The organism is Streptomyces seoulensis (assembly GCF_022846655.1).
Classification (GTDB): domain Bacteria; phylum Actinomycetota; class Actinomycetes; order Streptomycetales; family Streptomycetaceae; genus Streptomyces.
Genome location: NZ_AP025667.1, coordinates 3,451,304 through 3,565,330, shown reverse-complemented (window position 1 = coordinate 3,565,330; position 114,027 = coordinate 3,451,304). Strand labels below are relative to the sequence as shown.

At 72.9% G+C, this 114,027-nt stretch carries 95 protein-coding genes and 1 riboswitch (2 of these 96 only partly in view); of the genes, 43 read left to right on the top strand and 52 right to left on the bottom strand.

Annotated features, from left to right (window positions below; translation table 11 throughout):
- A protein-coding gene (locus HEK131_RS16450) for an Rv1733c family protein (RefSeq protein ID WP_244335877.1) crosses the window boundary here: on the top strand, positions 1–317 show its 3' portion. It extends 286 nt beyond the left edge of the window; 317 of the gene's 603 nt are visible here — the last part of the coding sequence; the start codon falls outside the window, past its left edge; the stop codon is at positions 315–317.
- Between the two features lie 15 nt (positions 318–332).
- Here the strand turns inward: HEK131_RS16450 and HEK131_RS16445 are convergent, their stop codons facing one another.
- Both HEK131_RS16445 and HEK131_RS16440 read right to left on the bottom strand, forming a co-directional pair.
- The gene (locus HEK131_RS16445) at positions 333–1,268 is read right to left on the bottom strand and encodes a serine hydrolase (protein WP_244335876.1); all 936 of its coding nucleotides are present in this window, start codon (positions 1,266–1,268) and stop codon (positions 333–335) included.
- On the bottom strand, positions 1,265–2,137 hold the full coding sequence (locus tag HEK131_RS16440) for a LysR family transcriptional regulator (RefSeq protein ID WP_244335875.1): 873 nt from the start codon (positions 2,135–2,137) through the stop codon (positions 1,265–1,267). Before HEK131_RS16440 ends, HEK131_RS16445 begins: the two co-directional genes overlap by 4 nt.
- Positions 2,138–2,270: 133 nt before the next feature.
- Between HEK131_RS16440 and bla the strand changes: the two genes are divergently transcribed.
- The 5 genes from bla (at position 2,271) to HEK131_RS16415 (ending at position 6,489) form a co-directional block, all read left to right on the top strand.
- Positions 2,271–3,185 carry a class A beta-lactamase gene (gene bla / locus HEK131_RS16435; protein ID WP_244335874.1) on the top strand — a complete coding sequence of 305 codons (915 nt, stop codon included), beginning with the start codon at positions 2,271–2,273 and terminating at the stop codon, positions 3,183–3,185.
- A 277-nt stretch (positions 3,186–3,462) separates the two neighbouring features.
- Positions 3,463–4,404, top strand: a complete 942-nt coding sequence (locus HEK131_RS16430) for a hypothetical protein (RefSeq protein WP_244335873.1) — start codon at positions 3,463–3,465, stop codon at positions 4,402–4,404.
- A gap of 230 nt (positions 4,405–4,634) precedes the next feature.
- Positions 4,635–4,817 (top strand): hypothetical protein, encoded by a 183-nt coding sequence (locus tag HEK131_RS16425; protein WP_161146328.1) that lies wholly within the window; start codon positions 4,635–4,637, stop codon positions 4,815–4,817.
- A 110-nt stretch (positions 4,818–4,927) separates the two neighbouring features.
- Positions 4,928–5,335 carry a YciI family protein gene (locus HEK131_RS16420; RefSeq protein ID WP_244335872.1) on the top strand — a complete coding sequence of 136 codons (408 nt, stop codon included), beginning with the start codon at positions 4,928–4,930 and terminating at the stop codon, positions 5,333–5,335.
- Positions 5,336–5,343: 8 nt separating this feature from the next.
- Positions 5,344–6,489 carry an RNA polymerase sigma factor gene (locus tag HEK131_RS16415; RefSeq protein WP_244452039.1) on the top strand — a complete coding sequence of 382 codons (1,146 nt, stop codon included), beginning with the start codon at positions 5,344–5,346 and terminating at the stop codon, positions 6,487–6,489.
- Between the two features lie 10 nt (positions 6,490–6,499).
- On the opposite strand, the gene HEK131_RS16410 is transcribed toward HEK131_RS16415, so the two are convergent.
- Together HEK131_RS16410 and HEK131_RS16405 are read right to left on the bottom strand one after the other, a co-directional pair.
- Positions 6,500–7,489 carry a phosphotransferase gene (locus HEK131_RS16410; protein WP_244335871.1) on the bottom strand — a complete coding sequence of 330 codons (990 nt, stop codon included), beginning with the start codon at positions 7,487–7,489 and terminating at the stop codon, positions 6,500–6,502.
- Positions 7,490–7,531: 42 nt separating this feature from the next.
- Positions 7,532–8,659 carry an ROK family transcriptional regulator gene (locus HEK131_RS16405; protein ID WP_244335870.1) on the bottom strand — a complete coding sequence of 376 codons (1,128 nt, stop codon included), beginning with the start codon at positions 8,657–8,659 and terminating at the stop codon, positions 7,532–7,534.
- Positions 8,660–8,748: 89 nt separating this feature from the next.
- Between HEK131_RS16405 and HEK131_RS16400 the strand changes: the two genes are divergently transcribed.
- A complete protein-coding gene (locus tag HEK131_RS16400) occupies positions 8,749–10,038 on the top strand; it encodes a DUF1479 domain-containing protein (RefSeq protein ID WP_244335869.1) in 1,290 nt (429 codons plus the stop codon).
- A gap of 7 nt (positions 10,039–10,045) precedes the next feature.
- On the opposite strand, the gene HEK131_RS16395 is transcribed toward HEK131_RS16400, so the two are convergent.
- Complete coding sequence (locus HEK131_RS16395; RefSeq protein ID WP_244335868.1) at positions 10,046–10,822, bottom strand: isoprenyl transferase; 777 nt, start codon at positions 10,820–10,822, stop codon at positions 10,046–10,048.
- A gap of 116 nt (positions 10,823–10,938) precedes the next feature.
- On the opposite strand from HEK131_RS16395, the gene HEK131_RS16390 reads away from it, so the two are divergent.
- Positions 10,939–11,907, top strand: coding sequence for a TAXI family TRAP transporter solute-binding subunit (locus tag HEK131_RS16390; protein WP_244335867.1), 969 nt, complete (start codon positions 10,939–10,941; stop codon positions 11,905–11,907).
- A 19-nt stretch (positions 11,908–11,926) separates the two neighbouring features.
- On the opposite strand, the gene HEK131_RS16385 is transcribed toward HEK131_RS16390, so the two are convergent.
- The 4 genes from HEK131_RS16385 to HEK131_RS16370 form a co-directional block, all read right to left on the bottom strand.
- Positions 11,927–13,297, bottom strand: coding sequence for a sensor histidine kinase (locus HEK131_RS16385; protein WP_244335866.1), 1,371 nt, complete (start codon positions 13,295–13,297; stop codon positions 11,927–11,929).
- A complete protein-coding gene (locus HEK131_RS16380) occupies positions 13,294–13,992 on the bottom strand; it encodes a response regulator transcription factor (RefSeq protein ID WP_244335865.1) in 699 nt (232 codons plus the stop codon). Before HEK131_RS16380 ends, HEK131_RS16385 begins: the two co-directional genes overlap by 4 nt.
- A 70-nt stretch (positions 13,993–14,062) precedes the next feature.
- The gene (locus tag HEK131_RS16375) at positions 14,063–15,415 is read right to left on the bottom strand and encodes an MFS transporter (protein ID WP_244335864.1); all 1,353 of its coding nucleotides are present in this window, start codon (positions 15,413–15,415) and stop codon (positions 14,063–14,065) included.
- A gap of 120 nt (positions 15,416–15,535) precedes the next feature.
- Positions 15,536–16,294, bottom strand: a complete 759-nt coding sequence (locus HEK131_RS16370; RefSeq protein ID WP_244335863.1) for a GNAT family N-acetyltransferase — start codon at positions 16,292–16,294, stop codon at positions 15,536–15,538.
- Between the two features lie 161 nt (positions 16,295–16,455).
- On the opposite strand from HEK131_RS16370, the gene HEK131_RS16365 reads away from it, so the two are divergent.
- Positions 16,456–17,082 (top strand): helix-turn-helix transcriptional regulator, encoded by a 627-nt coding sequence (locus tag HEK131_RS16365; protein WP_217462203.1) that lies wholly within the window; start codon positions 16,456–16,458, stop codon positions 17,080–17,082.
- A 35-nt stretch (positions 17,083–17,117) separates the two neighbouring features.
- Entirely contained in the window at positions 17,118–18,086 is a 969-nt protein-coding gene (locus tag HEK131_RS16360; RefSeq protein WP_244335862.1) for a threo-3-hydroxy-L-aspartate ammonia-lyase, read from the top strand.
- Between the two features lie 57 nt (positions 18,087–18,143).
- Here HEK131_RS16360 and HEK131_RS16355 read toward each other — a convergent pair whose 3' ends face one another.
- The 6 genes from HEK131_RS16355 to HEK131_RS16330 all read right to left on the bottom strand — a co-directional run bounded on the left by HEK131_RS16355 (position 18,144) and on the right by HEK131_RS16330 (position 23,920).
- Positions 18,144–18,635 carry a peptidylprolyl isomerase gene (locus HEK131_RS16355; RefSeq protein ID WP_217462201.1) on the bottom strand — a complete coding sequence of 164 codons (492 nt, stop codon included), beginning with the start codon at positions 18,633–18,635 and terminating at the stop codon, positions 18,144–18,146.
- Positions 18,636–18,835: 200 nt separating this feature from the next.
- A complete protein-coding gene (locus tag HEK131_RS16350) occupies positions 18,836–20,080 on the bottom strand; it encodes a cytochrome P450 (RefSeq protein WP_244335861.1) in 1,245 nt (414 codons plus the stop codon).
- A gap of 144 nt (positions 20,081–20,224) precedes the next feature.
- Entirely contained in the window at positions 20,225–20,380 is a 156-nt protein-coding gene (locus HEK131_RS16345) for a DUF6131 family protein (protein WP_135793346.1), read from the bottom strand.
- A gap of 127 nt (positions 20,381–20,507) precedes the next feature.
- On the bottom strand, positions 20,508–21,581 hold the full coding sequence (locus tag HEK131_RS16340; protein WP_217462199.1) for an NAD(+)/NADH kinase: 1,074 nt from the start codon (positions 21,579–21,581) through the stop codon (positions 20,508–20,510).
- 96 nt (positions 21,582–21,677) lie between these two features.
- Positions 21,678–22,538, bottom strand: a complete 861-nt coding sequence (locus HEK131_RS16335) for a CAP domain-containing protein (protein ID WP_244335860.1) — start codon at positions 22,536–22,538, stop codon at positions 21,678–21,680.
- Positions 22,539–23,140: 602 nt separating this feature from the next.
- Complete coding sequence (locus HEK131_RS16330) at positions 23,141–23,920, bottom strand: DUF1206 domain-containing protein (RefSeq protein WP_432215640.1); 780 nt, start codon at positions 23,918–23,920, stop codon at positions 23,141–23,143.
- A 131-nt stretch (positions 23,921–24,051) separates the two neighbouring features.
- On the opposite strand from HEK131_RS16330, the gene HEK131_RS16325 reads away from it, so the two are divergent.
- Positions 24,052–25,257 (top strand): MFS transporter, encoded by a 1,206-nt coding sequence (locus HEK131_RS16325; protein ID WP_347881861.1) that lies wholly within the window; start codon positions 24,052–24,054, stop codon positions 25,255–25,257.
- A 34-nt stretch (positions 25,258–25,291) separates the two neighbouring features.
- Here HEK131_RS16325 and HEK131_RS16320 read toward each other — a convergent pair whose 3' ends face one another.
- On the bottom strand, positions 25,292–25,714 hold the full coding sequence (locus HEK131_RS16320; protein WP_244335858.1) for a DUF1398 domain-containing protein: 423 nt from the start codon (positions 25,712–25,714) through the stop codon (positions 25,292–25,294).
- Positions 25,715–25,874: 160 nt separating this feature from the next.
- On the opposite strand from HEK131_RS16320, the gene HEK131_RS16315 reads away from it, so the two are divergent.
- Positions 25,875–26,321 (top strand): MarR family winged helix-turn-helix transcriptional regulator, encoded by a 447-nt coding sequence (locus tag HEK131_RS16315; protein WP_244335857.1) that lies wholly within the window; start codon positions 25,875–25,877, stop codon positions 26,319–26,321.
- Between the two features lie 9 nt (positions 26,322–26,330).
- On the opposite strand, the gene HEK131_RS16310 is transcribed toward HEK131_RS16315, so the two are convergent.
- From HEK131_RS16310 to HEK131_RS16300, 3 genes are all read right to left on the bottom strand, one after another.
- Positions 26,331–26,924, bottom strand: a complete 594-nt coding sequence (locus HEK131_RS16310; RefSeq protein WP_217462292.1) for a hypothetical protein — start codon at positions 26,922–26,924, stop codon at positions 26,331–26,333.
- A gap of 131 nt (positions 26,925–27,055) precedes the next feature.
- The gene (locus HEK131_RS16305; RefSeq protein ID WP_244335856.1) at positions 27,056–28,654 is read right to left on the bottom strand and encodes a glycerol-3-phosphate dehydrogenase/oxidase; all 1,599 of its coding nucleotides are present in this window, start codon (positions 28,652–28,654) and stop codon (positions 27,056–27,058) included.
- A complete protein-coding gene (locus HEK131_RS16300) occupies positions 28,651–29,250 on the bottom strand; it encodes a TetR/AcrR family transcriptional regulator (protein WP_217462193.1) in 600 nt (199 codons plus the stop codon). Before HEK131_RS16300 ends, HEK131_RS16305 begins: the two co-directional genes overlap by 4 nt.
- Before the next feature lie 80 nt (positions 29,251–29,330).
- On the opposite strand from HEK131_RS16300, the gene HEK131_RS16295 reads away from it, so the two are divergent.
- The 4 genes from HEK131_RS16295 to HEK131_RS16280 are packed head-to-tail and all read left to right on the top strand — an operon-like array spanning position 29,331 to position 34,009.
- Positions 29,331–30,923 (top strand): FAD-binding oxidoreductase, encoded by a 1,593-nt coding sequence (locus HEK131_RS16295; RefSeq protein WP_244335855.1) that lies wholly within the window; start codon positions 29,331–29,333, stop codon positions 30,921–30,923.
- 43 nt (positions 30,924–30,966) lie between these two features.
- Complete coding sequence (locus HEK131_RS16290) at positions 30,967–31,878, top strand: diacylglycerol kinase family protein (RefSeq protein ID WP_217462191.1); 912 nt, start codon at positions 30,967–30,969, stop codon at positions 31,876–31,878.
- 41 nt (positions 31,879–31,919) lie between these two features.
- A complete protein-coding gene (locus HEK131_RS16285) occupies positions 31,920–33,185 on the top strand; it encodes a glycosyltransferase family 4 protein (protein ID WP_244335854.1) in 1,266 nt (421 codons plus the stop codon).
- Complete coding sequence (locus tag HEK131_RS16280) at positions 33,182–34,009, top strand: transferase (protein ID WP_244335853.1); 828 nt, start codon at positions 33,182–33,184, stop codon at positions 34,007–34,009. The genes HEK131_RS16285 and HEK131_RS16280 overlap by 4 nt, the downstream gene beginning before the upstream one ends.
- Positions 34,010–34,016: 7 nt before the next feature.
- On the opposite strand, the gene HEK131_RS16275 is transcribed toward HEK131_RS16280, so the two are convergent.
- Both HEK131_RS16275 and HEK131_RS16270 read right to left on the bottom strand, forming a co-directional pair.
- Positions 34,017–35,930 (bottom strand): glycoside hydrolase family 5 protein, encoded by a 1,914-nt coding sequence (locus tag HEK131_RS16275; protein WP_244335852.1) that lies wholly within the window; start codon positions 35,928–35,930, stop codon positions 34,017–34,019.
- Positions 35,931–36,057: 127 nt separating this feature from the next.
- Entirely contained in the window at positions 36,058–38,085 is a 2,028-nt protein-coding gene (locus HEK131_RS16270; RefSeq protein ID WP_244335851.1) for a SpoIIE family protein phosphatase, read from the bottom strand.
- A 150-nt stretch (positions 38,086–38,235) separates the two neighbouring features.
- Here HEK131_RS16270 and HEK131_RS16265 point away from each other — a divergent pair, with 150 nt between their 5' ends.
- Positions 38,236–38,823 carry a thioredoxin domain-containing protein gene (locus HEK131_RS16265; protein ID WP_217462186.1) on the top strand — a complete coding sequence of 196 codons (588 nt, stop codon included), beginning with the start codon at positions 38,236–38,238 and terminating at the stop codon, positions 38,821–38,823.
- A 104-nt stretch (positions 38,824–38,927) separates the two neighbouring features.
- On the top strand, positions 38,928–39,317 hold the full coding sequence (locus HEK131_RS16260; RefSeq protein ID WP_244335850.1) for an NUDIX hydrolase: 390 nt from the start codon (positions 38,928–38,930) through the stop codon (positions 39,315–39,317).
- Between the two features lie 27 nt (positions 39,318–39,344).
- On the opposite strand, the gene HEK131_RS16255 is transcribed toward HEK131_RS16260, so the two are convergent.
- Entirely contained in the window at positions 39,345–41,099 is a 1,755-nt protein-coding gene (locus HEK131_RS16255; RefSeq protein ID WP_244335849.1) for an FUSC family protein, read from the bottom strand.
- 114 nt (positions 41,100–41,213) lie between these two features.
- Between HEK131_RS16255 and HEK131_RS16250 the strand changes: the two genes are divergently transcribed.
- Complete coding sequence (locus tag HEK131_RS16250; protein WP_217462183.1) at positions 41,214–41,855, top strand: DUF1345 domain-containing protein; 642 nt, start codon at positions 41,214–41,216, stop codon at positions 41,853–41,855.
- 10 nt (positions 41,856–41,865) lie between these two features.
- Here HEK131_RS16250 and HEK131_RS16245 read toward each other — a convergent pair whose 3' ends face one another.
- The 7 genes from HEK131_RS16245 to HEK131_RS16215 all read right to left on the bottom strand — a co-directional run bounded on the left by HEK131_RS16245 (position 41,866) and on the right by HEK131_RS16215 (position 48,316).
- A complete protein-coding gene (locus HEK131_RS16245; RefSeq protein ID WP_244335848.1) occupies positions 41,866–42,318 on the bottom strand; it encodes a molybdenum cofactor biosynthesis protein MoaE in 453 nt (150 codons plus the stop codon).
- 59 nt (positions 42,319–42,377) lie between these two features.
- On the bottom strand, positions 42,378–42,653 hold the full coding sequence (locus tag HEK131_RS16240; protein WP_217462181.1) for a MoaD/ThiS family protein: 276 nt from the start codon (positions 42,651–42,653) through the stop codon (positions 42,378–42,380).
- Positions 42,654–42,705: 52 nt separating this feature from the next.
- A complete protein-coding gene (locus HEK131_RS16235; RefSeq protein WP_217462180.1) occupies positions 42,706–43,917 on the bottom strand; it encodes a molybdopterin molybdotransferase MoeA in 1,212 nt (403 codons plus the stop codon).
- Complete coding sequence (locus HEK131_RS16230) at positions 43,914–44,195, bottom strand: DUF6457 domain-containing protein (protein WP_308409210.1); 282 nt, start codon at positions 44,193–44,195, stop codon at positions 43,914–43,916. The genes HEK131_RS16235 and HEK131_RS16230 overlap by 4 nt, the downstream gene beginning before the upstream one ends.
- A gap of 49 nt (positions 44,196–44,244) precedes the next feature.
- Positions 44,245–45,252, bottom strand: coding sequence for a GTP 3',8-cyclase MoaA (gene moaA / locus HEK131_RS16225; RefSeq protein ID WP_217462290.1), 1,008 nt, complete (start codon positions 45,250–45,252; stop codon positions 44,245–44,247).
- A gap of 440 nt (positions 45,253–45,692) precedes the next feature.
- Positions 45,693–46,727: a cytochrome d ubiquinol oxidase subunit II gene (cydB, locus tag HEK131_RS16220; RefSeq protein WP_217462179.1), complete on the bottom strand. Its 1,035-nt coding sequence runs from the start codon at positions 46,725–46,727 to the stop codon at positions 45,693–45,695.
- Positions 46,728–46,750: 23 nt separating this feature from the next.
- Positions 46,751–48,316, bottom strand: coding sequence for a cytochrome ubiquinol oxidase subunit I (locus tag HEK131_RS16215; protein ID WP_217462178.1), 1,566 nt, complete (start codon positions 48,314–48,316; stop codon positions 46,751–46,753).
- Positions 48,317–49,084: 768 nt separating this feature from the next.
- On the opposite strand from HEK131_RS16215, the gene HEK131_RS16210 reads away from it, so the two are divergent.
- From HEK131_RS16210 to fdhD, 3 genes are all read left to right on the top strand, one after another.
- The gene (locus tag HEK131_RS16210; protein ID WP_244335847.1) at positions 49,085–51,385 is read left to right on the top strand and encodes an FdhF/YdeP family oxidoreductase; all 2,301 of its coding nucleotides are present in this window, start codon (positions 49,085–49,087) and stop codon (positions 51,383–51,385) included.
- A gap of 310 nt (positions 51,386–51,695) precedes the next feature.
- Positions 51,696–52,874: an MFS transporter gene (locus HEK131_RS16205; RefSeq protein WP_244335846.1), complete on the top strand. Its 1,179-nt coding sequence runs from the start codon at positions 51,696–51,698 to the stop codon at positions 52,872–52,874.
- Between the two features lie 157 nt (positions 52,875–53,031).
- Positions 53,032–53,868, top strand: a complete 837-nt coding sequence (gene fdhD / locus HEK131_RS16200; RefSeq protein ID WP_244335845.1) for a formate dehydrogenase accessory sulfurtransferase FdhD — start codon at positions 53,032–53,034, stop codon at positions 53,866–53,868.
- Between the two features lie 50 nt (positions 53,869–53,918).
- Here fdhD and HEK131_RS16195 read toward each other — a convergent pair whose 3' ends face one another.
- A complete protein-coding gene (locus tag HEK131_RS16195; RefSeq protein WP_217462174.1) occupies positions 53,919–54,854 on the bottom strand; it encodes a LysR family transcriptional regulator in 936 nt (311 codons plus the stop codon).
- A gap of 239 nt (positions 54,855–55,093) precedes the next feature.
- Here HEK131_RS16195 and HEK131_RS16190 point away from each other — a divergent pair, with 239 nt between their 5' ends.
- The 4 genes from HEK131_RS16190 to HEK131_RS16175 all read left to right on the top strand — a co-directional run bounded on the left by HEK131_RS16190 (position 55,094) and on the right by HEK131_RS16175 (position 62,203).
- The gene (locus tag HEK131_RS16190) at positions 55,094–56,983 is read left to right on the top strand and encodes an FUSC family protein (protein ID WP_244335844.1); all 1,890 of its coding nucleotides are present in this window, start codon (positions 55,094–55,096) and stop codon (positions 56,981–56,983) included.
- A 236-nt stretch (positions 56,984–57,219) separates the two neighbouring features.
- Entirely contained in the window at positions 57,220–58,191 is a 972-nt protein-coding gene (locus HEK131_RS16185) for a Dyp-type peroxidase (RefSeq protein WP_244335843.1), read from the top strand.
- A 112-nt stretch (positions 58,192–58,303) separates the two neighbouring features.
- Entirely contained in the window at positions 58,304–59,740 is a 1,437-nt protein-coding gene (locus HEK131_RS16180) for a glutamate decarboxylase (RefSeq protein WP_244335842.1), read from the top strand.
- A 165-nt stretch (positions 59,741–59,905) separates the two neighbouring features.
- The gene (locus tag HEK131_RS16175; protein WP_244335841.1) at positions 59,906–62,203 is read left to right on the top strand and encodes an FdhF/YdeP family oxidoreductase; all 2,298 of its coding nucleotides are present in this window, start codon (positions 59,906–59,908) and stop codon (positions 62,201–62,203) included.
- A gap of 77 nt (positions 62,204–62,280) precedes the next feature.
- On the opposite strand, the gene HEK131_RS16170 is transcribed toward HEK131_RS16175, so the two are convergent.
- A complete protein-coding gene (locus HEK131_RS16170) occupies positions 62,281–62,667 on the bottom strand; it encodes an Hsp20/alpha crystallin family protein (RefSeq protein ID WP_244335840.1) in 387 nt (128 codons plus the stop codon).
- A gap of 348 nt (positions 62,668–63,015) precedes the next feature.
- Between HEK131_RS16170 and HEK131_RS16165 the strand changes: the two genes are divergently transcribed.
- Both HEK131_RS16165 and HEK131_RS16160 read left to right on the top strand, forming a co-directional pair.
- On the top strand, positions 63,016–65,640 hold the full coding sequence (locus tag HEK131_RS16165) for an ATP-dependent Clp protease ATP-binding subunit (RefSeq protein WP_244335839.1): 2,625 nt from the start codon (positions 63,016–63,018) through the stop codon (positions 65,638–65,640).
- 89 nt (positions 65,641–65,729) lie between these two features.
- Entirely contained in the window at positions 65,730–66,020 is a 291-nt protein-coding gene (locus HEK131_RS16160; protein ID WP_217462163.1) for a hypothetical protein, read from the top strand.
- A 69-nt stretch (positions 66,021–66,089) separates the two neighbouring features.
- Here HEK131_RS16160 and HEK131_RS16155 read toward each other — a convergent pair whose 3' ends face one another.
- Both HEK131_RS16155 and HEK131_RS16150 read right to left on the bottom strand, forming a co-directional pair.
- Complete coding sequence (locus tag HEK131_RS16155) at positions 66,090–66,566, bottom strand: GreA/GreB family elongation factor (RefSeq protein WP_244335838.1); 477 nt, start codon at positions 66,564–66,566, stop codon at positions 66,090–66,092.
- Positions 66,567–66,678: 112 nt separating this feature from the next.
- Complete coding sequence (locus HEK131_RS16150) at positions 66,679–68,070, bottom strand: glucose-6-phosphate dehydrogenase (RefSeq protein WP_217462161.1); 1,392 nt, start codon at positions 68,068–68,070, stop codon at positions 66,679–66,681.
- A gap of 222 nt (positions 68,071–68,292) precedes the next feature.
- Here HEK131_RS16150 and HEK131_RS30320 point away from each other — a divergent pair, with 222 nt between their 5' ends.
- Entirely contained in the window at positions 68,293–68,370 is a 78-nt protein-coding gene (locus HEK131_RS30320) for a 50S ribosomal protein bL37 (RefSeq protein WP_370443954.1), read from the top strand.
- 310 nt (positions 68,371–68,680) lie between these two features.
- Positions 68,681–69,709 carry a cation diffusion facilitator family transporter gene (locus HEK131_RS16145; protein ID WP_244335837.1) on the top strand — a complete coding sequence of 343 codons (1,029 nt, stop codon included), beginning with the start codon at positions 68,681–68,683 and terminating at the stop codon, positions 69,707–69,709.
- A gap of 7 nt (positions 69,710–69,716) precedes the next feature.
- On the opposite strand, the gene HEK131_RS16140 is transcribed toward HEK131_RS16145, so the two are convergent.
- Positions 69,717–71,006 (bottom strand): YhgE/Pip domain-containing protein, encoded by a 1,290-nt coding sequence (locus HEK131_RS16140; RefSeq protein WP_244335836.1) that lies wholly within the window; start codon positions 71,004–71,006, stop codon positions 69,717–69,719.
- A gap of 298 nt (positions 71,007–71,304) precedes the next feature.
- Here HEK131_RS16140 and HEK131_RS16135 point away from each other — a divergent pair, with 298 nt between their 5' ends.
- Together HEK131_RS16135 and HEK131_RS16130 are read left to right on the top strand one after the other, a co-directional pair.
- Entirely contained in the window at positions 71,305–71,844 is a 540-nt protein-coding gene (locus HEK131_RS16135; RefSeq protein WP_217462159.1) for a DoxX family protein, read from the top strand.
- A 298-nt stretch (positions 71,845–72,142) separates the two neighbouring features.
- A complete protein-coding gene (locus HEK131_RS16130; RefSeq protein ID WP_217462172.1) occupies positions 72,143–74,446 on the top strand; it encodes an FdhF/YdeP family oxidoreductase in 2,304 nt (767 codons plus the stop codon).
- Positions 74,447–74,526: 80 nt separating this feature from the next.
- On the opposite strand, the gene cydB (HEK131_RS16125) is transcribed toward HEK131_RS16130, so the two are convergent.
- From cydB (HEK131_RS16125) to HEK131_RS16115, 3 genes are all read right to left on the bottom strand, one after another.
- Positions 74,527–75,528, bottom strand: a complete 1,002-nt coding sequence (gene cydB, locus HEK131_RS16125; RefSeq protein ID WP_217462158.1) for a cytochrome d ubiquinol oxidase subunit II — start codon at positions 75,526–75,528, stop codon at positions 74,527–74,529.
- A 12-nt stretch (positions 75,529–75,540) separates the two neighbouring features.
- A complete protein-coding gene (locus tag HEK131_RS16120) occupies positions 75,541–77,076 on the bottom strand; it encodes a cytochrome ubiquinol oxidase subunit I (protein WP_217462157.1) in 1,536 nt (511 codons plus the stop codon).
- 310 nt (positions 77,077–77,386) lie between these two features.
- The gene (locus HEK131_RS16115) at positions 77,387–78,625 is read right to left on the bottom strand and encodes a PucR family transcriptional regulator (RefSeq protein ID WP_244335835.1); all 1,239 of its coding nucleotides are present in this window, start codon (positions 78,623–78,625) and stop codon (positions 77,387–77,389) included.
- Between the two features lie 154 nt (positions 78,626–78,779).
- On the opposite strand from HEK131_RS16115, the gene HEK131_RS16110 reads away from it, so the two are divergent.
- Together HEK131_RS16110 and HEK131_RS16105 are read left to right on the top strand one after the other, a co-directional pair.
- Entirely contained in the window at positions 78,780–80,528 is a 1,749-nt protein-coding gene (locus tag HEK131_RS16110) for a DUF3556 domain-containing protein (RefSeq protein ID WP_244335834.1), read from the top strand.
- Positions 80,525–81,943, top strand: coding sequence for a phytoene desaturase family protein (locus HEK131_RS16105; protein WP_244335833.1), 1,419 nt, complete (start codon positions 80,525–80,527; stop codon positions 81,941–81,943). The genes HEK131_RS16110 and HEK131_RS16105 overlap by 4 nt, the downstream gene beginning before the upstream one ends.
- Positions 81,944–81,968: 25 nt before the next feature.
- On the opposite strand, the gene gap is transcribed toward HEK131_RS16105, so the two are convergent.
- On the bottom strand, positions 81,969–82,964 hold the full coding sequence (gap, locus tag HEK131_RS16100; protein ID WP_244335832.1) for a type I glyceraldehyde-3-phosphate dehydrogenase: 996 nt from the start codon (positions 82,962–82,964) through the stop codon (positions 81,969–81,971).
- Between the two features lie 94 nt (positions 82,965–83,058).
- Entirely contained in the window at positions 83,059–84,015 is a 957-nt protein-coding gene (locus tag HEK131_RS16095) for a GlxA family transcriptional regulator (RefSeq protein ID WP_244335831.1), read from the bottom strand.
- Positions 84,016–84,143: 128 nt separating this feature from the next.
- Between HEK131_RS16095 and HEK131_RS16090 the strand changes: the two genes are divergently transcribed.
- The 4 genes from HEK131_RS16090 to HEK131_RS16075 all read left to right on the top strand — a co-directional run bounded on the left by HEK131_RS16090 (position 84,144) and on the right by HEK131_RS16075 (position 89,041).
- Entirely contained in the window at positions 84,144–86,906 is a 2,763-nt protein-coding gene (locus HEK131_RS16090) for an AfsR/SARP family transcriptional regulator (protein WP_244335830.1), read from the top strand.
- A gap of 138 nt (positions 86,907–87,044) precedes the next feature.
- A complete protein-coding gene (locus HEK131_RS16085) occupies positions 87,045–87,740 on the top strand; it encodes a DUF4232 domain-containing protein (protein ID WP_244335829.1) in 696 nt (231 codons plus the stop codon).
- 305 nt (positions 87,741–88,045) lie between these two features.
- Complete coding sequence (locus tag HEK131_RS16080; protein ID WP_135784528.1) at positions 88,046–88,267, top strand: CbtB domain-containing protein; 222 nt, start codon at positions 88,046–88,048, stop codon at positions 88,265–88,267.
- Positions 88,268–88,288: 21 nt separating this feature from the next.
- Positions 88,289–89,041, top strand: a complete 753-nt coding sequence (locus HEK131_RS16075) for a CbtA family protein (RefSeq protein ID WP_244335828.1) — start codon at positions 88,289–88,291, stop codon at positions 89,039–89,041.
- Between the two features lie 75 nt (positions 89,042–89,116).
- On the opposite strand, the gene HEK131_RS16070 is transcribed toward HEK131_RS16075, so the two are convergent.
- The 3 genes from HEK131_RS16070 to HEK131_RS16060 form a co-directional block, all read right to left on the bottom strand.
- A complete protein-coding gene (locus tag HEK131_RS16070) occupies positions 89,117–89,692 on the bottom strand; it encodes a histidine phosphatase family protein (protein ID WP_244335827.1) in 576 nt (191 codons plus the stop codon).
- An 80-nt stretch (positions 89,693–89,772) separates the two neighbouring features.
- Positions 89,773–92,085 (bottom strand): 5-methyltetrahydropteroyltriglutamate--homocysteine S-methyltransferase, encoded by a 2,313-nt coding sequence (metE, locus tag HEK131_RS16065; RefSeq protein WP_244335826.1) that lies wholly within the window; start codon positions 92,083–92,085, stop codon positions 89,773–89,775.
- Between the two features lie 162 nt (positions 92,086–92,247).
- Positions 92,248–92,464: riboswitch (cobalamin riboswitch) on the bottom strand.
- A 70-nt stretch (positions 92,465–92,534) separates the two neighbouring features.
- Positions 92,535–93,863, bottom strand: coding sequence for an amidohydrolase (locus HEK131_RS16060; RefSeq protein ID WP_244335825.1), 1,329 nt, complete (start codon positions 93,861–93,863; stop codon positions 92,535–92,537).
- Between the two features lie 186 nt (positions 93,864–94,049).
- Between HEK131_RS16060 and HEK131_RS16055 the strand changes: the two genes are divergently transcribed.
- Positions 94,050–94,223: a thiazolylpeptide-type bacteriocin gene (locus HEK131_RS16055; protein ID WP_018548797.1), complete on the top strand. Its 174-nt coding sequence runs from the start codon at positions 94,050–94,052 to the stop codon at positions 94,221–94,223.
- Between the two features lie 111 nt (positions 94,224–94,334).
- Here the strand turns inward: HEK131_RS16055 and HEK131_RS16050 are convergent, their stop codons facing one another.
- The 9 genes from HEK131_RS16050 to HEK131_RS16010 form a co-directional block, all read right to left on the bottom strand.
- On the bottom strand, positions 94,335–96,275 hold the full coding sequence (locus tag HEK131_RS16050; protein ID WP_244335824.1) for a TOMM precursor leader peptide-binding protein: 1,941 nt from the start codon (positions 96,273–96,275) through the stop codon (positions 94,335–94,337).
- A complete protein-coding gene (locus HEK131_RS16045) occupies positions 96,272–97,024 on the bottom strand; it encodes an ABC transporter permease (RefSeq protein ID WP_161150982.1) in 753 nt (250 codons plus the stop codon). The genes HEK131_RS16050 and HEK131_RS16045 overlap by 4 nt, the downstream gene beginning before the upstream one ends.
- On the bottom strand, positions 97,021–99,309 hold the full coding sequence (locus tag HEK131_RS30315; RefSeq protein WP_432215639.1) for an ATP-binding cassette domain-containing protein: 2,289 nt from the start codon (positions 99,307–99,309) through the stop codon (positions 97,021–97,023). Before HEK131_RS30315 ends, HEK131_RS16045 begins: the two co-directional genes overlap by 4 nt.
- Positions 99,306–100,424, bottom strand: a complete 1,119-nt coding sequence (locus HEK131_RS16035; RefSeq protein ID WP_244335823.1) for a lantibiotic dehydratase C-terminal domain-containing protein — start codon at positions 100,422–100,424, stop codon at positions 99,306–99,308. The genes HEK131_RS30315 and HEK131_RS16035 overlap by 4 nt, the downstream gene beginning before the upstream one ends.
- Positions 100,421–103,159: a lantibiotic dehydratase gene (locus HEK131_RS16030; RefSeq protein ID WP_244335822.1), complete on the bottom strand. Its 2,739-nt coding sequence runs from the start codon at positions 103,157–103,159 to the stop codon at positions 100,421–100,423. The genes HEK131_RS16035 and HEK131_RS16030 overlap by 4 nt, the downstream gene beginning before the upstream one ends.
- A gap of 64 nt (positions 103,160–103,223) precedes the next feature.
- Entirely contained in the window at positions 103,224–104,813 is a 1,590-nt protein-coding gene (locus HEK131_RS16025) for a nitroreductase family protein (protein WP_244335821.1), read from the bottom strand.
- 93 nt (positions 104,814–104,906) lie between these two features.
- A complete protein-coding gene (locus tag HEK131_RS16020) occupies positions 104,907–106,823 on the bottom strand; it encodes a TOMM precursor leader peptide-binding protein (RefSeq protein ID WP_432215638.1) in 1,917 nt (638 codons plus the stop codon).
- Positions 106,813–109,056: a TOMM precursor leader peptide-binding protein gene (locus HEK131_RS16015; protein ID WP_244335820.1), complete on the bottom strand. Its 2,244-nt coding sequence runs from the start codon at positions 109,054–109,056 to the stop codon at positions 106,813–106,815. Before HEK131_RS16015 ends, HEK131_RS16020 begins: the two co-directional genes overlap by 11 nt.
- Positions 109,057–109,090: 34 nt before the next feature.
- Positions 109,091–110,179: an AfsR/SARP family transcriptional regulator gene (locus tag HEK131_RS16010; protein WP_244335819.1), complete on the bottom strand. Its 1,089-nt coding sequence runs from the start codon at positions 110,177–110,179 to the stop codon at positions 109,091–109,093.
- Positions 110,180–110,448: 269 nt separating this feature from the next.
- Here HEK131_RS16010 and HEK131_RS16005 point away from each other — a divergent pair, with 269 nt between their 5' ends.
- Entirely contained in the window at positions 110,449–110,643 is a 195-nt protein-coding gene (locus HEK131_RS16005; protein WP_217462307.1) for a hypothetical protein, read from the top strand.
- 21 nt (positions 110,644–110,664) lie between these two features.
- Here HEK131_RS16005 and HEK131_RS16000 read toward each other — a convergent pair whose 3' ends face one another.
- Positions 110,665–111,642 (bottom strand): DUF5996 family protein, encoded by a 978-nt coding sequence (locus HEK131_RS16000; protein ID WP_244335818.1) that lies wholly within the window; start codon positions 111,640–111,642, stop codon positions 110,665–110,667.
- 364 nt (positions 111,643–112,006) lie between these two features.
- Here HEK131_RS16000 and HEK131_RS15995 point away from each other — a divergent pair, with 364 nt between their 5' ends.
- The 3 genes from HEK131_RS15995 to HEK131_RS15985 all read left to right on the top strand — a co-directional run.
- A complete protein-coding gene (locus tag HEK131_RS15995) occupies positions 112,007–113,158 on the top strand; it encodes an LLM class flavin-dependent oxidoreductase (protein WP_244452035.1) in 1,152 nt (383 codons plus the stop codon).
- Positions 113,155–113,760, top strand: a complete 606-nt coding sequence (locus tag HEK131_RS15990; RefSeq protein ID WP_244335817.1) for a CE1759 family FMN reductase — start codon at positions 113,155–113,157, stop codon at positions 113,758–113,760. The genes HEK131_RS15995 and HEK131_RS15990 overlap by 4 nt, the downstream gene beginning before the upstream one ends.
- A gap of 231 nt (positions 113,761–113,991) precedes the next feature.
- On the top strand, positions 113,992–114,027 hold the 5' portion of the coding sequence (locus HEK131_RS15985; protein ID WP_244335816.1) for a hypothetical protein. Its footprint extends 315 nt past the window's final position; only the first 36 of its 351 coding nucleotides appear in the window; it begins with the start codon at positions 113,992–113,994; its stop codon lies beyond the right edge, outside the window.

Here is a 114,027-nt window from a genome sequence, read left to right as displayed (position 1 = left end):
CGGTGCGCTGGACCGACGGCAAGGGCGCCGTGCACACCGACCGGGCCAAGGTGAGCCCCGGCACCGCGGCCGGGAGCACCGTCACCCTCTGGACCGACGGCACCGGACGCACCGTGCCGCCGCCCGCCTCCCTGGCCGAGGCCCTGCTCCAGACCGTGCTCACCGGTGTCCTCGTCGCCCAGATCACCGGCACGGTCGTCTGGGCCTCCGGACGGCTGGTGTGCGGCTCCCTCGTCCGGCGCCGGCTCGCGGAGTGGGACGAGGAGTGGAAACGCGTCGGGCCGGAATGGCGCCGGCTGAGCGGCGGCCGGGGCTGAGCCACCCCGCCCGGCTCACCCGCGCAGTGCCTCGAACGCCCGCCGGGCCGCGACCCCGATGGCCAGGTCGATGTCCGGGGCCTGGGACGCCCTGCGGTCCGCGCGGGTCAGCGCGGCCAGGGCGACGCGGTCGCCGGAGTCCGCCTCCACCACGCCGACCTCGTGCCGCAGATGCAGGAACGTGCCCGTCTTGCCGCTGTAGCGGAGCGAGTCCGCGCGCAGTTCGCTCACCATGCGGTGCGCGAAGACCTGCAGGCCCATGAGACGGCGCAGCTCCGCGGTGGCACGCGGATCGGCGATCTCGTCGCGCCACACCCGCTCCAGCAGGGACACCAGCGCCCCGGCCGTGCCGGTACTGGCGTGCGCCGGATCCAGGGTCTCGATGGTGTGGTGGCCGGTGCGCTCGTCGCGTACGGCCAGCTCCAGCGCGAGCGAGAAGTCGTTGCCCGACGCCCCGGCCGCGCAGGCGTACATGTGGTGCAGGCGGTGCCGCACGCGCAGACCGGGGCAGTCCCAGGAACGCAGCCGGGCGGCCACCTCCGGGACCGGCACCAGGTCGAGGAGGAGGTCCGCCGCGGCGTTGTCGCTCACCGAGAGCATCATCAGCAGCAGGTCGCCGACGGCCAGCGTCGCCGGATGGCGGAACGCCGCGAGCCCGGTCGGACCGGCGCCGCCCGGGGAGGGCACGAAGGTCACGGGCCGGGCGGCGTCGAGTTCCCCTGCGGCGATCCGGTCCAGCACCACCAGGGCCAGCGGGACCTTCACCACCGAGGCGAGCGGCACCGGCACCTCGACGTCGAAGCCCAGTTGCTCACCGGTGTCGATGTTCCGGGCCAGGAAGGAGCCCCGTACCCCGAGCGCGTCCCACTCGCGGGCGATGCCGTCCGCCACGTCGCGCAGGATGCCGTCCGAGGCCGCGTGGGCCGGGGCGTAGGTGGTCTCGACGGTCATCCGGTCACCCCCGCCAGCACCCCGGCCAGCCATGCCGGGACCTCGCCCGTCTCCCCGTGGGTCTCGCTCGCGCCGATCTCGTAGCCCCGGTGCAGGGAGGCGTCGGCCAGCGGGGCCCAGCTCGCGCCGTGCTGCCGGGCGAACGGCTCCGCGCACAGCAGCCGCGCCCGCCCGGCAAGTGTGTCGGCCAGCGCGGTGGAGGCCGGGCCCGCGGTCCCGACGAGCGTCTCCGGCAGCCCGGCACGGGCCGCGGCCCGCCCCAGACGGTCCTGTGCGTAGGGCACTTCGTCCTCCTCCAGGGTCAGGATCGGCAGCCCGGCCGCGCCTCGGGGCGGCCGCAGGTCCTCCAGATGGACGGTGCGCCGCCTGGCCGATTCCACCCCCGGAGCGGCCGCCAGGCCGAGCGGGACGCGCAGCGCGGCCCGCTCGGGAGCCACGCGGAGCAGGGCGTACGCCAGCGAGCCGTCACTGATCCCCAAGTGCCGCTGCTGGGGCGTCAGTTCACGCACGGCGAGTGCAGTGCCGTGTTCCGCGCCCGCGCGGATCACACCGGCCAGGGCCACGGGTGCGCAGTGCGCGGGCACCCCCACGACGCGCACCCGCGCGGCACGTGCCGAACGGGCCGCCTGCCCGAGCCGCTCGGCCCGCTCCAGCACGTCGCGCGCGTACGGCAGCAGTGAGCCGCCGAACTCCGTCACGGCGACCTGCCGTCGTGAGCGGTCGAACAACTGGCCGCCGAAATACGTCTCCAGCGACTTGATGCGGCGGCTGAGGAGCGGCTGCGCGATCCCCAGCCGCTCGGCCGCGCGCGAGAAGCTCACTTCGTCGGCCGTCGCGGTGAACGCCGCGAGATGCGCGAGCAGATCCATCCCGGAGTCATATCAATAAGTCATGGCACGTTCAAAGTTCACTCTTGGACATGAGCGGTGTCCTGCTGTTTCGCTGTCCCCCGTCGGTGATCCAACATCCCCGACGGCCCAACTCCCTTGGAGGACACCGCACATGACCCGTGCCACCCCTGTCCCGCGCCGCCGTCTGCTCCGCGCGGGCGCGGCCCTCACCGTGGCGGCCGCCGCCGCCTCGGCGGCCTCCACCGCCCCCGCCTGGGCCACCCCGGACGACGCCGCCCTGCGCCCCGAGCTGAGCGCGCTGGAGAAGCGGTACGGCGCCCGGCTCGGCGTGTACGCGCACAACCCGCGCACGGGTGCGACGGTGGCGTTCCGCGCCGACGAGCCGTTCGCCATGTGCTCGACGTTCAAGGCGATCGCCGCGGCGGCCGTCCTGCGCGACCACGGCGGCCGCGCGGCGCTGAGCGAGGTGATCCACTTTCCGCCGGCGGACATCCTGTCCAACTCCGAGCAGAGCAAGGCCCACGTGGAGACGGGGATGGCGCTGGGCGACGTGTGCGCGGCCGCGATCCAGTACAGCGACAACACGGCGGGCAACCTCATGCTGCGCCGGATCGGCGGCCCGGCCGGTCTCACCCGCTTCTTCCGGTCCCTCGGCGACCGGGTGAGCCGGCTCGACCGGTGGGAGACCGACCTGAACACCGCCGTGCCCGGTGACGTGCGCGACACCACGACCCCGCGCGCCCTCGGCCGCTCCTTCGAACTGCTCACCCTGGGAGGGGCGTTGGCCGGCGCCGACCGGGAGCAGTTCGTCGGCTGGCTGCGCGGCAACACCACCAGCGCCAAGCGGTTCGGCGCCGGCCTCCCGCCCGGCTGGCTCCTCGCCGACAAGACGGGCACCGGCTCCTACGCCACCGCCAACGACCTCGGCGTGGCCTGGACCGGCAAGGGGACGCCCCTGCTGCTCTCCGTGCTGTCCACCAAGCCCACCCCCGACGCGCTCGTCGACGACGCGCTGATCGAGGAGACCGCGCGCCTGCTCGCCGCCCACCTGGCGCCGGGCGAGTAGCCGCCGGCGGCCCCGCCGCACCCGGCGGGGCCGACCCGCGCAATTCGGGGATGTCGGGTCCCGTGCCGAAATCTGCCGTCCGTGCTGACCTGCCCATTCGATCCCGTCGCCACTGTGATGATGCTCAACTCGTGGAAAATTGACGGGAGTTGTAAAGGCGACAAGACTCTGACCGTCCTCGCTCCGCCTCGGGCGGGCGAAGGGCCGAGGGGCGCCGCGCGCATGCTCGCGCGCGCCCTGCCACCTCCCACACCCTTTGAACGGACAGAGGCTCACCTTGGCACGCTCGCAACCAGCCAGATTTCTCGCCGCGACCGCCGCGGCCTTCCTCTCGGCGGCCGCCGCGCCCCTGATCGGCGCCACCGCCGCCCACGCCCAGGACGGCGGCGTCTGCTCGGCCGCCACCGTGCAGTACCGCCTGGTCGACGGCGACGGCAAGGTCGTCGGCGCCGACTGGTCCTCGGAGGGCGGGTTCCATCAGTGGGACACCGTGCCCGGCATCGTCGAGGTCCGCCTCGCGCCCGGCCAGAGTGTCGGCGCGGGGTGCAGCTACCCCGTCTCCCTGGCCGAGTACACCACCGAGGGCCCCGACTGGCCCTCCTCCGGCCACCAGGAAATGATCGACAAGGCCACCGTCCACCTCACCGCCGAGGACGTCGCGGGCCAGGACGACGCCGGCCGCACCTGGAAGAAGCTCAGCGTCAAGGCGCCGACCTGCTTCGGCCAGACCGACCTGTACGGCGACGACGTGGCCTACGACGGCAAGGAGGGCGAGGGGCACGGCCCGCTGCCCGACGTGCGCACCGGCGCCCTCACCCCGTTCCACCTGATCGCCGCCTGGAACGGCGGGGACAAGCGGTGCGAACCCGGTACGCCGGAGTCGGCCACCCCCAGCCCGTCCGCGCCCAGCCCCTCCGCGCCCGGGGCGTCCGCGAGCCCGGCGCCGAGCGTGCCGCCCGCCGCGAACGAGCCGAGCGCCCCCGCCGAGGGCGGCAAGCCTCCGGCGAGCCCGAAGCCCGGCGCGACGCCGTCCACCAACCCGAAGGTGCCGCCGGCCCAGTCCAGCCCGCCCGCCCCCAAGTCCTCGCCGAACGGCGGCAACCCGCCGCTGGCGGAGACCGGTGCGGGTGCCCCGGTCGGCATGCTCGCGGGTGGGGCCGCGCTCGTGCTGGCCGTGGGAGCCGGGACGGTGTACGCCACGCGCGCACGTCGTTCCTGACCCCTCCCGCGTCATCGGCGCGGGACGGGTAGGCAGGAGGGGGACCGTCGGCGGACGGTCCCCCTCTTCCGGCTTCACACGCCTTTGACCTGCGCGGACGGACTCCGTACCCGATCTTTGCCCGGCCGGTTTCCCTGTACCGGCAGTAACATGATCATCTTTTCTTCGGAAGTTACTCGTCAGTCAACCAGGCGCCGTCCGCGTGGGCGCGCCCTCTTCCGGAGATGACCATGTCCTCTGCCGATGAGGCGTTGGAAAACGCCCGAACCACCTACGAGCAGCACGTGCGGACCTGCCGCCAGTGCCATGCCGACGGCGCGGCCTGCGCCGTCGCCAAGGTCCATCTGCGCGGGTACAACAACGCCCGCCGCGACCACCTCCGCGCCACCGGCGGCACCGCTCCCAGAGGCTGACGCGCCGCGGCGTCCGGGAAATCCCGGACGGCGGTGTCGAGAACCTGTGTCCGGCTCCGTCCCCGCTGCTGACGCGACCACAATGGGTCGCCTCAGCGAGGAGGACCACGATGGCCAAGTACCTGCTGCTCAAGCATTACCGCGGCGCTCCGGCGGCGGTCAACGACGTCCCGATGGACCAGTGGACGCCGGAGGAGATCACGGCCCACGTGCGGTACATGAACGAGTTCGCCGCCCGCCTCGAGGAGACCGGCGAGTTCGTCGACAGCCAGGCACTCGCCCCCGAGGGGACCTTCGTCCGGTACGACGGCGAAGGGCGCCCGCCGGTCACCGACGGTCCCTTCGCCGAGACCAAGGACCTCATCGCCGGCTGGATGGTGATCGACGTCGACAGCCACGAGCGGGCCCTCGAACTGGCCGGGGAGCTCTCCGCCGCCCCCGGGGCCGGCGGCAGGCCGATCCACGAGTGGCTGGAGCTGCGCCCGTTCCTGGGCGAGCACCGCACCGTCACGGAGTGACCCCGGCGATGGACGAGGCCCTGCTGCGCGTCCTCACGCCGAAGGTGCTCGCCGTCCTCGTCCGCCGCGGAGCCGACTTCGCGGCGGCCGAGGACGCCGTCCAGGACGCGCTGGTAGAGGCGCTGCGCGTCTGGCCGGCCGACCCTCCGCGTGACGCGAAGGGCTGGCTGATCACCGTCGCCTGGCGCAAGTTCCTCGACGCGAGCCGTTCGGACGCCGCCCGGCGGCGGCGCGAGGACCTCGTCGAGGAGGAACCGGCGCCCGGTCCCGCGAGCGACCAGGACGACACCCTCCGGCTGTACTTCCTGTGCGCGCACCCGTCCCTGACGCCTTCCTCGGCGGTCGCGCTCACCCTGCGCGCCGTCGGCGGGCTCACCACCCGTCAGATCGCGCGCGCGTACCTGGTGCCCGAAGCGACCATGGCGCAGCGGATCAGCCGGGCCAAGCGCACCGTCTCCGGTGCGCGCCTCGACCGGCCCGGAGACGTGGCCACCGTGCTGCGCGTCCTCTACCTGGTCTTCAACGAGGGCTACTCCGGCGACGTCGACCTCGCCGCCGAGGCCATCCGGCTCACCCGGCAGCTCGCCGCCGCGATCGACCACCCCGAGGTGGCCGGACTGCTCGCCCTCATGCTGCTCCACCACGCCCGGCGCGCCGCCCGGACCGCGCCCGACGGCAGCCTGGTGCCGCTCGCCGAGCAGGACCGAGGCCGGTGGGACACCGCGTCGATCGTCGAGGGCGTCGTGATCCTCCAGTCCGCCCTCGCCCGCGACCGGCTGGGCGAGTTCCAGGCCCAGGCCGCGATCGCCGCCCTCCACGCCGACGCGCTCACCGCCGCCGAGACCGACTGGGTGCAGATCGTCGAGTGGTACGACGAGCTTGCGCGCCTGACCGACAGCCCCGTCGTCCGGCTCAACCGCGCGGTCGCCGTCGGAGAGGCCGACGGGCCGCGCGCCGGTCTCGCGGCGCTCGCGGCGCTGGACCCCGCGCTGCCGCGCCACACCGCGGTGGCCGCCTACCTCCACGAGCGCGACGGCGACCTCACGACCGCGGCACGGCTGTACGCCGAGGCGGCCCACAAGGCACCCGACATCGCCGAGCGCGACCATCTGACCCGCCAGGCCGCCCGGCTCAACACCCGCCGGGCCCGCTGACGGGCCGCGCTCAGAGCGGGGGAGTGTCGCCGCTCTCCAGCAGCGAGCGCACCCCCTCCAGAGCGGTGGGCGCGGCCCGCGCCGCGGACGGGAAGAGCCGGCTCCAGGCGCGGGCCCGGCCCAGCGCGCCCAGCCGCCAGGCGAGTTGTGCGGCGCGCCGGAGCTCCGCCGCCGACAGCCCGATGTCCGTCCAGGGCTCCAGGTAGGCGTCCCGCAGGCGCGGCAGCACCTCGGGCCCGTACCGCTCGCACGCCCGCAGGGCCGGGACGCGCAGACTGGCGAACGGGTGGGAGACTACGGCGTCCCCCCAGTCGAAGAAGGTGAACCGCCCCGGCTCCGGGTGGAAGAGCTGGCCCTCGTGCAGGTCGGCGTGGTCCAGGGAATCGGGCACGCCGAGCGCGGCCAACTCCGCGCACCACTCGGACAGTCGGGGGCGCAGCGCGTCGAGCCGGGCCCGCTGGTCCGGGTCCAGGGTGCCGTTCTGGGCCCGCAACCGGTCGAAGGACGCGGGTACTTCGGTCACGCGCAGCCTCGGCACGCCGAGCCGGCCGAGTTCGTCCGCGCGCGGGACCAGGGCGCGCTGCATCCGCGCGTAGCCGGTGAGGAGTTCCTCCCACGTGCGCGGCGGGACCTCGCCGCCCGCCTCGCGGAACAGCGGGCCGCCGTCCGGCAGCAGCGACCAGCCGCGGTCGGCGTCGACGGCCAGCGGGCGCAGCACGTGATCCGGCACCCAGTCGGACAGCGCGGCGGTCAGCGGACCCTCGAAGGCGCTCGCCGGGGGGTTGGCCTTGAACCACACCGGGGCGCGACCGGCCACCGGAATCCGCATCAGCACCGACCACGGTCGCACCCGCACCCGGGGCGTCCCGCCCGACCGCAGCCCGTGCCGCGCGAGTCGGTCCTCGGTCCAGTCGAAGACCGCGCCCCGCCACGCCTCCTGTTCCCAGGGCGTCACCACGTCCGGGTAGGTACCCCGGTCCACGTCCACCGTGCGTTCCATCGGGTCATCCCAGCACGCAGGAGGTGCTCCGGCCAGGGGTTTTCACCGGTCCGCCGGCCGCGCGGACCGCACGATCAGCTCCCGCAGCTCCGCCACCGCGTGCCCGCGTGCCGCCGTCAGTTCCGGTGACTCGACCGTCGCCGCCGCCACCCGGACCGGGCGGGGGCCGTGCGCGAGCTGCCGGTCGATCGCCGTACGCATCCGGGGCAGCCGCCCCCATTCGCCGCCCAGCACGATCAGGGCGGGGTCGGCCAGGGCGACGGCCGCGCTCAGCACACCGGCGACCGCGCGCGCCAGCGCCTCCGCCGTGCGGTCGTCGGCGGTGACGGCGGCCTGAAGCGCGTCCACGTCGACGGCCGTCGAGTCCGCCCGGCGCAGCCCGAGCGCGGCGAAGACCTCCGTCAGCGGCATCGCCGTGCGGTCCGGGCCGGTGGTGCACACATGGGCGATCTCCCCGGCCAGCCCCCGGTGCCCGCGCCGCACGGCGCCGTCCGTGGCCACGGCGCAGCCGAGACCCTCGCCGAGATGGACGTACACGAAGTCGTCCACGCCCGCCGCGCACCCCGTCTCGTGCTCGGCCCGCGCGGCCCAGTTGACGTCGTTGTCCACCAGCACGGGACCGGTGACGTGCGGGGCGAGGGCGGCGGCCGGGTCGAGGGCGCCGACGAGGAACGGGGCGTCGGGCAGCCGGACCAGCCTGCCGCTCGCGCGGTCGACGGGGTCGGCGGCGCTGACGACGGCGAGCCGCGCGCCGTCCGCCCCGGCTCGCGTGAGCCGGGCCACCGCCTCGGTCAGCGCCCTGGCCGCCTGGTGCTCGCCCGCGTTGCGCCCCAGGCCGACGTGGGTCCGCCCCACGGTGTCCCCGAGCGCGTCCACCGTCTCGGCGGTCACCCCGCGCGGGGAGATGCTCGCCACCAGCGCGGTGCCGAGTCCCGGCGCGAGCGCGTAGTACGAGCCCGAGCGGCCGCGTCCCGTGGTCCGCTCCCCGGTGTCCACCACCAGGCCGGACGCCGCGAGCCGCTGCACCGCGTCGGAGATGGTCGGCTTGGAGATGCCGGTGCCGGCCGCGATCTCCGCCCGGGTCAGGCGCCGGTCGGCCATCAGGGCGCGCAGCACGTTCTCCTCCGTGAGCGCGCGCAGCATCTCCAGGGACGGCTTGGCGGGTGTCATGCGGGCCAGTCTAGTAAGGACTCTTGCCCAAATGCTCCGCCGTGCCTACGGTGGAATTAGTAAGGAGCCCTCACCAAAGGAGTCGGGCGATGAGCCTCACCACCGGACTGACCCGCGGCCGGCTGCCGCACTGGGAGACGGTCCCCGAGGACCTGCCCGCCGCGATCCGCGAGATCAAGACCGCGCTCAGGGCCCGGATCGAGGCGTCCGGCCGCACCGTGGAGGACGTCTTCGCCGCCGTCGAGCGACGGGTCGCCGCCCGCGTCACGGAGATCGAGGCGGAGCGGGCGGCCGGGCGGAGCGGCTGGCCGGAGGTCGAGTACGCCGACATCGAGAACGGCACCGTCGGCCCGCAGGACCTGGCCCGCATCGCCGACCGCGGCTGCCTCGTCGTGCGAGGGCACTTCCCGCGCGAACAGGCGCTCGCCTGGGACGCCGGGATCGTCGACTACGTCGAGGGCAACCGCTTCTTCGAGCAGTACACCGGCCCGGGCGACGACTTCTTCGGCAGCGTCGGCTCCAAGCCCGAGATCTACCCCGTCTACTGGTCCCCGGCCCAGATGGAGGCGAGGCAGAGCGGGCGCATGGCCCGCGTGCAGTCCTTCCTCAACTCCTTCTGGCGGCACACCTCCGACGGCGTCCAGTGGTTCGACCCCGACCGCGACGCCCTCTACCCCGACCGCATCCGGCGCCGCCCGCCCGGCACCGACTCCGCCGGACTCGGCACCCACCTGGACCCCGGCACCCTCGACCTGTGGATGACCGGCGCCTACCAGCGGGCCTTCCGCCACCTCTTCGACGGCACCGTGGAGGAGTACGACCCCTGGGACCCGGCCCACCGCACCGCCGGACCCCAGTACCCCGGCTCCACCATGTGCTCGGCCTTCCGCACCTTCCAGGGCTGGACCGCGCTGTCCGACATGGACCACGACCAGGGCGTCCTGCACACCGTGCCGATCCCCGAGGCCATGGCCTACCTGATGCTGCGCCCGCTGCTGCCCGATGTCCCGGAGGACGAGATGTGCGGGGTCACCGTCAACCAGGTCTTCCCCGCGAGCGAGAAGTGGCACCCACTGCTGATGAAGGCGCTCACCGGCATCCCCGACGTACGCGCGGGCGACTCCGTCTGGTGGCACTGCGACATGATCCACAGCGTGGCCCCGGTACGGGACCAGAAGGGCTGGGGCAACGTCATGTACATCCCCGCCGCGCCCTGGTGCCCGCGCAACGAGGAGTACGCGTCCTCGGTACGCGAGGCGTTCCGCACCGGCTCCAGCCCCGGCGACTTCCCCGAGGAGCACTACGAGCGCGCCTGGCCCGACCGCTTCCCGCCCGACGCTCTCAACGCCGCCGGGCGGCGGGGGCTCGGACTGGACTGACGCCCGCTCAGCGCCCGTAACGCCGCTCGCGGGCCGCGTACGAGCGCAGCGCGCGCAGCAGGTCGAGCCGGCGGAACGCGGGCCACAGCACGTCCACGAAGTGCACCTCCGCGTACGCCGACTGCCACAGCAGGAAGCCCGAGAGGCGCTGCTCGCCGGAGGTGCGGATGACGAAGTCCGTGTCGTGCCCGGCGGGGGAGTACAGGTTGTCGGTGATGTGCTCCAGGTCGAAGTCGGCGGCCAGGTCGCGCGGATCGCCCCCGGCGCGGATGTGCTTGTCGAAGGCGGCCCGGACCGCGTCCACGATCTCGCGGCGCCCGCCGTAGCCCACCGCCACGTCGACCTTCAGGCCGCCCCGGCCGGTCGTCGTGGCGGCGGCCTCCTTCAGCACCCGCGCGCTGTCACCCGGCAGCAGGTCCAGCGCGCCGATGATCTCGATCTCCCACGGCTCCTCGGTCGCGCAGACCCGGCGCACGGTCTCCTCGATGATGTCGAGGAGCGGGCCGAGTTCGGCGGCCGGACGGTGCAGGTTGTCGTCGGAGAGCATCCACAGGGTGACGTGGCTGATCTCGGCGTCGGCGCACCAGTGCAGGAAGTCCGTGACCTTCGCGCCGCCGACACGGTAGCCCTCACGGACGTCCGTGTGACCCGCGCCGCGTGCCCAGCGCCGGTTGCCGTCCAGCATGATCGCCACGTGCCGGGGCCGGGGCAGACCCTCCAACTTGCGGTTCAGCCGCCGCAGATACACCGCTTCCAGCGCCGAGCGCAGTGCCTTCCATGCCACGCCGAAAATCCCTTCGTAGGCGGGGGGACGAGGCCGCAAACGATAGCGGCATCCACCGGAGGCGGACCGACCGGCCGCGCTCAACCGGTCCTGACCACGGGCGTTACGCTGCCGCGGTGACCGGCCGACCAGTCAGCCGCCGTGGGCTGTTGCGGGCCGCCCTGCTGGGCGGACCGGCCCTCGGGCTGCCCGGCTGCGCCGGTGACGACGGCCCGCACCGGCGGCTCACCCTGGCCACGGGCGCGCCCGGCGGGCCGTACCACGCCTTCGGACGGGCCCTCGCCGAGCAGGCAGCCCGCACCGCGCCGCATCCGCGCATCGCCCCGATCGCCACGGCCGCCAGCGTGGACAACCTGCGTCGGCTGGGGGCCGGTTCGGCGGATCTGGCCATCGCCATGGCGGACGCCGCCGAGCAGGCGCTGCACGGGAACGCGCCGTTCACGGCTCCGGCCGACGTGACCGCGCTCGCCCGTGTCTACGTCAACTACACGCATCTGCTGGTGCCCGCCGACGGAACGGTGCGCTCCGTGGCCGACCTGGCCGGCCGCCGGGTCGCCACGGGCGCGACGGGCTCCGGGGCGCAGGTGCTCGCCGGGCGCCTGCTGCGGGTGGCGGGGCTGACGGGTGGTCGGGCGGTGCGCGAACAACGGCTCGGGCTCGCCGAGTCGGTGGCCGCGCTGCGCCGAGGGACCGTGGACGCAGTGGTCTGGGCGGGCGGGGTCCCCACCCCGGCCCTGTCGGCCCTCGCCCGCGAAGTCCCGCTGCGTTTCCTGTCCTTGGCCACCGAGGCGGAGGCGCTGCGCGAGGCGTACGGCCCGGTGTACACGGCGGTCACCCTGCCTGCGGGCGTCTACGGGCTCACCCGACCGGTCACCACCATCGGCGTCGGCAACTATCTGCTGGCCCGCCCCGAGGTCCCGGCACGGGAGGCGCGGGACGTGCTGCGGGTGGTGTTCGACCGATGGCGGGTGCTGCTGCGGGAGGTGACCGCGGGCGCCCGGCTCGAACCCCGCTTCGCCGTCGCCACCGGCGACCTGCCGCTGCATCCGGGGGCGGTCGCCTACTACCGGTCCGTGTACGGCTGACCGGGCGGGCCGCCGACGCTCACGGCACCGGCAGCCACAGCTCCACCAGCAGGCCCCGCGGAGTGCCGGCCCGCGCGGTCAGCCGTCCGCCGCTGAGCCGCGCGATCTCGTCCGCGATAGCCAGCCCCAGCCCGGTGCCCGGCACGTTCTGATGCTCGGGCGCCCGCACGAAACGCCTTGTGAGCAGGGGGAGTTGGTCCACGGGGACGCCGGGGCCGTCGTCGGACACCCGTACCACGACCGCGCCGTCGCCGGCGCTGTCGGCGGACACCGTCACCCGGCCGCCGGACGGCACGAACTTCACCGCGTTGTCCAGCGCCGCGTCCAGCACCCGGCCCACCGCGTCCGGCACCGCCCGCACCCGCAGTCCCGGTGGCACCCCGTCCCCGGTGAGCGTCAGCTCCGAGGCGTCGAACACCGGCTCCCAGGCCGCCACCCGTGCCGCCACCGCGCCGGACAGGTCCTGCTCGACCCGCTCGGCCGAACCCGACTCCACCCGCGCCAACGCCAGCAGTCCGTCGAGGAGTTCGGCCAGCCGCTCCGCCTCGTCCAGGGCGCGGGCGTGCTCCTGCCGGCCGGGGCCCGGGGTGAGATGCGGTTCCACGTTCTCCAGTTGCAGCACCAGCGTGGCCAGCGGATTGCGCAACTGGTGGGACGCGTCCGCGACGAACGCCCGCTGGCGTCCGATCGAGTCCGCGACCGCCTCCGCCATCGCGTTGAACTGCTCACGCAGGCTCCGCAGTTCGGGCGGCCCGGTGTCCGACACGGCCCGCGCCTCCAGACGGCCCGAGGCCAGCCGCGCCACCGCTCGGTCGAGATCACGGACCGGCCGCATCAGCCAGCGGGTGATCCCCGCCGCGACCATGGCCGCCGCCGCGAAGGCGGCCAGCGCGCCGCACGAGATCAGCAGCCAGCGCACGGTCACGTCCCGCCGGGCCGCCCCGGTCGGCACGGCCATCAGCACCGCCCCGCTCACCCGCTCGTCCCGGCCTACCGGCTCGGCCAGCACCAGCCGGTGCGGACCCCACGGCCGCACCGTCGGCAGCCGCTCGGTGGACCGCCCCGTCAGCGCCCGGCCCAGTGCCTCGCGCGCCGTCACCGACGGCACCCGCGCCCCCGCCCGCGCGATCGTCCGGCCCGTCGTGTCCGACACCGCCACCGAGGCGCCGTACAGCCCGGCGTACCTGCGGATCTCGGTGGACAGTTCGGCACGGTCGGCGGGGGAGCGGACCCGGTCCGCGAGGTCGGCGAACCGTACGGCGTCCGCCCGCCGTTGGAGCAGCAGATGCTCGGTGCGCCCGGCGGCGTAGGACTCGGCCAGCGGGACGGACAGCAGCAGTGCCGCCGCTCCCATCAGCACCATCAGCACGGCCAGCAGCCTGCGCCTCATCGCACCTCCGGCTCCCGTGCGGGCGAGCCCAGCCGGTAGCCGAAACCCCTTACAGTGCGCACCAGTTGGGCCCGGCCGGTCTTGGCGCGGATGCCGGCCACATGCACGTCCAGCGAGCGGGACGCGGCGAGGAAGGCGTCCCCCCAGATCCGGTCGAGGATCTCCTCGCGGGAGTGCACCTCCTCCGGCCGGGCGGCGAGCACGGCCAGCACGTCGAACTCCCGACGGGTCAGCCGTACTTCGGCTCCCGCGACGGTGACCGTGCGGCCCGCGAGGTCAACCTCCACGTCCCCGGCGCGCACCGGACCCCGGTCGGCGTCCACGCGCGTCGGCGCGGCCACCGCGCCGGTGCGGCGGCGCACGGTGTCGATGCGGGCCATCAGCTCGTTCATGCGGAACGGCTTGACCACGTAGTCGTCCGCGCCCGCGCGCAGCGCCTGCACGATGTCGCGCTCCTCGCAGCGGGCCGTCACCACGATCAGTGGAGCGCCGCACACCGTGCGCAGCCGCCGCAGCAGCTCGAGACCGTCCAGGTCGGGCAGCCCGAGGTCCAGCAGCACGAACTCGGCCTCCCGCACATGCCGCAGCGCGTCCAGCGCGCGGGCGGCCCGGCGCACGGTGTGGCCGCGCTGGGCCAGTGCCGTGGTGAGCGCCTGGGCCATCCGGTCGTCGTCCTCGACGAGCAGCGCGTGCATGGGAAGTCCTCGTGCCGTGGTGACCTGGGCCGCAGCTTACGCAGGCGCCCGGCCCGGCGTCACCACCGGGTCAGCCGGCCGCCTTCGCGGGAGTGAGCCCCGCCCCGGTGTCCGCCTCCGCCTCGGCCCGGCTCAGCGCGGCGTTGCGGGTGTCGGGCATCAGGACGTAGGTGACCAGCGAGACTAGCGCGCACCCGGAGACGTACCAGAAGAACATCTTCTCGTGGCCGGCGTCCTTGAACCACAGCGCCACGTACTCCGCCGTCCCGCCGAACAGGGCGTTGGCCAGCGCGTACGGCAGCGCCACGCCGAGCGCGCGCACGCGGGTGGGGAACAGCTCCGCCTTCACGGCCGCGTTGATCGAGGTGTAGCCGGTGACGATCACCAGCGCCAGCAGGGACAGCCCCAGCGCCGACCAGTACGAGGACGCGGACCCGAGCGCCGTCATGATCGGGTACGTGCCCACCGTGCACCCCACCGCGAAGGTGATCAGCAGCGGCCTGCGGCCGATCCGGTCGGAGAGTGCCCCGGCCAGCGGCTGGATCGCGGCGAACACCGCGAGCGCGGTGAAACTCACCAGCGTGGCCGTCGACTTGGCCATGCCCGCACTGCCGATCAGGTACTTGGTGAGATAGGTGGTGTACGTGTAGTAGGCCACCGTGCCGCCCAGGGTGAGCGCCATCACCAGACCGGCCTCGCGGCGGTGCTCCCACAGCGCCTTGAGCGAGCCGCGCGCGGTGTCGCTGCCGCCGCCGGTCTCCTCGGTGAACGCCTCCGTCTCCGTCAGCCGCCGCCGCAGCCAGAACACCACCAGCGCGAACACCGCGCCCAGCACGAACGGCACCCGCCAGCCCCAGCTCTGCAACTGGGCCGTGGTCAGGGTGTGCTGCATCGTGATCAGGATCGCCAGACCCAGCAACTGCCCGCACGTCATGGACACGTACTGGAAGGAGGAGCCCAGACCACGCCTGTTCCGAGCGGACGCCTCGGTCAGGTAGGTGGCGCTGGCCGCGTACTCACCACCGATGCTCAAGCCCTGGAGCAGCCGCGCCAGCAGCAGCACCAGCGCGCCGAAGTAACCCGCCTGACCGTAGGTCGGCGCGACGGCGATCAGCAGGGCCGCCACCGACATCATCGTGACGGTCAGGGTCAGCGCGCTCTTGCGCCCGTGCCGGTCCGCCGCCCGACCCAGCACCCAGCCGCCGACCGGCCGCATCAGGAACCCGACCGCGAAGATGCCCGCCGTGTTCAGCAGCTTGGTCGTCGGGTTGTCGCCGGGGAAGAAGGAGTCCGCGAAGTAGATGGCGAAACTGGCGTAGACGAACCAGTCGTACCACTCCACGAGATTCCCGAGCGACCCGCCGATCAGGGCGAAGCGGCGGGACGCGGGTGACAGCGTGGGCGGGGCGGCGGACGCGGACATGGCGGCTCCAGACGAGGGGGGAAAGGGCCCGCCGGTTCAGGGCGCCGGACCCGGGTGCCGCCCGAGCATGCGCCGCCCCACCGCCCCGGACAAGGGACGACGCGCAGATCTAACACGCCGCTAAGGAAGCGGGCCCGCCAGCCGGAGATACAGCCGGGTGCCGCCGGGACGGAAGCCGACCCGCTCGTACACGCGCCGGGAGCCGTCGCCCCCGTACTCCAGCCACACCGACTCCGACCCCTGCCCGAACATCGCCCCGGCCAGCGCCCAGGTCACGGCGGCCGCCACACCCCGCCCCCGGTGCGCGGGACGTGTGCCCACCCCGGCCAGCTCGGCCGTACCCCCGGCCGGCGCGGAACAACTGGCCGCCCCCGCGCAGCTTCCGTCGTCCGCGCGCACGAACCGGACCGCACCACCCCGCTCCTGCGTCCGCCGCAGCCGCGCCGCGCCTTCGGCGGACGCCGGGAACTCCCCGCCGAACGCCTCGGAGAGAGCCGCGTCGATCTCCGCGAACTCCGCGTCCGAGCAAGGGGTTTCCGTCTCGGGCAGGCCGGTGGGACGAGTCAGCGTGGCCGGGGTGCAGACCAGGTACTCGTGCACCGCCTCGGTGGCGAAGCCCGCCCGGCGCAGGGCCGGCTCCACCTCCGGTGCCGCGTCCGGGGCGAACTCCAGCCGGGGGAGCAGCCCGCGCTCGCGGAACGCGCCGACCAGGGCCGCCACTTCGGTGTCCGTCGGAGCGGTTCCGGGCAGCGGGGTGGCGTAGTTGACGTACGGGCTGGTCGTCGTGGGGTCGAACCCCGCGACGAAGCCGCCGATTCGGACCGGCTCCGGGCGGCGCAGGAGGTTGGCGGCGGCGAAGCGCTGGACATCGACGGGCACGGAGCCGTCCCTGAGGTGAGAAGGGGTTCTGCTCCCGCGCACGCTGCCACGTGAGGCCGTACCCGGCCAACCGAATTGATCGCCTCGAAACCATGGCCGTGCGGGCCCCTCCAGATGTATCGTCCAGAACTGGAAAATCCGTCCAGCGCGCTGGGGTGTCGATGGAGTCCGAGGACGAGCACCTGTTGGCAGAGGCCGAGAAGATCGCCGTCGCCCTGGGGCGGATGTTCCCCGGTCTGTGCGAGATCGTCCTGCACGATCTGCGGGACCCGGCGCACGCGATCCGGGCCATCGAGAACAACCTCTCGGGCCGCGCTCCCGGCGACCCCGCGACCGAACTGGGCCTGGCCCGCATCGCGGACCCCCACTACCCCGACGTCGTGCAGAACTACCCGAACCGCTTCCCCGACGGCCGCCCCGCCAAGAGCACCTCCATCGGCATCCGGAACAGCGCGGGCGACTACATCGCGGCGCTCTGCCTCAACCTCGACGTGTCCGTGCTCTCGCCGGTCGCCCTCGCCCTGGCCAACCTGGTCGCCACCGGCACGGAACACGGCGACGAACCGTTGGAGGCACTGCGGGACCGCCGTGCGCGCGAGCTGCGTCGGGCCGTGGAGGCGCTGGCCGCGCGGCGCGGGGGCACCCCCAGATCGCTGGGGCGCGACGCCAAGCGCGATCTGGTGCGGCAGGTGCACCAGGACGGCTGGTTCGACTCGCGGGACGCCGCCCAGACCATCGCCGACCTGCTCGGGGTCTCCCGAGCGACCGTCTACAACTACACGAAGTGAACGCCCGCCACCCATCACTCCCTGGGGGACACAGCATGGCCGCCGAACCGCATCTCACCCTCGACGACATCCGTGAGGCCGCCGCCCGCCTGGAAGGCGTGGCGCACCGGACCCCGGTCCTCACCTCGCGCACTCTCGACGCCCGGGTCGGGGCGGAGGTGTTCATCAAGTGCGAGAACTTCCAGCGGGTCGGCGCCTTCAAGTTCCGGGGCGCCTACAACGCCGTCGCCCAGTTGCCGCCGGAGCAGCTCGCCAAGGGCATCGCCGCCTTCTCCTCCGGCAACCACGCCCAGGCCGTCGCGCTGGCCGCCCGCGAACTGGGCACCACCGCCGTCATCCTGATGCCCGAGGACGCGCCCCGCTCCAAGATGGAGGCCACCCTCGGCTACGGCGCCGAGGTCGTCACCTACGACCGCTACACGCAGGAGCGCACGGCGCTCGGCGTGGACCTGGCCCAGGACCGGGGGCTGGCGCTGATCCCGCCCTACGACCACCTCCACGTCATCGCGGGCCAGGGCACGGCCGCGCTGGAACTGCTGGAGGACACCGGGGAACTGGACGCGCTGGTGGTGCCGGTCGGCGGCGGCGGGCTCATCGCGGGCAGCGCCGTCGCGGCGAAGTCGCTCCACCCGGCGGTGCGGATGATCGGCGTGGAACCGGAGGCCGGCGACGACACCAAGCGCTCCCTGGAGTCCGGTTCCCGCGTCACCATCCCGGTGCCCCGCTCCATCGCCGACGGGCAGGTCGTGCCGAGCCCCGGTGAGATCACCTTCGCGCTCAATCAGCGGCTGGTCGACGCCATCGCCCTGGTCAGCGACGAGGAGATCGTCGAGGCCATGCGGTTCGCCTTCGAGCGCCTGAAGATCGTCCTCGAACCGAGCGGCGCCACCCCGCTCGCGGCGCTGCTGTCCGGGCGCGTGGAGAACCTTCCGCCCCGCGTCGGTCTCATCGCGTCGGGCGGGAACATCGATGCCCGGCGCTTCTCGGAGCTCACCGGAGGCTGAGCCGGGCACCGGCCGCCGTGCCCCCGGCTGCGGGGGCACGGCGAGTGGCGGGGCGGATCAGACGGTGCCGCTCGCGGCGACCATCACCTTGGCCTTGGGGGCGCCGCTGCCGCTGCCGAGGGACTCGACGCGGTCCACGATCTCCTGGCCCTCGACGACCTCGCCGAAGACGACGTGCTTGCCGTCCAGCCAGTCCGTGACGACCGTGGTCACGAAGAACTGCGAGCCGTTGGTGTGCGGGCCCGCGTTGGCCATGCTCAGCAGGTACGGACGGTCGTGCTTGAGGGTGAAGTTCTCGTCGGCGAACTTCTCGCCGTAGATGCTCTTGCCGCCGGTGCCGTTGCCGCGCGTGAAGTCGCCGCCCTGGAGCATGAACTGCGGGATGACGCGGTGGAAGGGGGAACCCGCGTAACCGAAGCCGTGCTCGCCGGTGGCCAGCTCGCGGAAGTTCTTCGCGGTCTTGGGCACGACGTCGTCGAAGAGGCGGAACACGATGCGGCCCGCCGGCTCGTCGTTGATGGTGATGTCGAAGTACACGTTGTCGCTCATGGAGATCAACCTACCGCCGGTCGGCGCCGGACGTACGCCCGAGTGGGGGGTGGCCGACCGGGCGGACCGCGTATAGATACGCGAGATGTGCGTACGCAAATAAGCGGGAGAAGCTCAGAAGTCTCCAACTGTCCTGCCAGCGCATGGTGATGAACTGCGCCCCGAAGTCATGTGTGCGCAACAGCAAACATCAGCTCGCGCTACCAGCTCACCGGCAGTGTTCTCGGACCGCGAATCAGGCCGTCCCGCTGGAACTCGACGTCCTCGGGTGGTACGGCGAGCCGCAGCTCGGGGAACTCGGTCATCACGGCCTCGATGAGGACCTCGGCCTCCATCCGGGCCATCAGCGCGGCCAGGCAGAAGTGCGGACCGTGCCCGAAGGCCACGTGCCCCGCGCCGGTGCGCTCGAAGTCCAGCAGGTCCGGGGCGGGGAAGGCGGAGGGGTCGCGGTTGGCGGCGACATAGGCGTTGTAGACCACCTCGCCCTTGCGGATCAGATGGCCGCCGATCCGCACGTCCTCGGTGGCGATGCGGGGGATGCCGACGCCGTTGCGGTGCGGGACGAACCGGAACAGCTCCTCCACCGCCTTCGGCAGCAGCTCCGGCTCCCGGCGCAGCCGCGCGAACTGGTCCGGATGGGTGAGCAGCGCGTACATCATGGAGCCGCTGTTGTTGCGCACCGCGTGCCCGCCGCTGACGTACACGGCCATGGCCAGCGAGACGGCCTCGTCGTCGGTGATCTCACCGCTCGCGGCGGCCGCGGCCAGCACTCCGGCGAGGTCGTCGCGGGGCTCGGTACGACGGCGTTCCAGCAGCGCGACCACCCGGCTCCGGGTGTCCTGCCGGGCCGCCTGGTTGCGCTCCTTCGCGTCCGCCTTGGTGAGCAGCGCCTCGGAGTTGCCGGCCCAGTTGCGCCAGTCGTCCTCGTCGGCGCCGAGGAAGGCGCAGACCACCGCGATCGGGAACGGCGTGTACAGGTGCTCCATGAGGTCACCGGGTGCGCCCGCGCGCCGCATGTCCGCCAGCATCGCGCGGGCGGTGCGCTCGGCCAGCGGCCGCAGCCGCGCCATGCTCTTCGCGGTGAACGCCCGCGCGACGACCCGGCGCAGCACGGTGTGCCGGGGCGGGTCGATGTACTGCAGGCCCGCCGTCTGCGAGGCCACGGTCTGCGGAGCCATGGTGGTCACCGGGCGTCCCACCAGCTCCTGGCGGGAGAAGCGGGGGTCGGAGGTGACGAAGCGGACGTCCTCGTACCGCGTGACCAGCCATGCGTGCCCCTCGCCGTAGGGCAGGCGGATGCGGGTCACCGGCTCGTCGCGCAGGAGCGAGTCCAGGAACGGATCGGGGTCCAGCGCGGGCAGGTCCTCCACCAGCCAGGGCCGCACCGGCGGCGGGGGCGGCGAGGACGGGGGTACGGGCTCGACGGACGCGGAGTCGAAGGTCATGGCGGGTCCCTTCTCCAGTTGTCCGTAGCCTTCCGCAGCCGCAGGTGTCCCGCATGCCGGGTTCCGCCACATCAGCGGTCCCCTCTGGGCGCACCGGAGTGCGCTCAGAGGGGACCGAGGGGCCGAGAGGTCACCGCCGAAGGGTCACCAATAGTGCCGACGGCCGGCGACCGCGTGGCCGGTGGCGCCCAGGATCCAGAGGATGGCGCCGATCACGGCGAGGATGATGCCGATCGTCCAGAGGATCGAGATCCCGGTGAGGAAGCCGATGATGAGCAGAATGACACCGATGGCGAGCATGGTGTGCCTCCAGCCTTGAAGGAGTACCTGCACTCCTAGTGCCCCGAAGCGGGACACATTCTCACTCCGGAACGGGAAACCTGGACATCCTTTCGAACTCGTTCCGGCGGAGGCTCGTATCCGCAGCTCAGGCGGGTGGCGAGCTGTCGTCGGGAGCCGTGGGCAGTGCCAGATGCGCCAGATCGCCGGGCGGGGGCGAGCGCACCGGCCACAGCGGGGCGGCCTGCCCGTCCGCGACCGCCGCGGGCGCGTCGGTGAGGTTCATCCGCTCGCGCAGCCGCCCGTAGAAGTCCATCGGGCCCAGCCGTACCGCCCGCAGCCGCCGGGGTGAGGCGTACACGCCGATCCAGTCGCCGGGGTTGAGCACGCCCCGGACCTGGCCGTCGATGCTGACGGCGGCCTGGCCGGAGCGCTCCAGCACCCGGAACGCGATCGGCTCGTCCGGCGCGGCCAGCACCGAGCGGTTGAACGTCATGTGCGGGGCGACCGGTGTGAACAGCAGCCCCTCGGCGCGCGGCGAGACCACCGGGCCACCGGCGGCGAAGCTGTACGCGGTCGACCCGGTCGGGGTGGCCACCAGCAGCGCGTCGGCGGAGTACGAGGCGAGCAGTTGCCCGGCGATGTACACGCCCACCGACACCTGCCGGTCCCGGGCAAGCTTCTCCACGACCACGTCGTTCAGCGCGGTGACGTTCAGCGCGACGCCCCAGTCGTCGCCGACCTCGCACTCCTGGCGCACCCGGGGCGGGGGCAGCAGCGGGCCGCGTCCGTAGCGCACCAGGTCCGTCATGCGCGCGGGCACGCCCAGCGGGCACGAGGCCCGCAGAGTGAGCAGCATCCGGCTCTCCACCTCGAAGCGGCCCTCGTACACCGCGTCCAGCGCGGTGCGTACGGCCGGGGCGGGCACCTCGGTCAGGAAGCCGACCCGCCCGAGGTCGACCCCGAGGACCAGGGCGTCGTTCTCGGCCGCCAGCCGGGCGCCGCGCAGGAAGGTGCCGTCGCCGCCCAGGGTGACGATGAGGTCCGGGTCACCCGCGCTGTCGACCTCCTCGCGGGCGCTGTGCCGCGCGCCCTCCTGCCAGACGTCGATGTCGGCGCAGCCCACGGCGTGCTCGGCGCACCACGCGCGCACCGCGTCCGCCGCTTCGAGCGCGGCCGGGCGCCCGGCGTGCACGACCAAGCCGATACGGTCCACCGTCATCCCGACACCCGCCTTCCAGCCGACCCGCGCGAGGCCCCATCCTCGCCGCGCGGCGGACACGGGTCCGGCACGCCACGCCGCGCGGCGCGGGGTGCGCTACCGGGCGGTGCCGAAGTCCTGGGTCCAGTAGCTGCCGGGCTGGGCGAGGCCCACGCCGATCTCCTTGAAGGAGCAGTTGAGGATGTTCTCCCGGTGGCCGGGGCTGTCCATCCATCCCGCCATGACCTGCTCGGGCGTGGAGTAGCCGTAGGCGACGTTCTCGCCGTACGCGCTCCACCGGTAGCCGGCGGCGGTGATGCGCGAGCCGGGGTCGGAGCCGTCGGAGCCGGTGTGCGACATGGTGTTGTGCGCGGCCATGTCGGCGCTGTGTTCCTGCGCGGCCTTGGACAGGGTGGAGTTGAGCTCGACCGGGGAGCAGCCGACCTTGGCGCGCTCGGCGTTGACCAGTTCCACGACGCGGGCCACGTCGCCGGAGGCGGTCGCCGCGGGCTGCGGGCTGCTCGGCGCGGTGGTGGTGGCGGTCTGTACGGGGCGGGGCCGGGTGGAGATCTGGCGCACCGTCGGCGCCGAGGCGGGCTTGGCGGAGGCCGACTTGGGGGTGGCGGGCTTGGCGGCGGCCGGCTCGGCGGTCCGCTCGGCCTCGGGCGCCGTCGCCCGGGTGGTGCGGTGGTGGTCGGGCGCGGGCCGGTGCTCGGTGCGGGTACGAACGCTGGGGGAAGCGGAGGGCGTCGTGTCGGCGGCCGGGCCGGGGTCGCGGTCGCCGTCCTGCTTGACGACGTGGTGCGACTCGTGACGGGGGGCCTGCTCCGCCTGCCAGGCGGTGGCCTCGGTCGGCTGCCGGGGGTCGTCCTTCCAGTCGACGCAGGCCACGGCGGCGGTCGGTACGCCCACCGCCCCCACGGCGACGGCGGCTATGAGCGCCCGTCGGTACTGCTGGTTCTTACGGTGCTTTCCCATGCGTGAAACCTCATTCGGTAGGCGCCGGGCGCCGCCGCGCGGCTTCCTCTGGGTGGAACCCGCCTCCCGAACAGCAAAAAGACGCCCTGCGAGCGTCATTCTTAGGACGGTCACACAGGGCGTGCAAAGAGACTGTCGTACTAACGTGCTTCGTAGACCCGAGAGCCCCTTGCCAAGGTCACGAAGGCGTGCCGACCCGGCGGCAGCGGCTTCCGCGCGCTGCTGCCGGGTCGTCAGAACCCCTCATGATTTGCGAAAGCGAGGGTCCACGGCGAGTCGATCGGCCGGTCCGGAGGACAGCATGATCCAAATGCGTTCCAAGACGGACAAAGCGCACTTGTCGTCACGGTCCGTCACCTACTAAGCGGCGCCCCTAGGTCATCGGAGCCTGTGAGGGATGTCACGGAACCATGCCCGCGGCCGGGCACTCGCGGGGGACTGTAGTGGCCGGCGCCCTGGAGCGGCTAGGGCGGCGGCGCCTCCGTCAGGTGGAAGGCGTCGAACCCGAACGCGGCTTCCAGCGCCGAGAAGCGCGGCTCGTCGGGGGAGTTGGGGTTCCGGCCGCGCTGGGTGGTGTGGTGGTCGCGGCGCCGGCCCAGGGCTCACACCTCGCGCCAGCGGGCGTTGCACCAGGAGAAGAGACCGAACGCGGCCAGCCCGAGCGCGATCAGCGCCAGCAGCCAGGGCCCGGCGGGCATGTCGCGGAAGGACCGCAGCGTGTCGTCCATCCCCTTGGCCTTGCCCGGCTCGTGCTGTACGGCCGCGACCAGGGCGAACGCGCCCGCCACGCCGAAGACCAGCCCGCGGGCCGTGCCGCCGCCCACGCCGAGGACGTCGGTGACCCGTCGCGCCGTCCGCGACATCTCGCCGGTGCGCAGGTGCTTGCGGAACTTCTTCGTCGCGGCGCGGACCAGCATCCACACCCCCGCCGCGATCACGGCGACCCCGGCCGCGCCGACGATCCACTGGCCGCCGGGCCACTTCAGCGCCATCGCCGTCACGTCGTCGCTCTGCTGGTCCGAGGAGCCGCCGCCGCTGCCCTTCTGTCCGGCCGCGTAGGACAGCACCGAGTAGGAGACGAAGGCGTAGAACACGGCGCGCGCGGCGGCCAGCGCCCGCTTCGACGCCTTCGTCCCGTCGGGCCCGGCGCTGCCGAACGCCGCCTCCGACAGCCGCCACAGCGCCATGCCCGCCAGTGCGATGCCGACGATCCACAGCATCGCCGCGCCGAACGGCTTCCCGGCCAGCTCGGCCAGGGCGCCGCCGCGGTCGGCCTGCTTGCCGCCGCCGTCACCGCCCAGGGCTATCTGCAGGGCTATGACCCCGACGAGCAGGTAGATCAGTCCGCGGGCGACGAAGCCCGCCCTCGCCGCAGCGGCCATCGCCGTGCTGTCGGCCGCTCGCCGGGCCTGCCCCCGGCCTCGTCTTGCCAGAACGTGTGAGTCCATGACAAAGCCGATGCCCCGGCGTGTCCGCGTCACGCCTGACCGGGCCCCGCGTGCCAAGGTGAGGTGTGACCGACTCCGACGCCGACCCCTCCCGGCGGCGCCCCCGCCCCGGCTACAAGGCCGCGGCGGGCGTCTTCGCCGTGGGCATGATGGGCACCACGCTCCCCACCCCGCTGTACGGGCTGTACCGGGAGCGGATCGGGTTCTCCGAGCTGATCGTGACCGTGGTGTTCGCGGTCTACGCGGTCGGCGTCATCGTCGCCCTGCTGCTCGCCGGCGGCGCCTCCGACGTGCTGGGGCGGCGCCCGGTGCTGATCGTCGCCCTGGTGCTGTCCGCGTTCAGCGCGGTGTGCTTCCTGCTGGAGGGCGGGCTGCCGCTGCTGTACCTCGGCCGGGTGCTGTCCGGGTTCTCGGCGGGCCTGCTCAGCGGCACCGGTACGGCCGCCGTCCTCGACCTCGCCCCGCCCGAGCGCCGGGGGCGGGCGGCGCTCGCGGCCACCGCGGCCAACATGGGCGGGCTCGGGCTCGGGCCGCTCGTGTCCGGAATCCTCGCCGAGTACGCGCCCCGGCCGCTCGCTCTGCCCTTCCTCGTGCACCTCGCCCTGCTGGCCGTTGCCCTCGTCGTCACCCTGCTGCTCACCGAGACCGTCCACCACGACGGACCCCGGCCGCCGCTCAGGCCGCAGGGGATGCGGGTGCCGCCCGAGGTGCGCGGGGTGTTCGGGCCCTGCGCGCTGGCCGCCTTCGCCGGGTTCTCCCTGCTCGGTCTGTTCACGGCGGTGGCGCCCGCCTTCCTCACCGAGACCCTCGGGGAGCGCAACCTCGCGGTGACCGGCGCCGTGGTGTTCAGCGTGTTCTGCGCCTCCACCGGCGGCCAGCTCCTCATGGGCCGGATCGGCGCCCGTGCCGCTCTGCCGTGGGGCTGCGCCGTGCTCGCCGCCGGGCTCGTCCTGGTCGGCACCTCGCTGCTGGTGGAGTCCCTGCCGCTGCTGCTCGTCGGCGCGATCACCGGCGGGGTCGGGCAGGGCATGGCGTTCCGGGCGGGGCTCACGGCGGTCGGCGGGGCCGCGCCCGAGGAACACCGGGGCGCCACCATCTCCGCCTTCTTCGTCGTGGCCTACCTCGGCATCTCGCTGCCGGTCGTCGGGGTGGGTGCCCTGACGGTGGGTCTGGGCGTGCGCGGGGCCGGGATGGTGTTCACCGTCTGCGCGATCCTGCTGGTCGTGGCGGTGGGTACCCGTGTACGGCTGCACCCGCCGCGCGCACTGTGAACTCGGCGCGACGCGGCCTGCCTGTGTAAGCCGTTCACAGTGTCACTTCCGGATACGTCTCGACGTAGCTCTCCTCGTTCGCGCCGTAGTAGGTGCAGGTCCGCGCGCTCAGGTCGACGTCGTACCGGACCACGCCCGCCTGCCAGCAGCCCCGGACGAACTCCGGAAAGGCCGTCTCGCCCGCCTGGTCGGCGCGCAATGCGGCGAGCAGGGCCGTGCGGTCGAAGAGCGGCACGTCAGTCATGCCGGTGAACAGGGGCTCGCCCTGGACGGCGACGGGACCTGCCTCGGTGAGGTAGAGCATCGCGTTCGACGGCACGGTCATCGCGCACCGGGTGACTCCGGCCTGCCTCAGCGCCTCGGCGAGGTGAGGGAAGCCGCCCGCCTTCGGGCGCACCTCGGCGGCACGGGCCAGGGCGGCCTTGAGGTTCGGGACGGCGGGGGTGGCCGTGGGCATGGGGACTCCAGATGTGAGGCAGCCAGTAATGGCAACATATTGTCAATCTGGAAATAGGTTGTCAATGTGAACCCTCGGGGTCTGCGGGTGTCCTCGCGCCCTGCGCTGTCATGGCAGGCTGTTGCCGTACTGGCAGTGCGTTGTCATGTGGGAGGCGTGGATGCGGGACGAGGCAGCCCTACTGGTCGCCGATGTGTACGAGGCGGCGGGGGCGCTGCGCCGGCTGGGGGAGCGGACCGCCGGTACGGAGGGGCTCACCCAGGCGCGCTGGCAGGTGATGAGCGCGGTGTCCGAGGACGCGCTGACCGTTCCTCAGGCGGCCCGGCGGCTCGGTGTGAGCAGGCAGAACGTGCAGCGGGTCGCCAATGACCTCGTTCAGCTCGGTCTGGCTGTCTTCGCCGCGAACCCGGACCATCGTGGTTCGCCCCTGCTGGGGCTCACCGAGAACGGCCGGGTCGTGCTGGCGCGCGTCACCGCACGGGCCGAGGCGGCCCACCGTGAACTCTTCGGGGACATCCCCGAGGACGAGATCCGGGCGGCCCGCACCTCCCTGCGCAGGCTGCTCGCCGCACTCGACCGGCGCGAAGGGGACCCGGGCGCCGGGTAGCGGGCGGCTTCAGCCGGCGGTGCGCACGGTCGTGGTCACCCTGACCTGGCACGGAGTGCGCGGGGTCGAGCCGAAGCCGAACCGTACGGGTGGATCGACCGGGGCGAGCGGTCCCAGGTCCCGGCCCTCGAAGGTGGCCGTCGCCGCGGTGAGCCGGTGCAGGTCACGCGCGCCGTACCACTCGTACCGGCCGCCACCGGCGGAGCCCCGCGTGCGCACGCCCATCAGCAGCCGGGCCACCGGGTCCGTCAGGACCGCGCAGGCGGGCCGGGATGCGACGGGTCCCGCCAGCCGGAGCAGGGTTCCCAGCACGCCCCGGCGCCCCACCGTGAAGCACAGGTCGAGCAGCGGTCCGGCCGTCACCGTCCAGCGTTCCCCGGCGATCCGCACCCCCACGGGGACGATCCGCACCTCGTCGAAGGAGTAGGTCCCGGCGATGAAGTCGGCCACCTGCCGGGTCGGCGCCAGCAGTGTGCGGTGGCCGTCGGCGCGCTCCACCATCACGTCGCTGAAGGACCCGAAGGGTGTACGCGGCCAGTGCCCGAGCACCAGTCGGGTCCCGGACGCCGTGCCGATCCCGGTGATCCAGCCGTCGAAGCGCAGATCGGCGGACCGGCCGGGCTCCGGGGGAACCGGACGGTCCGCCGCCCGGCGCCGTGTCTCATCAGGCTCGCGGTGCACCACGAGCGACGGATGCCCCACGTTCCCGGCACCGAAACACCGGTCGGCGCCGGTCAGACGCCCGACGGGGTGGCCCGCGCCAGCACTTCGGCGGCGACGGCGAGCGCCTCGGCGCGGTCCTCGGGGACGAGTCCGATGCGGGTACGCCGGTCCAGGAGGTCGGACGGGTCGAGGGCGCCCTCGTGCCGGGCGGCCCAGAGGAGTTCCGCGCGGGTGACCGGATGGCCGGGCAGCACCGGCTCGGCGAGCGCCGGGTCCCGCTCGGCCAGTGCCTGCACGGCGGGAGCCTCGGTGCCGTAGCGGCGGACCAGCCGGGCGGGCGCGGGCAGGTCGCGCAGCCGCTCCGGGCCGGCCGCGCCGACCAGCGGGAGTCCGGCGGTCGGGGAGGGGGCCGACGGCAGGCCGCGCGCGGCCACGGCCGCGTCGACGGCGTCCTGCGCCATCCGCCGGTACGTCGTCAGCTTGCCGCCCACCACGGTGACCACCCCGTCCGGCGAGGTCAGCACCGCGTGCCGGCGCGAGATGTCCGAGGTGCGCACGGAGGCGCTGTCCGGGCCGCCCGGCACCGAGGTGTCCAGCAGCGGGCGCAGCCCGGCGAAGGCGCCGTCCACCTCGTCCCGGCGTACCGGCGCGTCCAGCACCGAGCCCAGCACGTCCAGCAGGAAGCCGATGTCCGTCTCCGGTACCTCGGGCACGTCCGGGATCTCGCCCTCGACCGGCTCGTCCGTGAGGCCGACGTAGGTGCGGCCGTCGCCCTGGGGCAGCACCAGCACGAAGCGGTTGGTCTCGCCGGGCACCGGTATGTGCAGGCCGGCCGGGAGCGCGCCCAGGCGCTCGGAGCGCAGCACGAGATGGGTGCCGCGTGAGGGGCGTACACGGAAGCCGTCGACCAGGCCGCCGGCCCACACACCGGTCGCGTTGACGACGGCCCGCGCCCTGATCTCCCCTTCCTCGCCGGTGAGTTCGTCCCGGAAGCGGGCCCCGGTGGGTCCGAGTCCCAGGGCCCGGACGCGGGTGAGGACCCGTGCTCCGTGCGCGGCGGCGGTGCGGGCGAGGGCGGTGACCAGGCGGGCGTCGTCGGTCACCCGGCCGTCCCAGGACAGCAGCCCGCCGCGCAGTCCGGCCGCGCGCACCGAGGGTGCCAGATGCCGGGCCTCGGCCGCCGTCAGCCGGCGCGGCACCGGCAGCACCTGCCGGGGGGTGCGGGCGGCCAACCGGAGCATGTCACCCGCCCGGAACCCCGCCCAGGCCAGCGACGCCTGCGCCCGTGACACCAGTGGGGTCAGCGGCAGCACGAAGGGCTGCGCGGCCACCAGATGCGGGGCCGTACGCGTCATCAGCACCCCCCGCTCGACCGCGCTCTCGTGCGCCACGTCGAACTGCCCGGCCGCCAGATAGCGCAGCCCCCCGTGGATCAGCTTGGAACTCCAGCGGGAGGTGCCGAAGGCCAGGTCATGGGCGTCGACCGCGACGACGTCGAGACCGCGCGCCGCCGCGTCCAGGGCGACGCCCGCCCCCGTGGCGCCGAGCCCCACCACCAGCAGGTCGGCCGTGCCGCCCCCGGCCGCCGTGGCCAGCTCGCGGGTGCGGCGGGCGGCGTCGAGCGAGGAGCCCGGTGCCGCCGTGCGGTCTGCGTGGTCGCGGATGCTCATGGGGTGAGGGTCCTTTCCAGGAGGGTGCGCAGCTCGCCCAGGAAGGCGGCGGCGTCCAGCTCGGGGTCGTCCTCGTCGGTCATGGTGCGCAGCGACAGCGCGAAGGACTGCACCACCAACAGCACGGCGCGGGCCTGGCGTTCGGGATGCGTCACGCGTACCGAGCCGTCCGCGTGGCCCTCGCGCAGCGCCTCGGCCAGCAGCGTCAGCAGGGCCTCCTGGGTGGCGCCGCGCCGGTCGAGCACGTAGGGGAGCAGCAGTTCGGGGTCGACGTCCAGGATCTTGTGGAACAGGGGATGGTCGCGGAACTCGGCGACGCCCGCGATCAGCCCCGTCACGATCCGGGCGCGCGTGTGCGGGCCGTCCGGCGCGGCGGGCATCGCGCGGGTGGCGACCGCCAGCCACTCGCGGGTCATCAAGTCGCCGACCAGGGAACGCAGATCGGGCCAGCGCCGGTACAGCGTCATCCGGGAGACCCCGGCGCGACGGGCCACGTCGGCGAGGGTGGTGCGGCGGACACCTACGGCCAGGACGCAGTCGCGCACCGCGTCGAGCACGGTGTCGGCGTCCGAACGGTTGTGACGGATGGACGTCATGTGTAACAGTGTAACGCCCCGGCGGCCGGGGGGAGATGGCGCCGCACACACCGAACCGACGTGGTGAGGAAGACCGTTCGATGGACATGCTGTGGAACGGCTGGGGCGACCCGGCGAAGGCTTCCCCTCTGCCCGACGCGGTGGCCGGGCTGCTGCGCGACCTGCTCGGCGTCCGCCCGGGCGCGTCGGCCGCCATCGCTCTCACCGACATCGAGCTGCCCGCGCCCACGCTCACCCCGGCGGCGCTGAAAGACCTCGCCGAGGCGGTGGGCGCGGCGGACCACGTCCGCACCGACACCGAGAGCCGCGTGCGGCACACGCGCGGCAAGTCGACGCCCGACCTGCTGCGCATCCGCGCGGGCGATGTCGCCGACGTACCCCAGGCCGTCGTCCTGCCCGCCTCCCACGAGGAGGTGCTCGCCGTGCTGCGGGCCTGTGCCGCGCACCGGGTGGCCGTCGTCCCCTACGGCGGCGGCACCAGCGTCGTCGGCGGACTCGCCCCGAAACGCGGGGAGTTCATCGCCCTCGACCTGCGCCGGATGGACGCCCTCCTCGACCTCGACCCGGTCTCCCGCACCGCCGTCCTCCAGCCCGGCCTGCGCGGGCCCCGGGCCGAAGCCCTGCTCGCCGCGCACGGGTTCACGCTCGGCCACTTCCCGCAGTCCTTCGAGTGGGCCACCGTCGGGGGCTTCGCCGCCGCCCGCTCCAGCGGGCAGGCGTCCGCCGGGTACGGCCGCTTCGACGACATGGTGCTCGGGCTCACCCTCGCCACCCCGGAGGGCACCGTCGAGACGGGCCGCGCCCCGCGCTCCGCCGCCGGACCCGACCTGCGTCAACTGATCCTCGGCTCCGAGGGCGCCTTCGGCGTCATCACCTCCGTCACCGTCCGCGTCCGCCCGCAGCCGGAGCAACGCCGGTACGAGGGCTGGCGGTTCGCCTCCTTCACCGAGGGCGCCGCCGCGCTGCGCAGGCTCGCCCAGGACGGACCCCGGCCCACCGTGCTCCGGCTCTCCGACGAGACCGAGACCCTGGTCGGACTCGCCCAGCCCTACGCCATCGGCGCCGCCATGGCCGACGGCGGCACCGGCTGCCTCGCCGTCACCGGCTACGAGGGCACCGAGGCCGACACCGCCCGGCGCCGCGAAGAAGCGGCGGCCGTCCTGCGGGACTGCGGCGGCACCCTCGTCGGCACCGAGCCCGGCGAACGCTGGGCCCACGGCCGCTACTCGGCGCCCTACCTGCGCGACGCCCTCCTCGACGCCGGTGCCTTCGCCGAGACCCTGGAGACCGCCGCGTTCTGGTCCCGGATACCCGAGCTGTACGCCGCCGTACGCACCGCCCTCACCGACACCCTCACCCGCGCCGGCACCCCGCCCCTGGTCATGTGCCACATCTCCCACGTCTACGAGAACGGCGCCTCCCTCTACTTCACCGTCGTCAGCGCCCAGGGCGAGAACCCCCTCACGCACTGGACCCCGGCCAAGCACGCGGCCAACGAGGCCGTGCTCGCGGCGGGCGGTACGATCTCCCACCACCACGGCGTCGGCACCGACCACCGCGACTGGTACGTACGCGAGGCCGGACCCCTCGCCGTCGACGCGCTGCGCGCCGTCAAGGCACGCCTCGACCCGGCGGGACTCCTCAACCCCGGCGTGCTGCTTCCCACCGACTGACCCGCTCCGCCCGCCCACTTCCCCGCGCCCCGGAGGCACACCGATGCGAGAGTTCACCGCCGTGGTCAATCCGACCGCGGGCGCCTCCACCGGAGCGGCCACGCTCCTCCAGGTGGCCCGGCACCTCCGCGAGGCCGGCGCCACCCTGGAGACCGAGTACAGCCACAGCCTGGCCCACGCCCGCGAGACCGCCCTGCGCGCCGGGGAGAGCGGCCGGGTCGTGCTCGCCGTCGGCGGCGACGGCATGGCCGGCGGCATCGGAGGAGCGCTCAGCGGCACCGGCGCCGTGCTGGGCCTCGTACCCGCCGGACGCGGCAACGACTTCGCCCGCGCCCTCGGCCTGCCCGCCGACCCCGAGGCCCTCGCCGGGATACTGCTGCACGCCGCGCCCCGGCACGTCGACACCATCGAGGTCGAGTCCGCCGTCCACCCGCGCACCGTCGTCCTCGGCAGCGTCTACGCCGGGGTCGACGCCCTCGCCAACCGGTACGCCAACCAGTCCCGCCTGCTGCGCGGCGCCGCCTCCTACTACGCGGGCGGCCTGCGCGCCGTGGCGACCTGGCGCACCGCCGGGTACCGCGTCACCGTCGACGGTGAGGAGCACCCGCACCGCGGGTACACCGTCGTCGCCGCCAACTCGCCCTACTACGGCTTCGGCCGCGCCATCGCACCCGCCGCCGAACTGGACGACGGCCTCCTCGACATCGTGCTGATACGCGAGGCCCCGCGCCGTCTCTTCTTCACCCTCATGAACGAGCTGAAGACCGGCGCCCACGTCCACCGCCCCGAGGTACGGGTCCTGCGCGGCCGGGAACTGCGCATCGAGGCGGACCGGCCCGTGCCCTACGGAGCCGACGGCGAGGTGGAGGCCGCGCTGCCCGTCACCGTCCGGGTCCGCCCCGCCGACCTGAGCGTGCTGTGCGCCTCCCCGGATCCGAAGGCCACGAAGCGGTAACGTCTTGCAACCGCGGGCGCCTCGACAAGGTCTGGACCGGCATGAAGATCTCTTTCCTGCTCCACAGCGCGTACGCGATCGGAGGGACGATCACCACGACCTTCAACCTGGCCGGGGCGCTCGCCGAACGCCACGACGTGGAGATCGTCTCCGTGTTCCGGAACCGGGAGCGCCCCACCTTCACCCTCGACCCACGTGTCCGGCTGCGCCCCCTGGTCGACCTGCGCGAGGAGCAGGACCACCCGGCCCACCGCGAACCCGCGCGGGTCTTCCCCCGTGTCGAGGGGCGCCACGCCGAGTACAGCAGGCTGACCGACGAGCGGATCGCCGAGTGCCTGGCCGGCACGGACGCCGAGGTCGTCATCGGCACCCGGCCCGGTCTGAACGTGCACCTCGCCCGCCAGGCGCCCGGCCATGTGCTCCGCGTCGGCCAGGAACACCTCACCTGGGACCACCACTCGCCGCAGTTGCGCACCGTGCTGCGCCGCGCCTACCGCGGCCTCGACCTGCTCACCACCGTCACCGAGGCGGACGCGCGCGCCTACCAGCGCGGCGCCTGGCTGCCCGGCGTCCGTATCGAGGCCGTGCCCAACAGCGTGCCCGAGCCCGTGCTGCCGCCCTCCGACGGCAGCGCCAGACTGATCGCCGCCGCGGGCAGGCTCGTCCCGATGAAGGACTACGAGACCCTGATCCGCGGCTTCGCGCACGTCGCCGCCGCCCACCCCGACTGGCGGCTGCGCATCTACGGCAGAGGCGAGGAACGCGACCGGCTGCGCGCCCTGATCGAGCGGCTCGGCCTCAGCGACCACGCCTTCCTGATGGGCGCGGCCGTGCCCATGGAGGCCGAGTGGGTCAAGGCGTCCATCGCCACCGCCTCCTCCAACTTCGAGCCCTTCGGCATGACCATCGTCGAGGCGATGCGCTGCGGGGTGCCCGTCGTCAGCACCGACTGCGCCCACGGACCCGGTGAGATCATCCGGGACGGCGTCGACGGACGACTCGTACCGGTCGGTGACGCCGACGCCTTCGGCGCGGCCCTGCTGGACCTCGTCCGCGACGACGAACGGCGCCGCACCATGGGCAAGGCCGCACTGGAGAACTCCCGCCGCTTCGCCCCCGAGACCGTCGTGGCCCACGCCGAACGCCTGCTGGCCGACGCCCTCGCCGCCAAGGCGGCCGGCCGCCGCCCGCCCCGCGAACCGCACGCCGCGAGCCGCCGCCTGACGGCCGGCGGCCACAGCGCCCACGACCTCGCGTACACCGCCGCCTCCCGCGCGGTGCGCACCGTGCGCGGGTGGCGGCGATGAGCACGACCAGCGACAAGGAGACCCGCGTGATCCGCGTGACCTGTGTGGCCGACGCCGACGGGCGCGTCACCTTCCACCTCCCCCTTCCCGAGCCGGACGGCAGCCCCCACCTGCTGCTGAGGGCCAGGCCGCGCAAGGGCCTGCCCGACCCGGCCGAACGCCGCCTCCCGCTCGCGGCCGGTGACGACGGCCGGGTCCGCGCCGTGCTGGAGCCGCTGCCCCCGCTGGAGGAGGGCCGCTGGGACGCCTTCCTGGTCCGCGAAGGCGACGCCGAGCCGGAGCGGCTGGCCTCCGGTCCGCTGGATCTGCGGGTCCTGGTCGACGGCGCCCGCGTCGACCGCCCGTCCCCGGTGGCGGCCCGTATCCCGTACCGCGCGCTGGACGGCTTCCTCGCCGTACGCGCCTGGCTGCGCACCGCGCACGCCGAAGCCGACCGGATCGAGGTCGGCGACCGCGCCACCGCGGTCACCGCCCGCCTGCACGGCGCCTCGTTCGGGGAAGGCCCCCTCGTACGGCTGCGCGGGCGGGGCAGCGGCGCGGAGCGCACCGTCCGCCCGGACACCGACGCGGACGGCCGGGGCTTCCGCTTCACCGTCGACCACGCCGAACTCACCGGCGGCGACGGCGCGGACGTCCGCTACTGGGACGTGGACGTCCTGCCCGCCGCCGGCGCGGCAGCCATCAGGGCGGGCCGCGTCCTGGACGACGTGGCGGACCGCAAGCAGTCCTTCGTCTACCCGGCGGCGAACACCGGCGGCCGCCACGTGCGCCCCTACTACACGGTCGACAACGACCTCTCCTTCGAGGTCACCGCCCCGTCCTGAGGCCGCGCTACGGCAGGGTCCGGCACAGCAGCGCCGCCGGACCCTGCCGGGCGCCCAGCCGCGTGGTGAAGGCGATCCCGGCCGCGTACTCGCCCACCCCGCACTGCCCCTTGTACGCGCCCTGGGCGAAGTCACCGCCCGCGCCGTCCGAGGGCCGGTTGTCCGAGCGGTCGAACCACACGGTCCGCCCGTTGCCCGCCAACGCCGTCCGGCCCGGAGCGCACAGCGCCGCCGACACCCGCTCACCGCGCAGGCCGTAGCCGATCAGGAACGCACCTGAGGGGCACTGGAACTTGGTGTAGCCGCCCGCCCAGTCGCCGCCGGAGACGAACCGCTCGTCCTTGACGACGGTCTGCGCGCCGTCCGCCGCGCGCGGATCGGTCGCCCCCGCGTCCGTGCACAGCCCGCGCCCGCCCGTGTGGCTCAGCCCGATCAGCCGCAGCCCGTCCGGGCAGGCCGCCTTGTAGGCACCCGGGTCCCAGTCGCCGGTGCCGCGCACCCGCAGCGACTCCACCGCGTCCCCGTGGTCGGTGTCCAGCATCTTCCACACTGGGGCCGCCGGCACCGGACCCGACTTCCCCGGCGTGTCCATCAGGTGCCGCCAGGCCGTGGCCCGCCAGTCGCCGGAGTCGAGCAGGCCGGAGCGGTGACCGCCCTCGTCGTAGCGCAGCAGCGCCCAGTCGTCGTGCCCGTCGAAGCCGACCAGCGGCCAGTACGCGAAGTCGGCGTCGTGGTCGGTGAAGTAGTCGGTGATGTTGCCGAACCAGGCGCGGGTCACCGGGTTGGTCTCCCCGGCCCCGGCGCCGAACTCGCTGATCCACACCGGCGCGGTGTAGTGGCGGCCCGACTCCTCCACGAAGAACGCCTCGTCGGTGAGCGCCGCGTTCAGCTCGTCGCGGGACAGGTCCTGGTAGCGGGCGTCGTGCGTCTCGCCGATGCCGGTGGCACCGCTGTGCCTGGGACCCGTGTAGCCGTAGAAGTGGGCCGAGTAGACCAGCTTGTGGGAGTCGACCAGGGTGTGGGAGAGGGTGCGGGCCGGGGACAACTGTGGTCGGCCGTGGGGGAGTCCGTCCACCGGGAGGCCGGTCCAGTTGATGCCCTCGATCACGATGAGGAGCCGGGGGTTGGCCTCGGTCAGGATGCGGTCGCCGGCCGTCCGGGCGGCCGCGTACCAGTCGTGCTCGTCGCCCAGGCCCCAGTTGGGATCGTCCAGGATGTCCCTGCGGACCTCGTTGTAGAGGTCGGCGCCGACCACGCCGGGCACCGAGGCGTAGCGCCGGGCCATGAACACCCAGTCGTCGGCCCACGCTCCGGTGGACTGGCCGCTGTTCCAGCGTTCGTTGCCGTCGACACCGCAGCACCAGCGCGAGGTGTTGGTGTGGTTGTTCAGGATCACCGCGAACCCCGCCTGGCTGAGCGCGTCCACCACGGCGTCGTACACCTGCAGCGGAGTCTTCCCGCGCAGAGCTGGGTTGGCGGTCACCGCCGCGTCCGGCACCGGGGCCGTGCGGTGGACCAGTTCGTTGGAGAACGGCAGCCGGATGGTGTTGACGCCCAACTCCCGGAAGTCGGAGAGCAGTCGGGGCAGCGGCACCCGGTCGAGTCCGAGCGGGATGTCGTGCGCGTCCTGGCCCGCGTGGTGGTTCGCCGGGTCGGCGGTGCTGCCGCTGCCGTTCCAGGACCCTTGCGCGCCGTCCCAGTTGGCGGCCTTCAGGCGGAACCGGTTCCCCCGGGCGTCCACGATGTACCGGCCCTGTGTGGAGAGCGGGGCGGACCAGTCGGCGGCCGCCTGCGTGGCCGGGTGCGCGACCGGCACCGGGCTCGGTGCGGGTGCGGCGTGTGCCGTGATGGTCATGGCGGAGGCGAGCAGTAACCCGGCGGCGGTGGCGGCCAGACGCAGGGAACGGGGTGCGGTCGGCATGGGGGCGGCCCTCGGCTGTGATGGGGGTGGGATCACGGAATGCGTGGAGCGCAGTGTCCACCACGCCGCACCCGTCGCGGAAGGCGTCGCACAGCCGATCGCGTCACAGCCGTTCACACCCCAACTCTCAGCTTTGCAGGGCGAGTTCGGCCCAGATGGTCTTGCCCCGGTGTTCCCGCCGCGTGCCCCAGCGCTCGGTGAGCTGGGAGGTGATCGTCAGACCGCGCCCGTGCTCGTCGTCGTCCTCGGCCTGACGCAACTGCGGTGCGGTGCTGCTGTCGTCGGTGACCTCGATGATCAGGCCCTGGTCGCGGACCAGGCGCAGCCGGATGGGCCCCTCGGAGTAGCGGACCGCGTTGGTGACCAGCTCGCTGACCACCAGGGCCGCGGTGAACGCCAGGTCCGGCAGGTGCCAGTGGCCGAGCCGGTCGTCGGTGCGTTCCCTGGCGAGGGAGACCGCCTGCGGCTCGTTCGGCAGTGACCAGGAGGCCACCTTGTCGGCGCCCAGGGTGAGTGTGCGGGCGACCAGCAGCACACCGTCGTCGGCCGGGTGGTGCGGTGCCAGATCGTGCAGCAGGTCGTGGCAGATGTCCGGCAGCGGCCGGTCCTGCGGGCACAACGCCGTGGTGAGCCTGGCCAGTTGGTCCCCGGAGTCCGGGCTGGCGTCCCGCAGCAGCACCGGGTTGCACAGCACCATCAGCGTGCCCGCGGGCACGTCGAAGTGCGCCGCGTGATAGCGGGGCGCGCCCCGGCCCAGGGCCGGGCCGACCGGGATGTGCGCGAAGGTCACCGGCTCGCCGGGCCGGGCCACGGCGGGCGGCGGGTGGCCCGCGCTGGCCACCGTGCACCGGCGTGCCACCGGGTCGTAGACCGCGTACAGACAGCAGGTGCCCGCGCGCAGGCTGTCCAGGGACTCGTCCGGGTGCCGCGACTCCTCCGAGTCCAGCCTGCCCACCAGGTCGTGCAGTCGCTCCAGCAGTTCCTCGGGCGGCAGGTCGAGCGAGGCCAGCGCGCCGATCGCGGCCCGCAGACCGCCCATCGTGACGGCGGCCCGGATACCCCGCGTGGGCGGCTCCCCGACGACCAGCGCCACCCGCGCCCCGGACAGCGGGATGATGTCGAACCAGTCCCCGCTGGTACTGCTCGGCAGATAGCTGTGCGCCGTGGCCACCGCACTGTGCCCCGGCACGTGTGCCGGCCGCAGGCTGAGCTGGAGGATGCGGGCCACCGACCGCTCCCGGGTGTACAGGCGCGCGTTGTCCAGGCACAGCGCGGTGTGCCGGGTCAGCTCGGTGGCCAGCCGCAGGTCGTCCTCGGTGAAAGGCGCGGAGCCCCGGCCGCGGTAGAAGCGCGCCAGGCCCAGCACCCCGCCCCGCGCGGCCAGCGGCACCGCCATCTTCGAGTGCGCGCCGTTCTCCTGCGCCACCTCCTGCCCGGTGCGGGGCGCGGACCCGCTCTCCAGTGCGTCGTGCTCGGTGATGAGCACCGGCCGCCGCTCGGTCAGCACCTCCTTGTAACGGGAGGTGAGACCCGGCTCCAGCACACAGCCGACCTCCACCGCCCGGTGCCCGTTCGCCGCGTGGACCGACCGGTACCCGGCACAGCGCAGCAGCAGATCCTGGCCGAGGGAACCCACGTCCGGCACATCGCCCCGCAGCACCGCGTCCAGTACGTCGATCACCACCGTGTCGGCCAGGTCGGGGACGCTGATGTCCGCGAGCTCCTGCGCGGTGTGCACCGTGTCGAGGCTGGTGCCGATCCGGGCGCTCGCCTCCCGCAGCACGCTCAGCCGGATCCGCGCCCGGTGCCGGTCGGTGGCGTCCACCACGCTCAGCGCCACCCCCGGCATCCCGTCGGCCGCGTCCCGCAGCCGGAACGCGGACAGCGCCAGCACCCGGTCCGGCGCCTCCGGCGTGGCCCGGCCGGCCACCTCCACGTCCCGCCGGGGCTCCCCGGTGGCCAGGACCTCGTGCAGCATGGCCTCCACGGGCGCGTGGTGCAGACCGGTCGCCCACTGCTCCAGCGGGCGGCCCAGCGCACCGTCCAGCGGCAGCGCGCCGAAGTCGGCGGCCGCGTCGTTGTAGCCCACGAGCCGCAGCGCGCCGTCCAGCACGTACAGCGGGTGCGGCGAGTCGGAGAACAACGCGTCGAGCACGGCCCTGTCCAGGTCACGACCCCGATCCGCAGCCCTGTTCTGCGATGTGTTCACCCCTCCAGACTGCGCCCGCGAGCGGCACCATGTCGTGCGGACCGGGCCCCGCGCGCACCGTTCGTGCCCCCGGCCCATCTGTGCCAAGCTCGTGACATGACTCCCGCGAACACGACGGGCAAGGAAGGCACCACGCTGTACTACGGCGACCTCTCCGCGCCGCACGTGCTCCAGGTCTTCCTGGAGATGCGCGACCGTGCCTCCGCCCGTATGGCCAAGACCCTGCTCGACACGATCCGGCAGGGTGCCGACGACGGAAAGTACGCGGTGAAGTTCCACTTCGCCGGGACGATGGACGACACCGTGGGCGGCAACGGCGACCAGCGCGCGCTCAGCGCCCTCGCCGCCGCGAGCGACGAGGGGCAGAAGCAGTTCGTCGAGTACCTCGGCGCCCTCTTCGACCACCAGCCCTTCCCGCCCGGCGACGACAAGTTCTCCCAGGGCTCGGTGCTGCTGTCCGTCGCCGGTGACGTGGACGGCCTGCGCTCCGACGACTTCGACAGCAAGGTCTCCGACGAGACCTATCTGACCTGGGCCGGAGAGTCCATCGCCACCTTCGAGACCTTCGGCCTGCCCGGCACCCCGGCCGTCTGGTACGACAAGGAGAACATCCCCGTCACCACGGTCGAGGGCGAAGTGGACACCGACCCGCAGAAGTTCCTCGCCGCGATCAAGACATCCTGACCGCACCGGGTGCGCGGCCCGGCCGCTGGGTAGGGAACGACCGTCCGGCCGTCGGGCCGGGCGGTCGACGCGCGTCCGGCGGGCGCGCAACGGAGGGGCGGCACATGACGTTCGAGCGGGAGGCCGACGGCGGCACGGTGCGGGCGGTCGCGGTGTACGACGGACGACTGCTGCTGGTGACACAGGGGGAGGGCGCCGCCTGGACGCTGCCCTCCGGTGCCGCCCAGCCGGCCGAGACGCCGGGCGCGACCGCCGAGCGCGTCGTCCATGAACTCACCGGCTACCTGGTCGACGGCACCGAACCGCTCGGCCCGCCGGAGGGGGAGTCCCCGGACGCCGTCCCGGCCGTGGTGTGCCAACTGCTCACCGACTCGCCCTCGAGCGGGGCCTCGCTCCCCGCCGGGCAGATCCGCTGGGTCTCCTTCGAGGACGCCGAGCAGGACACGCTGCCCCCGGCCGTGCGCGCCTACCTCCAGGGCCACAGACCCGTCTGAGAGCCCACCCGCACACGGGAGTCACGGTCAGTGGTGGAGGAGCCGGGCCAGCAGCAGATAGGCGCGCTGTTCGGCCGCCGCGAGCGCCGCCGGGTCGATGCCCGCCGACAGCAGTTCGCCCGCCGCCGCGTCGTCCGCCTCGCGCAACTCCACCACGGTGACGGCGAGATGGACCGGGATCACCGGGTGCGGCGGCCGGGAGCGGAACGCCAGCGCCCGCTCGGCGCGCTCGGTCGCCTCGGTGCACTGCGCGAGCGCCCGCTCCACCCGCACCGCCGCCCGGTCGTGCACCACCACCAGCGCGCACACCAGCCCGATGGCGATACCGAGCAGACTCCCCAGGCCCCGGTCCACGATCAGCTCCTCGGGAGACTCCGGGTCGGCCAGATCGCTCAGCAGCAGCGCCAGCGGGGTCAGGAAGACGACGCCCAGGCCGTAGTTGCGCACGACCATGTACTCCATCAGGAACTCCAGCGCCACGATCACCAGCGCCAGCAGCACGGGCTCCGGATGACCGGCCAGCACCCCGAGGGCGATCATCAGGCCGAGGGCCGTGCCCAGGGTGCGCTGGACCGCCCGCTGGACCGTGGTGCGGACGTTGACCGAGTGCAGCACGGCCGCCGCCGAGATCGCGGCCCAGTAGCCGTGCCCCAGACCGAGCGCCAGCGCCGCCCCGCCCGCCACCAGCGTGCCCAGCACCATCCGCAGCGCCGGCACCAGCAGCACCGACGCCGGCTTGCGCCCGCCGGGCCGCCCCCGCACCAGCACCCAGGCCCGCCGGGCCGCCGGATCGTCCGGCACCGGCGCGCGCGGCGAGAAGCGGCGGCCCGGCTCGCGGGGCAGGGAGGAGTACGCGGCCAGGTCGGACAGCACCTGCGGATACCGCTGGTGCCGGTCGGCCAGCATGCCCGCCTGCCTGCGCAGCAGCCGGGCCAGCTCCGGCGGGTCGACCGGGGTGCCACGGGTGGAGTCGATCAGCAGTGACCAGGAGAGGTCGGTCAACCGCACACAGGTGTTGTCCTCACCGGGGCGCTTCGAGGTGGTCGGCGGCGCCAGTCCGAGCGAGTCGTACGCCTGGAGCACCGCCGCCGTCGCCCGGTGCCGGGACCGGCCCACCCCGCCCCTCGCCGTGTCCAGCAGCTCGGCGAGCTGGCGCAGCGCGGCCGCCACCGCCAGCCGCTGAGGCCGCTCGGGATGGACCAGGCGGCCCAGCAGGGCCAGCGCCCACGCCATCAGCGACCCGGCCGCGGCCAGACAGGCGCGCGGCAGCACCTCGCCCGGCGTGGTGGTGGCGTTGGCGGACACCGCGAAGGAGAACAGCAGCAGGATCGCGCCCAGCCCGCCGAGCCCGGTCGCGTCGCACACGTACTTGCACACGCCCGCCACCAGCGCCGTCGCCGCGACCACCACCGCCGCGCCGGCCACGCTCGACCACGGACGCGCCACCGAGGCCAGCGCCGAACCGAGACCCACGCACGCCGTCATGGCGAGCGCGACCCACCCCAGCACCCGCGCCCGGCGGCGGTAGGGCAGATTCCGGCCGAACGTCGTCGTGAACGCCCCGAGCATCCCGTACACCGCGAGATCGGGCCGTCCGGCCAGCACGACCGGCAGGCCCGCCAGCGCCATGGCCAGCGCCGCGCGCACCGCGAACAACAACGCCCCGTCCACCCGCTGGAGGGCCAGCACCCCGCGCGGGAAGAGCACATGCGCCAGACCGGAGGTGTCCCACCGGCGTCCGCCGCCGGTATCGGCGGGGGAGGAACGGCGCGAAAGGGGCATGCTCGGTGTATACCACCTGACCCCGCCCGAGTCCTGATCGACTTGTGCGCCCCGTCAGGCGCCCGGTGTCATCTGCCGGGCCGGAAGCGGCGGATGGGGGTAGCGTGAGGGCGTATGAGCACGTGGCTACCGGTTTCCGCGGTTCCCAGGCTCGGCGGCTCTCTCGTCGTCGGAGCGATCGTCGGCCTTGCCGTCGGCCTGACCGGCCATCCGGCACCGCTCGCCATCCTGTCCGGCATCGCCGCCGTGGGCACCGTCTTCGTGGTCGCCGGCTGGATCGTGATGTGGCCCATGGACGCCGACGCCACCCACGCCAACGCCCGCCGTGAGGACTTCCGGCCGGCGCTGGACGAACTCGTGGTCGTCGGCGTCTCGCTGTGCGGGCTCGGCGGCATCGTGCTGATGCTGGTCGCTCACCGCTCCAACACCGACACCGGCGCCGCCGCGGCCATCGCGCTGCTCGGCGTCCTCATGGCCTGGGCCGCGCTGCACCTGATGTACACGACCCGCTACGCCTACCTGTACTACGGCCCGGCGCACGGCGGCATCGACTTCAACTCCGATCTGGCGCCCGCCTACCCGGACTTCTTCTACTTCAGCTACAACCTCGGCATGACCTACCAGGTCTCCGACACCAGCGTGTCCAGCCCGCTGATCCGCGCGGTGGCGCTCCGGCACTGTCTGCTGTCTTACCTCTTCGGCATCAGCGTGCTGGCCACCACCATCAACCTGGTCGCGGGCGTCGTCACCGGCTGAGCCGGGCCCGTCAGCAGGCGCCGACCCACTCCGTGGCGCCGTCCGCGAAGATCTGCCGCTTCCAGACCGGCACCTCGTGCTTGAGGGTGTCGATCAGCTTGCGGCACGCCGCGAACGCCTCGGCGCGATGCGGGCAGGAGACCGCGGTGATCACCGCGACGTCCCCGATCGCGAGCAGGCCCGTCCGGTGCACGGCCGCGAGCGCGCGCACCGGGAACTCGGCCGCGATCTCCTCGGCCACCCGGCGCAGCTCCTGCTCGGCGGTGGGGTGCGCGCTGTACTCGAGGGACGAGACGGACTTGCCGCCGTCGTGGTCGCGGACCGTGCCGACGAACAGCGCGGTGCCGCCGGCGGCGTCGTCACCGACCGCCGCGTACACCTCGTCGAGGGAGAGCGGGGTTTCGCGCAGGCCGAGCAGGCGGACGGGGGAGGGGAGCAGGTTCGGGGAGGTGTGCAGCGACATGGCGTGATCCGGTTTCCGGGTGCGGGGGAACAGGGGAGGAACGGCGGACGCGGGCTCGGTCAGCCGCCGGCGAAGGGCGGGAGCACCTCGACCGTGGCACCGTCCCGCAGCGTGACCGAGGCGTGGTCGCGGACGCCGACGGGGTCGCCGTCGACCAGGAAGGAGCAGACCTTCAGCACCTGCGCGAAGCGCGGCCGGTCGGCGTGGCGGGACCGCGCCTGCTCCAGTGCCTGGGCGAGGGTCCCCGCCCGGTAGGACTCCTCCGCCGTGCCTGCCGCCCCCTTGGCCGCCGCCCAGTAGCGGATGGTGCCCGCGGGTGCCGTCATCGTCTCCATGTCCTGCGCCTTCTTCGAGGGGTCGGTCGTTCTTCGGTGGATGGGGTCCCGGTCAGCCGGTGGGCAGCGGCAGCAGCTCCACTGCCTCTCCCGCCGCCGCGCCGCCGGGCGGGACCACGGCCAGCGCGTCGGCGAGAGCAAGTCCGCGCAGCATCGCCGGGCCGTCGTACGGCAGCGGCGCCACCCCGGTGCCCGCGCGGCGCACCGGCAGCAGCCGGGTGTCGCGCGGATGGCCGGGCAGCGCCTCGGCGGTCACGGCACTGTGCGGCTCCGGGTCGGCGTGGCCGCCGAGCGCGCGCAGCAGGGGGGTGGCCAGGGTGGCCGTACCGGCCACGGCGGCCAGCGGGTTGCCCGGCAGCCCGACCAGGCGGCGGACGCGGCCGTCCTCCGCGGCGGGCAGCTCGGCCAGCAGCATCGGGTGCCCCGGCCGTACCGAGACGGAGTCGACGACCATGCGGGCGTCCAGCAGCCGCAGCGTCTCGTGCAGGAAGTCCACGGGTCCGGCCGCCGTGCTGCCGGTGGTGATCACCACGTCGGCGGGGGAGTGGGCCACGGCCTCCCGCAGCTCCTCGAGGCGGTCGGCGACGCGATGCCGGCCGATCACCTCCGCGCCCAGACCGCGCAGCCAGGACGGCAGCAGCGGGCCCAGCGCGTCGCGGACCCGGCCGCCACGCGGCACCCCGCTGTCCAGCAGCTCGTCGCCGAGGACGAACAGCTCGACGCTGGGACGGCGGTGCACCACCAGCCGGTCGTAGCCGCTCGCGGCAGCCAGCCCAAGGACCGAGGGCGTGACGCTGGTACCGGCGGGGAGCAGCGGCTCACCGCTGCGGCACTCCTGCCCGCGCGGGCGCACGTCGTGGCCCTCGGGGAGCGGCCCGGCGGTGGGGGCGGCGAGGTGGAGCAGGCTCGTGGACCGCTCCACCTCGCCGTGCTCGCGGCGCAGTACGGCGCTCGCACCCGGCGGCAGCGGCGCGCCGGTGGCGATCGGTACTGCGGTGCCGGGCGCGAGCGGCTCCGGCTGCTGACCCGCGAGCACGCCCCGCCCGCCCAACTGCCAGGGGCCCGGACCGGACACGGCCCAGCCGTCCATGGCGGAGGTGGCGAACGGCGGCAGATCGGTGAGCGCGGTCAGCGGCTCGGCCAGCGCGTGGCCGAGCGCGTCCTCAAGGGTGCGCGGCACACCGGGCAGCGGGTTCCCGGCGGCGGCGCGCGCCAGGGACCGGGCCCGCTGCCAGGAGGGGTGGTGTGCCGGGAGGCCGGTCATAGCGCCGCCGCGCCGTTCTCACGCTCGGCGGCCCACTGCTCGGCCAGCTCGGTCACCTTGCGGTTCGCCTCCGACACCGTGCCGGCGCCGCCGGCCTGGAGCGCGGCGGCGTAGCCGACCAGGAAGGAGGTGATCGGGGCGGCCGGGCGGGCCACCTCGTGCGCGACCACCTTGGTCATGTCCAGCAGCTCGGCGATGTCGACATCGAGGTCGATGCCCAGCTCGGCCTTGGCCGCCGCGATCCATTCGTGCATCCGGTTCACTTCTTCGATCCTCACGTCGTCGTCGGTACCGGGGGCGTCGGTACCGGGTTCTTCGGTACGGGGCTCAGCCGCCGATGGCCGACATGGGCCGGTCGGGACGGCGGAAGTCCGCGCTGTTGATGGCGTGGCCCGGGCCCTTGACGGCGATGCAGGAGCGCCACGCGGCCTCCAGCGCGTCGTCGTCGGCGCCCGCGCGGAGCAGGGCGCGCAGGTCGGACTCCTTGGTGGCGAACAGACAGTTGCGCAACTGTCCGTCGGCGGTGAGCCGCACCCGGTCGCAGTTGCCGCAGAACGGGCGGGTGACGCTGGCGATGACACCGACGACCGAGTCGGTGCCGTCGATCCGCCACTCCTCGGCCGGTGCGTTGTCCTCACGCGGCACGGGGGTCAGGGAGAAACGCTCGCCGATCCGGTCCAGGATCTCGGCGGCGGTGACCATCTTCTCCCGCTCCCAGGCGCCCTGGGCGTCCAGCGGCATCGACTCGATGAACCGCATCCGGTAGCCGTTGTCCACGGCGAAGGCGGTCAGGTCCGCGATCTCGTCGTCGTTGACCCCGCGCACCGGCACGGCGTTGACCTTGACCGGGTCCAGACCGGCGGCGCGGGCCGCGCGCAGCCCCTCCAGCACGTCGGTGAGCCGGTCGCGGCGGGTGATGGCGGCGAAGCGCTCCGGGCGCAGGGTGTCCAGGCTGACGTTGACCCGGCCGAGCCCGGCCTCCCGCAGCGCGACGGCGGTACGGGCGAGCCCGATGCCGTTGGTCGTGATGGACAGGTCGGGCGCGGGGTCCAGGGCGGAGATGCGGGCGATCAGACCGGGCAGGCCCCGGCGCACCAGGGGCTCACCGCCGGTCAGTCGGACCTCGGTGATGCCCAGGCGCCCGGTGGCGATGCCGACCAGGCGGACGATCTCGTCGTCGCTGAGCAGCTCGTCCTTGGGCAGCCAGGCCAGGCCCTCCTCGGGCATGCAGTAGGTGCAGCGCAGATTGCAGCGGTCGGTCAGGGACAGCCGCAGATCGGTGTGGACACGGCCGAAGCGGTCCACCAGCGGCTGTGGGGCCACGCCCCGACGCATACCGGTGACGGCGGTGTCGCTGTGCTGGTCGGTGAGCGGTCGGGACACGGGCCTGCCTTCTTCCTGTGCTGCCGGTAGGCGGTCGTACGGTGTGCGGTCTTCCTCCGCCGGGCGGCGGTCGTCCGGACGTGTCGTGCGTGCTCCGGGCCCCCGCACCGGTGCCCGGAGCGCGGGCCCGTCGCCCGATGGCCGTACCCCGCGCCACATGCCGCGGACCGCCCGGCCGGCGCCGGGGACGCCGCCGGGCTCGACCAGGCGCGGCCGCGGCGAGACGCTTCGGCGACGCCTGCGCGGCCGGGACACACTCCGATGATCATCTCGGTCGGCGGCCCGGACGGCGGACATCGCCACGCCGTCGGCCGCCTCCCCCCGGCCCGCGCGCTCGGCGCGGGCACGGGAGAGACGGCGCAGGGCGCGGCACGTCATGGCGCGTCGGGTGTTCACGGCGCGACGCGGTGGACCGGTGCGTGGGCGTGCGCGCTGACGGGGATGTGCTGGACGCCGATCCGCTTGCGGAACACCCAGTAGGTCCAGCCCTGGTAGAGCAGCACCAGCGGGGTGGCGAACCCGGCGACCCAGGTGATGATCCCCAGCGTGTACGAGCCGGCGGCCGCGTTGGTCGCGGTCAGGCTCCAGTCCGGGTTCAGGCTGGACGGCATGACCTCGGGGAACAGGGCGAGGAAGAGCATCGCGGTGGACGCCACCACGCTCAGCCCGGAGGCGATGAACGCCCGGCCCTCGCGGGCGCCGAAGTTGAAGCCGAGCGACACCAGCACCGCGAGGACGGCGACCGCCTCGGCGACCAGGCTGCGCACGTTGCCGGTCTCGACCTGGGTCCAGGTCAGGAAGGCGAGCAGCAGCAGGACGGTCAGCACACCGGCGTTCTGGGCCAGATGCCGCGCCCGGTGCCGGATGCTGCCCACCGTCTTCAGCGAGGCGAACACCGCGCCGTGGAAGGTGAAGAGCACGGTCGTGGTCACACCGCCCAGCAGCGAGTACGGCTGGACCAGCTCGGACAGGCCGCCGTGGTACTCGTGGTCGGCGCCGATCGGCAGGCCGTGGACCATGGCGGCGAACAGCACGCCCCACAGGAAGGCCAGCACCAGCGAGGTGACGAAGACGATCGCCTCCCAGTTGCGCTTCCAGCGCTCACCGTCGCGCTTGTGCCGGTACTCGAAGGCCACGCCACGCAGGATCAGGCAGATCAGGATGACGAACATCGGCAGGTAGAAGCCGCTGAACATCGTGGCGTACCAGTCGGGGAAGGCGGCGAAGGTGGCGCCGGCCGCGGTGACCAGCCACACCTCGTTGCCGTCCCAGACGGGGCCGATGGTGTTGAGCAGGACACGGCGCTCGGTCTCCCCGCGGGCGAGCACGCGGGTCAGGATGCCTACGCCGAAGTCGAAGCCCTCGAGGAAGAAGTACCCGACCCACAGCAGGGCTATGACGAAGAACCAGAGGTCATGGAGATGCACGGTTCCGGACTCTCTCTAACTGATCAGTAGGCGAAGGCGAGCGGCTTTTCGGCGTCCCCGGGGGCGCCTTCGAGCGTCGACGCGCCGCCGAGCTTGATGTCCCGTAGCGGTGGCCGCTCGGAGGTGACCGGCCCGCCGCCCGCGTACTTCACCAGCAGCTTGAGTTCGACCACGGCGAGCGCGATGTAGAGCAGGCTGAAGCCGATCAGCGTGATGAGCTGCTCGGTGAGCGAGACGTTCGGGGAGACCGCGTCGACGGTGCGCAGCAGGCCGGTGACGGCCCAGGGCTGACGGCCCATCGCGGTGAAGATCCAGCCGAAGGAGTTGGCGATCACCGGGAAGGCGAGGGTGAAGATGCCGGCCCGCCAGGCCAGCCCGCTCATCACCGGACCGAGCTCGCGGTTCCTGGTGAGCATCAGGCGGGGCACGTCGAAGGAGCCGGTGCGGTGCTCGGGGGCGACCCAGAACTTCCGCCGCGTCAGCCAGAGTCCGGCCGCGCCCAGGCTGAAGGAGGTCATGCCGAACAGGATCATCGCCCGGAAGCCCCAGTACGTCATGGGGACGTTCGGGATGTACTCGGCGGGGGAGCCGCCGTACGCGGCCGCCTCGGCCTTGGCCGTGTCGTTGATGCCGGGGACCGCCGAGTGGAAGTCCTTGTGCGCCAGGAACGAGAGCAGGCCGGGGACCTGGATGTCGACGCTGTTGCGCTGGTGTTCGACGTCCGGGACGGAGAACGCGGAGAAGGGGGCGGGTGCCTCCTTGTCCCACAGCGCCTCGGCGGCGGCCATCTTCATCGGCTGCTGCTCGAACATCACCTCGCCGAGCTTGTCACCGCTGATCGCGGTGCCCAGACCGAAGACGACGGCCAGCACCAGACCGAGGCGCAGCGAGGTGCGCATGGCCGCGACCTGCTTGAGGTCGTTGGGCCGGCCGCGACGCTGACGCCGGGCGGCGCGGTACAGGTGGATGGCGGAGATGCCCATGACGAAGGCGGCGCCGGTCAGGAACGCGGCGGTCAGCGTGTGGGCGACCACCACCAGGTTGAGCTTCTGGAAGAGCACCGCGCCGATGTCGGTCAGATGCGCCTTGCCGTGCGCCTTGTCCAGGCTGAAGCCCACCGGGTTCTGCATGAAGGAGTTGGCGGCGAGGATGAAGTACGTCGACAGGATCGTGCCGATCGAGACCATCCAGATGCACGCGCAGTGGATCTTCTTGGGCAGCTTGTCCCAGCCGAAGATCCACAGTCCGATGAAGGTGGACTCGAAGAAGAAGGCCAGCAGGGCCTCCAGCGCGAGCGGTGCGCCGAAGACGTCGCCCACGAAGCGGGAGTAGGCGGACCAGTTCATGCCGAACTGGAACTCCTGCACCAGCCCGGTGACGACACCCATGGCGATGTTGATCAGGAAGAGCTTGCCCCAGAACTTGGTGGCGTGGAAGTACTTCGTCTTACCCGTGCGTACGTACGCCGTCTCCAGTCCCGCCGTGATCGCCACCAGGCTGATGGTGAGGGGCACGAACAGGTAGTGGTAGACGGTGGTCATCCCGAACTGCCATCGCGCGATGGTGTCCGGGGCCAATGCCAGGTCCACGGCAGGTCTCTCCTCAACTCCGCGGGCGCCGCTCGCGCCAGGGAAGCGCGGGTCACCGCCGGAGGGTGAATGTGAATATGTCGGAAATCACCCTGAATGCGACATCTTGTGCGGGTCGCGTCCGGGGGTGAAGCATTGCCCCGCCCGTGGTCGTTATTCCTGCGGCGGTGAATGCTCGATTGCTGTCCGTCGTTCAGCGTCGACCAATTTCCCGTCCAAGTCAAAGAGGGGTGGTCGATCGAGTAATAGGTGGTACTTATCCTTGCTCCGAGGGGCGCGTCGAGCCGCCTGCCTCACCCGCATTGTGCCTGGTCCGGGGCGTGCTTGTCACAGTGGGGGAGTGGTCCGGCCGCCCTCGGCGGCAGGCGGGAATCCGTCCGCCGGGAAGAATGTGAGATGCTCCGGGGGCGGGCAGATGCGGAAGATAAGCGGTACCTATCGCGTGATCGAAATGGCCTCTTTGACTTTCGTCCGCGGAATCAAAGAAAATGCTCAGGCAGCGGGATTCGGATTCACGAATCTCGGACTAGGCACGGGAGGAACAGTGCGGGACCTGACGCGGCACAGCGGTGCGGCACCCGCCCCCCGGACTCCCCCGCCGGGCTGACCCCGCCGGCCGCAGCCGCCGTCCGCCCGTCCCGGATTCGAGGAGATGCCCCATCGGCCCTCCCCCCTGTGGGACCAGGTGGCCTCCGCGCCGCGGCGCGCATCTCCCCGTCGACCGGAACCCGCCTGTACAGGCGTATGTCAGAAAGAGGCAGAGCACACATGAGCAGCAGCATCGAGGACCCGATCGACGAACTGACGGTCACGCCTCCCAAGACGTGGGCGACGGGTGTCCCGGCCGTGACGCACGCTCTGGAGTACTCCCTGAGCCAGACGTCCCCCCGGCGCACCATGCTCACGCTGCTGAACATCAATCAGATCGACGGCATCGACTGCCCCGGCTGCGCGTGGCCCGAGGACAAGAAGCGGCACTTCAACGAGTACTGCGAGAACGGCGCCAAGCACATCAACGACGAGGCCACCTCGCGCCGCGTCACCCGTGACTTCTTCAAGCAGTACTCGATCGCCGAGCTGGACTCGAAGTCCGACTACTGGCTGAACCAGCAGGGCCGGCTGACGGAGCCCATGGTGAAGTGGCCCGGCGCCACCCACTACGAGCCCATCAGCTGGGAGAAGGCTTTCGAGGTCCTCGCCAAGGAACTCAAGCAGCTCACCTCCCCCGACGAGGCGATGTTCTACGTCTCGGGCCGCCTGAACAACGAGGCCGCCTTCCTCCTCCAGCTCTTCTCCCGCGCGTTCGGCACCAACAACCTGCCGGACTGCTCCAACATGTGCCACGAGTCCACCGGCTGGGGCCTGGGCGCCGCGCTGGGCATCGGCAAGGGCAGCGTCTCGCTGGACGACATCCACAACTCCGACCTGATCTTCCTGGTCGGCCAGAATCCCGGCACCAACCACCCGCGCATGCTGGCCGCGCTGGAGGAGACCAAGCGCAACGGCGGCGAGGTCGTCGCGGTCAACACCCTCCCCGAGGCCGGTCTGATGCGGTTCAAGCACCCGCAGAAGGCGCGCGGTGTGATCGGCAACGGCACGCAGATCGCCGACCAGTTCGCGCACATCCGCGCCGGCGGCGACATGGCCCTCTTCCAGGGCCTCAACAAGCTGCTGCTCGACGCCGAGGACGCCGCGCCGGGCACCGTGCTCGACCACAAGTGGATCCAGAAGAACTCCCGCGGTTTCCTGGAGTTCACCGAGAGCGTCCGCAAGATCTCCTGGGACGACATCCTTCTCGCCACGGGCATGACCATGGACGAGATCAAGGAGATCCACGAGCGGGTCATGAAGAGCAAGAGCGCCATCGTCTGCTGGGCGATGGGCGTGACCCAGCAGAAGCACGGTGTCGCCACCATCCGCGAGATCGTCAACTTCCTGATGCTGCGCGGCAACCTGGGCAAGCCCGGCGCCGGCGTCTGCCCCGTCCGCGGCCACTCCAACGTGCAGGGCGACCGCACGATGGGCGTCTGGGAGCAGATGTCCGACGCGTTCCTGGACGCGCTCGGCAGCGAGTTCGGCTTCGAGCCGCCGCGCCACCACGGCTACGACGCCGTGCAGGGCATCCGGGCGATGCACGAGGGCAAGGCCAAGGTCTTCCTCGGCGTGGCCGGCAACTTCGTCCGGGCCACCCCGGACAGCGAGTACACCGAGCAGGCCATGCGCAACTGCAGCCTGACCGCGCACATCTCGACCAAGCTCAACCGCTCCCACACCGTCTGCGGCGACACCGCGCTGATCCTGCCCACCCTGGGCCGCAGCGACCGTGACATGCAGAACGGCGTCGAGCAGTGGATCACCGTCGAGGACTCGATGAGCGACGTCCACCGCTCGCACGGCAAGCTGCCCCCGGCCTCCAAGCACCTCCTCAGCGAGGTCGCCATCATCAGCCGCCTGGCGCTCGCCACCATCGGTGACAAGTACGGCATCCCGTGGAAGTCCTTCGAGGCCGACAACGACAAGGTCCGTGACCGGATCTCCCGTGTCGTGCCGGGCTTCGAGAACTTCAACGAGCGCATCCGCCAGCCCGGAGGCTTCAACCTGCCGAGCCCGGTGAACAGCGACACGTTCCCGACCCCCAGCGGCAAGGCCGAGTTCTGGGCCAGCCAGTTCGAGATGCCGCACGTGCCCGCGGGCCACCTGCTGCTCCAGACGTTCCGCTCGCACGACCAGTGGAACACCATCTGGTACGCGCCCAACGACCGCTACCGGGGTATCCACAACGCCCGCCGCGTCGTCATGGTCAACCCCGCCGACCTGGAGCAGTTCGGCTTCCGGGACGGCGACATGGTCGACCTGGTCAGCGTGTGGACCGACAAGGAGCGCCGCGCCGAGAGCTTCAAGGTCGTCGCCTACCCGACGAGCCCCGGCTCCGCCGCCGCGTACTACCCGGAGACCAACGTGCTGGTCCCGCTGGACAGCGTCGCCGACATCAGCAACTGCCCGACCTCCAAGGGCGTGCTGATCCGGCTGGAGCCGTCCCGCATCCCGGCCCCCGGCCTCGCCGGCTGACCGGCCCCCGGCCTCCCCTCCCGACGGTCCGGGAGGGGATGTGAGCCGCGGATGGCCCGGTACCCGCTGCCCCGGCGGGACCGGGCCATCCGTGGATGCCACCGCCACCCGCACCACCTCCGCGGGCCCCGGCGTACGACCGACCCGCCCCGGCACCGGCCGACCCCCGGCCCGTCCCGGCGGCCCCCTCCGCCCCCGACCCCGGCCGGCACGCCGTACCCCCGCCGGTCCCGGACGGTGAACCGGCGCCCCGAAGACCCGTCCGTTGCCCCATCGCGTGACCCACGCGTACAGAAAGGCACTTCACGGCATGCCCGCTTCCCGCACCGCGCACGGCTGGCTCCCGGCGGCCGGCGCGGTGTTCGCCGCAGGATGGGGCGCGAACCAGTTCACCCCGCTCTCCTCGGTGTACCGCACACGCGAGCACTGGCCCTCCCTCCAGGTCGCCCTGATGTTCACGACCTACCTGGCCGGCTTCCTGCCCGCGCTCCTGACCGGCGCGCACGCCGCCGGCCGCTTCGGACGGCGCCGCGTGGTGCTGCCCGCACTGCTGCTGTCCGCCGCCGCCAGCGCGCTGCTGGCCGCGGCCGCCTTCTTCCGCCCGGCCGCCTACGCCGGACGGCTCGCCACCGGAGTCGCGGCCGGACTCGTCATCTCCGTCGGCGGCGCCTGGCTGCGGGAACTGTCCGCCGGTGCGGGCCCCACCAAGGCCGCGCGCCGCGTCACCTGGTCCACCGGCGCCGGCTTCGCCGCCGGAGCCCTCGTCGCGGGCGTCGTCGCCCAGTGGCTGCCGCACCCCCTGCTGCTGCCGTGCCTCCTGCACTGCCTGCTCGCCCTGGGCGTCCTGGTCGCCCTGCGCCGCACCCCGGACACCACGCCGCCTCCCGTACCGGACGACCCGTACGGCCCCTGGCCGCCCGCCGCCGCCCACCCCCGCTTCGTGCGCGTGGTGCTCCCGGCGGGGCCGGCCGTCTTCGCCGCCTCCACCGTCGCCTACGTCGTACTGCCCCCGCTGGTGGCCGAACGGACCTCCGGCTACGCGCCGCTGTTCAGCGGACTGGTCACCGCCCTGACGCTGCTCACCGGCCTCACCGTCCAGCCGCTGGCCGAACGCCTCGACCACGCCCACAGCGCCCGCGCGACCCTCACCGCGATGGCGACCGTCATCTGCGGACTGCTGCTGAGCGCCCTCGCCGTCCACTACGGCTCCATGGGCCTCGTGCTGCTCGCCGCCGTCCTCCTGGGCGCCGGATACGGGCTCACCCTCGCCTCGGGACTCCGCGAGATCGAACGGCTGACCAGGCCGCGCGCCTGTCCTTCCACCGTCTCCCTGTACCACGGTGTCACCTACAGTGGATTTCTCACCCCACTGCTGCTCGCCGTGACCGCAGGAGCCGCCCCCTACCCCGCCCTGCTGGCGGGTCTGGCCGCCATCGGCCTACTGTGCCTGATGATCACCGCGTGGCACAGCCGCCGGCACCTTCCCTGACCCGCGGGAAGCGACGGCTGCGCGAGGCGCAGACCCGCCGCCGACCCGACCGAACCGACCCCGGCGGCCCAGGCACGGCCCGGCCCGCCGACCCCACACAACCGGCTCCACCGGCGATCACATCCCCCGGCCGGAGCCCGAGGAGAGGAACAAGACCATGGGACGAGTGACCGTGCGGCGTCGAGTGCTCCGCATCCGCGACGGCGTGGCCTCGCACCGCCCGGACACCCTCGCCGCCGAGGAGCCGATGGAGATCCGCGTCGGCGGCCGCCCCCTCACGGTGACCATGCGCACCCCCGGCGACGACTTCGACCTCGCCGCCGGCTTCCTGGTCAGCGAGGGCGTCGCGCACGCCGAGACCGACGTGGCCGGCATCCGCTACTGCCTGGGCGCCACCGACGACGGCAGCAACACCTACAACGTCGTCGACATCGTGCTCGGCCCCGGTGTCGAGGCCCCCGACGCCTCCCTGGAGCGCAACTTCTACACCACGTCCTCCTGCGGCCTGTGCGGCAAGGCCAGCCTGGACGCCGTGCGTACCGTCGCCGCCTGGTCCGTCGCCGACGACGAACTGCGGATGAGCCCGGAGATGCTGGCGACCCTGCCCGAGAAGCTGCGCGCCGCCCAGAAGGTGTTCGACAGCACCGGCGGCCTGCACGCGGCCGGTCTCTTCTCCTCCGAGGGCGAGCTGCTCTGCCTGCGCGAGGACGTGGGCCGGCACAACGCCGTGGACAAGGTCGTCGGCCACGCCCTGCGCTCCGGCATGCTGCCGCTGCGCGGCTGCGTCCTGATGGTCAGCGGGCGCGCCTCGTTCGAGCTGGTGCAGAAGGCGGTCATGGCCGGCATCCCGATGCTCGCCGCCGTCTCCGCGCCGTCCTCGCTCGCCGCCGATCTCGCCGCCGAGAGCGGCCTGACCCTGGTCGGCTTCCTGCGCGGCGACTCGATGAACGTCTACACCGGCGCCGAGCGCCTGGAGCCGCAGCCCGTCGCCTGACCGCGCCCGCCCCGGTGGCCGCGCCGCACAGGGCGCGGCCACGGCCGGTGCTACGCCAGCGGCAGCGCGGGCCCGCCGGGCAGCCGCTCCAGGGCACCGGCCACGTCCGTCTCCCTGGCGACCTCGGTCAGGGCGCGGGCCATCACCGACCCCGGCTGCTGGGACGTCGTCACCAGACCGACCGGCACCGTCCAGTCCGGCTCCACCAGCGGCACCGCCCGCATGCCGTGCGGCACACCGAACACGTGCAGCCAGGCGTGCGGGACGACACTCGCCCACCGGCCGGTCCTGACGTGCGCGAACAGAGCGGCGACGGAGTCCGTCTCCACCCTGGGCGTCGGCTTCGCCCCGGCCTTGGCGAACACGTCGTCCAGCACCCGCCGGCCCTGCATCGACTCGTTCAGCAGGCACAGCGGGAGCCGGGCGGCCTCCGCCCAGGTCGCCGTCGACTGATGCGCCAGACCGTCGGCCGCGGTGATCAGCAGCACATAACGTTCCTCGTACAACGGAATGGCGTGGAAATGCCCCGAAAGTTCTTCCGGCAGATACGTGATTCCGGCGTCGATCTCGAAATTCTGGAGCTGGCGGAGAATGTCCTCCGACTGGAGGTCCGCTATCACTTCCACGGTGACGAGCGGATGCTCCGTGCAGAACGGACCGGTCAGCAGGGAGACGGCGGCGGACGCCGTCGGCACCGAGCCGATCCGCATCCGGCCGCTCAGTCCGCAGCGCAGGGCGCCGACCTCGTCCCGCAGCGCGTCACGGTCCGCGAGAATCCGCTGCGCCCACACGACGATGCGCTCGCCCTCCGGGGTGAGCCCCTCGTACTTGCGGCCGCGGCGGACCAACGGCACGTCAAGCTCGTCCTCCAGCTTCCGGATCGCTTCGGAGAGCGCGGGCTGGGAGACGGAGCACGCCTGGGCGGCGCGGGCGAAATGGTGCTCCCTCGAGAGAGCGACGAGGTATTCGAGTTGGCGAAACAGCACGTCATGGGTGTACCCGACAGCCGGGCGAAAAGCCAATCGGCGCAGCGGCCCGCCCGCCGCCGGCCCACCGCGCGGACGTCCGCCGAGCCGGGCGGACACGGCGCGGAGGCATCTTCCGCCGCTCGAAGACCGTATGCGAATTCACACATTGCCGGACTTCTCTTCGGGCTTTCCGGTAATTCACCGAGTCTATTGAGTGAGGGTCTGCGCCCTCCCCGATTTGCTAGAGTTAGTAATCTATGACCCGCGGCAACACCTCTCAGCTCATCGCTGGACTGGCCCGTGTTCTCTCGCCACGCGGCTCGTTCGCCATGGCCAAGGTCAGCGGGGCGCTCCCTTTCGCGCTGCGGGCCGCGCTCACCATGGCGCTGCCCACCCTGCCGCTGGTGCTGCTCGGCCATCCGAACCTCGCCGTCTTCCCGGCCCTCGGCGCATTCACCATCACCTTCGAGCGCAGCCTGCCGCTGCGCCGCCGCAGCCGGCTGTGGATGCTCGCGCTGGTGGCCCTCGCGATGACCGCCGCCGTGGGACTCGGCTCCCTGCTGGCCGTCTGGGTGGGTCCCTCGGGGCCCTGGAACCAGGGTGTGGCCGCCGTGGTGGGCATGGCGGCGGTCGCCGGACTCGCCAAGTTCGGCTGTGACTACGCCGGGCTGCGCGGCCTCGGAGCCGTACTGCTCCTGGTCGCCTTCGCCATCACCGCCGAGGGCACCCCCGCCCTCACCGACGTACTGCCCCACACCGCCCTCACCGCGCTCGGCGCGGCCATCGCCTGGCTGGTGTGCCTGCCCAACTCTCTCCAGCCCCAGCGGCTCCAGCGGCTCGCGCTCGCGGACGCCCTGGAGTGCTTCGCCCGCGCCCTGGAGGCCGCCGGGCCGATCGAGACCTCCAAGGCCCGCCACCAGGCCATCGTGGCGGCCCTGCGGGCCTACCACGCGCTCAACGACCCGGACGACAGCGACGGCGTCATCGGCATCACCCGGCGCCCCTCCGGGCGGCCCACCTCCACCGGCTACTCCGCCGACTACGTCTGGGCCCTGCTGACCACCGACACCTGGCGCGACGCCGAGGGCGCGGTCGTCGCCGGCCACCTGCGCGAGCAGGCGCGGATGCTCTCCGACCGCCGCTGGCACACCCTGCTGCCCCTGCCGGAGGAACTGCTCGACGGCTCCGGCCACGCCCACACCGGCGACACCACGCCCGGCCGTCCCGCCACCGTCGTCCCCGCCCCGCCCGAGCCCCGCCCGCCGGTGCCGCTCGCCCCGGCCGCGCCGGGCGAGGACAAGCCGGGCAGGCCGCGCGGGCGGCGCCGCCGCCGGGCCGCCGCCCTGCTGCCGACCGCCGTACGGACCTTCGTCGGCACCGCCGCCGCGGGCGGGATCGCCCTCTTCCTCGGCGTGGGTCACAGCTACTGGGCCGCGATCTCCGCCGCCGCCGTGCTGCACTCGATCAACGTGTGGAGCACGATGCAGCGGGCCGTGCAGCGCACCCTCGGCACCGCCGTCGGGCTGCTGCTGACCAGCGCCGTCCTGGTCCTGCACCCCGGCCCGGTGGCGATCATCTGCCTGATCATCGTCTTCGAGTTCTTCCTGGAGTACGTCGTCGCCCGCAACTACGGCCTCGGCGTCATCTTCCTCACCCCGCTCGCCCTGCTGCTGAGCGAGCTCTCCTCGCCCGTCTCCGCCTCGCGGCTGCTGCACGACCGCGTCATCGGCAGCGTCATCGGCATCAGCGTCGGCCTGATCTGCGCCCTGCTGCTGGTCCACGGCCGCGCCGCCGTCCGGATGCGGGAAGCGCTGCACCTGTGCACCGTGGTGTCGGACCAGGCCGAGCACGCCCTGCACAGCACGGCCACCCGGCGCCGCGTGGCCCAGGTGCAACTGGCCGCGAGCGCAGTGGAGCTGTACGAGGCGAAGGAGGCCGCGAGCGGCGAACTGAAGCCGACCGGCGTCGATCCCGCCGCCATCGCCGCCGCCGAGCACCGCGCCTACGACCTGCTGGGCAGGCTCAGCCGTGCCGTACTCGCCGACGACCGCGCCAGACGCGGCCGGGGCCGCCGACGCCCCGGAGCCGTCCCGCCCCGCCGCCCCCGCCCGGCCTCCGCCGACAACGCCGCCCGCCCCGACGCGTGAGAGCCGGGTGCCGGATCCCTGTCCCGCACCGGCTCGCGGATCGTGAGCCGCAAAGGCTCAGCTTTACTCCCACAAAGCGATCCGCGCCGGGCCGTCGAGGAGTGCGGCACGGGGAATTCGCGGGATTAGGCGCGCCCGATGCGAACGGGCCGCGCCGTCGGCGCGAATCCGCGTGACACGCCGCCGGCAGCGTCTATGTTCGTCTCGCGTGCAAGCCGATCAGAAAGCAGGTTTCCATGACCGAGACACAGCCCGTCGTCGCTCCTCCGGCCAGGGCGGCGCTATTCCTCGTGGTCACCATCGACGAGGGCGGCGAGGACACCGTACGAGGCTTGCTGGAGGACGCGCAGTCGCTGCGCCGCTCCACCGGATATCGCGATCCCGACGCGGAGTTGAGCTGTGTCGTCGGCATAGGGTCGGCGGCCTGGGACCGCCTCTTCACCGGGCCGCGCCCCGCGGAACTGCACCCCTTCGTCGAGCTGGACGGCGGACGCCACAAGGCCCCCGCCACCCCCGGTGACCTCCTCTTCCACGTCCGCGGCCGCCGCATGGACGTCGTGTTCGAGCTGGCCCGGCAGTTCGCCCAGCGGCTGAAGGGCGCCGCCACGGTCGTGGACGAGGTGTACGGCTTCAAGTTCTTCGACGACCGCGACCTGCTCGGCTTCGTGGACGGCAGCGCCAACCCCGAGGGCCGGCGCGCGGCCGACTCGGTGTACGTCGGCGACGAGGACCCGGACTTCGAGGGCGGCAGCTACGTCATCGTGCAGAAGTACCTGCACGACATGGACGCCTGGCACGGCCTGTCGACGGAGGAGCAGGAGCGGGCCATCGGCCGTTCCAAGCTCGCCAACATCGAGTTCCCGGACGACGTGAAGGCCCCCGACTCGCACGTCATGCTGAACACGATCGAGGGCAAGGACGGCCGCGAGCTGAAGATCGTGCGCGAGAACATGCCGTTCGGCACCATCGGCGACGACGAGTACGGCACGTACTTCATCGGCTACGCCCGTACACCCGACGTCACCGAGCAGATGCTGCGGAACATGTTCCTGGGCCGGCAGCCCGGACAGCACGACCGGATCCTCGACTACTCCACCGCCGTGACCGGCTGCCTCTTCCACGTCCCGACCGCCGACTTCCTCGACGCGCTCCCCGCGGCCCCGGAGAAGAGGACGGCCGAGCGGGACATAGCCCTCGACGCCTCGTAGACGCAACACGCCTGAACGGACGGCACCGGCCCTCTCCCAGGGCCGGTGCCGTCCTTTCGTCCAGGCCCCAACCCCCTTGCCAGCGGACGCTGATCGGAACCAGGACGCACCCATGTCGCCTCTCTCGCACGGCACTTCCCAGCAGCCGGACGAACCCGCCCTCGCCGTCAACCCGTTCTTCGGGCAGGCGAACCCGGTCAGCGGAATGACCGAGGACCCGCCCAAGCACCGCCTGGCGGACCGGCCGCTGGCCCCCGACACCGCCTACCAGGTCGTCCACGACGAGCTGATGCTCGACGGCAACGCCCGGCTGAACCTCGCCACCTTCGTCACCACCTGGATGGAGCCCCAGGCCGGGCGGCTGATGGGGGAGTCGCGCGACAAGAACATCATCGACAAGGACGAGTACCCGCGCACGGCCGAGCTGGAGCGGCGCTGTGTGGCGATGCTCGCCGACCTGTGGAACGCGCCCGACCCCTCGCAGGTCGTGGGCTGTTCGACCACCGGCTCCAGCGAGGCGTGCATGCTCGCCGGGCTCGCCATGAAGCGCCGCTGGACCACGCGCAACTCCGACCGCTATCCCGGCAGCGCCCGCCCCAACCTGGTCCTCGGCATCAACGCCCAGGTCTGCTGGGAGAAGTTCTGCAACTACTGGGAGGTGGAGGCCCGCCAACTCCCCATGAAGGGCGACCGGTTCCACCTCGACCCGCACGAGGCGGTCGAGCTGTGCGACGAGAACACCATCGGGGTCGTCGGCATCCTCGGCTCCACCTTCGACGGCTCCTACGAGCCCATCGCCCAGCTCTGCGCCGCCCTCGACGACTTCCAGGAGCGCACCGGCCTCGACATCCCGGTCCATGTCGACGGTGCCTCGGGCGGGATGATCGCGCCGTTCCTCGACCCGGACCTCGAATGGGACTTCCGGCTCCCGCGCGTGGCCTCCATCAACACCTCGGGCCACAAGTACGGGCTGGTCTACCCCGGCGTCGGCTGGGCCCTGTGGCGGGACAAGGCGGCGCTGCCCGAGGAGCTGATCTTCCGGGTCAACTACCTCGGCGGCGACATGCCGACCTTCGCCCTCAACTTCTCCCGCCCCGGCTCCCAGGTCATCGCCCAGTACTACACCTTCCTGCGCCTGGGCCGCGAAGGGTTCCGCGCGGTCCAGCAGGCGACCCGTGACGTCGCCATGTCCCTGGCGCGGAGGGTCGAGGACATGGGGGACTTCCGCCTGCTCACCCGGGGCGACCAGTTGCCGGTGTTCGCCTTCACCACCGCCGACCACGTCACGTCGTACGACGTCTTCGACATCGCCCGCCGCATGCGCGAGACCGGCTGGCTGGTGCCCGCGTACACCTTCCCGCCCGACAGGCAGGACCTCGCCGTGATGCGCGTCGTGTGCCGCAACGGCTTCACCCGCGACCTCGCCGACCTGTTCGCGCGGGACCTCGCCCGGCTGCTGCCCGAACTGCGCAGCCAGCCGCACCCGATGGTCGGGGACCGGCAGGCCGGGACCGGCTTCCACCACTCGGAGAACCGCGAGGAGCGGTAGCCCGTCAGAAAGCTTCCGTGTACAGGCATTTGCCCGTCGCCCCACGCCGTCCGCGCGCCGTGGGGCGACGCCGTTCCTGGTCACGGCCGCCGACACGTGACCTAGGCTGGGGCGCACTCGCGCCATGCGCACGCAGCGAGTCGACCTGGGACACAGGGAGTTGTGATGAGCCAAGACACGTCGGGACGATCCGTCGACGACGCCGGGAAACCGGCCCCGGAGTTTCATCCCTACCACCACCCGGCGGCGGGCTGGGGAGCGGCCAAGAGCGTGACGCGCTTCCTGATACGCGAGCGCGAACTCCTCGAAGGCCCCCGGGCCATCCAGAAGATGAACCACGAGGCCAAGGGCTTCGACTGCCCCGGCTGTGCCTGGCCGGACGACCTCAAGGGCCTCAAGCTCGACATCTGCGAGAACGGCATCAAGCACGTCACGTGGGAGATGACTCACAAGCGCGTCGGCCCCGCCTTCTTCGCCGCCCACACCGTCGGCGAACTCGCCACCTGGAGCGACGCCGCGCTGGAGGACCAGGGCCGCCTCACGCACCCGATGCGCTACGACGCGGACACCGACACCTACGTCCCCGTCTCCTGGCAGGACGCCTTCGAGCTGGTCGGCCGCACCCTGCGCGGACTCGACAGCCCCGACCAGGCGGCGTACTACACCTCGGGCCGCCTCGGCAACGAAGCCACCTTCCTCTACCAGTTGATGGCGCGTGAGCTGGGCACCAACAACCTGCCCGACTGCTCCAACATGTGCCACGAGGCCAGCGGCCGCGCCATGCAGGCCGCCCTCGGCACCGGCAAGGGCACCGTCGACCTCGAGGACTGGGAGAAGACCGACGCCCTGTTCATCATCGGGGTCAACGCCGCCTCCAACGCCCCCCGCATGCTCACCTCGCTCGCCGAGGCGTACAAGCGCGGCGCGAAGATCGTGCACGTCAACCCGCTCGTCGAGGCCGCCGCGACCCGCACGATCATCCCGCACGACTTCGTGGACATGGCGCTGAACCGCGCCACCCCCACCAGCTCGCTCAACCTCCAGGTCCGCATCGGCGGCGACATGGCCCTGCTGCGCGGCATGGCGAAGGCGATCATCGCCGAGTCGGAGACCGACCCCGAGGCGCTGGACCAGGAGTTCATCGACCGCCACACCTCGGGCTTCGACGCGTACCGCGCCGTGTGCGAGGCGACGCCCTGGGAGGAGCTGGAGCGGCAGTCCGGGCTCAGCCGGGCCGAGATCGAGTCGGCCGCGCGCGTCTACCGCGACGCCGACCGCGCCATCTTCAGCTGGTGCCTGGGCGTCACCCAGCACGAGCACGGCGTCGACACCGTCCGGGAGATCGTCAACGTCCTGCTGCTGCGCGGCAACCTGGGCCGCGAGGGCGCCGGCCCCTCCCCGGTGCGCGGGCACAGCAACGTGCAGGGAAACCGCACCTGCGGCATCGACCACCGGCCGTCCAAGGAGTTCCTGGACCGGCTGGCCGAGGTCTGCGAGATCGACCCGCCCCGCGAGCACGGCCTCGACACCGTCAACACCATCGAGGCCATGCACGCCGGTGACCTCAAGGTGTTCGTCGGCATGGGCGGCAACTTCGCCCTCGCCGCGCCGGACAGCGCCTACACCTTCGACGCGCTCCGCAAGTGCGAACTGACCGTGCAGGTGAGCACCAAGCTCAACCGCAGCCACCTGGTCCACGGCAAGCAGGCGCTCATCCTGCCCTGCCTCGGCCGCACGGAGAAGGACAAGCAGGCCACCGGCGAGCAGGGCACCTCGGTCGAGGACTCGATGTCCATGGTCCACCTCTCGGTCGGCATGAAGCGCCCCGCCTCCGAGCACCTGCTCTCCGAGCCGGCGATCATCGCCGGGATGGCGCGGGCCGCGCTGCCCGAGAGCGCCACCCCCTGGGAGTGGTACGTCGAGGATTACGACCGCATCCGCGACACCATGGCCAAGGCGCTGGAGGGCTTCGAGGACTTCAACCGCCGGGTCCGGCTGCCGCTCGGCTTCCGCATCGAGCAGCCCGCCCGCGAACTGGTCTTCCGCACCCCCTCCGAGCGCGCCGAGTTCTCCAGCCCGGGTCTGACCGACGTCATCCCGGCGACGGGCATGCTCAAGCTCGGCACGATGCGCTCCCACGACCAGTGGAACACCACGATCTACTCGGACGACGACCGCTACCGGGGGGTCAAGAACCTGCGCACGCTGATCTTCATGAACGAGGAGGACATGCGCGAGCGCGGGCTGAAGCTCTTCGACGAGGTCGACATCACCAGCATCGCCAAGGACGGCAGCAAGCGCGGCGTCCACGGCTACAAGGTGATCCCGTACGACATCCCGGAGGGCTGCGCGGCCGGGTACATGCCGGAGATGAACGTCCTCTGCGCGATCGGGGACTACAGCACCCAGAGTGACCAGCCGTTGATGAAGAACGTCAACGTGATGGTGACGCCCGTCGCTTGAGGCGGAAGCACGAGGCGGAAGAGCGAGCGGCCGGTTCCCCCCGTGGGAACCGGCCGCTTTTCCGTATCGCGGCGCCTTCAGAAACCGATCTCGATCGAGCGCCGGGTTCCCGCCTGGGATTTCGGCAGTCGCACCGTGAGCACGCCGTCGGAGAGATCGGCCTGAACGGCGTCGACATCGACGTCACCGGGTACCCGCACGCCGTAGGAGAAACTGCCCGACCTGCGGCGCAGTGCCTTTCCCTCGGTGTTCTCGTCGAGCGAGCCGTGAATGTGGAGTTCGCGGCCGTCGACCTCGATGTTCACGCTGTCCCGTGGAATTCCCGGCAATTCGGCGCGCACCAGATAGGAGTCGCCCGCGTCCTCCTCCTCGACCAGCGGCATCCAATGCCGGGTCGGCTCGGCCGGCTGTGCGGACTGCTCCACCAGGCGGCTGACCTCGCCCCACAACTGCTGGAGTTCCACCACGGGATCGTGTCCGGCCCACCAGGCCGACCTCGCAACGCCCGCACGTTCGCTCATGCCCAGACTCCCATGCCCTGGCTCCGATTCCGTCTCCACCGGCCGGTTCGCATTCCGAGTCTAGGCAGAATGCGCTCGGTCCGCGCGGGCAACGGAGCGTGACCGGTGAGGGGTGTCCGCTCGCGTGCGTATAAGGAGTGCGCACAAGGGTGGGGAGAGGGAGTGGGAGGCCCCGGCAAAAGGGTGGGGGAAAGCCCGGAAACCCTTGGGGGAGCCCGCTGTCCTCGGGTTGCGGAGCCCTGGACATCGGGGTTCAGTGAAAACCTGATCCGTCGCGCACCAGGAGCTGCCATGTCGATGTCGTTCGGTTCACCGTTCGGTTCCTCCGACCCGTTCAGCGACCTGCTGAACCGGTTCTTCGGCATGTCACCGGCGTCATCACCCCCCGCGGTCCAGCGAGTTCCCATCGGCCGGCTGCTGACGGAGTCCTCGCAGGAACTGCTCAACCTGGCCGCACGGAAGGCCGAGGACGACGGCACCTCCGACCTCGACACGCAGCATCTGCTGTGGGCCGCGACCAAGGTCGAGCCCAGCCGCAGGCTGCTCGCCCAGGCCGGGGTCGACCCCGACAAGCTCGCCCAGACGATCAGCGAGGTGCTGCCCGGCGAGTCCGGCACCCCGTCCGCCGAGCCGGGCCTCACCCCCGCCGCCAAGCGCACCCTCGCCGACGCCTTCGCGCAGTCCCAGGCGGCCGGCAACTCCTACATCGGCCCGGAGCACATCCTCGCCGCCCTGCTGGACGACGCGGACTCCGGCGCCGGTCGGCTGCTCTCCTCCGAGGGCGTGGACGGCAGGAAGCTGGCGTCCCGCACAGAGCAGGCAGCCCGGCACGACCAGGCGCGCGGCGGAGGCCAGGGACCCACCAGCACCCTCGACGAGTTCGGCCGCGACCTCACCGAGGAGGCCAAGCAGGGCAAGCTCGACCCGGTGGTCGGACGCGCCGACGAGATCGAGCAGACGGTCGAGATCCTCTCCCGCCGCTCGAAGAACAACCCGGTCCTCATCGGCGAGCCCGGCGTCGGCAAGACCGCCATCGTGGAGGGCCTGGCCCAGCGCATCGTCATCGGGGACGTCCCCGAGACCCTGAAGGACAAGCGGGTCGTCGCGCTCGACATGTCCGGACTGGTGGCCGGTGCCCAGTACCGCGGCCAGTTCGAGGAGCGACTGAAGAAGGTCATCGAAGACGTCCAGGCGTCCGAGGGCGAGATCATCCTCTTCATCGACGAGCTGCACACCGTGGTCGGCGCGGGCGCCACCGGCGAGGGCTCGATGGACGCGGGCAACATCCTCAAGCCCGCCCTCGCGCGCGGCGAGCTGCACGTGGTGGGCGCGACCACCATCGACGAGTACCGCAAGTACGTCGAGAAGGACGCCGCCCTCGAACGCCGCTTCCAGCCCGTGATGGTGCCCGAGCCGAGCGTCGCGGAGACCGTGCTGATCCTCGAAGGGCTGCGCGACGCCTACGAGGCCCACCACCAGGTCCGCTACGAGAACTCGGCGCTCGAGGCCTGCGCCGGGCTGTCCGACCGGTACATCACCGACCGCTTCCTGCCGGACAAGGCCATCGACCTGATGGACCAGGCAGGCGCGCGGGTCCGGCTGCGCAGCGCGGCCCGCTCCACCGAGGTCGTCGCCCGCGAGGACAAGATCGCCAAGCTTCAGCGCGAGCTGGACGAGGCCGTGTCGGGGCAGGACTACGAGAAGGCGAACGACATCAAGGGCAAGATCGCGGAGGTCGAGGCCGAGGTCGCCGGGATCGAGGAGCGGCGCGAGGGCGTCATCACCGTCACGCCGAACGACATCGCGGACATCGTCTCCCGCCGCACGGGCATCCCCGTCTCCCAGCTCACCGCCAGCGAGAAGGATCGGCTGCTCAGGCTGGAGGAGGAGATGCACGCCCGCATCGTCGGGCAGAACGAGGCCGTCACCGCCGTGTCCCAGGCGGTGCGCCGCAACCGCGCCGGCATGGGCGACCCGGACCGTCCGGTGGGCTCCTTCCTGTTCCTCGGCCCCACGGGTGTCGGCAAGACCGAACTCGCCAAGGCCCTCGCCGAGCTGCTGTTCGGCGACGAGGACCGCATGATCCGCTTCGACATGAGCGAGTTCCAGGAGAAGCACACCGTCTCCCGCCTGGTCGGCGCGCCTCCCGGATACGTCGGCTACGAGGAGGCCGGCCAGCTCACCGAGAAGGTCCGCCGTCAGCCGTACAGCGTGATCCTGTTCGACGAGATCGAGAAGGCGCACCCGGATGTCTTCAGCACGCTGCTGCAGATCCTGGACGACGGCCGGCTGACCGACGGCCAGGGCCGCACCGTCGACTTCCGGCACACCGTCATCATCATGACGTCGAACATCGGCGCCCATCTGATCCTGGCGCACCAGGGCGACGTCTCCGAGATCAAGGACGAGCTGCTGGAGGAGCTGCGCGGCCGGTTCCTGCCGGAGTTCCTCAACCGGATCGACGACATCATCATCTTCCACAGCCTCACCGAGGACGACCTCTCCGAGATCGTCGACCACCTGCTGGACCAGACCCGGCGCCGGGTGAAGGCTCAGGGGATGCAGCTCGAGGTCACCGAGGCGGCGAAGAAGCTGCTGATCGCCCACGGCCACCAGCCCGAGTTCGGCGCGCGGCCGCTGCGCCGCACGATCCAGTCCGAGCTGGACAACCGCATCGCCGAGCTGCTGCTCAGCGGCCAGGCCGAGCCCGGAGACACGATCGTCGCCGACGTGAAGAACGACTCGCTGCACGTCACCGTGCGCGGCTCGGGCGACGAGAAGTCCGAGAAGAAGGACGACAAGAACGGCGAGGCCGCCGGGAAGAAGGCGGCCGCCAAGAAGACCGCGTCGGGTGGCAGGAAGAAGGCCGAGTCGAAGGACGCCGACACCAAGGACGCCGAGGCGAAGAAGGACTGACGGCGCCCCTCCGTCGCGCGGGCGACCGCACGGCGACGACCCCGAGCGCTGCGTTCCGGCGCCCGGGGTCCTCACACAAGGAGAACCCCATGGCGCACCATCACAAGTCCAACAAGGAAGTCGAGGGCGACCCCGACTACGGCCACGGCCGCGGCCTGCCCCGCCGCCCGGACGAGACGGAACTCCAGGAACGCACCCAGGAGGACCGGCGCGACGTCGGACTGCCCGAGCGGAAGCAGGAGAGCCCCGAGCGGGCTTACGAGCAGGAGCGCGCCGAGATCGACCGCCAGGTGGACCGGGGCGAGGTGGAGACCGGCGACCTGACGCGCAGGCAGCGTGAGGAGGAGGACCCCTTCCCGCCGTCCCACTACGACGGCTGATCCCCTCCCGGTACACAAGAGCCTGGGCGGACCGGACATGAATCCGGTCCGCCCAGGCTCGTTGTCGCCTCAGCCCTCGTCGCCCGGCGTGCCCAGGGACACGACGACCGCGGTGGCCTCGCCGTCCGGGGCGTCGTAGCTGACGGTGTCGCCGGGGGCGCGGCCCAGGAGCGCGCGGCCCAGCGGGCTGTCGGAGGTGACCAGCTTCGGGTCGCGGGCGTCGGCGATCTCGCCGATGTGCAGCGTCTCCGTGCTGTCGTCCGCGAACCGCACGGTGACCGTCGTACCCACCCCGACCACGTCGGTGGGCACCGGCCCCGCGAGGTCGGCCTGGCGCAGCCGGTCCTTGACACGGTCGATGCGCTCGTCCAGCCGGTTGAGCTGATCGGCCCGCTGGATCTCGTCGGCCTGGTCGGCGCGGTCGCCGACCTCGTCGGAGTCCTTCAGCGTCGCGGCGACCGTCTTGCGTTCGTCGTGCAGATCGGACAGTTCCTGCTCGAGCGCGCCACGGGCTTCGGCGCTGATCGGCTCGGGGTCACCGGTCATTCCTGCTCCAGTGCTACAGGCGGGAAGTGCTGGACAGAAGCACACTAGTTGCGCTCCCACGCCACATCCAGTCGGACGGGGTGCGAGCCGTGGGGCGGGTGGTGCGGACGGTTCACGTCTCGGGCACCCACGGCCGCTGCCAGGGCGGGCTGCCCGCCACCAGCGCGTCGGCCTGGGGCGGGCCCCAGGAGCCGGGCGGGTAGGGGTGGACCGGCGGGGGATAGGTGAGGAGGGGCTGGACGATGCGCCAGCACTCCTCCACCGCCCGCTGCGGGGCGAAGTACTTGTCGTCGCCGGTCAGCGCCGCGTACAGCAGTCGTTCGTACGGGGCCAGCGGCTTGCCGAGCTCGCGGGCGAAGATGGTGTCCAGCGGGACCAGCCGCCAGGCCGACGCCTCGTCCAGCGCGCAGAGCTGGAGCCGCATCCCCGCCTCGGGGTCGATGCGCAGCACGATCTGGTTGCCGGCGACCCGGCCGGCGTCGGGGAGGAAGCCGAGCCGGGGCGGCTCACGCAGGATCAGCCGCACCTCGGTCACCCGCACCGGGAGCTTCTTGCCCGCCCGGATGAAGACCGGCACCCCGGCCCACCGCCAGTTGTTGATCTCCAGCCGCAGCGCCGCGTACGTCTCCGTGGTCGATCCCGGTGCCACGCCCGGCAGTTGCTGGTAGCCGACGTACTGGCCGCGCACGTACTCGTGCACGTCGGCGGCCGGCATGGCGCGCAGCACCTCGATCCGCTTGTCCCACAGATCGGTCGCGCTCGGCCCGACCGGCGGGTCCATCGCCACCAGGGCCAGCACCAGCAGCAGATGATTCTGGATCACATCGCGCAACGCGCCCACGTGGTCGTAGAAAGCGCCGCGCTGCTCGACGCCGAACTCCTCGGCCATCGTGATCTGGATGGCCACCACGCTGTCGCGGTGCCACAGTTCGGCCAGCGCGGAGTTGGCGAACCGCAGGTACTCCAGCTCGATGACGGGTTCCTTGCCCAGGAAGTGGTCGACCCGGAGGATCTGGTTCTCGTCCAGCACCGCCGTCAGCCTGCGATCCAGCGCACGGGCCGAGGCCAGGTCGTGCCCGAACGGCTTCTCCAGCGCCACCCGCGCCTGCCCCAGCAGCCGGGCGCGGGCCAACTGGTCCACGATCGGCGCGAACAGCGAGGGCGGCGTCTCCAGATAGAACAGCGGACGCCGGCGCCGCCCCAGCACCTGGGCGAGCCGTTCGTAGGTCCCGGAGTCGTCGAGGTCTCCGGACACATAGGCCAGCCGGGCGGCCAGCCGGTCGAACACCGCGTCGTCGACCGATCCCTCGGCCTCCCGCACCGCCTCGCGGGCGAACCCGGCCAGCTCCTCGCCGCTCATCTCCCGCCTGCCGACCCCGATCACCGGGCAGTCGAGCAGCCCACGGCCCGCCAGCTTGTACAGCGCGGGAAACGTCATCTTCCGCGCGAGATCCCCGGTCACCCCGAAGATCACCAAGGCGTCGGCTTCCCAGGTTCCGGCCATCGGCTGGCTCCTCACCCTCGCGGCGGGCGCCCGCGCGGGCGGGACCCCTTGGCTTCGGTCTCTCGTATCGTCCGTGCCCCGGACCCGGCGCGCGAGTCGGGGCGTGCGCTCCGGCGGGCTGTGCTCGCGGGGCATACCGGCATGTATGGTGTCGGGCACGCGGGGCAGGTGATCACCCGTCCCCGTACCGAACGTGTCCGACCACGCCAGAAGGAGGCCCGCATGTCCTCGAAGCGACGCCGGAAGAAGAAGGCCCGCCGCAAGAACGGCGCCAACCACGGCAGCCGGCCCCAGTCCTGAAGGACGGCCGCACCGGGCCCGGTCACCTCACCCGAGGCGACCGGGCCCGGCCCTTTTCCGGCCCCCGCAGATCCGGCTGCGGTCCCCGGACCTGCGGCCGGAGTCGTCCCCGGCCGGGCGTCACGGGCGGCGGTCGGCACGGCGCGGGCGAGGTGTACCGCGCGCTGCCCCCGCGGAAACGGCGCCGGTACCCGCGCGGCGCCGGATCCCCCGTACGGACCGGCAGCGCTGGCCGCCGCGCCGCGCACGGCCGATTCTGGGAACGCGGCACGCCGTGATCTCCGCCACGGAGGAGGGTTACTGTCCGGCTATGAGCGAACAGGGTGAACCCGGAATGGAACGAGGGCCGAACGCGGGCAAGGGGCCCTACCTGGACGCCCGTGTGGGCTCCGCGGGCGGGCCCGGCGCGGGCGGATCGACGTTCACCGTCCTCGTGGCGGCCGCCGCCAACTTCGGCGTGGCGCTCGCCAAGGCCGTCGCCGGTGTGCTCAGCGGCTCCAGCGCCATGCTCGCCGAGGCCGGGCACTCCGTCGCCGACACCATGACCGAGGCCCTGCTCTTCGTCGCCCTCAAGCGCAGCAAGAAACCCGCCGACGAGGACCACCCCCTCGGCTACGGACCCGAGCGGTACATCTGGGCGCTGCTGGCCTCCGTCGCCACCTTCGTCGGCGGTGGCGTCTTCGCCGTGTACGACGGCATCCACGCGCTCACCCACGACGAGAAGCCCGGCAACCCGACGATCTCCTACATCGTCCTCGCCGTCGCCTTCGTCCTGGAGGGACTGTCGCTGCGCACCGGCTGGCGGCAGGCCACCGGACGCGCCCAGCACTTCCGCGTACCGATCCTGCGCTACCTCCAGCACACCCCCGACACCGCCGTGAAGGCCGTCGTCATGGAGGACTCCGCCGCGCTCGTCGGTCTGGTGCTCGCCGCCCTGGGCCTGCTCGGCGGCCAGCTCACCGGCTCCGGGGTCTTCGACGGCATCGCGTCCATCCTCATCGGTGTGCTGCTGGTCGTCGTGGCCTACGTCCTCGGCCGCGCCAACACCGAGCTCCTCGTCGGCCGCGCGCTGCCCAAGCCCATGCGGGAGGCAGTACGCAGGGAACTGCTCTCCGTGGCGGCCGTCCAGGACGTGATGGAGCTGACCACGGTGGTGCAGGGGCCGGGGGAGATCCTGATCGCCGCCAAGGTCGACTTCCGGGACGTCTCCACCTCCGCCCAGATCGAGTGGGCCTGCGAGGAGGCGGAGACCCGGCTGCGCACCCTGATCCCGGCGGTCAAGCGCGTCTACCTGGACCCGACCCCGCCGCGCCCGGCCCCGCCCCCCGTCGCGGAGTGACGGGCGCTCATGCCGGCTGGGGCACCATCCGGTGCAGGCCCCGGCGGTCGTAGTAACGGGTCGCCGCGAAGCCGAACGCCAGGGCCACCACGAAGCCCACCGCGATCATCAGCCAGCCCCGGCCGAGCCCGGCGTCGGCACGGGCGTCGAAGTACAGGATCGATCGCACCCCGGCCGCCAGTTGGCGCATCGGCTCGAAGGCGCCGAGGAACCGGTAGAAGCCCGGCACCGCCTCCAGCGGCACGGTGGCGCCCGAGGACGGCAGCGCGAACGCGATGAAGACGAACATCGACACGAGCTGACCCAGGCTGCCGAAGGCCGCGTTGATCGCCTGCACCCCGAGCCCGACCGTCAGCGTCGCGCAGTACGAGAACACCCACAGCAGACCCGGATGCGGGGCGTCCATGCCGAGCGCGACGATCGTCGCCAGCATGATCAGCGAGGTGGTGAGCAGCGCGAGTCCCGCCGTCATCACCATCTTCAGCACCAGCGTCTGGGTCCGGCTGATGTCGACCGTCGGACGGCGCGAGTGCCAGGGACCGATCTCGGTGTCCGCGTAGCCGAGCGAACTGTCGACACCGTTGTGGATGACGTTGCCGCCGATGAACCCGGCCAGCACCAGCAGCAGCGCGTAGTAGAAGGCGCTCAGCCCCAGACCGCTGTGGGCGCCGATCGGATGGCCGACCTCGGTGCGCACCTCCACCGGGTCGGCGATCAGCACCCTGGTCGCCGCGCTCGCCCGCTTCACCTGCGGGGACGCCGACAACTGCTCGCCGACCGCGACCGACACCCGCTGCGCCGCGTTCTGCGTGATCCGCCCCGCCAGCGAGGAGGCCAGGCTGCCCACGCCGGGGTTGGTGAGCACGGTCAGCGTCGGCCGGGCCTTCGCGTCCGCGGTGGGCAGCGCGGCCACCGTCGCGGTGAAGTCCGCCGGGATCACCAGGGCGCCGTACACCTTGCCCGAGGTCAGTGCGTCCCGCGCCTTCGCCCGCGACATCGGGCGCCAGCGCACCCGGTCGTCCGAGGAGCCGGAGGAGAGGACGGAACGGGCCGCCTGCGTGCCGACGTCGGCCTTCTGGCCCGGCAGCGGTCTGCCGTCGTCCATGTTCACCAGCGCCACCGGCATCCGGTGCAGGCTGCCCTCGGGGGTGAGGATGCCGCCCATGTACAGCAGCGACAGCACCAGCGCGACCAGCCCGCTGAGCACGGCGGGCATGAGCCACAGCTTCCACCGCCCCAGCAACCGCACCGCGCTCACCGTCGGTCCGGACGCGTGCGGGGGCATCCCGGAAGCCATACCACTCCAAGAGGTGCAGTCGGCGGCAACCGCCGAACGGGCGGCGGCGAGTGGCCCGCACCGCACGTTCGGCCGCCGGACCGCACCGCCTGCGGACGCAAGCCGACGATAGATCCCGCACACCGGAACATCCCGCCGCGACACCCGCCGCCCGCACCCCGTCCCGCCGGGCCGCGCGCCCGGCTCCCCGTCCCTCGGCGGGCGCGCCGCCCCCTCGGTCGCTAGCGTGTTGCCGACGGCGGCCCGCCGTGGGCCCCGGCCGGAACGGACCGTTTCCGCAGACGGGAAGGACCCTCCCATGGGCCGACGCAAGGATCTCGGACTGCTGGCCGTGCGCCTGGGCACCGGCGGCGTACTGGCCGTACACGGCGCGCAGAAGCTCCTCGGCTGGTTCGGCGGCGGGGGCATCGCCGGCACGGCGAAGGTCATGGAGTCCCTGGGCTTCCGCCCCGGCACACCGAGCGCCATCGCGTCCGGCGCCGCCGAGCTGGGCGGCGGAGTCCTGCTCGCCCTCGGTCTCGCCACGCCCGCCGCCGGTGCCGCGGTGGCCGGCGGGATGTCCGGCGCCGTCTCCGTGCACCGCCCGGCCGGGTTCTTCGCCACCGCGGGCGGCTACGAGTATCCGGCCTACCTGGGCTTCGTCTCCGCGACCATCGGGGTGACCGGACCGGGCCGCTACTCCCTCGACCGCCTCCTCGGCTACCGCCTCGACCGGCCCCGGCTGGTCCTGCTCTCCTTCGCGCTGAGCGCCGCCGCCACCTCGGTCGTCGTGGCCCGCCGCGAGACGGCGCTCGCTGCCCAGCAGCAGGAGCACAAAGAGCCGCACATGCCATCGTGAAGTACGTGATCGCCTGGATCGTGCGGCACGGAACCCGGTCTCGAAAGCCGGGTTCCGTGCCGTTTTCCGGTAATCGGAAAGCTTTATGCCGGGTGCCGTTTGTCAGGTGCTGACGAAAGCGTTTCCGAGCCTGGTCCCAAATAGCCGCTCGGCCTTTGTTTTCAAGGGGTGCGCGTCGCGTGGCGGGTGCTGATACGCCGACATACTCTGGCCTAAAGCTCCATATATACGTATGGACGCACGCCTCGACGGCGGAAGGGTGAGAGTCTTGAGCACCTTGGACGAAGAGCAGTCACGGATGATGGAGGCGGAGTCGGATCTCGAGCCCCGCGTGGGCCCGATCCCCAAGGGGGAGCCGTACTTCCACCCTTACCACCACCCCGCCGCGGGATGGGGCGCAGCCAAGAGCGTGACCAAATTCCTGCTGGACGAGGGAACGCTGATCGAGGGCCCCCGGGCCATCATGAAGATGAACCACGAGAACGGTGGTTTCGACTGTCCCGGATGTGCGTGGCCGGATGACACCAAGGGCCTGAAGCTCGACATCTGTGAGAACGGAATCAAGCACGTCACGTGGGAACTGACCCACAAGAGGGCCAACCGCGAGATGTTCGCCCGCCACACGGTGAGCGAAATGCACGAGTGGAGCGACTTCAAGCTGGAGGACCAGGGCCGGCTCACCGAGCCCATGGTCTACGACGCGGCCACCGACCACTACGTGCCGATCTCCTGGCACGAGGCGTTCGAGCTGGTCGGGCGTCACCTGCGCAACCTGGAGAACCCCAACCAGGCGTCGTACTACACCTCGGGCCGGCTCGGCAACGAGGCGACATTCCTGTACCAGTTGATGGCGCGTGAGCTGGGCACCAACAACCTGCCCGACTGCTCCAACATGTGCCACGAGGCCAGCGGACGCGCCCTGACGGCGTCCCTCGGCACCGGCAAGGGCACGGTCGACCTGAAGGACTGGGAGGCCACGGACGCGCTGTTCATCCTCGGCGTCAACGTCGCCTCCAACGCGCCCCGCATGCTCACGTCGTTGACCGAGGCGTTCGACCGCGGCGCGCAGGTCGTGCACATCAACCCGTTCATCGAGGCGGGCGCCACGAAGGCGATCATCCCGCACGACTTCATCGACATGGCCACCTTCCACGCCACGCGGACCAGCACCCTGGACCTCCAGGTGCGCGTCGGCGGCGACATGGCGCTGCTGCGGGGCATGGCCAAGGCCGTGCTGGAACAGGCGAAGACCGACCCCAAGGCCATCGACACCCAGTTCATCAACCGGCACACCGTCGGCTTCGAGGAGTACCGGGCGCTGTGCGAGGCCACACCGTGGGAGGAGCTGGAGCGCCAGTCCGGGCTCAGCCGCGCCGACATCCTCAAGGCGGCGCGCATCTACGGCGACGCCGACCGCTCCATCATCAGCTGGTGCCTGGGCGTCACCCAGCACGAGCACGGCGTGGACACCGTCCGCGAGATCGTCAACCTGCTGCTCCTGCGCGGCAACCTGGGCCGTGAGGGCGCGGGTCCCTCGCCGGTGCGCGGGCACAGCAACGTGCAGGGCAACCGCACCTGCGGCATCGACCACCGCCCGGAGCCGGAGTTCCTGGACCGGCTGGCCGAGGTCTGCAAGATCAACCCGCCGCGCGAACACGGCCTCGACACCATCGGCACCCTCCAGGCGATGAACCGGGGTGACGTGAAGGTGTTCATCGGCATGGGCGGCAACTTCGCCCTCGCCGTGCCCGACTCGCCGTTCAGCTACGAGGCGCTGCGCAACTGCGAGCTCACGGTCCAGGTCAGCACCAAGCTGAACCGCAGCCACGTGGTCCACGGCAAGGAGGCGCTGATCCTGCCCTGCCTCGCCCGCACGGACAAGGACCACCAGCGCAACGGCGTGCAGAGCATGTCGGTCGAGGACTCGATGAGCATGGTGCACCTGTCGGTCGGCATGAAGCGGCCCGCCTCCAAGCACCTGCTGTCCGAGCCCGCGATCATCTCCGGCATGGCGCGCGCGGCGCTGCCCTCCAGCCCCACGCCGTGGGAGTGGTACATCGAGGACTACGACCGCATCCGCGACACCATGTCCGAGGTGCTGGACGGCTTCGAGGACTTCAACCGCCGGGTCCGGCTGCCGCTCGGCTTCCGGATCAAGCAGCCCGCCCGCGAGCTGATCTTCCTCACGGAGTCCGGCAAGGCGGAGTTCTCCAGCCCCAAGCTGCCGGACGTGGTGCCCGCGCCGGGCATGCTCGCGCTCGGCACCATGCGCTCGCACGACCAGTGGAACACCACGATCTACTCCGACAACGACCGCTACCGCGGCATCAAGAACCTGCGTGAGCTCGTCTTCATGAACGAGGACGACATGCGCGAGCGCGGGATCTCGGAGTTCGACCCGGTGAACATCGACGCCACGGCGAAGGACGGCAGCCACCGCTACCTCGACGGCTACCTCGCCATCCCGTACGACATGCCGCGCGGCTGCGCGGCCGGCTACATGCCCGAGATGAACGTGCTGATCGCGCTGTGCGACTACAGCACCCAGAGCGACCAGCCGCTCATGAAGCACGTCAAGGTGCACATCACCGCGGCGACCTGACCGCCGAGGTCACGGCGCACGAAGAGCGGGCCCCCTCCACGGACGGAGGGGGCCCGCTCTCTGTGCGGTGTGCGCCGTGCTCAGTGGCCGGCCGGGATGTGGTGGACCGCGATGCGCTTGCTGAAGACCCAGTAGGTCCAGGCCTGGTAGACGATGATCAGCGGGGCGAAGATCGCCGCGACGATCGTCATCACCGTCAGGGTGTAGGACGCGGACGAGGCATTGGCGACCGTCAGCGACCAGGCGGGGTTCAGCGTGGACGGCATGACCTCGGGGAACAGCGTCAGGAACAGCATGGCGAACGACGAGACCACCGTCAGGGCGGAGAAGACGAACGCCCAGCCCTCCCGGCCGATCTGGTTGAAGAACAGGGCCACGAGCAGCCCCGCGAACGCCACGATCATGACGCCGAGGCTCTGTCCGTTGCCCGAGTTCGCCTGCGTCCACAGCAGGAACGCCAGCAGCAGCAGGAGCGAGGCCAGGCCCAGCACGGGCACCAGCTTCCGGGCCCGCGCGCGGATCTCACCGTCCGTCTTCAGCGCCGCGAAGATCGCGCCGTGGCAGGTGAACAGCACCAGCGTGGCGAAGCCGCCGAGGATCGCGTACCCGTTGAACAGGTCACCGGGCGTGCCCACGTAGGACTTCTGGCGGTTGATGGCGACGCCCTGGACCATGTTGGCGAAGATCACGCCCCACAGGAACGGGATGATCACCGAGGTCCAGAAGGTGACTTGCTCCCAGCTGAGCTGCCACCGCATGCTGTCGCGCTTGGCGCGGTACTCGAAGGACACCCCGCGCGCGATCAGGCACAGGACGATGATCAGCAGCGGGATGTAGAAACCGCTGAACAGGGTGGCGTACCAGTCCGGGAAGGCCGCGAAGGTGGCGCCCGCGGCCGCGATCACCCAGACCTCGTTGCCGTCCCACACGGGTGCGATCGTGTTGATGAGGACGCGCCGCTCGGTTCCGTTGCGGGCCATCGTCTGGGTGAGGACACCGACCCCGAAGTCGAACCCCTCGAGGAAGAAGTAGCCGACCCACAGGAGGGCGATCAGGATGAACCAGAGATCGTAGAGATGCATGGCGATCCGTCCTCAGTAGGCGATCGAGAGGGGCTTGTCCTGGTCGTCCGGGGACATCCGCAGGCTGGGGTCCTTGGTGGGCGGCCGTTCGTCGACGTCGGGCCCCGGTTTCGCGTACTTGACCATCAGACCGCCCTCGACCACCGCGAGGATCGCGTAACAGACGCTGAGCGCGACCAGCGAGCCGACCTGTGTGCCGACGCTGACGTTCGGCGAGACGGCGGTCGCGGTCTTCATCAGGTGGAACACCACCCAGGGCTGACGGCCCATCTCGGTGAAGATCCACCCGAAGCTGTTGGCGAGCAGCGGGAAGCCCAGGGTCAGCGCGACGATCCGCCAGCTCCACTTGGTGAAGAAGTCGTTCATCTTGATCTTGTCGGTGATCATCAGGTTCGGCGGTTCGTCCTCGCCCGTGCGGAACCTGGATTTCAGCCAGAACTTCTTCCGGGTGAGCCACAGGCCGATCACGCCGATGGTGAAGCTGGTCATGCCGAAGAAGATCATGAGACGGAATCCCCAGTACGTCATGAAGATGTTGGGGATGTAGTCCTCACGGCTGCCGCCGAACTGCCGCACCTGTTCGTCGGCCCGGTCGTTGATGCCGGGCACGGGGGAGTGGAAGTTGCTCTTGGCCAGGAAGGACAGCGCGCCGGGGACCTCCAGGGCGACGTCGTTGCGCCCCTCGCCGACGTTGCCGACCGAGAAGATCGAGAAGGGGGCCGGGCCTTCCGTGTCCCACAGGGCCTCCGCCGCCGCCATCTTCATCGGCTGCTGCTCGAACATGACCTTGGCCAGGCGGTCGCCGCTGAGCGCGGTGAGGATACCGGCGATCGAGCAGACGACCAGGGCCAGCTTGAGCGAGCTGCGCATGGCCGCGATCCGCTTGCGGTTGGTGTCCTTGCCGCGCTTGGCCCGCCACAGGTGGTAGGCGGAGATGCCCATGACGAAGGCGGCGCCCGTGATGAACGCCGCCGTCAGGGTGTGGAAGACCTGCACCAGGGTCGTGTCCTGGAACAGGACCCGCCAGATGTTGGTCAGCCGGGCCTTGCCGTTCACGGGATCGATCCGGTAGCCGACGGGGTGCTGCATGAAGGAGTTGGCGGCCAGGATGAAGTACGCCGAGAGAAGGCTGCCGATGGTCACGATCCAGATCGTCGCCAGGTGGATCTTCTTCGGCAGCCTGTTCCAGCCGAAGATCCACAGCCCGATGAACACGGACTCGAAGAAGAAGGCGATCAGGGCCTCCATCGCCAGCGGAGCGCCGAAGACGTCACCGACGAAGCGGGAGTAGCTCGACCAGTTCATCCCGAACTGGAACTCCTGGAAGATGCCCGTGACCACACCCAGCGCGAGGTTGATCAGCAGGAGCTTCCCCCAGAACTTGGTCGCGTGGAAGTACTTCTCCTTACCCGTCCGCACCCAGGCCGTCTCCAGGCCGGCGACGATGCCTCCCAGGCCGATGCTGAGCGGGACGAAGAGGAAGTGGTAGACGGTCGTCATACCGAACTGCCACCGGGCGATGGTCTCCTGAGCGATTGCTAGTTCCACTACGTCCTTCTCTCGCTCGATCCGGCCGCAATCTGGAATAAAAGGTATCTCTCGGGCATAGTCGCGTCGACTCGGGGAAAGCGGGTACGCGCACCCGCCGAGCGCCGATCGGGTGAGCCGCTCACCGGCGCGATCACCGAAGCGGGAAGCGGCCTGGCACATGCGTGCCGAATGACGCATCTGGGGTCTCAGAAGCGTGCCGGGATGCCTATTTCCGCACCTCGCCCCGAAATGACGGACGGGAATGCATGCGTATTTCTTTATTGCCTGAGGCTTCGTTCCCGAGTCGATTTCCCGTACGTCCCGGTAATCACCTGAGGACGGCGTCCCCGAGCCAGTGCGCGGCCAGCAGCGCGGCCCGCACGTTGAAATCGTCCGCCGGACCGTCCGGCAGCAGCGCGGCGGCCTGGCGCACCCGGTACTGGACCGAGTTGCGGTGCAGGTTCATCGCCTGGGCGGCGGCCGCGTGGCTGCGGCGATGGGCGAGGAAGACCCTCAGCGTCTCCCGCAGGGTGGCGCCGCGCGCGTCGCGCCGGGCCAGCTCCCCGAGCGTGCCCGTCACGAAGTCCCGTACCGCGGGCAGGTCACCCGCCATCAGCGCGACCGGCGCGACCTCGCCGTAGTGCACCCAGTGGGCGGCGCCGCGTGGCACCGCCCCGGTCAGCTTCGTGGCCAGGATCTCCCTGACCTGGGCGGACTGCCGGGCCGACGCCCGGAAGCCCTCCAGGCCGGTGCCCGGCCGCCCCACGGCGGCGTGCAGCACCGTTCCCCCGGGCGCGGCCAGGTCGTCCCGCCACCGCAGCTCGCCCCCGGCGGGCAGGGCCAGCCACAGCCGGGCCTCGCGCTCGTCGGTCGGCACCACCAGCGCCGCACGCGCCCGCAGCACCGCCATGGCGTGGACGCGCACCTCGTCCACGGCGGTGACCAGGTCGAACGACGTCATCGCGCCCACCGGCCACAGCGTGCAGGCGACATGCACCGCGTCCAGCGGGTAGCGCAGCGCCCGCTCGGCGGCCGCGCGGTCCACCGGGCCGCCGCCGAGCAGCGCGCCCACCCACTGCTGGCGCACTCCGCCCTGGCTCGCCACCCACCGCTCCCGCTCCCGCTCGTAGGCGCGGCCCACCTGCTCGCAGATCTGGTCGATGAACAGCGCCGAGCGGCGCACCACGTCGAGGACGAGCGACACCCGGTGCTCGGCGGGCAGGGCGTCGAGGTGGGCGAAGGCGTGGTCCAGCACGCGGGAGTGGCCGATGCGGTAGGCGCGGACCAGCGCCGACAGCGGCACATCGCGCTGGGCCAGCACCCGCGCGTACGCCACGGCCGCGGACGGGGCCTCCAGCAGCTCCGGGTCGAAGTCCTGCTGGAGGAAGTTGAGCCCGGCCACCACGTTCTCGCTCAGGCTCGCCTCCAGCAGGGAGCGGGTGGCGGCATCGTGGTCGAGGGCGTCGATCTGCACGAGGGTCAGCCGGACCAGGTCGGCGATCATCGCCTCCCTCGTCCCGCGCAGTCGGTCGACCAACTGGCTGACCAGGGCCTGTTCTGTCGGCATGACCGCACTGTAGAGGTGCCGGACTGCCGGGCCGGTGTGCTCGGCGCACAAACGGCCCCCCGGATGTTGTGACGCGCGGCCCTCGCCGCCGTGCTCCGGGCGCCCCTACCTTCACCTGGGTCCGCACCCCCCGCCCAGTGAAGGCGTGATCCCCATGGGCTTCATGAAACCCCGGCTGCTCCCCGTCGACGCCGGAACCTACCGCGCCCTGTCCCGCCGCGACCGGCTGGAGGCCCTGACCCGGCACTGGGTCGAGCACGGCTTCGGCAGCCCGGCGGCGGTGTACCTGTTCTACGTCGTCAAGTGCGCGCTCTACGCCGGCGGCGCGGCGCTGGTGATCTCGCTGACGCCGGGCCTCGGACCGGTCACCGAGGTGGCGTCCTGGTGGTCCGAGCCGATCGTCTACCAGAAGCTGATCGTCTTCACCCTGCTGTGGGAGGTGACCGGACTCGGCTGCGGCTCCGGCCCGCTGTCCTCGCGCTTCCTCCCGCCGATCGGCTCCGCCCTGTACTGGCTGCGCCCCGGTACCGTCCGCCTGCCTCCGTGGCCCGGCAAGGTGCCGTTCACCCGGGGCGACCGGCGCACCCTCGCCGACGTGCTGCTCTACGCCGCCGTACTCGCCTCCGGCGTCTGGCTGCTCGGCCGACCCGGCTCGTCCGGACACGGGGGCCTGCTCGACCCGGTGGCCGCCCTGCCGCTCATCGTGACCGTGGCGGTGCTGGGGCTGCGCGACAAGACCGTCTTCCTCGCCGCGCGCGGGGAGCAGTACTGGCTGTCGCTGCTGGTGTTCTTCTTCCCCCACGGCGACATGCTCATCGGCTTCGAGCTGATCATGCTGGCGATCTGGTGGGGCGCGGCCACCTCCAAGCTCAACCACCACTTCCCCTTCGTGGTCGCCACCATGATGAGCAACGCCCCCCTGGTCCCGAACCGGCTCAAGCCCCTCTTCTACCGCGACCACCCGCGCGACCTGCGCCCCTCCCGCCTGTCCTTCCTGCTGGCGCACGTCGGCACCGCCACCGAGTACCTCGTCCCGCTGTACCTGGTCTTCCTCGGCGACGGCGGCCCGTGGACCTGGGCGGCCCTGCTCTACATGGTCGTCTTCCACCTGCACATCCTGTCGACCATCCCCATGGGGGTGCCGCTGGAGTGGAACCTCTTCTTCGTCTTCTCGCTCTTCTTCCTCTTCGGCGCCCACGGCGACCTCACGGTGTGGGACCTCCACTCGCCCTGGCTGCTCGCGGTGATCCTGCCGAGCCTCGTGCTGCTCCCGCTCCTCGGCAACCTCCGCCCCGACCTCGTCTCCTTCCTGCCCGCGATGCGCTACTACGCGGGCAACTGGGCCACCAGCGCCTGGCTGTTCACCGGGGACGCGCTCGACCGGCTCGGATCGGGCCTGACCACCAGCGCCCGGCTCGCCCCGCACCAGATGGTGACCCTCTACGACGCCGACACCGCCCTGCTGCTCGCCGCCAAGGCGGAGGGCTGGCGGTCCATGCACTCCCACGGCCGTGCCCTCAACGGCCTGGTGGAGCGCGTCACCCAGGACCAGGACGGGGTCACCGTGGTGGAGGGCGAGCTGATCGCGGGCTTCGCCATCGGCTGGAACTTCGGCGAGGGCCACCTCCACGACGACCAACTGCTGCGCGCCGTACAGACCCGCTGCGCCTTCGCGCCCGGCGAGGTGCGGGTGATCTGTTTGGAGGGGCAGCCCCTTCACCGGCAGACTCAGTCCTATGAGATCCACGACGCGGCCCTGGGCCTGCTGGAGAGCGGCCATGTCGCGGTGCGCGACATGCTGACCCGTCAGCCGTGGCCCACCGACGGGGCCGACTACCCGGTGTACGACGTACGGTCCGCGCGTCCGGCGGCCGAGCCGCGCCCGCTGGACAGCACCTCATGACCTCGGCCGTCGTGGTCGGCGGCGGGCCCAACGGGCTCGCCGCCGCGGCCCTCCTCGCCAAGGCGGGCCTCGACGTCACGCTCCTGGAGGCCGCCGACGAGGTCGGCGGGGGCACCCGCAGCTACGAGGCGCTGCTGCCCGGCCTGCTGCACGACCACTGCTCCGCCATCCACCCCATGGCCGTCACCTCACCGGCCCTGCGCGAACTGGAGCTGGAGAGGCACGGCCTGCGCTGGCGCCTGCCCGACATCGACTGCGTACACCCCCTCGACGACGGCACGGCCGGCGTGCTGATGCGCTCCGTCACGGAGACCGCCCGTCTCCTCGGCGTAGACGGGGACCGCTACCGGGCGCTCGTCGAGCCCTCGGTACGGCACTGGGACGCGCTGGCCGCGGACACGATGGGCCCGCTGCTGCGCATCCCCTCGCACCCGCTGCTGCTCGCCCGGTTCGGGCTGCCGACCACCCTGCCGGCCACCGCCATGGCCCGGCTCTTCCGCAATCCTCAGACGCGTGGACTGTGGGCCGGGATCGCCGCCCACGCCTTCCGCCCGCTCGGCCGTCCGCTCACCTCGGCCATCGGCCTCGGCATCCTGGTCGCCGGGCACGCGGCGGGGTGGGCCGTCGCCGAAGGCGGCTCGCAGTCCATCGCCGGCGCGCTGGAGAAGGCGCTGCGCGAGTACGGCGGGACCGTTCGGACGGGCGTCCGGATCACCGACCACCGGCAGATCCCGGCCGCCGACGTGACCCTGCTCGACCTCGACCCCGGCCAGGTGGCCGCCATCTACGGCGACCGGCTGCCCGCCCGTACCCGGTCCGCCTACCGGCGTTTCCGCCGGGGCCCCGGCGCCTTCAAGATCGACCTGGCGGTCGAGGGCGGCATCCCCTGGACCCACGACCGCGCCCGGCACTCCGGGACCGTGCACCTGGGCGGCACCATCGACGAGATCGCGCGGGGCGAGCGGGACGTGACGGCCGGACGCATGCCGGAGCGGCCGTTCGTCCTGGTCGGCCAGCAGTACCTGGCCGACCCCGGCCGCTCGGTCGGCGACGTGCACCCGGTCTGGGCCTACGCCCATGTCCCGAACGGCTACACCGGGGACGCCACGGAGGCGATCCTGCGGCAGATCGAACGGTTCGCCCCCGGCGCCCGCGAGCGGATCGTGGGCCTCGGCGCCACCGCCCCGGCCGACTTCGCCGCCGCCAACGCCAACTTCGCCGGGGGTGACATCCTCACCGGCGCCAAGACGGTGCGCCAGCTCGTCCTGGGCCCCCGTCCCGCCCTCGACCCCTACACCACCGGCCTGCCAGGCGTCTTCCTCTGCTCGGCGGCCACCCCACCGGGGCCCGGAGCGCACGGGATGTGCGGGGCGGGAGCGGCGGCCTCCGCCCTGCGGCACCTCGGCGCGGCCTGAAAGGGGCCGGCCGGGTGCCGTCGCGTCAGGCGGCGAGCAGCTCCAGCGTGTCGATCACGCGGTTGGAGAAGCCCCACTCGTTGTCGTACCAGGCGACCACCTTGACGTGGCGGCCGTCGACGCGGGTGAGGGCGGAGTCGAAGATCGAGGAGGCCGGGTTGCCGACGATGTCCGAGGAGACCAGGGGGTCCTCGGAGTACTCCAGGACTCCGGCGAGGGGGCCCTCGGCGGCCGTGCGGTACGCGGCGAGCACCTCCTCGCGGGTGACGTCGCGGGCGACCGTGGTGTTCAGCTCGACGATCGAGCCGACCGGCACCGGCACCCGGATCGAGTCGCCGGACAGCTTGCCGTCGAGGTTCGGCAGGACCTGGCCGATCGCCTTGGCCGCGCCCGTGGTCGTCGGCACGATGTTCACGCCGGCCGCGCGGGCCCGGCGGGGGTCGCGGTGCGGGCCGTCCTGGAGGTTCTGCTCCTGGGTGTAGGCGTGCACGGTCGTCATGAACCCGTGCTCGATGCCCGCGAGTTCGTCCAGCACGGCGGCCAGCGGGGCCAGCGCGTTGGTCGTGCAGGAGGCGTTCGACACGATCGTGTGCAGGGCCGGGTCGTAGGTGTCGCTGTTGACCCCGTACGCCAGCGTCACGTCGGCGCCGTCCGAGGGAGCGCTGACCAGCACCCGCTTCGCGCCCGCGTGCAGGTGGGCGCGCGCGGCCTTGGCCGAGGTGAAGCGGCCGGTCGCCTCCAGCACGATGTCGACGTCCAGCTCGGCCCAGGGCAGTTGCGCGGGCTCGCGCTCGGCGAGGACCTTGATGCGGCGGCCGTCCACCACGAGGGTGTCGCCGTCCACCTCCACCGGACGGCCGAGCCGCCCGGCCGTCGAGTCGAAGGCCAGCAGCCGGGCCAGCCCCGCGGGTTCGGTGAGGTCGTTCACCGCGACGACCTCGAGGTCGCTGTCGCGTTCGAGCAGGGCTCGCAGCACGTTGCGTCCGATGCGGCCGAATCCGTTGATGGCGATGCGCGTCATGAATGGTGTCCCTTCCGTTCGCCATCAGGTTCGCGGGCGGCGCCCGCGCGTGGCAGTGGCAGGAGCGCCAGGGTTCACAAGGATCGCGCCAGGGCTACTCGCCCCTGGCGAAGGTGCGCCGGTAGTCGCTCGGCGTGGTGCCGAGGACGCGCTGGAAGTGCAGCCGGAGATTGGTGCCGGTGCCGAGTCCGACATCCTCGGCGATTCTCTCCACGCTCCGCTCCGAGCGCTCCAGCAGCTCGCGCGCCAGGTCCACCCGGGCCCGCGTCACCCACTGCATCGGCGTGTACCCGGTGTCCTCGGCGAACCGCCGGGAGAACGTACGCGGCGACACCGCCGCGTGCCGGGCCAGCACCTGAAGGCTCAGCGGCTCACCGAGCCGGTGCAGCGCCCACTCGCGGGTCGCCGCGAACCGCTCGCCCAGCGGCTCGGGCACACTGCGCGGCACGTACTGCGCCTGGCCCCCGCTGCGATAGGGAGCCGCGACCAGGCGCCGGGCCGCGTGGTTGGACGCGGCCACCCCCAGCTCGCCGCGCAGCATGTGCAGGCACAGGTCGATGCCGGAGGCCGCCCCGGCCGACGTCAGCACACTGCCCTCGTCCACGAACAGCACGTTCTCGTCCACCCGGACCAGCGGGTACCGGGCCGCCAGGGCGCGCGTGTAGTGCCAGTGCGTGGTGGCCCGCCTGCCGTCCAGCAGCCCGGTGGCCGCCAGCGCGAACGCCCCCGTGGAGATCGCCGCGAGCCGCGCACCCCGCTCGTGCGCGCCGACCAGCGCCGCCACCACCGGCTCCGGCGGGTCCTCCCGGTCCGGGAACCGGTAGCCGGGCACGAACACCACGTCGGCCCACTCCAACGCGGCCAGGCCGTACGCCACGTGGTACGACAGGCCGTCGCCGCCCGCCACCAGACCCGGAGTGGCCCCGCACACCCGCACCTCGTACGGCATGCTCGCGCGGGTCGTGAACACCTGCGCCGGAATCCCCACATCGAGCGGCTTCGCGCCCTCCAGGACGAGAACGGCGACACGGCGACGGCGGGAGGAAGGCACGGTCAGCAGCGTACGCAAGGCATGGCGCGAGGGCGGACGAAACCCCCGCCGGATGACCGACAACCCCCCGATATGCTGCTGTTTTGCCTCTACCGGCCGCCCGTGGCCGCCCTCGGAAGGACCCTCCCTTGGAGTTCCGGCTGCTCGGCACCGTCTCCGTCGACACCCGCCGGGGACCACTGCCGCTCGGCCCCGCCAAGCGCCGCAGCCTGCTCGCGGCGCTGCTGCTCTCGGCCAACACCCCCGTGCCGATCGGCCGGTTGACCGCCTGTCTGTGGGACGACGAGCCCCCGAGCCAGGCGCGCGGTGTCATCCAGGGCCATGTGTCCCGGCTGCGCGCCCTGCTCGCCGAGGGCGACGCGGAGGCGTACGGCGTGGAACTCCTCACCGCCGGGGACGCCTACGCGCTGCGGCTGCCGGAAACCCTGCTCGACGCCCAGCGGTTCGAGGAACTGCTCACCCTCGCCCGCGAACAGCGCGACCCCGCCGACACCGTCCTCATGCTCGGCGACGCCCTCGCCCTGTGGCGCGGCCCCGCGCTCGGCGGAGCCTTCGCCGGACCGCCCCTCCAGGCCGCCGCGCACTCCCTGGAGGAGTCCAGGCTCTCCGCCGTCGAGCAACTGGCCCGAGCGTACGGCCGGTTGGGCGAGCACCATCGGGCGGCCGCCGTACTGCGCACCGAAGCCGTCGCCCACCCGCTGCGCGAGTCGCTGTCCGCCGCGCTGATGACCGCCCTCTACCAGGCGGGCCGCCAGTCGGAGGCCCTGGAGTGGTTCCACCGCACCCGCAGACTCCTCGCGGACGAACTCGGCATCGACCCCGGACGCGAACTCGCCGACGCCTACGGGCTGATCCTGCGCGGGGACCCCGTACCCGAGCTGCCGGCCCCGCATCCGAGTGCCGAGGCCGAACCGCCCCGGTCGCCCGTGCCACCGCGCCCCGCCCTCGTCCCCGCCGAGGCGCACCCCGCCGACCTCCTGCCCCGCGCACCCCGCGGTTTCCACGGGCGAGGCCCGGAACTCGCCGCGCTCGGCCGGGCCGCCGCCGGAGAGGCGCCGGTGTGCCTGGTGACCGGGCCCGCCGGGGTCGGCAAGACCGCCCTCGCGCTGTGGTGGGCCCACCGCGGCGCCGACGCCTTCCCCGACGGACGGCTCTTCGCCGACCTGCACGGTTTCAGCGACACTGGTGAGCCGTCCGTGACGGAGGTGCTGCGTGAGTTCCTGCTCGCCCTCGGCGTGCCGCCGCGCCGGATACCGGAGTCGGCCGCTGCCGCCGCCGCCCTGTTCCGTAGCCTCACCGACCGGCTCCGGCTGCTGGTCGTCCTCGACAACGCGCGCGACTCCGCCACCGTCCGCGCCCTGCTGCCCGGTGGCGCCGACTGCGTCACCGTGGTCACCAGCCGCCACCGCCTGGAGGGGCTCATCGCCTCCGACGCGGCCCGGCCCGTACCGCTCGGCACGCTCGACGCGCAGGACGGCACGGCACTCCTCGCGGGCGTCCTCGGCGAGGAACGCGTCCTGGGTGAACCGGTCGCCGCCCGCAGGCTCGCCGAACTCTGCGGCGGCCTCCCGCTCGCCCTGCGGGTGACCGCGGCCCGGCTCGCCGGACGCCCCCGGTGGTCCCTCGCCCACCTCGCGGACGAACTCGCCGACGAACGCGGCCGGCTCGCCCACCTCGCCGTCGACGACACCGGCGTCCCGGCCGCCCTGCGCCTGACCGTCCAGCAGCTCCCCGGCGAGGCCGCGCACCACTTCGGCCGGCTCGGCCACCACCCCGGCACCCACTTCGACCCGTACACCGCCGCCGCCCTCTCCGGCACCGACCCGCTGACCGCAGGAGGCGCCCTCGAACGGCTCGGCGCCGCCCACCTCGTCACCGAGACCGCGCCCGGCCGCTGGGAACTGCACGACCTCGTACGGCTCTACGCGCGCGGCCTCGACCCGGCCGCCGGCCCCGAGGCACTCACGGGCGTCCTCGACCACTACATCGCCACCGCGCTGGCCGCCGCCGAAACCGCCCAGCCCGGCGGCGAACCCTGCTTCGCGCTGCCGGCGGACTTCCGGCGCCCGGCCGCCGTACGCGACTTCGCGGACCGCGCGGAGGCGATGGGCTGGCTGGCCGCCGAACGCGAGGACCTGGCCCGCGCCGCCACCGCCGCACGGGCCGCCGGCCTGGACGACCGGGCCTGGCGGATCATCCTGCTCCAGTGGCCGCAGGTGGTGTGGCGCTCACGGGACAACTGGTCGCCGCTGCTGCACACCGCCCTGGAATGCGCGCAGGCCGTGGCGGACCCCTACGCCGAGTCCCGCGTCCGCACCCTCCTGGGCTGGGTGCTGAGCGAGGAGGGCCGGCTCGCGGACGCCGTCACCCTCCTGGAACCCTCACCCGCCCTGGCCCGCCGCTGCGGCGACCGCCTCGGCGAGGCCACCGCCCTGATCAACCTCGCCCTGGTCCAGGCCGCGCAGGGCGGATCGGACGCCGCCCTGGCCAACTGCGCCCACGCCGCCACCCTGGCCCGCGCGGAAGGCGGCACCCACACCGAGATGCTCGCGCTGCTGCACCTGTCCCGCATCCACCTGAGCACCGGTCACCCCGAGGAGGCCCTCCGCGTCGCCCGCACGGCCCTGGACCTCGGCCCCGAACACGAGGAAGCGGCCCGCACCTCCCTCCTCCACACCGTCTGCGGCGAGGCCCACCTCGCCCTCGGCGAGGAGACCGAGGCCATACGCCTCCTGGAACGCGCCGCCGACGAGGCGGAGTCCACGGGATACGACGAGGGAGCGGTACGGGCCCTGGAGGCCCTGCTGCGGGTCAGCGGGCGGGCGGACCACCGCAAGCGGCACGAGGACGCGGTACGACGGCTCGCCGCCGAAGATCTCCGGACGCCCTGAGGGCGGCGTCAGAACGGCGTCAGCGGGACGTCAGCGGGACATCAGCGAGACGGTCGAGACTCAGAGTGTCAGCAGGTCAGCGGCTGGCCGGCGGTCGGACGGCCGTCGTTTTTCGCCATACCTCTCGGGGGAACCACCATGAACGCCTCGCGCCGTACCGCACTCTTCTCCGTCGCCGCCTCCGCCGCGCTCGCCCTGTCCCTGACCGCCTGTCAGAGTGGCGAGGGGACCAAGGCCGAGGGGACGGCGGCCGCGCAGACGGCCACCTCCCCGGCGTCCGCGCCGGCGTCCGGCACGGGCGGGAGCAAGGGCACCGCGGTCGGCACCGCGCACAAGTCGGACTCCAGCGGCTCCGGTTCGGCGGCCGCCGGGGGCTCGACCGCCGCGCAGGGCACGGGCGGCGGCTCGGCCGCCACCCCCGTCTGCGCCGCCAAGGACGTGAAGGTCTCCGCCGAGCGGCAGGACGGCCCGCCCTACACCCACATCGTGCTCACCGCCCGGAACACCTCTGGCCACCGTTGCGAGATGGCGGGCTTCCCGCACATCCAGTTCCTGGAGAGCCACAAGCAGGACGTGCCGTCGGTGGCGAAGAGCAAGCCCGCCGCGCCCACGGTGCTGAACCCCGGTGACCCCGCGTACGCCCTGGTCAAGCTCTCCGACGGAGGCGTGGACGAGGACAACGAGGTCGTGACGGCGTTCCAGCTTGTGCTGGAGGGCGACTCCACCGTCATCGCGGTGGACTCCTCCACGGGCGGTGGCATCGCCGTCGACCCCGCCCGTGCGCTCACCGGCTACTGGACCGGCGAACTGCGCAACGGAGCCGACGACTTCTGACCGCTCCCGCCGCCGCCGGGGCCCCGCACACGGGCCCCGGCCGCGCGGCCGCCCCTGCCCCGTGGCCGTGCTCCGTACACGGCCGGGAGAGGAAGATCACCCGGACCGATGCGGTCTTGGCCAGCCAGGGCACACGCGGTACCGTCGGGGCGATATCGACGACGGCGAAACGGAAGCCGGTGGGAAACCGGCACGGTCGCGCCACTGTGTGCGCGGGTCCTCCAAGGGGCCGCGCGAGTCAGACCCGTGGCCGTCGTCCTGTGCACCACCGAGATGGGACGCGAACTCCCAGAGGAGGTCCTGCCATGGCGCAGACCGTCGCCCAGCCGACCGCCGGCAACCCCGCCGTACCCGCCAAGCTGCCGCTCAAGGAGATAGCGCCCTGGGCGGTCTTCTTCGGCGTCCTCATGCTGGTCCTGCTGTACTTCGTCGGCGCCGAGCAGGGTGCCACCTCCGTGTTCAACGGCACGGACGTCCACGAGTGGGTGCACGACGCCCGCCACCTGCTCGGCTTCCCCTGCCACTGACGCGAGGGACGCCGCACACCCATGAACTCCGCAACGGTAAGAAACCTCCTCGTGCGGGGCATGCTCGCCGGCCTCGCCGCCGGAGTGCTCGCCCTGATCGCCGCCTACTTCCTCGGCGAGCCGAACGTGGACAGCGCCATCAGCTTCGAGGGCCACCACTCGCACGGGCACGAGGTGGAGGTCGTCTCCCGCTCGCTGCAGTCCACCGCCGGACTCGCCACCGGTGTCCTCGTCTACGGGGTCGCCTTCGGCGGCATCGCCGCGCTCGCCTACTGCTTCGCGCTCGGCCGCGTCGGCCGCTTCGGCCCCCGCGCGACCGCGCTGCTGCTGTCCGGCGCCGCGCTGCTCGCCGTGTACGTGGTGCCGTTCCTGAAGTACCCGGCCAACCCGCCCTCGGTCGGCGACCCGGACACCATCGGCAAGCGCACCACGCTGTACTTCCTGATGATGCTGCTCAGCGTGCTCCTGGCCGTCGGGGCCACCCTGCTCGGCAAGCGCCTCGCCCCGCGCCTGGGCAACTGGTACGCGACCCTCGTCGCCGTGGCCGCCTTCGCCGTGGCGACCGGGCTGGCCTACGCCTTCCTGCCGGTCGTCAACGAGGTACCGGAACACTTCCCGGCCGCCCTGCTGTGGCGGTTCCGCCTCTCCGCGCTGGCCATCCAGACGGTGCTGTGGGCCGGATTCGGCCTGGTCTTCGGCGAGTTGGCCGAACGGCTGCTGAACCCCCGCCCCGCTGCCGCTCCCACGGGACGGGCGGTCGCCGCCTCCCACTGAGCAGGCGTGAGGACGAGACGAAGGGCCCCCGGAGACTTCCGGGGGCCCTTTCTCACTCCCGGTCCGCGCCGAGTCTCACTTTCCGTCCGCGCCGAGCGGGCGCCCCAGCCGCAGGTTCCAGCGTCCGGCCCGCCCGGACAGCTCGGTCGCGGTGAGCGGGGGCACGTCCAGCCGCCAGAACGCCTCGCCCGGCAGCCCCAGCGCGTGCACCACGGCCGCCCGCACCACCTCGGGTTCCACCACGGCGACCGTACGGCCCTCAGGAGCCGACGTGAGCCAGCGCCCCACCCGCGCGCACACCTCGCGCACCGACTCCCCGCCCGGCGCCGCGCAGTCCGGGTCGGCCAGCCACCGGGCCACCGCCTCCGCCTCCGTCGCGCCGACCTCCGCCAGCGCACGCCCGCGCCACCGCCCGGCGTCCAGCGGCGCCAGCTCCGCCGCCACCACGCCCCGGAGCCCGAGGGCCTCCGCCGTCTCCCGGCACCGCACACCGGGCGACACCACGACCCGCGCCGCCTCCGGCAACGCACCGGCCGCCGCCCGCGCCCGGGCGGCGCCCACCTCGTCGAGGGAACCGGTGCCGTCGTAGAACCGCGCCTCCCGCAGCGCTGCCCCGATCGCGGGCGAGACGAGCACCAGCCGACTGGTCACGCGAGGAACCTCCTGATCACAAGCACGCGGCCCCGTCCGTCCCGGCCCACAGGCGGAACCGGGACGAACAGGCAGGGGAACTACAGCAGTTCACTCCGCACCGTACGGGCCGCCGCGACCAGGTTCTCCAGCGAGGCCCGTGTCTCCGGCCATGCGCGGGTCTTCAGACCGCAGTCCGGGTTCACCCACAGCCGCTCGGCGGGGATCGCCCTCAGCCCCGTACGCAGCAGCTCGGCCGCCTCCTCGGCGCTCGGCACGCGCGGGGAGTGGATGTCGTACACACCCGGACCCGCCTCGCGGGGGTAGCCGTGCGCGGCCAGTTCGCGGGCCACCTGCATGTGCGAGCGGGCCGCCTCCAGGCTGATGACGTCGGCGTCCAGGTCGTCGATGGCCCGCACGATGTCACCGAACTCGGCGTAACACATGTGCGTGTGGACCTGGGTGGCCGGCCGGACCCCGGCGGTGGTGAGCCGGAACGCCTCCGTCGCCCAGGCGAGGTAGGCGGCCCGGTCGGCGGCGCGCAGCGGCAGCGTCTCGCGCAGTGCGGGCTCGTCGACCTGGATCACCGAAGTGCCCGCCCGCTCCAGGTCGTCCACCTCGTCGCGCAGGGCGAGCGCCATCTGCCGGGCGGTGTCGCCGAGCGGCTGGTCGTCACGGACGAACGACCAGGCGAGCATGGTCACCGGGCCGGTCAGCATGCCCTTGACCGGGCGGTCGGAGAGGGACTGGGCGTACGTCGTCCAGCGCACCGTCATCGGCCCGGGGCGGGAGATGTCGCCGGCCAGGATCGGCGGGCGGACGTAGCGGGTGCCGTAGGACTGGACCCAGCCGTGCCGGGTGGCGAGGTAGCCGGTGAGCTGCTCGGCGAAGTACTGCACCATGTCGTTGCGTTCGGGCTCGCCGTGCACCAGGACGTCCAGGCCGGTCTTCTCCTGGAAGGAGATCACCTCCTGGATCTCCGCCTTGATGCGCTCCTCGTACCCGGCGGTGTCGATCCGGCCCGCGCGCAGGTCGGCGCGGGCGGTGCGCAGTTCGCCGGTCTGCGGGAAGGAGCCGATCGTGGTCGTCGGCAGCAGCGGCAGACCGAGGTGGGCACGCTGGGCGGCGGCCCGCTCGGCGTACGGCTCGCAGCGCCGGGCGTCCGCCCCGGTGACGGCGGCGGCGCGCGCCCGGACCCGCGGGTCGCGGGTGATGGGGGAGCCGGCGCGCGAGGCCAGGTCGGCCCGGTTGGCGGCGAGTTCGGCGCTGATCGCGTCCGTGCCGCGGGCCAGGCCCCTGGCCAGCGTGACGATCTCGGCGGTCTTCTGCCGGGCGAACGCCAGCCAGCGCAGGATCTGCGGCTCGATGTCCCGCTCGGCGGCGGCGTCCAGCGGGACGTGCAGCAGGGAGCAGGAGGCGGCGACGTCGACCCGGTCGGCCAGCCCCAGCAGGGTGCCGAGCGTGCCGAGGGACTTCGAGAGGTCGTTCACCCAGATGTTGCGGCCGTCGACGACCCCGGCCACCAGCCGCTTGCCGGGCAGCCCGCCCACGGCGGCGAGCGCGTCCAGGTCGGCCGCCGCGGCCTCGGTGAAGTCCAGCGCCAGCCCCTCCACCGGCGCCTTCGCCAGCACCGGCAGCGCCTCGCCCAGCCGGTCGAAGTAGGAGGCGACCAGCAGCTTCGGCCGGTCGGTGAGCGCGCCCAGCTCACGGTAGGCGCGCCCGGCCGCGTTCAGCTCGGCCGGGGTCCGGTCCTGCACCAGCGCGGGCTCGTCCACCTGCACCCACTCGGCCCCGGCCGCGCGCAGATCCGCCAGCACCTCGGCGTACACCGGGAGCAGCCGGTCCAGCAGGGTCAGCGGATCGAAGCCGGCGGGGACGCCGGGTGCGGGCTTGGCCAGCAGCAGGTAGGTGACCGGGCCGACCAGCACCGGCCGGGCGGCCAGGCCCAGCGCGAGGGCCTCCTTCAGCTCCGCGACCTGCTTGGCGGAGTCGGCGGAGAACACCGTGTCCGGACCCAACTCCGGTACCAGATAGTGGTAGTTGGTGTCGAACCACTTGGTCATCTCCAGCGGCGGCACGTCCTGCGTGCCGCGCGCCATGGCGAAGTACCCCTCCAGCGGGCCGGCGGCGACGGCCGCCCGGTGCCGGGCAGGGATCGCGCCGACCATGACGGTGGTGTCCAGCACGTGGTCGTAGTACGAGAAGTCCCCGGTCGGGACCTCGTCGATGCCTGCTTCGGCCAGCGCCTGCCAGTTGGCGCGGCGGATGCCTGCGGCGGTGGCCCGGAGGGCGCCGGCGTCGACACGGCCCTTCCAGTAGCCCTCGACGGCCTTCTTCAGCTCCCGGTCCTGGCCCTGACGCGGGTAGCCGTACACGGTGGACCGTGCTGCCGCGGCTGCGGACTTCGGTGTCACGGAGATCTCCTTCACGAGACGGATCCCTGAGATCCCGGCGACGGGACGAGCACGTGAAGGGGTGACGACCGGACGGCGCCGGCCCGCACGGTGTGCGCGGTGGACCGTCCGTGTGTACGCCGACCCGCCCTCGAGGTCACCGGGATGTCCGTACGCGAGTGGGTCGCGCACGGGCAGATGGCAGGTCTTCGGACTCGCGGGCACGTCCTCGCGGAGGACACCTAGTGGCCGTCGCTTCCCAGGTCCGTGCGTCGGACCCAGTGCGTATGACGGCGGTCGTTCCCGCTCACCGCTGCGGGGCAGTCCCGGATTCCCACCGGGTTCCCTCTTACGACACCCCGCCTGGCGGACGGGGCGAACCAGCTACAGGGGTCACCCTACGGGCCGTGACCCCCGGCCGCCGGTACCGTCCGTCATCCGGATGGTGATCCGGGCCACGCGGACCGTGGTCACCCCGCCGCCGGGCCGAGTTGGGCCAGTGCCGCCGTCACCATGGCGGCCGTGCCCGTGTCCAGGGTGAGGCGGACGCTGGGCAGATAGCGGGGGGAGTGGTTGTGGGGGAGAGTGCGGAACTTCTCGGCGGGCCCGGTACCGGGGGCCGCCGCCCACTGGGTGGGACCGACCGAGCCGAGCATCCAGTAGGCGCCCCGGATGCCGGGGCGGCCGTGCAGATGGCCGCCCGCGCCGGTGAGCAGCGGGAAGTCCTCGGTCGCCGAAGAGGCGGGCCAGCCGGTGACGCGGGCGGCGCCGAAGGCCGTCTGGTGGGCGGCGCGGACGGCGGCCGTGACGCCGGGGTCGGGCCGGGTGACGCCGGAGCGGTTCAGCTCGCGGACCGTGACCCGCGGCGGCAGCGCGGCCGCGGCGGCCTCCGCGCGCACCACCCGCTCCACCGCCGCGGTGCCCCGGACGAGCGCCGCCTCCGAGAGGGCGCGGACGGTGACCCGCAGTTCGGCACGGGTGGCTATCACGTTCCCGGTGCGCCCGTAGTCCCCGGCCCGCAGCGAGGACGCGGTGACCACCAGGCGTTCGGCCGGGTCCGTCTCGCGGGCTGCGACGGCGGGCAGCCGGGTCACCGCGCCGGCCGCCGCGAGCAGCGGATCGGCCGTCAGATGCGGGGTGGCCGCGTGTCCGCCGTCCCCCTCGAAGACCACTTCGAGCGTCACGCTGCCCGCCATCAGCGGCCCGTCCGCGTGCGCCACCATCCCGGCCGGGAACGCGGCGGTGTGCTGGGCGAGGACCACGTCCGGCGCGGTGATCCGGTCGTACAGCCCGTCCTCCAGCATGGCGCGAGCACCGCTCAGGGTCTCCTCGGCGGGCTGCCCGACGACCAGGAGCGTGCCCCGCCACCGGTCGCGGTGCTCGGCGAGCCACCGGGCGGCCGCCGCCGCGCAGGCCAGGTGGGCGTCATGGCCGCAGGCGTGCATCACCGGCACCGGCCGCCCGTCCGGGCCCGGCGAGGTCGCCGTGCTGGCGTACGGGACGCCGGTCTCCTCGGCGACCGGCAGCGCGTCCAGCTCGGCGCGCAGCAGCACGGCCGGGCCGTCGCCGTTGGCCAGTTCGGCCGCGACCCCGTGCCCGCCGACACCGCGCAGGACCCGGAAGCCGTCCGCCGTCAGCCGGTCCGCGAACCGGGCGGCGGTGCGCTCCTCGGCGCCGGACAGCTCGGGGTGCCGGTGCAGGTCGAGATACATCTCGGCGGTGGACGCCAGCAGGGCGTCCAGGCCGGGCGGGACACCGCCGCCCACGGTCACGGTCGGACGGGTCTGGTCGCTGCTCACGGCGAGTACTCCATGGGGTCGTAGAACGGGGGTGTCAGTGAAGTGACAGCCATCGGTCAGGGAGTTGGTGTCGGACGCGCGTAGAAAGGGAGGTGTCCGGGGGCTCGCTCCTCCGGCAGGTTCGGCGCACCACCGGACGGGACCCTCCCGGACGGCAGCAGGTCACCTGACCCGGAAGGAGCCATCATGGCTGACAACAACCTCGCCTCCCTCGCCCAGGAGATCCTGGACCTGGAGTCGGAGACCTTCGAGATCACCGACTACTCGGACGCCAGCGAGGTCATGCTCGGCTCGTCGACGAGCTGTTCCTCCACCAGCACCTGCTCCAGCACCACCAGCACCACCTCCTGCACCGCCTGATCCAGGCGTCGCACCCACGGTCCCCGGCCCGCGTCAGCGCGCCGGGGACCGTCGGCGTCGCGCGGACCTCCTTCACGGCCCGCGCGCCGACGAGCTGAACGCCTGCCCCGGTCACGGGAACGGATGCGGCACCCGCCGCAACTCCTCCTCCTTCAGCGGCGCCGGGACCAGACCGGCCCGGTGCGGCGCGGTGCGCAGCCTCGGCATGGTGAGCGCCCGCTGCCGCGGCCAGCCGAAGTCGATCGGCAGCAGCCCCGGAGCCAGCGTGGCCACCGTGCGCAGCCCCATCCGCCGCTGCTCGGGCGTGGTCTGGTCGACGGCGATCACCTCGCAGCCCGCCTCGCCCAAGAGGTCCCGCACCAGCAGCAGATCGTCCCGCAGGTCCCCGGTACGCGGGCGCCGCTCCTCCCAGCCGGCGAACAGCTCGGCCGATGACGCCACGCGCGGCGGCTTCAGATAGCCCGCGGCGTGCACCCGCATCGCGGGCAGCCCGAACAGTGCCGCATGGTCCGGCAGCCGCTTCACCAGGTCGAAGTCCTCGGCCATGGCCGCGAGTTCGGCGGGCCGCTCGGCCACCTGGCCGGGCAGGTGCGGGATGTAGGTGAGGATCTCGGAGACCGCCGACTCCACAGCCGTCTCCGGGTCGAAGGACGCGCCCGCCGCGAAGGCCAGGGAGCCCGGCGCGTCGTCGCGGCGGACCGCGAGTCCGGTGACCACGGGCACCGGGAGGTCCACCCGGTTGTCGAAGACGTGCACGTCGTAACCCTGGAGCGCGGCCCGCGCCACCATCGCCCGCACGCTCGGCGAGCGCACCGAGTCCAGGTTGATCTCCGGCAGCGGCAGATCGCCGTACCAGCCGAGCAGGAAGGCGTCCCGCTCGATGAGTTCGAGCAGCCCGAAGAACACCGCCTCCTCCCAACTGCTGCCGGTGGCGCAGCCGTTGGAGCATTCGAAGACGAAGTTGTCGGCGGCCGTGCCCGCGCTGTAGTAGACGAGCCGGGCCGGTACCAGCACCGGTCGGCCGTCCCGCAGCGACCAGCCGGTCACCCAGGGGATCGGCCGGGCGGGGTCGAAGGGCTCGACCATCGGGTCCTCGGCGTAGGTGCGCGGCCCGTACAGCCCGCACGCACGCGGATCGAGGGCACGGTCGCCCCGCCCCTCCAGCTCATCCAGCGAGGCGGTCACCACCGGTGCGCGGTGGCGGCGATGGGTGCCTGCGTACCGTTCGAGCCCCTCCAGGAAGGCCAGGTCGCGGCTGTCCGCGAAGGAGTTGGCCTGCCCGCTCCAGGTGACGTCGGTGAGCCCGGCGTACCCCCGCATGAAGACGCTGCCCGCGACCGGGGCGGTGGTGGGGGAGGTGACGTCGATCCAGGTGCCGCCACCCAGCACCCCGCACACCGGGTTGGCCAGGGCCTTCACCGGGAGCGGGTGGTCGGCCGCCCGGCGCAGCCGGTACGCGTCGGGGTGCGGTTTGGGCAGCGCGCCCGGCGAGGGCAGCGCGGCCTGTTCCGCCGCGCGCAGTTCCGCCTCCTCGGTGAACGGACGGCAGCGCGGGCACATCGGCTCCGGCAGCAGCGGGAACGTACGCACCCGCAGCGTCTCCAGGTCGACCTCGGTGACCTGGGGCAGCTCGGCGTCCGGGCCCTCGGCGGAGTGCCGGGCGGCGCCGGAGGCGATCAGCCGGTGCAGCGACCACACCGCGTCCACCGCGTGGTCCGGCAGCACCGGCCAGACCCCGGCCGCCGTGGTCTCCGTACCGGTCTCCAGCGCCTCCCGTTCGGTACGGGTCCGCAGCCGCTGGCGCCGCATCGCCAGGCAGGTCCCGCAGGCCGGACCCGCCGCCGGGGCGCCGCCCCACGGACCGAGCAGCACGGCCTGCGCGGTGAGATGCACGGTCGCCGGCTCGGCGGGGAGCCCGGTCTCGCCGAGCACATCGGTGTCGCCGATCCGGGACACGGCGGGCGCGGGGAGCCCGGCCGACGCGGCACGCGCCGCCAGCCGGGCCTGGAGGTCCGCCCGCGCGGCCTCCAGAGCGGTCATCGTCGTCGTCATGTCCTGTTGCTCCAGCGGAAGATCCGGGTGGCGATCACCCCGAAGACCAGGGCGAACACGGCGAGGCCCGCGCAGTCCAGGGCGATGTCGCCCAGGTCCCCGCGGCCGCCCATGGCGTCGGTGAGGCCGTCGTTGAGGTAGTGCAGCGGCAGTACCTTGGCGGCGGTGCGCAGCCAGCCCGGCATCAGGTCGTCCGGGAAGAACGAGCCGGACAGGAACGCCATCGGCACCATCACCAGGTTGGCGATGGCCGCGACCGCCTCAGGGGTGTCGGCGAGACTGCCGACGATCAGGCCCATGGCGAGGAACGCGGTCACCCCCAGCACCAGCAGCGGCAGCGCGGCCCACCAGGGGCCCATCAGCCGCAGCCCGAAGAACGGCAGCAGGGCGACCGCGGTGAACAGCGCGGTCTGCGCGAGAGCCACCCCCATGGCCACCGTCCAGCGGGAGGCGAGCAGGGTGCGCAGCGGGGTCGGGGTGCGCCAGATCAGCCGGAGCAGGTCGTCCCGGCGCCACTGCATCAGGGCGAAGCCCACCGAGAAGACGGCCGCGTTGCCCACGCCCCAGGACAGCACGCCCGGCGCGATGTAGTTGATGGAGGCCAGCCCCCCGTCGACCTTGTCGCCCTGGAAGATCAGGCCGAACAGCACGAGGAAGGCGAGCGGGAAGGCGAAGGTGAAGAAGAGGGTCGTCTTGTCGCGCACGCTCGCGACATAGGTGGCCCGGGTCAGTGCGGCGTAGGCGCTCAACGGTGGTGCTCCGATCCGGTGCCGGTCAGCGAGAGATAGGCGTCTTCGAGGGTGGGGGTGCGCACGGAGACCGAGTCGATGTCCACGAGGTCGCCGAGCGCCGGCAGCACCCGGTTGGGCACCGTCGTCTCGATGACCAGGTCGGCGCCCTGCACGGTGGCCCGGTCCACGCCCGTGAGCGCCAGCGCGGCGCCGGGGGAGACCTTGTCGGCGGGCACCAGCAGCCGGGTCGGCGCGGCGAGCGCGCGGATCAGGTTGCGGGGCGAGTCGAGCGCGACGACCCGGCCGCCGGCGATGATCGCCACCCGGTCGCACAGCGCCTCGGCCTCGTCCAGGTAGTGGGTGGTGCAGATGATCGTGCGCCCCTCCGAACGCAACGACCGCAGCAGCTCCCAGAGTTCACGCCTCGCCTCCGGGTCGAGCGCGGCAGTCGGCTCGTCCAGGAAGATCAGCTCCGGCTCGTTGAGCAGCGCGGTGGCGACGGCGAGGCGCTGCCGCTGGCCGCCCGAGAGATGGTCGACGCGCGCGTTCTCCTTCTCGGTCAGCCCGACCCGCTCCAGCGCGGTCTTCGCGGCCTGGGGAGCCATGCCGTACAGCGCGGCCACCGTGCGCAGGTGCTCGCCCGCGGTCAGCCGGGCGAAGAACGCCGACGCCTGCGTCTGCACCCCGATCCGGGCCAGCAGCGCGATGTCGCGCGGCCAGGGGCTCTGCCCGAACACCGCGACGCTGCCGGAGTCGGGCTCCCGCATGCCCTCCACGATCTCCACCAGGGTGGTCTTGCCCGCGCCGTTCGGCCCGAGGATGCCGAAGAACTCACCATGGCGCACTTCGAGGGAGACGCCGTCGAGCGCCGTCACCTCCCCGTAGCGCTTGCTGACGCCGTCCAGGGCGACGACGGTCTCGGTGCCGGTGCCGCTCGGGGCGGGCTCCGTCCTGCTGTCGGGTGCGCTCATCTCGCCTTTCCTCAACTGGTGCGCGGCGGCCGGGACCTGCCCGGTGCTCGCGCCCGCCGGGACGGGACGCCCCGGCTCGGACGTGGGGGAGACGGCCGGGGCCGCCTCGGTGGTACGCCGGTCCCGCAGGCGCCGGCCGAGGCCGCCCAGCGCCCACAGCAGCAGGAGGGCGGCGAGCAGCGCGGGCGGCAGCGACCAGGCGAGCACCGCCATGCCGTCCGGCAGCGTCGCCCGCAGCGCCGCACCGCACAGCACCAGCAGCGCCGCGCTCTGCGCCGCGGTCAGCAGCGCGAAACCGCCGTACAGCAGCCTGAGGCGGGCCGGATACGCGGCGATGCCCGGACCCCGCCGGAACAGGGCCCGCACGGCGAGGGCGGCGAAGGTGCGGGCGCCCTCGGACAGGGCGGTGACGCCGAGCGCGTGCATGAGGGCCTTGTAGCCGTCCAGCGGCGGCAGCGGCAGCAGGTTGGCCACGCCGAGGACGGTGCCGAGCAGCAGCAGCGCCCCGAGCGCGGGCCGGGCCTGGGCGTCGGCCGGGAGCAGCGCCCACACCGGGTAGAACGGCACCAGGAACAGCAGGTTGGCGAAGACGCCCGCGCACGCGGTGGCGACCTTGCGGGCCCGGCTGCCGAGGAACTGGACGTCCTCCACCTCGCAGTACAGATAGGTGGCGAAGCAGAACCAGCGCAGTCCGATCTCCGTGACCCGCCCGCCCCAGGCCCGCGCGAACAGCCCGTGCGCCAGCTCGTGCAGAGCGAGCCCGCACCACAGCACGCAGCCGATGGCGAACAGCAGCACCGGCTGCTCGGCGGTCTCCTCCGTCTGCCGCCACAGTGTCCCGGCCTGTGCCACGACGGCGGCGAACACGCCCACCGCCAGCGCGGTCAGCACCGCGAGTACGACGGGCCGCCGCGCGGGCGCGGTGAGCCGGTGCAGCCGGTCCATCAGCGCGGGCGCGTCGGACACCATCCGGGTCCGTCCGGCGAGGATGCCGTTCGGCGGCCGCTCCGGCCCGGCGGGCGGCGCCGCGGACGGTGCGGGGGAGCCCTCCAGCAGGCCCCGGCCGTGCAGCAGCCGCAGCACCTGTCCCCACTGCGCCTCTCCGAGCCGGGCCCCGAACTCGCCCGCGTACTCGCCGCCGATCTCCTCCAGCGTGCGGGTCCCGTCCAGCCGGGTGATCAGGAAGTGCTCCTTGGGGCCCAGTTCCAGCCGCCGTCCGGTGCGCGGGTCCTTCAGCAGATGGATACGGGCCGCACCCCGCACCAGCCGGGGCCCCGCCACCAGATCGGGGCGCACCCGGGGGCGGCTGGCCAGGAACGTCCCGGTGGTCACCCCTCACCCCCGCGCCGCCAGCCCGCCAGCGAGTCGCCCGCGTCGCCCTCGGCACCTCGCGCGCCGCCGTCCCGCAGGGCGCGGGCGAGCACGTACGACAGGAACGCCTCGTCGCGCACGGTCGTGCTCAGCCGGTTGTTGGTCATGTGCAGATACGGCGAGAGCAGCATCGGCAGCGCCTGGGCCGGGTCGGTGGGGCGCAGGTCGCGGGTGCCGTCCCAGGAGCGGAAGGCCAGCTCGCCGTCGCGGATCAGCGCCATCGCCCGGTCGCGCAGCTCGGCGCTGTGCTCGGCCCAGCCGCGCAGGAACGCCGGGAGCCGCCCTGTCTCGCCCGCCGCCACCGCGTCCCGGATGTCCCGGAACCGGCCCGGCAGGCTCGCGCCCATCGCGGTGTACGCGCGGTCGTAGCCGTCGTCGGCGGTGTAGTTGGTGCTGGAGAACGCCCGGTTCCAGAAGGTGTGGTAGCGGTCCAGGAAGGAGAGGAGGGCCTCGTCGTCCCGCAGGAAGGTCCCGGACATCACCATCATGAGCTGGGCGGACAGCCCGAGCAGCACGGTGCGCAGGTGCAGGTTCATCGAGCGGGCGGCCTCGATGACTAGGTCGCTGGAGTGCTGGAAGTGCCACTCCGCCAGCTCGATCCCGGCCGGGCCGCCGTACTTGCCGTACTCGGGCTCGTAGGGGCGGTCCTCGAAGGTGTTGTTGGGGCGCAGCAGCATCCGGCCGTCCGGGCCGAGGTACTCCGAACGTTCCTGGTCGCCGAACTCCAGGGTGAACAGGGTCTCGTAGAGGTCGGCGAAGAAGCCGTCCTTCACCTCGTACAGCGCGGGCCGCTCGCGCAGGAACGTCTCCAGGGCCGCGTGCGCCCGCCGGCGGACGACTTCGGCGTCGGCGGCGCGGGCCGGCTTCAGGCGCAGGCGCAGATGCGGGCCCTCCAGCCAGTAGTTGATGAAGAAGTACCCGTCGAGCAGGCCCTCCTCGGTGAGGGCGTCGACCAGGGGCCGGACGCAGTTCAGGAGCAGCGGGCGGGGGCTGGCCGCGTAGAAGACGTGCACGGCCAGCCACTCGCCGGGCGCCTGACCGGGTACGGCTGAGGCTTCGGTGGGAGCGGTCGTCATGGGGCGGGGTCCTCTTCGGGTCGGGCGGCCGGGACGGGCAGCAGTTCCACGGCGAGTTCGGCGACGTGCCGCCCGCGCGGTGAGGTGACGTGCAGTTCGTCCTCGCCGGGGAGCATCTCCTCGAAGACGGTCCGGGCCCGTCTCCCGGCGAGGAGCCCTTCGAGGGCGGTGAGCGAGAGCGGGCTCTCGAAGTCGACGTACTGCGGCTTGGACCCGCCGAACCAGGCCGCACCCCGACCGTCCTCCGCCTCCTCGTGGACGGTGGCGAAGACACGGGCCGGCAGGCCGTGCCGGACGCGCCAGCGGTGCCAGGCGAGATACCAGTCGGCGTCCCCGGTACCGGGTGCCCGCAGCGGGAGACGGCCGTCGGCGGCGGTCCAGGAGCGCCGCTGGAGCACCAGTGAGCGGTGGCGGACGCGTGGGCGCCGGGTGACGCCGTCCGTCGCGGGGCCGGCGGGCACCCCGCGCCACACGTCCGGCACCGAGCGGGAGGTGGGCGAGAACAGCAGCAGGGTGCGCGGGATCTCGGGCAGCACCATGGGCACCAGATAGCCGAGGTACACCGGGACGACCTCGCGGTCCAGCCGACGGGAGCGCAGCAGCAGCCGGTCCTCGGCCTCGTCGTGCACGGCGTACAGGTCGTCCAGGTGGAGGCGGGCCTCCTCGGGGGCGGTGCTGTTCTCGCCGGGGCAGACGATCTCGTGGTCCGTGAGACGGCCGTGCAGATTGAGGTTGGTGGTCGCGGCCCCGGCCGTGACCTCGGCGAGGACCGCGCCGGGCGGGAGCACCGCACGCAGCCCGTCGCGGAGCGAGTCGGTGAGGCCGGGCCCGTCCGCGCCGTCGAAGCAGTGCGTGAAACGGGTGAAGGGGAAGCACAGGCCGCCGTAGGAGTTGTTGAGCACGGCCAGCGGGCCGTCGGCGCGGCGGGCCAGTTGCAGGAAGTGGCTCTGCGGGCGGAACGCGGGCGCGGCGGCGCCGAGCGCGTCGGTCATCTCGTCCACGGTCGCGTCGTCGAGCACGAACTCCTCTGCACGCTCCGGGAGTTCGGCCCAGTGCGCGCGCATCCGGGCGGTGAGGGCGGCGCGGGCCCGGTCGACGGAGGTGATCTCCGGGACTCCGAGCCAGTTCTCCTCCGGGGCGTGGCTGCCGTCCGCGAGGTAGCCGTCCTTGGCCGCCGTGAACTGGAGGTACTGGCGGAAGATGTCCTCGTGGAAGTCGTGGACCAGCCGCAGCAGGTCCTCGCAGCGGCCACCGCGCCCGTATCGGGCTACGAAGAAGCCCTTGAGGGTGAGCCGTTGGGGCAGCGCCACGTCGAAGGCGGGGAGTACCCGGCCGATCGACCGTAGAGGGTCGGCGACCGACTCGGCCCACTCCGCCAGCGGCGCGCCGGTGGTGCCCGCCGACACGTCCTCGTAGAGCAGCGTCTGCGGCAGTACGGGCCGTTCGGCGCCCAGGTCGGTCTGCAGGGCGGCGAGTTCGGTACGGAGCCCGGCCAGCAGGGCGCGCCGGGTGGGTACGTCCGCGTCCCCGTACCGGGCGACCGCCTCGGCCGGGCCGTCCAGCCGGGCGGCGACGGTGTCGGCCCAGGCCACGCCCAGACCGCGCAGCGCCCGCTGGAAGGCGCGCAGCGGGTCGGTGCCGTGCACGCTGGTGTCCAGCAGGGGGAGCTGGAGCATCCCCAGCTCGCGCAGCGCCGTCAGATAGTGCCCCGCCTCCTCGTCCCCGGCGCCCGTGGTGGCGGCCAGCCAGCGTGCCAGGCCGCCGTGGGTGAGCGTGCCCTCGGTGTCCCGCAGCAGCGTCAGCATCCCGTCGAGGGCGCCCTGCCTGCGCAGGAAGAACAGCCGGTCCTGGGCGGCGTCGAAGCTGACCGGCGCGCTGTCGTCCCCCGCCGTGACCGCCCGCCTGACGTAGCGCACCCGGTCGTCGTCCAGCTTCCAGCCCGAGGCCGGTGCCACCGGCAGGTCGGCGCGGCGGGCGGGGTCGGCCACGATCAGCTCGGCGAGCCGGGTGAGGACGACCACGTTCAGCCTGGGGTGGCTCGTCCAGTCGTCGCCCACTTCCGTCAGGTCGCCGCCGTCCTCGAACTCGCCGAGCGCCACCCCGGTCAGCGTGCTGAACGGGCTGGTCTTGCAGGCGGTCCGGTACAGGTACGACAGCAGCGAACGCTCCATCTTTCGGGCCCGCTTGCCCGGCGTGGGCGCCGGGTCGGCGGCGAACGCGTCGAGCCGTTCCTCCAGCGTGGGCGAGGCCAGCAGCAGGCCCCGGCGGAGCCGGTCGTCCAGCGCCAGCTCGCGCAGCGCGGCACGGGTGCGGGCCAGCGCGCCGCCGAGCACCGTCCCGCCCTCGGCGCGCAGTTCCTCCCAGCGCAGCCGGGCCTCCAGCCAGGCGGTGAGGTCGGCCCCGGTGTCGCCGCCTAGGCCGGAGGCGAGGGTGCGGAAGGCCGGGAGGTCGCCGGGCAGGCGGTTGTTGAAGACCTGGCGGCGCAACGCCAGCAGACGGCGGCGCAGCGCCGCGTCCTCGGTGGCGCCGACGGCCGCCGAGAGCGGATCGCTCAGCCGGGCGCCGAGCGCGCGCAGCCTGTCCTCCTCGGCAGCCGTGCGAGCGGCCCAGTCGGCGGTCTCCGGGGCGCGCAGCACCTCCACGGTCTCGGCCGGGAGCCCGGCCACGCGGAGCATGAAACGGCGGTGCAGGGTCACAGTGGTGTCGGTCTCGGCGGTGGTGGTGGCCGGGCTCATACCGTGCTGCCCCTTTCGTGTCGGAACTCCCGCGGACCGCGCAGGAGGCGGGCGGTCGGGCGGATCATGGGGCGACGATGTCGTAGCGGTAGTCGGCGGGCCGGGGCCGCTCCTCGCCGATCATCATGATCAGCAGCGGCACCTCGCCCCGGTCGGCAACCCCGAACTCCTCGGCGTACGAGACGCAGTCGAAGCCGAGCGCCACCCCGCAGCCGGTCCCGGCGGCGGAGGCGGCGGTGTAGACGGCCTGGGCGATGGCGCCCACGGCGGCGTTGACCAGCCGCAGCCCGCGGTCGCCCACGGCGTCCAGCACGGCGTACGTACGCGCCACCGGCACCAGCACGGCGGCAGCCTGCTCCAGGTTGTAGTTGGCGAGGAAGTAGTTCTCCTGGAGGAACGCCCCGAACTCCCCGGCCTTGAGCAGCACCAGGTCACCGGTGTCCCGGTCGTACTCGTACAGGCCCGGCGGCACGTCGCGGACATGGTTGACGAAGACGTGGAACCGGGTCAGCGGCGCCCCGCCCGGTGTCTCCACGTCGCTGTCCAGCGTGGCGGCTGTGACGGCGGCGGCGAGCGTCACCGACAGCTTGGCCGGGTCCAGCGGCGCCCCGGCGGTGAATCGGCCGAAGCTACTGCGCCGTTCGCGCAGCGCCCGCCGCACCGTGGTGCCGAGCGGCGCCGGACCGGGCAGCGGCACCCGCTCGCCGGGCCCCGCCGGAGCCGCGAGCGCCGGGTCCAGCCGGCCGGGGGCGGGCCGGTCGGCGGCGCCCTCCAGCGTGGCGGCGTGCACCCGGCCGAGGGTCGGGAAGGTCAGCGTCCGCCGTGAACGCTCGTCCGGCACCAGCCGGACCGCCGCTGACGGCGTGCGAGGCGCGGGAGTCTCCGGCGTGGGCGCGGCCCAGCGCAGCGGCACCACCGCGAACACCCCGTCCTCGGCGGGGTCCAGGCCCAGCAGCCGCCCGAGGCGCGGCTCGTCGAACCACAGCGCGGTGCCCAGCCGCAGCCCGTGCGCCCGCGCCCAGATCCGCCAGGTCTCCAGCAGGGCGCCGATGTCCATCGTCACGGCGTGGTAGGAGAAGCTGTTGTACTTGAAGGCGTTCTGCCAGAACGTCACGCCCAGCACCAGGAACTGGTCGGTGTCCGCTCCGTCCGCCAAGTCGCCCAGCGTGGCGCGCACTTCACCGGACACGTCGCCCGACAGCAGCCGGTTCATCCGGTGGTGCGGGGTGTCGTAGTAGTAGACGCCCGGGGTGAGGGGCCCGCTCGCGCCGCTGACCCAGTGGACGCCGATCGGGTACAGGCCACCGCCCGAGGCGGTGCCGCGCGACCAGTTGGCGTGGGTGTGGAACGGCAGGGACCCCAGGTCCGTGTTGGCCTGCACGGCCAGCCGGCGCCCGGTCAGCCCGTAGGAGTCCCGGAGCATCGCACCCAGCAGCGGCAGCGTGAACGCCCCGGTGCCCGGCTCGCCGAACAGGCCCCGGCCCAGCGTGGCGTCTTCCGCGCAGCCGCCGTCGGGCAGCGGGAAGGAGGGGACGCCGGGGAAGTACTTGCCCTTGCGGGGCCGGTCGGCCCAGTCCGGCACGAAGTCGGCCGGCTCCATGGGGGTCCTGCCCCGCCGCATCACCGCGGTCGCGTACTCATGGGCGTATCCCATGGTCACTCCCTAGTCAGCTCGTCTGTGGCGGGCGCCCGGCGGTTCGGGCCGGGCGCCCAGGGTTCGTCGTGGTGCGGACAGCCGCGGGGGCGGTCAGGGGAAGGGGTGGGGGGCCGGGTTGCAGTCGGCCGGCGTCAGATCGGCCTCCCGCAGCCCGGCCTCCCGCAGCGCGGTGCGGGTACGGGGCAGCCACGGGCCGCGCTGCCGGCTCCACCCGAAGTCGATCGGGATCAGGCCGGGTACCAGCACCTTGACCGTGCTCAGGCCCAACTCCCGCTGTTCGGGCGCGCTTTGGTCGACCACCACCACGTCGAAGCCGCGCGCGGTGACCGCCGCGACCACCGCCTCCACGTCGGCGCGCAGATCGGCCGGGCGGTGCCGGGTACGATCCGGGGCGAGCGAGGCGAGCGGGACGCGCTCCCCGTCGTCGCGGCCGCGCAGCAGGAAGTCGGTGTACCGGCCCATCTCGGGCAGCCCGTAGAGCAGCGGATGGTCGTGCAGCACCCGCACCTCGTCGAAGTCGGCGGCCATCCGGCGCAGCCGCCTCTCCTCGCGGGCGGTACGGCGGCGCAGGTTCACCGAGTCGGTGGCGATCTCGCACAGCCCGCCCGCGAGTGCGTCCTCCGGGTCGAGGGAGGCGCCCGCGCCGAAGCACAGCAGCCCCGGCCCGCCGTCGGACCGCTCGGCGACCGCGGTCACCACCGGCACCGGGAAGCTGATCCGGGTGTCGAAGAAGCGCGCCCGGTACCCGTACATCGCCAGCCGGTCCACCATCGCGCGGGTCGCGGGCCGGGTGCTGCTCGCCGGGTCGATCTCGGGCAGCCGGGCCCGGCCGAACCAGGCCAGCAGGAACGCGTCGCGCTCGATCGTCTCCATCAGCCCGTGCAGCACGGACTCGGCCGGACTCCCGCCGGAGGCACAGCCGTTGGAGCTCTCCTGCACGAACCGGCGCCGGATGCCGCCCGGCGCGTGGTAGTACGCGACCACCTCGGGGACGAGGACCGGCCGGGCGTCACGCAGCGACCAGCCCCACACCCACTGGACGGGCCGGGCCGGTGCGAACCGGGGCGCGCCGACCGCGGCCGCGTCGAAGGTGTCCGGGTAGAGCCCGGTGACCCGTGGATCGACCGCCGTTTCGCCCAGCTCCTCCAGCGTGGCCGTGACGACCGGGCGCCGGGCGCGGGCCCGCATCCCCGCGTACCGTTCCAGCCCCTCCAGCAGCCCGACGCGCACACTGGTGCCGTACGCCCCGGTGTGCCCGCCCCAGTAGCATTCCCGCAGGTAGGCGCCGGAACGGGTGGTGAAGGCGCCGACCGCCGACGAGGTGGACGCCGACGTCAGATCGGGCGCCACGGACGGGCCGAGCATCCCGGTCACCGGGTTGGCGAACGCCTCCAGCGACAGGTCGTACGCGGACAGCGGACGGGTACGGAAGCTGCCCGGTGTGTACTCCGGCGTCGCCTCCAGGCAGACGCGGGCGCCCTCGGCCGTGTCGTCCGGGCGGCTCGCGCAGGACGGGCACTCGCCGTCCGGGACCAGCGGGAACCGGGCGACCCGCAGCGTCTCCAGATCCAGCAGCCACACCCACGGATGCCGTACGGCACGCGGGTGCCCGTCCGCCGCCGAGACGAGCGCGGCCAGCGCGTCCACCACGAAGCCGGCACCCCACGGCGGGGTCCCGGTCGCACGGGTCGGCCCGCCCTCCTCCAGCGCGTCCCGCAGGAACCCGGCGCGCACCGACTGCCAGCGCCGGGCCAGACAGCGCGGACAGCCACGCCCGCCCACGGGGGCCACCGGGCCGACCACGGCGTGATGCCCGTACAGGCCCACGGGTATCGCGTCCGGCGTGAACTCCGTTGACTTGTAGGTGAGTTCGTCGCGGACACCGAGCGCCGTCACCACGACGGGCCGTCCGGGGACGCGGGCGGCGAGAGCGGCGGACAGCCGTGCGCAGACGGTGTCCCAGGGCGAGTCGACGGCGAGCGGCGCCGCCTCGGTCTCAGTGGGCACCGGACTCGCCACCGGCCAGCAGCACCCGCACCGCGTGGATGTCGCCCGCCGCCAGGTCCGGGGCCGTCACCGGCACCGCGAACGCGTCCCGCCCGGCCGCCGTCAGCGCGTCCAGCACCGCCCCCCAGTCGGTCCCGGCCGCCCGCAGCGGCACCGGCCCGCCCTCGGCGACCAGGGCGGCCGCCTCCAGGTCGGCCCACAGCGGGTCGCCGAGGTCCGGCCCGGCACCGGCCCGCCGCATCTGCTCGGCGCCGAGCAGGTCCCGCAGGGCCTCCAGCACCGCCTCGCGCGGACGCAGACCGCTGCCCGGCGCCCAGCGCACCGTCCCGCTCTCCGCGTCGGTGCAGCGGGCCACGGCCACGGGCAGCGCGCCGACGGCCGCCTCCGAGAGGTCCAGCACCTCCACCGCGACGCCCAGGTTCTCCGCCGAGCGCAGCAGGAACAGCAGTTCGGCGTCGTCGGCCAGGCAGCCGGGGTCCACCAGCCGTACCGGGGCGGTCCGGCGCACCGCCCGGCGCAGGGCGTCATGGGCGAGCGCGGAGCGCAGGGCGCGGGCCAGCGCCGCACGGGGGGTGCCCGCCGCGCCCGTCCCGGCCGGCGTCCGCTCGAACAGGCCCTGGTCGTTCCAGCCGCCCAGCGTGCGCACCGCGCCCGTCGGCACCAGCACGGTCCGTCCGTCCAGCAGCGAGGTCGCCTCCGACCACGCGGCGACCCGGTCCACGGCCACGTCCAGCCCGCTCGACACCGCGAGCCCGGCCGGCGCGACACGGCTCCACGTGCCCTCCGCCGTGTCCAGCACGCGGGGCGGCACCACGTGTTCGGCGTACACCTCGGCGCCCCGGAACAGGGCGGCGAGGCGTGCCCCGGCCACATGGTGCACATCGATCGCGGAGACCTCGCGCACCCGGCCGGGGGAGACCCCCAGGCGTACGGTGCTCACCTTCAGCGGGGTCTGCTCCCAGTCGTCGTCGGCGTACCCGCCGAACACCCCGGCCGCCTCGCGGACCAGGACGTCACGCCGCTCCAGGGCGGCCAGCGCCGCCTTGGCCGCCGTCTCGTCGGCCGGGCCGTCGGCGGGCGGTGCCACCGGCTCGTCGTCCGCGTGCGGCACCCGCAGCGCCGCCCCGTCCGGGACCTTGGGCTCACCGGGGGCACAGAACGAGCAGCGGGGGTGCGGCAGCAGGGGTTCGGCCAGTACGTCCAGCGAGTCGAGGTCCTGCACGACGACCTGGTTACGGGTCTCGGCGGGCAGCGCCTCCGTCACCAGCCGGAACACCTCGAACGACAGCAGGTTTCCGAGCATCCCGGCGAGCGGCCCGGTGGGCACCCGCGCGGGCGTGCCCAGGGGCGCGGCCGGACCCACGGCGGACCACAGGTCGGCGCTGTCGGCGGCGTCGGAACCCGCGCCCAGCCGCAGCGCGGCGCAGGACCAGCAGCCCGGCGTCCCGGCCGTCATCACCGGCCCCACCACGGCCCGCCGCCCGAACGTCCACGCACCGAGCAGGCGCCGCCCGGCCGGTACGCCCTCGGTGAGCAGCCGCAGGATCTGGCGCGGTGCCGTCGCCCCGGTCACCAGCACGGTGTCCCAGCCGTCGAGGTCCGCCCAGCCCAGGGTCCCCCCGGCCAGCCGGGCCAGCGTGGGCGCGCAGCCCGCCTCGGTGAGCCCGGCGACCTCCGCGTCGAGGTCGGCCGTGCCGTGCGGCTCATGGTCGAGGGCGCCCTCCGCCGCGTCCTCGACCGTGATGGCCACAGCGGCACATCCGTTGCGCAGCAGACCCAGTGCGGCCCAGCGCGCCATCGCGTCGTCACCGAGCACGGCGACCCGTGTGTCACGGAACCGGGCGAACCTGCCGTGGGCGTCGTCCGCGTAATGATCCAGATAGTCGAGCTGGTGGGCGAAATGCCCGGCCACCTGCGGCGACAGGGTGCTGTCGGCGGGTCTCGGCCCGGCATCCCGGGCGAAACCACGCGCGTAGAGTGCGCGCACGAGTTGGACCACCATGTCGCGCTGCTTGTCCCCCAGGCCGGCGCAGAGTTCCTCGACCCGCCGCTCGCCGTCGAGATGGGGCACGATCAGCGCGGCGAAGCGGTACGCGGACCGGGTGACGACGTTGAAGCCGCCGTGCGCGTTGTGGAACAGCACGCCGTTCGGGGTGCGGGTGAACAGGACGTCCCTGCGGATGCGCGGCCGTGACCGGGCGATCTCCTCGTGGGACGCGGGAGCGTGGGCCATGCTGCGAAACCTCCGGATGAAGAGGGGGGAGCGGTCAGTCGGCGGGGGGTGAGGGCTGCTCCGCCGGGTCGTGCGGTGCGGTGGCCGGGAGGCTGGTGCCGGCCGCCTGGACGAAGAGCCGCAGCAGGTCGTGGACCCGGTAGCGGCCCGACGGGTCCTCCTCCAGGAGCCCGGCGTCGACCAGTGCGCGCAGCACCAGTGCGCCCGGCGCCGGGGGAGAGGCCCGCTCCAGAGCGGACGGCGTCCCGGCGGGCGCGGACGGCGGCACACCGGAGGCGGGCAGCGCGGGGCGCCCGCCGTACGGCTCGCCCCGCAGTACGGCGAGCTGGAGCCCGCGCAGGCCCGCACCCGGCTCCACCCCCAGCTCGGAGGTGAGGTGGGCGTGGATACGCCGGTACTCCGCGAGCGCCTCGGCCCGGCGGCCCGAGCGGTACAGCGCCTCGATGAGCAGCGCCGACAGCCCCTCGTGACCGGGCTGTACGCGCACCGCCTCACGGGCCTCGGCGATCATCTCCCGGTGTCTGCCCAGGCGGAGTTCACCGTCGAAGACCCGCTCCACGGCGAGCAGGCGTTCCTCGGCCAGGCGCGGGACGTGGTCGCGGTGCAGCTCGTCTGAGTGGACGTTGCCGAGCAGTGGCCCCTTCCACAGCCCCAGCGCGGCCCGTGCCAGCCGCAGCGCGGCCTCCGGGTCGTCGCTGGCCGAGGCCCGGCCGAGCAGGTCGCGGAAGTGGAGGAGGTCGAGGGTGTCGGCGTCCGCCTGGAGCCGGTAGCCGCCGGGCACCGCCTCGATGGCGCGGTCGGCGACCCCGTACTTGGCGAACAGCCGGCGCAGTCTGAGGACACAGGTGTGCAGCGCGGATCTGCCGCCGGAGGGCGGCCGGTCGCCCCACACCACGCGCTGGAGCAACTCGCCCGAGACCACGGCACCGGGGTGCAGCAGCAGGGCGGCCAGCAGAGAGGTCGGTTTGGAGGGCTGGAGGACGACGGTCTCGTGGCCGTCGGTGATGGCCAGCAGGCCGAGGACCTGGAAGCGGGGGCGGTCCGGATGCGCCGCTGCGGCCTGCTGATCGGGAAGGGCGCCGTCGGGCGCGGGAAATCCGGTCTTCACCACAGCCTTTCGCATCGCACGGTAGGTGATGCACCAACGGCCTTGCACGACAGGTCACTTGTTCACACCAGGGGTGTGGCACGTGAACAAGTGATCTGTTGAGAGGGGAACTTAGAAGCGAACCGGTCGGTCCGTCCAGTGGTTGGCGCGAAACACCTGATGACGAGCGGGGGACGCGAAGGCTTTTCCGCCGAACGGTGTTGGCGAGCGCCCTGCCAGGGCATACCCTCCCGGTGAAGTGGCGCGGCGCCCTCCCATGACGTCCGCGCAGGGGAGGAACAACCATGCCGTGGTGGGCGCTGATCCCGGTCGTCTCGATGATTACCGGACCGGTCGTGCTGTATGTCCTGAGCCGCCGCAAGCGCGACTCGGCCGACTCCGACGAGGCACGGTACGAGGAGCTGTCCCACAAGTACGACGAGCTGCTGGCGGAGAACCGGCGGCTCGAACCCCCGGCCGCAGGGGACCAGCGCGGCTGATCCCCGCGAAGCCCGGTCCGCTCAGCCCTGATGCCCCACGTGCTCGGCGTGCTCGGCCGGCTGGTGCTCGCTCATGTACCAGCCGTCGACCCGCGGCCCGACCAGGTCCGTCGGCCAGCCCGCGGTCTGCACGGCCGCGTCGTACACGGCGTCGCCGAACCTGACGATCGCCCCGTGCGGGTCCGGCAGCCGGCGCAGGTTCAGCCACGGCAGCAGCGCGAGGCCCAGGTCGGGGTGCCAGTCGGCGCCCTCGACACCCCAGGACCGGCCGGTGAGACCGTCCGGCTGCGGCCAGATGTAGGCGTACATCCCGATGTCCAGCGGGCTGCCGCCGTCGCCGTGGGTGTTGTCGAAGGAGAATCCCACCGACACGTACTCGTGCAACTGGGCGTTGCGCATGAACGGCGGTCCCTCGGGGCCGGGGTCCGTCCGCTTCGGGCGCCACCGGGTCGCCGACAGGTCGAACCCGCCCCACATCACGCCCACGCGCGGCCGGTGCCCGAGGAAGGGTGCCTGCCACGCCTCCAGGCCGTCCGAGGCCAGGTCGAACGCCTCCCACATCAGGCGTGCCGAGTGCGCGTTCCACACCCGCTCCACCCGGTCGTCCTCGAAGTTCGGCGGGGCGGCGGGGATCTCGCAGATCTGCGCGCTGCGCGGATGCGGGATGCCCAGCTTGGACGCGGCCTCGCAGAACGCGGTGAAGAAGTCCGCGACCGACGTCCGCGACAGCGACAGGGTCCGCGAGGCGCGGTCGGTCTCGATCACCACGTCACCGTCGAGCAGCCGGTAGTGCACCGTGAAGGTGACCCCGTTCCGCCGGAACGTCGGGGTACGCAGCCCGCGGGGGGACACCTCCAGGACGATGTTGCCCCAGCCGACCTCGAAGGGCTCGTCCAGCGAGTACTTGCCCGCGACCTGGACCACCCGGTTCACATACTCGATCATGGGCGCGAGTTCCGCGTGGTCCAGTACCGGCCACGCCTCGGGACGTTCGCTCACGGGGGCCTCCCGGCGGATCGATCCACGTGTCTCGGACGGCCGTAGAGCGCCTCATTTCCGGGCACACCACTCGTACGACCGCACACCGGACGATTCTCCCACGGGCCCCGGAACCCCGCCTCCTTCCCGCCCGCGCCGGATCGCACCGGGCGTGACACGATGACGGGACAGCGGCACCCCCACCGGTGCCGGGAGCCGCTGGGGCGCGAGCGGGCGCCGGGCGGGGCAGGCGCGCGGCCGCGGGCCCGCAACACCGTCCGGCCGGGCCCGCGCGAACCGCCGCCTCGGGCCAACGGGCCGCCCCAGCCAGCGAGTTCCGAAGGAGCCCAGCATGGCGTCGTCAGAAACGACCGGCGCGGCCGGGATGCAGTTCGGCATCTTCACCGTCGGGGACGTCACCCCCGACCCCACCACGGGCCGTACCCCCACCGAGGCGGAGCGCATCCGGGCCACCGTCGCCATCGCGCGCAAGGCCGAGGAGGTCGGGCTCGACGTCTTCGCCACCGGCGAGCACCACAACCCGCCCTTCGTGCCGTCCTCGCCGACCACGCTGCTCGCCTACATCGCCGCGCAGACCGAGCGGATCATCCTCTCCACCTCCACCACGCTGATCACCACCAACGACCCGGTGAAGATCGCCGAGGACTTCAGCGTGCTCCAGCACCTCTCCGGCGGCCGCACCGACGTCATGCTGGGCCGGGGCAACACCGGGCCCGTCTATCCGTGGTTCGGCCAGGACATCCGCCAGGCCATCCCGCTCACCGTGGAGAACTACGACCTGCTGCGCCGGCTCTGGCGCGAGGAGACGGTCGACTGGGAAGGCAAGTTCCGCAGCGCGCTCCAGGGCTTCACCCTCGCGCCGCGCCCGCTGGACGACGTACCGCCGTTCGTCTGGCACGCCTCCATCCGCACCCCCGAGATCGCCGAACTGGCCGCCTACTTCGGGGACGGCTTCTTCGCCAACCACATCTTCTGGCCCGCCTCCCACACCAAGGAACTGGTCGGCCTCTACCGGCGCCGGTTCGCCCACTACGGCCACGGCACCCCGGAGCAGGCCGTGGTCGGGCTCGGCGGACAGGTGTTCATGCGGCGCGACAGCCAGGACGCGGTGAACGAGTTCCGGCCCTACTTCGACAACGCCCCGGTGTACGGACACGGGCCCTCGCTGGAGGAGTTCACCCGGCAGACCCCGCTGACCGTCGGCTCACCGGCCGAGGTCGTGGAGAAGACCCTGAGCTTCCGCGAGTACGTCGGGGACTACCAGCGGCAACTGTTCCTCGTCGACCACGCCGGGCTCCCGCTCAAGACCGTCCTCGAACAGCTCGACCTGCTCGGCGAGGAGGTCGTACCCGTGCTGCGCCGGGAGTTCGCCAAGGGCAGGCCCGCCGAAACCCCGGCCGCCCCCACCCACGCCTCACTGCTGCGCGCACGCGAGAGCCGAGGGCCGGGCGGCGACGAAGGGAACGTCGAAGGGACCGGCGAAGGGGACGACGAAGGGAACACGGAGACGCGATGAAGATCACCATCATCACGGGCGGACTGCGCGAGCCCTCCTCCACCCGGCTCCTCGCGGACCGGCTGGCGGCGGCCGTCACCCGCGAACTCCAGGCGCAGGGCGAACCGGTGGAGGTCTCCTTCGTCGAACTGCGCCCGCTGGCCCACCCGATCATGGACGCGATGCTCACCGGGTTCACCGGCGAGGCGCTGGACACGGCGTTCGAGACGGTGGCCGGGGCGGACGGCGTCATCGCCGTCACCCCGGCCTTCAACGCGTCCTTCAGCGGCCTGTTCAAGTCGTTCTTCGACGTGCTCCCCGAGGAGACCCTCTCCGACATGCCCGTCCTCATCGGAGCCACCGGCGGCACCGAACGGCACTCCCTCGTCCTCGAACACGCGCTGCGGCCGATGTTCTCCTACCTGCACGCCATCGTCTCCCCGCGCCCCGTCTACGCCGCCACCGGCGACTTCGGCACCCAGAACGGCGCGGCCCTCGGCGCCCGCATCAACGCGGCGGCCGCCGACTTCACCCGCCTCCTGCGCGCCTGCGGCCCCCGCACCCGCGAGGCCCAGGCGGACGCGGACCTGGCGACGATGCGCGGGCTGCTGGGCGAGAGCTAGTGCCGTGACCGGCAAGGTTCACCGGGGTTCCTACCGACTCGCCACCACCCGTGCGCGCACTGAACAACAGCAGGTCAGCTAAACCGGCCCTGAGCACTTGATCTCTGTCGCCAACGAGCTCCAGGTCGGTCGACCCAACGTCTTCCATTGGAAGTGTTCATGCCTCGCCGGTCACCAGGCGAGATCAGAGCCCAGCTCCCGCGACGCCGAACGCACCATCGGCGGGCACCCGTGATCCGCGGACTGTCCGCCTCGGCGAACAGACAG

Bases quoted from the DNA above. Each gene is read 5' to 3' on its own strand.
- HEK131_RS16005 (WP_217462307.1), top strand. From the start codon at position 110,449: ATGCCGTGGTGGGCGCTGATCCCGGTCGTCTCGATGATTACCGGACCG.
- moaA (WP_217462290.1), bottom strand. From the start codon at position 45,252: ATGCGTCGGGGCGTGGCCCCACAGCCGCTGGTGGACCGCTTCGGCCGT.
- HEK131_RS16330 (WP_432215640.1), bottom strand. From the start codon at position 23,920: ATGGCCGCTGCGGCGAGGGCGGGCTTCGTCGCCCGCGGACTGATCTAC.
- HEK131_RS16275 (WP_244335852.1), bottom strand. From the start codon at position 35,930: ATGCCGACCGCACCCCGTTCCCTGCGTCTGGCCGCCACCGCCGCCGGG.
- HEK131_RS16135 (WP_217462159.1), top strand. From the start codon at position 71,305: ATGGGCCGACGCAAGGATCTCGGACTGCTGGCCGTGCGCCTGGGCACC.
- HEK131_RS16440 (WP_244335875.1), bottom strand. From the start codon at position 2,137: ATGGATCTGCTCGCGCATCTCGCGGCGTTCACCGCGACGGCCGACGAA.
- HEK131_RS16255 (WP_244335849.1), bottom strand. From the start codon at position 41,099: ATGCCCCTTTCGCGCCGTTCCTCCCCCGCCGATACCGGCGGCGGACGC.
- HEK131_RS16365 (WP_217462203.1), top strand. From the start codon at position 16,456: ATGGAGTCCGAGGACGAGCACCTGTTGGCAGAGGCCGAGAAGATCGCC.
- HEK131_RS16350 (WP_244335861.1), bottom strand. From the start codon at position 20,080: ATGACCTTCGACTCCGCGTCCGTCGAGCCCGTACCCCCGTCCTCGCCG.
- HEK131_RS16280 (WP_244335853.1), top strand. From the start codon at position 33,182: ATGAGCACGACCAGCGACAAGGAGACCCGCGTGATCCGCGTGACCTGT.
- HEK131_RS16360 (WP_244335862.1), top strand. From the start codon at position 17,118: ATGGCCGCCGAACCGCATCTCACCCTCGACGACATCCGTGAGGCCGCC.
- HEK131_RS16030 (WP_244335822.1), bottom strand. From the start codon at position 103,159: ATGAGCCCGGCCACCACCACCGCCGAGACCGACACCACTGTGACCCTG.
- HEK131_RS16445 (WP_244335876.1), bottom strand. From the start codon at position 1,268: ATGACCGTCGAGACCACCTACGCCCCGGCCCACGCGGCCTCGGACGGC.
- HEK131_RS16400 (WP_244335869.1), top strand. From the start codon at position 8,749: ATGAGCCTCACCACCGGACTGACCCGCGGCCGGCTGCCGCACTGGGAG.
- HEK131_RS30320 (WP_370443954.1), top strand. From the start codon at position 68,293: ATGTCCTCGAAGCGACGCCGGAAGAAGAAGGCCCGCCGCAAGAACGGC.
- HEK131_RS16015 (WP_244335820.1), bottom strand. From the start codon at position 109,056: ATGGCCCACGCTCCCGCGTCCCACGAGGAGATCGCCCGGTCACGGCCG.
- HEK131_RS16315 (WP_244335857.1), top strand. From the start codon at position 25,875: ATGCGGGACGAGGCAGCCCTACTGGTCGCCGATGTGTACGAGGCGGCG.
- HEK131_RS16025 (WP_244335821.1), bottom strand. From the start codon at position 104,813: ATGGGATACGCCCATGAGTACGCGACCGCGGTGATGCGGCGGGGCAGG.
- HEK131_RS16160 (WP_217462163.1), top strand. From the start codon at position 65,730: ATGGCGCACCATCACAAGTCCAACAAGGAAGTCGAGGGCGACCCCGAC.
- HEK131_RS16320 (WP_244335858.1), bottom strand. From the start codon at position 25,714: ATGCCCACGGCCACCCCCGCCGTCCCGAACCTCAAGGCCGCCCTGGCC.
- HEK131_RS16165 (WP_244335839.1), top strand. From the start codon at position 63,016: ATGTCGATGTCGTTCGGTTCACCGTTCGGTTCCTCCGACCCGTTCAGC.
- HEK131_RS16115 (WP_244335835.1), bottom strand. From the start codon at position 78,625: ATGCCGACAGAACAGGCCCTGGTCAGCCAGTTGGTCGACCGACTGCGC.
- cydB (WP_217462158.1), bottom strand. From the start codon at position 75,528: ATGCATCTCTACGATCTCTGGTTCATCCTGATCGCCCTCCTGTGGGTC.
- HEK131_RS16245 (WP_244335848.1), bottom strand. From the start codon at position 42,318: ATGTCGCTGCACACCTCCCCGAACCTGCTCCCCTCCCCCGTCCGCCTG.
- HEK131_RS16085 (WP_244335829.1), top strand. From the start codon at position 87,045: ATGAACGCCTCGCGCCGTACCGCACTCTTCTCCGTCGCCGCCTCCGCC.
- HEK131_RS16345 (WP_135793346.1), bottom strand. From the start codon at position 20,380: ATGCTCGCCATCGGTGTCATTCTGCTCATCATCGGCTTCCTCACCGGG.
- HEK131_RS16265 (WP_217462186.1), top strand. From the start codon at position 38,236: ATGACTCCCGCGAACACGACGGGCAAGGAAGGCACCACGCTGTACTAC.
- HEK131_RS16295 (WP_244335855.1), top strand. From the start codon at position 29,331: ATGGACATGCTGTGGAACGGCTGGGGCGACCCGGCGAAGGCTTCCCCT.
- HEK131_RS16180 (WP_244335842.1), top strand. From the start codon at position 58,304: ATGTCGCCTCTCTCGCACGGCACTTCCCAGCAGCCGGACGAACCCGCC.
- HEK131_RS16055 (WP_018548797.1), top strand. From the start codon at position 94,050: ATGGCTGACAACAACCTCGCCTCCCTCGCCCAGGAGATCCTGGACCTG.
- HEK131_RS16300 (WP_217462193.1), bottom strand. From the start codon at position 29,250: ATGACGTCCATCCGTCACAACCGTTCGGACGCCGACACCGTGCTCGAC.
- HEK131_RS16240 (WP_217462181.1), bottom strand. From the start codon at position 42,653: ATGGAGACGATGACGGCACCCGCGGGCACCATCCGCTACTGGGCGGCG.
- HEK131_RS16080 (WP_135784528.1), top strand. From the start codon at position 88,046: ATGGCGCAGACCGTCGCCCAGCCGACCGCCGGCAACCCCGCCGTACCC.
- HEK131_RS16410 (WP_244335871.1), bottom strand. From the start codon at position 7,489: ATGGAACGCACGGTGGACGTGGACCGGGGTACCTACCCGGACGTGGTG.
- HEK131_RS16335 (WP_244335860.1), bottom strand. From the start codon at position 22,538: ATGGGAAAGCACCGTAAGAACCAGCAGTACCGACGGGCGCTCATAGCC.
- HEK131_RS16155 (WP_244335838.1), bottom strand. From the start codon at position 66,566: ATGACCGGTGACCCCGAGCCGATCAGCGCCGAAGCCCGTGGCGCGCTC.
- HEK131_RS16405 (WP_244335870.1), bottom strand. From the start codon at position 8,659: ATGACACCCGCCAAGCCGTCCCTGGAGATGCTGCGCGCGCTCACGGAG.
- HEK131_RS16130 (WP_217462172.1), top strand. From the start codon at position 72,143: ATGATGGAGGCGGAGTCGGATCTCGAGCCCCGCGTGGGCCCGATCCCC.
- HEK131_RS16050 (WP_244335824.1), bottom strand. From the start codon at position 96,275: ATGACGACGACGATGACCGCTCTGGAGGCCGCGCGGGCGGACCTCCAG.
- HEK131_RS16425 (WP_161146328.1), top strand. From the start codon at position 4,635: ATGTCCTCTGCCGATGAGGCGTTGGAAAACGCCCGAACCACCTACGAG.
- HEK131_RS16420 (WP_244335872.1), top strand. From the start codon at position 4,928: ATGGCCAAGTACCTGCTGCTCAAGCATTACCGCGGCGCTCCGGCGGCG.
- HEK131_RS16210 (WP_244335847.1), top strand. From the start codon at position 49,085: ATGAGCAGCAGCATCGAGGACCCGATCGACGAACTGACGGTCACGCCT.
- HEK131_RS16250 (WP_217462183.1), top strand. From the start codon at position 41,214: ATGAGCACGTGGCTACCGGTTTCCGCGGTTCCCAGGCTCGGCGGCTCT.
- HEK131_RS16035 (WP_244335823.1), bottom strand. From the start codon at position 100,424: ATGACGACCGCTCCCACCGAAGCCTCAGCCGTACCCGGTCAGGCGCCC.
- HEK131_RS16175 (WP_244335841.1), top strand. From the start codon at position 59,906: ATGAGCCAAGACACGTCGGGACGATCCGTCGACGACGCCGGGAAACCG.
- HEK131_RS16185 (WP_244335843.1), top strand. From the start codon at position 57,220: ATGACCGAGACACAGCCCGTCGTCGCTCCTCCGGCCAGGGCGGCGCTA.
- HEK131_RS16150 (WP_217462161.1), bottom strand. From the start codon at position 68,070: ATGGCCGGAACCTGGGAAGCCGACGCCTTGGTGATCTTCGGGGTGACC.
- bla (WP_244335874.1), top strand. From the start codon at position 2,271: ATGACCCGTGCCACCCCTGTCCCGCGCCGCCGTCTGCTCCGCGCGGGC.
- HEK131_RS16190 (WP_244335844.1), top strand. From the start codon at position 55,094: ATGACCCGCGGCAACACCTCTCAGCTCATCGCTGGACTGGCCCGTGTT.
- HEK131_RS16375 (WP_244335864.1), bottom strand. From the start codon at position 15,415: ATGTCCGCGTCCGCCGCCCCGCCCACGCTGTCACCCGCGTCCCGCCGC.
- HEK131_RS16290 (WP_217462191.1), top strand. From the start codon at position 30,967: ATGCGAGAGTTCACCGCCGTGGTCAATCCGACCGCGGGCGCCTCCACC.
- HEK131_RS16140 (WP_244335836.1), bottom strand. From the start codon at position 71,006: ATGGCTTCCGGGATGCCCCCGCACGCGTCCGGACCGACGGTGAGCGCG.
- HEK131_RS16145 (WP_244335837.1), top strand. From the start codon at position 68,681: ATGAGCGAACAGGGTGAACCCGGAATGGAACGAGGGCCGAACGCGGGC.
- HEK131_RS16260 (WP_244335850.1), top strand. From the start codon at position 38,928: ATGACGTTCGAGCGGGAGGCCGACGGCGGCACGGTGCGGGCGGTCGCG.
- HEK131_RS16235 (WP_217462180.1), bottom strand. From the start codon at position 43,917: ATGACCGGCCTCCCGGCACACCACCCCTCCTGGCAGCGGGCCCGGTCC.
- HEK131_RS15990 (WP_244335817.1), top strand. From the start codon at position 113,155: ATGAAGATCACCATCATCACGGGCGGACTGCGCGAGCCCTCCTCCACC.
- fdhD (WP_244335845.1), top strand. From the start codon at position 53,032: ATGGGACGAGTGACCGTGCGGCGTCGAGTGCTCCGCATCCGCGACGGC.
- HEK131_RS15995 (WP_244452035.1), top strand. From the start codon at position 112,007: ATGCAGTTCGGCATCTTCACCGTCGGGGACGTCACCCCCGACCCCACC.
- HEK131_RS16340 (WP_217462199.1), bottom strand. From the start codon at position 21,581: ATGACGGTGGACCGTATCGGCTTGGTCGTGCACGCCGGGCGCCCGGCC.
- HEK131_RS16205 (WP_244335846.1), top strand. From the start codon at position 51,696: ATGCCCGCTTCCCGCACCGCGCACGGCTGGCTCCCGGCGGCCGGCGCG.
- HEK131_RS16305 (WP_244335856.1), bottom strand. From the start codon at position 28,654: ATGAGCATCCGCGACCACGCAGACCGCACGGCGGCACCGGGCTCCTCG.
- HEK131_RS16075 (WP_244335828.1), top strand. From the start codon at position 88,289: ATGAACTCCGCAACGGTAAGAAACCTCCTCGTGCGGGGCATGCTCGCC.
- HEK131_RS16355 (WP_217462201.1), bottom strand. From the start codon at position 18,635: ATGAGCGACAACGTGTACTTCGACATCACCATCAACGACGAGCCGGCG.
- gap (WP_244335832.1), bottom strand. From the start codon at position 82,964: ATGACGCGCATCGCCATCAACGGATTCGGCCGCATCGGACGCAACGTG.
- HEK131_RS16385 (WP_244335866.1), bottom strand. From the start codon at position 13,297: ATGAGGCGCAGGCTGCTGGCCGTGCTGATGGTGCTGATGGGAGCGGCG.
- HEK131_RS16415 (WP_244452039.1), top strand. From the start codon at position 5,344: ATGGACGAGGCCCTGCTGCGCGTCCTCACGCCGAAGGTGCTCGCCGTC.
- HEK131_RS16285 (WP_244335854.1), top strand. From the start codon at position 31,920: ATGAAGATCTCTTTCCTGCTCCACAGCGCGTACGCGATCGGAGGGACG.
- HEK131_RS16110 (WP_244335834.1), top strand. From the start codon at position 78,780: ATGGGCTTCATGAAACCCCGGCTGCTCCCCGTCGACGCCGGAACCTAC.
- HEK131_RS16380 (WP_244335865.1), bottom strand. From the start codon at position 13,992: ATGCACGCGCTGCTCGTCGAGGACGACGACCGGATGGCCCAGGCGCTC.
- HEK131_RS16010 (WP_244335819.1), bottom strand. From the start codon at position 110,179: ATGCGAAAGGCTGTGGTGAAGACCGGATTTCCCGCGCCCGACGGCGCC.
- HEK131_RS16105 (WP_244335833.1), top strand. From the start codon at position 80,525: ATGACCTCGGCCGTCGTGGTCGGCGGCGGGCCCAACGGGCTCGCCGCC.